The sequence below is a fragment of the Desulfofundulus thermosubterraneus DSM 16057 genome (assembly GCF_900142025.1).
GTDB lineage: Bacteria > Bacillota > Desulfotomaculia > Desulfotomaculales > Desulfovirgulaceae > Desulfofundulus > Desulfofundulus thermosubterraneus.
In genome coordinates, this window is the sequence record NZ_FQZM01000015.1 from 1 (window position 1) to 81,893 (window position 81,893).

The window sequence follows — 81,893 nt, forward strand, 5'->3', positions numbered from 1 at the left end:
CAGGTTATCCACGCGTTACTCACCCGTCCGCCGCTATTGAGAGGTGAGATGTGAGAAGCGAGATGTGAGATTTATTGTTGGCTTTGGCTTTGCCAAAGCCTTCTTAATCTCACTTCTAACCTCTCACCTCTCACCTCTCAATCGCTCGACTTGCATGTGTTAGGCACGCCGCCAGCGTTCGTCCTGAGCCAGGATCAAACTCTCCATTAAATCTTCAAGTCCGTCCATGCTCTTTCGGAATTACTGCTCGCCTTCCGACGAGGTCCAGGCCGCTTCCGCACCTCTTTATGGCGCTTCCAACAGCCCCCCCCGCTTGCCTTCTTCCTCCCTGTTTAGTTTTCAAGGACCGGCACTTTTGTATTTTACTCGCCCATCCGACCTCTGTCAACACTTTTTTCATGCCGGCAGGCAAGTTTGTTAAAAATATGTTAACATTCCTATTGCAACTTCGTCAAGAGGCTTTTCCCCTTCGACGTTCCTTTCTTGACGCCTTTTACTGGCGACATCTTTTACTTTATCATAATGCATTTTGGAGATCAACCTGTAATTTCTGCCAGACTTAAGCTGTTATTCAAGACGCACCTTGCAATATAACACGGGCCAGCCATGGCGTCAATATTTTTTCTTCGGTCCGGTCCGTATTTTTCTCTACGAAAATAGTTTTTTATGCATGCTAAGGATTGTTGCCGACGATCTGTCCACTTAAAAGACCCCCCGAAATGTTGACAAAGGTGCCCGGTACCTGGCCCACAATAATGCTTTCCACCAGGGGTACGCGGGTAGCCACCTGCGCAGTGGCACTGCGGGGAGGAACTACAATGCGCACTTCGGCATTAAAGTCCAGATATATGCGGTGCCGCGTCTGGTTGATACCGGCCTGTTCAAAACGGTCGTCCACCCTCACCCGCACACTGCCCACCGGCACGATGCCCACCGGAATGCCGGGGCCATAGCCGGCCAGCAACTGGGTGCCGGTAATTTGACCCAGGGGAATGCGCAGTGATTCCCGGGACAGCTGCTGCAGGGCAGATTGAACCATTAAAGTAACGTCTGCGGCAAACTGGTTAATTTTCAAGGTGTTGGCCTGCATCAATACTATATGCCCCTGGTTATCTTTGTGCACCTGAACGAAGTCCTGGTATTGCAGGTTGCTGTCGAAAACCTTCCGCTGCACCGCCCGGTTAATGGCTTCGGTGGCCATCTGGATGGCCCGAGTCTCGGCTATTTTAAAGATGGTGGGCTGCAGGACCCGGTCAACCCACAGGAACATGCCTAGGAGCAGGAAAAAAAACATGGTCAAGGCAACAAAGGCCCGGTAATTCCTGCGTCTTCTAAACAAGCGGGTCACCTCTTTCGTTTTAGAGGGTCCGGATTTTTTTTCGAGGGGAGTAAATTTCTTCCGTCTTCCAGAAGAAGCTCGCATGATTGTCCCTTGAAACATTATATGTAACCCGGCCTGGACACCCGGCTTAAAAAAACAAAGGCCGGCGCAAAGCCGGTAGACGCATATTTTTTATTATCTTTTTTCTTCAGGAACGGCAGACCAATCTTAAAAACTTCCGCTTCCCGGCCCGGATGATCATGCCGTCCGCCGGGACCAGTTTTAAATTGGGGTCTTCGACTTTTTCCCCGTTGATCCTGACTCCTCCCTGCTGGATCAACCGCCTGCCCTCGCTTGTACTGGGCACCATGCCGGCCTGCTGGAGCAACCTGGGCAGCCAAATGCCGCCGTCTTCCAGCATGTCCGGCGAGACATGAAATTCAGGCACTTCATCGGGCAGATCGTGTTGCTGGAAAACGCGCTTGAATTCTTCCTCGGCCTTTAGCGCCGCCTCTTTCCCGTGATAAAAAGTTACTATCTCCCGGGCCAGTCGCATTTTGACATCCCGGGGATGCAGGTTGCCACCGACCAGCCCGGCGGCAATGCTGCGAACCTCTTCCAGGTGTACAGGGGTGACTAGTTCAAAGTAACGTACCATAAGCTCATCGGGCAGAGACATGGTTTTCCCGTACATTTCCCGGGGCGGCTCATCGATGCCAATGTAGTTCCCCAGGCTTTTGCTCATCTTCTGCACGCCGTCCAAACCTTCCAGAATGGGCATCATGATGGCTACCTGGGGCTCCTGACCGTATTCCCTTTGCAGCGTCCTGCCCATGAGGAGGTTAAACTTCTGGTCTGTTCCCCCCAGCTCGATATCCGCTTCCAGGGCTACCGAATCATAACCCTGCATGAGAGGGTAGAAAAATTCGTGAATGCTGATGGGCAGGCCTTCCCGGAAGCGGCGGGCAAAATCTTCCCGCTCCAGCATGCGGGCAACAGTATACTTTGCCGCCAGTTCAATAACCTGGGCAAAAGTAAGGGGTGCCAGCCACTGGCTGTTGAAAACCAGTTTGGTTCGCTCAGGATCTAAAATCTTGAAAATTTGTCTTTCATAGGTGCGGGCATTGGCCAGCACCTCTTCTTCGCTGAGCTGTTTGCGAGTTTCGGTTTTCCCCGTAGGATCACCGATGCGGGCGGTATAGTCCCCCAGAATAATAATCGTTTCGTGGCCCAGTTCCTGGAACTGCCGCATTTTTTGAAGCACCACGGTATGGCCAAGATGAATATCGGGAGCCGTAGGATCCAGGCCCAGCTTCACCCGCAATGGGCGGCCCGTAGAAAGGGACCGCTTGAGCTTCTGCCTTAGCTCTTCCTCGGAAATGATCTCCGCGGCACCTCGCTTGATGATTTCTAGCTGTTTATCTATACTGAGCATCTTTCTTCTCCTTTCCGCTTCCCCTTTCCTTTCCAGGTCCCTACATTATATCAAAACGCAGAGCTCCCTGACAAGGCAGTCTCCTGCCGGGCGGAGATGAGGGTCAAACTTTGTGCCAGTTATGTTATAATGCTGGTATGAAAGTCAGTAGGAGGCATGAACATTGGCCAGAAAAAAGAAAAGAAGGTTGAATGTCTTTCGCCTGCTCATGTTTTTATTCCTGTTATTCATAATTGCCGGTGGGGGAGTGGTGTTTGGGCTGATTGCCGTTAGCATCAAGGACCTGCCCGCCTGGAGTGAAGAAAAATTGCTCTCCAGTGCATCCACTTCCCTATACGATCAAAATAAGAAGCTGATCACCAGGGTAGGCGAGGAAAACCGCGTACCGGTAGATCTCAAGGAGATACCCAAACATGTCCGGGAGGCCTTCCTGGCCATTGAGGACGTACGCTTTTACGAGCATCATGGCGTGGACCTGCGGGGGATCGTGCGGGCGGCCTGGACGGATATTACCGGCGGCCGCATACAGGAAGGCGGGAGCACTATTACCCAGCAACTGGTCAAGCTGTCTTTCTTGAGCCACGAACGGACTTTTAAAAGAAAGGTTCAGCAGGTTATCCTGGCCGTCATGGTGGAAAGGCGTTATACCAAAGACGAAATCCTGGAGATGTACTTAAACAAGGTGTATTTTGGCGAGGGAGCCTATGGCATTCAATCTGCCGCCGAAACATACTTCAATAAACCAGCCAGGGAGCTTACCTTATCAGAAGGCGCTCTTTTAGCCGGTCTGGTCCAGGCACCTAGCGCCTACAGCCCTTTCCGCAACCCCGAAGGGGCCACCAGGCGGCGCAACCTGGTTCTGGACAACATGGCCCGCTACGGGTTTATTACTGCCGAACAGGCGGCCCAGGCCAGGGCGATTCAACTGGATGATATGCTCAAGCCGGGAAAAGGACGGCAGTACCCCTATCCCTATTTTGTGGACTTTGTAACCGAACAACTGGTGAACAAGTTTGGAACAGAACAGGTTTTCAAGGGAGGCCTGCGGGTATACACCACCCTGGACCCAGTAATACAGGAAGCTGCGGAGAAGGCCATGTCCGACCCGCGGAATTTTCCGGCCTCGATACGGGATAACCAGGGTATTCTCCAACCCGAAGGGGCTGCAGTGGTACTCGATCCCCATACGGGGTACATAAAAGCCATTGTAGGCGGCCGGGAGCACACCCACCGGCTGCAATGGAACCGGGCAACCATGACCCCGGGGAGGCAACCCGGCTCCACTTTCAAACCAATCATTGCTTATGGCCCGGCTATTGAATACAAGGGGATGGCCCCAGCCTCGGTAATTGACGACATACCGGTAAAATACGGCAACTATACGCCCCGGAATTACGACGGGCGTTACCGGGGCCTGGTTACCATGCGCACCGCTATAGCCAAGTCCATTAACGTGGTGGCCGTCAGGGTGCTCATGGATCACGTGGGAATTGCCAATGCCCTTAAGTTTGCCCGGGGGCTGGGCATCAACCTTAACCCCAGCGCCCACGGCCCCAGCATGGCCCTGGGAGGCCTGCACGAGGGCGTCACCCCTTTGCAGATGGCCGCTGCTTACAGTGCTTTTGCCAACCAGGGCATATACCTGGAGCCCACGGCCATCACCCGCGTGGAAGATGCCAGCGGCCACGTTATTTATGAATACCAGCCAAAACCTGTCCAGGCTATGAAGGCAACTACCGCATACCTTATTACAGACATGCTCAAAACCGTTATAGAAAGCGGCACCGGCACTAACGCTAGAATAGATCGTCCTGCGGCGGGCAAAACAGGTACCTCGGACGAGGGTAAGGATCTCTGGTTTGCCGGATACACCCCGGATCTGGTAGGGGTGGTGTGGATCGGCTACGACAAGCCCAGGGCCATGCCCCACGAATTCGGCGGGCGCTACCCGGCCCTTATCTGGCGTCAAATCATGACCCAGGCTCTTAAAAACACACCGGTACGGGACTTCCCCAGACCCGGGGGGATCGTCAGCGCCACGGTGGACAGCAAATCGGGGCTGTTACCGGGCCCCAATACGCCTCCTTCCGACCTGGTTACCGATCTTTTCGCCCAGGGAACCGTACCTACCCGGGTTGATGATACTCATGTGCTGGTAGAAGTATGTGCCACTACCGGTCAGCTCCCCAACCAGTATTGTCCGGACCGGATCACTAAAGTGATGATCAAACTGCCCTATAACGTACCCAGCTTTGTCGAGGACTATGACCAGCGGGTACCCACGACGGTCTGCACGCTGCACACAGCCGAAGAGCCGGCACCACCTCCGGAGAGCCCGGGTCAACCGGACCAGCCGGACCAGCCCGGACAACCCGGGGAGGTAATTCCGGCTCCGACGGGCCAGTCCGCCCCGGGGCTAAACGAGCTTCTGAAACCACAGGGACAAAAGGGGGACGGCCAGAAACCGGTAAGGGTGCTGCGGGAAGAAATTAAACCCGGCCTGGATTGGTTCCACAATAAAAAGTGGGCCGAATAAGAGAACAAAAAATCAAGGGGCCTTTGCTGCCAGATAGCAGCCGGCCCCTTACCCTTTATCAAACCAGCTCCACAACAGTAACCCCCGTGCCCCCTTCCCCATGTTCGCCCAACCGGAAGGATTTTACGCGCCGGTCCGTTTTCAGCTGCTGCTGGATGGCGGCCCGCAATGCTCCGGTACCCTTGCCGTGTACCAGAAAGACCCGGGATAATCCGGCTAAAGCGGCGTCGTCCAGGTACTTCTCTACCTCCTGCAGGGCTTCTTCGGCCCGCAGTCCCCGCAGGTCAAGCCTGGTGGAAATGGAACGGGTTTTATCCTGTACCAGTGAAGCCACCCGTACCTCACTCCGGGAAGTCTCATCTTCTGCTGGCAAGCGCAGTTCCGCAAGGGGTACATTGATTTTGATCATACCTACCTGTACCTGTACCTCCCCTGCCTCCGGCAAGGCCACAACAGTACCCCGCTGGTTAAACCGGGGCAAAAAGACTGTCTGACCCACGCTCACCGATTCGGGAATCACACCCGGGTCCGGTCTAGAAACAGTAGCCCGCGGTTGCAAGCGCTCCTGCATTCCCGCCAGCTTCTCCCTGGCCTCCCGAATGGCCTCCTCCCGTACTCTGGCCGCTTCATCGGCCAACCGCATCCGCAGTTCCCTTATGGCCTCTTCCGACTCCTGCCTGGCCCGTTTAACGAGCTGCCGCGCCTCTTCCCGGGCCCGAGACAGAATGCTTTCCCGCCGCGCAACCAGTTCATCCTTTAAGGCCAAGTAACGTTCTTTTAATTCTTCAGCCTCCTCTCGCATTCGCCGGGCCCCCTCCAGCTCCCGTTCCGCCTGCTGGCGAGCCCGCTCCAGCTGTTGCATAAGGTCGGCCACCTGCACTTGTTCCGCGGTCATAAAGCTCCTGGCCCGCTCGACCAGGTGCGGGGCCAGACCCAGCCTGCGGGCAATCTCAAAAGCGTTGCTCGAACCGGGCTTGCCAATCAACAGCCGGTAGGTGGGCTTCAACGTAACGGCATCAAATTCCACGCTGGCGTTCTCTACCCGCTCCCGGGCATAAGCAAAGTTCTTTAATTCGCTGTAGTGAGTGGTGGCCACGGTTTTGGCGCCCATTTCGTGCAGCCTTTCCAGGATGGCCTGGGCGAGGGCCGCCCCTTCGGCCGGATCGGTACCGGCTCCCAGCTCATCCAGAAGAACCAGGCTGCCCGGACCGGCCTGGTTTAAAATTTCTACAATGTTGGTGAGATGAGAAGAAAAGGTGCTCAGCGATTGTTCAATGCTCTGTTCGTCCCCGATATCGGCAAAGACTTCATCAAAAACGCCTAGTTCACTACCCGCACCAGCGGGGATGTGCAGACCCGACTGGGCCATCAGGGTTAGCAGGCCGACCGTTTTTAAAGTCACGGTCTTTCCGCCGGTGTTGGGGCCGGTAATGACCAGGGTATCAAACTGGTAACCCAAATGGATAGATATGGGGACCACGTTGCCGGAAAGCAACGGGTGCCGGGCCTGGCGTAAGTGCAGCCTGGGAGCCGGGAGCAACCGGGGTTCCACAGCATCCAAATGCTCACTGTAACGGGCCCGAGCCAGAATAAAGTCCAGCTGCCCCAGGGCCTCCAGGGACAGGGTCAGCTCCTCTCCTCTTGCTGCCACGGCGCGGGAAAGCTCGCCTAAAATCCTGGCGATTTCCTGTTTTTCCGCCACCTGCAGGCGGCGCATCTCATTGTTGCTTTCCACCACAGCCATCGGCTCGATAAAAAGGGTGGCGCCGCTGGCCGACTGGTCGTGGACTATTCCCGGCACTTGAGCCCGGTATTCCTGCTTCACGGGCACCACGTAGCGCCCTTCCCGGATGGTTACTATCGGGTCCTGCAGGTACTTCTGATAAGCAGCGGAACGGACGATACTTTCCAGCTGCTCCTTCACCTGCTGCTGAATGCGCTGAAGCCGGCGCCGGATGGTGGATAGGGTCGTGGAGGCATCGTCGGCGATCTCACCTCCGGGCAGAACGGCCCTGCTGATTTTCTTCTCCAGTTCGCTGAAATTACCTATATCAAGGGCAATTTGCTCCAAAAGGTGGTAGCGCCCCGGGCGTTCAGCAAAAAACCTCCTGATTCTCCGGCAGGCTCCCAGGGTTTGGCCTGTTTCAAAGAGCTCCTGGGGTTCCAGTACGGCACCCCGGACGACCCTCTGGAGGTACTGGCGAATGTCATGCCACCCTCCGAAATCGGCGCCGGGCTCCAGGCGCAGGAGATCCCTGGCCTGGGTGGTTTGGGCCTGCCAGGTATGAATGGTCTGCCTGTCCGTTACCGGGCGCAAAGAAAACACCCTCTCCCGGCCTAAGGGAGAAATAGTGTATTGGGCCAGGTGTTCCAACACTTTGTCGTATTCCAATCGTTTTAGTGTACGATCATCCATAGTTGATCCCCTATTATCATAGCATTTCCGCCAGTTAAATGCATCCGGGAAATTGTAAAGGATGCGGCGCTGTCCCCGCTCACTCCAGTGCTCCGCGCCGACAGCACCGCGGTTCGCTTCGGGCCGTCCAGCACTCACCAATAAGGAATTGTCTCTGTGGAAAACCTGTAGCACATACCTGCTGTCTGCACTAAAAAAGAATATTTAATTCGGTGAGTGCTGGGTCTTCTGCGGATTACCATCGACACTGTTACCTCCCGACCATACTAAACTGCTCGATATGCCACCAACAGGTGTTCTTCCATTTGCTTTCGTTTGGCGTCCTCGAGAGCCGAGCCGCCCAGCACTCACTGAATAAGCTATACGGCGGATGTCAAATTTTCTACTGCCTTTTGCATTTGCCTTGGAATGAGCATCTTTGCCGGTGAGTGCTGGGTTCACCGGGTGCTGTTACCGGCGCTTCGCAAGTCGTTCGCTCCGGACAGCGCCGCATCCTCCTCATAACGGTTTTACTAAAATTTACGGAAAATTAAAGGGGTGGTTCATTCCACCCCCCGATAGTAATGGCCCCTGGTGAGGCCGGCGGGACTGTATTGCTGCAGGCGTTCCCGCAGCCGGGAAAGCTCGCCGGCATTCCCGGCCGGGTTTAAATCCAGGGCCCGCCGGTAGGCCTGCACGGCAGCCCGGGCATACTCCGCTCCCCGCCCCCGGGCGTCGATACGCAAGGCGGCTACGCCCATCTCCGCAAACTTGTGCACATCGTCCACCAGGCAGAGATCCCGGGAATTAAACAGATGCATGCGGCAAAACTGGTCCACTTCCAACGGGAAAACCGCCCCCACCCGGTCCTGGAGAGCACGGTGCCGGCCCTGGCAGGGACCTGCGCAGTTCCGGCCGGCAGCCAGACCCCCCAGAAGGCTTCCCAGGGCGCAATACCGGGAAACCATTAACTCCACCGCCCCCTGGACCAGGACCTCGGCGGCAAAATGACCCCGGGCCACCAGGGCGGCCACCTGCTCCATGGTCAATTCCGGAGAAAGGGCCAGCTGCACGGCACCCTGGTCTAAAAGATAAGCGGCGGTACGGAGGTTGAAAACATTAAAGGCCAGGTCGGCATACAAGGGCAAGCCCGTGCGGGCCACCCGGTCAATTAGCCCGAGGTTCCCCGCCAGTACGCCCTGGGCCGGCAGGTTGGCAGCCAGATCCAGCAACCGCTCCACGGCAGCCATTTCCGGGTCATGGATTATCCGGGGCGTGGAAAGGATAAAGCGAACGCCATGTTTTTTGCAGATTTCCGTCCCCCGGCGGATTTCCTCTTCCCCCACGGGAGGACCGGAGCGAAAACTTTCTCCCCCAAAATAGACCTGATCCACTCCTGCAAAAACGGCGGCCTCCAGGGAAGCCAGGTCGGTAACCGCTATGGAAAGCAAAGGCCGTTTGCCAGGAGACCGGCCAGTAGGCAGAACCCGGCCCGCGGCCTTCACCCGGGCCTCCGCCAGCCTGCGCGCAAAGACATCCTCCGGTATGGGAGGTGCCGGCCGGGCCGATTTGATCCTGGCCGCCTCCAGTTCCTCTATGGCCCGGCGGCGGGCCTCGTTAATTTCCCCCACGGGCACAATGACATTATCGTCCAGATCGCAGCGCAAATCCTTCAAGGCAAAGGGGGAATTCCCCAAGCGATCGAGCTGTCCTTTTAAAAACTCCGGGGTCAGGGGTCTTTTGACCGCCGGCTGAGCGGGAGTAAGGCCAGTTCCCACCCCGCTGTGCCCGGCACTGTCTTCCACCCGCACCCGGACCGGCTCCCCCAGCCGGACCCGCACATGGAATACAACCGGGTTCTTGCGCACTTCCCGGAGTGAGGCAAAGGTAGCCCTGGCACGTTCCATTAAAGATGAATCGTGTGTTTTGAACAGGCGGTCCTGGGGCCTGACCTCCCGGGGCAGATAAATCTCCACTACCCTGCCGGCCGGAACCTGTTCCACCTGCCGCCCCTCTTCCCAAATGGCGTGCACTTCCACACCCACCCGACCGCCCCGGCTCACCCAAACCTCCACCCCGTCCCCCACCCGCAGGGGCTCTTCCAGGGCCACTTCCGCCCGGCCGGTGCGGGAATGGTAGCGAACTACCCGGCCCAGGAATAACCCCCGGTTGTTGGGCCGTTTATAACTCATCAGCTCATATCCGGGTCGTTCGTAGAAGTAGCCAGTGGTAAAGTCCCGGTTGAAAATCTGGGCCAGATCCCTGGCCTCTTCCGGCGTAATGTAAAAATCCTCGTCCGCCATGGCCCGGTCGATGAGGTTCCGGTAAATCCGCACCACTGTAGCCACGTACTCCGGCCGTTTCATGCGCCCCTCTATTTTAAAGGAGTTTATCCCGGCGCGGATGAGATCGGGGAGGTGCCCGGAGAGATTGAGATCCCGGGGGCTTAGCAGGTACTCCCCCACTTCCCGGGGATCCACCACCGGCCGTCCCTTTTCATCCACCAGGGTATAGCGCAGGCGGCAGGGTTGGGCACAGCGGCCCCGGTTGCCGCTGCGGCCGCCGATCATACTGGACAGAAGGCACTGGCCGGAATAACAAATGCAGAGGGCACCGTGGATGAAAACCTCCAGGTCGGCGCCGGTAGCTTCTTTTATATCCCTGATCTCTTTTAAACTCATTTCCCGGGCCAGCACCACCCGCCGGAATCCCAGGGCCAGGAGTTTTTCCACTCCCGCCCGGTTATGGACGGTCATCTGGGTGCTGGCATGCAGGGGCAACTCGGGAAGCACATGCCGGGCCAGGGTCGCCAGCCCAAGATCCTGCACGATTACGCCGTCGGCTCCGGCCCGCTGCAGAAAATGGAGAAAGCGAGCCGCATCTTCCAGCTCTTCATCCGACAGGAGGATATTGACGGTAACGTAGACCTTTACACCCCGGATGTGAGCGTAATCTACAGCCCGTTGCAGTTCCTCGTGATCAAAATTGGCCGCACCCTGCCGGGCGTTATACAATTTGCCGCCCAGGTAAACGGCATCGGCACCATTTTGTACCGCCGCAACCAGCCCCTCCCAATCTCCGGCCGGGGCCAGCAGTTCGGGTTTAGCGGACCGGGTCAAAGGCTGCTCCCTCCAAATGTTAAGACCTGCGGCTGAATCTTAAGAGCCCCGCGCAGGGGATAATTTCCACACCCCTGGCCTCAAGTTCGTCCAGGAACAGGTTCATACCCAGGGAATCGCTGGCCATGTGGCCGGCAATGATTACGTTGATGTGGTTTCTTTCCGCCTCTTTACGGTGCTTTTCACCCATATGCATGACCAGAAGCGTTCCTACCCCCGCCTGGGCCAGCCTGGCGTAGGCATCCTCCGAGCCGCTGGTGCCCCCGGTCATATCCACCATGATCTTGCCGGCACGGCGTTCCCTGGATCCCACCACAATGGTCGGACCGGCTTTATATTTAACGGCCTCCCTGTATTCGGGCTGTTCTTTCAGCATTTTTAAAATGTCGCCCAGGGTCTCCGGCTGCTTCTCATCCATCAGCTTCTGCAGAAAGCTAGTCACCAGGTTATCGGCAGCTGTATGCACGCTCATAAAAGCCAGCCCTAAAATCCGGGCGGCATCCAGAGCCCGGTTGTGGTTCAGGGGCAAGATGCCCCGCCTGACTTCGGCAATGCGGGAGGACATGATTCCCTCGGCCACATTAATGGGCACGCCAAAGCGGGCCAGCACATCTTCCTGCAGGTGCATCACCTGGTAGAGGGAAGCCATGGCCTTTCCTTCCGGGTGGTGGGAAATGATCAGGTCCACCGGCTGGCCCTTTTCCCCCAGCCTGTCGGCCAGCAGCACTTCCCCCACTTCCATGTCGATGCCCACCAGCACCCGGCGCACTTCCCTTTCCGGGTCACCCACCAGTATCCGGGTATCATCGTAGGGGTTAACCAGCCGCTCGAGGTCATATTCTTCTTTTTCCTCATCCTTCATTTTTTCGTATTTTTCCTTTTCCCGGGCCAGGAATTTTTGCACAGCTTCCAGGCCGCGGGGATCGCTTTCCATACCTTTGGCAATAGCCAGTTCGTAGATTTCCCGGATCTTCATCTGCATCCTCCTGTTCTTGAAAAATCAAGGTTTGATGCGGCGTGCGCATGGCACAGGCAGTGGCTTCGCGAGTAATTTTTTGGACGGCGTTTCCCATCACTGCACTCCTGAACGGTATCCCTATTTCTGACCGGAATACTCGCTGAACGGTTTTTGGGTTTTTCTTTTTGTTATGCTCCCTTTCTCGTGAAAGGTTATTCCTGCTGGAGCCGGGCAGGACCAGAATTAAACTTCGCCCTGCCCGGCGGGATTTCCTCCGTTAAAAAACTGTTTTTACCGGTCACGCAGGATGCACCCATCCCTACACCTGATATACATTCCGACGGAAGCAACGACCACGGGCACGTACTTCCTAAAAGAATTGAGGGGGATTATAGCTCCCCCCCGCACTTTCCTGTTTTTTTTATCAAGACTAGGCCTCTTTTTACTTTTGGTCCCACCACTTGCGAGGCTTGACAGGTGGAACCATGTAGGTAAGCCGGCTGTGTTTAACCCCCATAGCAATGTAATTTTCCACCATCTTCATGGCTGCAAAGGCAGGATCGATAACCGGCACGTCATATCCCGCCCCTTTCAGCCTGTCATGGAGATTTTTCGCCATCCCCATCATTCCCGTACACCCCAGGATGAGTACATGGGCTTTGTCTTTTATAATTGCCTCAAGGCTCTCCTGGTAAAGAGCGTTTTCCAGCTTTGTCCGGTCCCCTAAATCCAAAACCGGAATATTAACGTAACGAATAGAAACGAGTTTACTCATCAAGCCTAATTTTTTTGCCAGGTCTTCAATCATAGGGACCACGTTAGGTAAAACAGTAACTATCCCCAGGTGCTGTCCCAACCCCGCCGCCAACAGCATAGCCGGCTCGAATCCTCCACATACCGGTATATCCACCACTTCCCGGGCGGCCTTCACTCCCGGGTCACCAAAACAATCGATAATCACCCCGTCAAAACCTTCTTCAGCAGCCTTTTGCACTTTATTTAAAATGTCTGGTACCGCCAGGGCTTCATCGTATTCGCTTTCGATGGATGCCGGCCCGTAATCGAGGTGCTGAACATCAAATTCCACCCCCGGTCCGGCGTAACTCCGAAACTCACGGCGGATTTCTTCATCAAATACGTCGGAAGTAATGGGCATTATTACCTTAATTCTCATTTAATTCTTTCCTCCTTTTTTGATATTTTATACTGACTATACTTGCCTCAAATCGCCCGCCGCCTTAACCCTTATGCGCGTCGCGTTGCCGGGAAGGTATGCCAACGGCACATCTTCCACCTCCACAACCTGCACTGTGGAGGGTTCGGCCCCGGCCTTTACCGCTTCTTCACAAGCCATGGCCCTGGCTTGTCTTAGAGCCTCTTCGCGGCTTATTTCACTGAGGGCAAATATCCGTTCCACCTGACCGCTTACCTGGGCAATGGCAGCTCCCAGGGCATTGGCCACATCGTAGTGGGCTGGACGAATTATCTTTGATACTCCTTCTATCTCATCTGTAACAAGGATACTCCCACCCCCAACAAGTATAAGGGGTAAGGGTTCGGCTGAAAGTTTCATTTTATCAATTGCCTCATTAACAAGCTGCATCATTTTGTGCAGGCAACGCCGGGCAAAATTTTCCTCTATATGGCTTACCAGCGAAGGATCGCCAATCTCCGCCAGGCCCAATCTTACGGCAATGTCGGTAGCAGTCAGGACGTTACCACCAAAAACAAGGGCTTCCTCCGTTAACCGGTAACCCACGCTTTGGGGGCCGACCCGGATATCCCCATTTACTTCCTGTATAATCGTTCCTCCGCCCAGCCCAATGGAAATCAAATCAGGCATGCGGAAGTTGGTGCGCACCCCTCCTATTTCTACGGCCACTGAGGATTCCCTGGGGAAGCCGTTAACAATTACCCCAATATCACTGGTGGTGCCTCCTACGTCCAAAACAATGGCATTTTGCTGCCCGCTTAAAAAGGAGGCCCCACGGATGCTGTTGGTTGGCCCGCAGGCAATGGTAAAAATAGGATAACGGATGGCGTAATCAATGGACATAAGCGTACCGTCGTTTTGACACAGGTAAACCCGGGCGTTTTTAACCCCTTCCTGCTCCAGAGCGGTCTTAAAACCGAGGGCTGTGGTCCGGGCCACTTCTGCCAGCGCCGCATTTAGAATGGTGGCGTTTTCTCTTTCGAGAAGCCCAATGGAACCAATTTCATGGGATAAGGAAATGGGGATGTTGCCCAGTTCGTTCTCTATTATCCCGGCCGCCCGTTTTTCGTGGTCGGCAGATATGGGAGAAAAGACCGAGGTTATGGCTACTGCATCAACCTTGCTTTTGAAGGCCCGGGCTGCAGAGCTTACCTCCTCAGGGTCAAAGGCCGCAATCTCGCGGCCGTCAAACTCATGGCCCCCGCTTACCAGGTAATACTCTTCACCGATTGCCTTTACCAGGTCAGGCGGCCATGCAGCCATGGGAGCTATAGCACCGGTAGCCGGTTTCCCAATGCGCAGTATGCCCACGCGGCATAGTCGCTTGCGCTCGACTATCGCATTGGTACAATGGGTTGTTCCCAGCATGGCGTAAGCAATTTCATCTTTGTTGATGCCTGCCTCGCTTAAAACTCTGCTCAATGCCGTATAAATTCCCGTAGTTACATCTTTGGTAGTGGGGGTTTTAACCCTGGCTATGAGGTTAAGCTTCTCATCAATAATTACTGCATCCGTGTTGGTACCACCTACGTCTATGCCGAGCCGGTAACTCACTGCTTTTCTCCTCCTTGCGCCAGCACTTCCACCGGTACATAATCGAGATCATAACCGAAATAGCGGGGCCCTACTGTTTCCAGACCTTCAGGTGTACGCCATTTTTCGTCGCAAGGTATGCCCAGTACAAGAACACGGTTGCCATACCTCAGCCCTTCCGTAGTAATGGGTATGGCCGTTTCCAGATTGACAATGCATATCAGGTCGGGCACGGTGGCCACTACCCTTTCTCCCCTTATGGCAACGAGGTTTTCATTCTGAAACTTGACCTGTAACACTTCGCCTTTGTATTCCTCTATTCCCTCGATTTTAGCTTCACCCCGGGCAAAGCCACCTTCCGTCCGCCGCAAAACATCAACTACTTTACCTTTGAACAGCTCAAAGCCACCGGTTGCTTTGAGAAGGGCTTCAGCCGGGTTTTCCCCGCGCTGGCGGGCTTCACGAATCACCTTACCTATTTTCGCGGAATAAGATACAATATTTTTTATGCCGGCCTTTTTAAGTACCTTTCCCGTCATGGGGTAAATGCTCAACATAACCGAACCGCCCATGACCACGGTGGCGTTCCTGGCCAGGCTTTCGGTCCAGAAATTGCTAATAGTTTCCAGAATGATGGTATTTCCCTTCTCGTCGGCAATAACCATGGGAGTGGCCGATACCCCGTAGAGGTGGAAAGTAACCATCTGCAGTTCGGGGAAGGCACGTCCCATGCCATCGCAATCTACAAGAGGTATACCCAAACGTGCGGCAACGGCAATAGGGATCATGGAATTTACCCCGCCCGCTTCAATGGGCATGGTGGCAAAAATATCTTTGCTCAGGTAGTTTTTAAGCCCATTAAAGGCCCGAAAAACTTCCTCACCGTTTGGTACTTTTTCGATCAGGACGGTAGGAGCTCCCATCATGGCCGTTGGCACTACCACCGCCTCGTCCGGCACCTCGTCGGGGCTTATAAGGGTGACCGGGCCGCATTCCTTTACGGCCTGGAGAGCCATAAGTTTTCCCAGGTAGGGGTCGCCGCCCCCACCGGTACCCAGGAGGGCGGCACCTATGGCAATGTCTTCAATGGTCTGCGCATCAATCCTGGTCATTTTAATTCCTCCTTACGCTTTCGAGTCTATGAAACGAATGGTTTCCCGGCCGCTAAGGGCAGCACACAATTTCATTCCTACCCAGTAAACTATTCCAGCAGCGATCAGGGAATTCAGGGCTGGAATACCGCCCTTGATAAAATAACCTACCAGGAAGCCTGCCAGCCAGGCCAATAAGGCCAGAGGATTCAAACGTTCGGAGACTGCCGGTAAACTGTTTTGCAGGCGGCTTTCTTCCAGTTCCTTTCTGAAGCGTTTGAGTATAAAGTAGTCAACCACCATAATACCGCCAATAGGAGGTACAGCTACTCCCAGTAAGACCATGAAGCTAATAAATTTATCAAGAATGCCCAAAATTGAAAGTGTAGTTCCCAATACCCCAATAATAAGGGTAATTACGCCGCGATTGGCTTTATATCCAAAAGCCGCATCCAGAAAGTTTGTTACTCCTAACGAAGCAACATAAAGATTAAGGTCATTTATTTTAATTGTGGAAAATATTACCAGAAGAGCAGCCAGCCAACCTCCGAGTTTATACATGATCACAACTATATCACTGCTCTTCACCGCATGAGACATCATGGCCCCGAGGAAATTGATAATAATCTCTCCCAGCAATAAACTTAGCAATGTCATCCAGAAAACATCCCTGGCATTGCGGTTGAATCTGCTGAGGTCAGGTGTTACAACTGCGCCTACCATAAAGCCCCCGGCAACCATGGTGGCTCCCACCCCTATACTCAAAGGCGAACCAGAAGGAGCAGAAGTAAACAACTCTGATACGTTATAATGTCCTATCATTTGATAGGTGGCATAGAATAAGGCCAGCAAAAAGGCAGGAACAGCTATATTTGCCGTGTAACTCAACATGCGGTAACCATAAACTACGATAACGGTAATAGCCAGGCCGGTGATGAGAGCCATCAGCTGGAAATTGCCCCTGCCGCCAAAGGCAGCGATAAGTCCATTGGCAAAAATGGAATTTTGAATACCAAACCACCCGATACAGGAAATGCCTATTATAAGGCCGATGATACTTGAACCGAGTTGCCCAAAGCCCGTCCACCTGGTGAGAAAGCTGGTAGACATCCCTTCCCAGGCCCCAGCCACACCCACCAGGAAGCTTACAATTTCCAGTATCACTACCCCCAGAATTGTGGCCAGTATGGCATCTCTTACCGTCATCCCATGCCCCAGGACAGCTCCTGTCATGAGAAGGGGCAAGCATACCACTCCGCCAAAACGAATCATAAAGACCTCCCACATGGGGCGCCGCGCACCTAATGGTATGCGGCTTAAAGCGAAATCGTCAGTACTTTGTTTAAGCACTACCATCCTACCTCCCTGAAAATATTCTGGACGCCGTAGTGTTAGAGCAAGAATTGTACCAGCATTTTCAACACCGGAAAATGATGTGGATAACGGATTCCGGGCGGCAAGCCAGGGTTGAGACAGGAAATTTAGATATTAGAAATGCGAAATATAACGCTATTGGCAGGGTTGTTTTTTCATTTATTTCTCATTTTTCTCTTGTTTTTTCATGTTTTCATAGTTAGAATAAATGATAAATAATAATCAAATGTGAAAGCGGAAAGTATGGTGTTAAGCGTTGAAAGGTAAATTTAAAGTAGATTCTTTTCTTCATAACCTTGCCTCGTTATTCAATTGCCAGGTGGTCTGGTGGGATGCTGAACAAATTCGCGGAATTTTTGCACCTCTAAAAGTACCGGCTCCTTCATTAGACCACCTCAAGAGATTTCTCTCTTTTTCTCATCCTGTGGTTGTTACCAGGGGTCGACACTTCCTCTGCACTGATTGTCCTGATGAACGGTTTTGCTCCTGGCATTATGAATTTTTTGTTCCCCTTGGACTTTGGGGTGAGGCAATGGGTGTTGGGTGGCAGTTTGGGGAACCCGCGCCTTTTGCCGATAGCCCTTCCTGGCTCAAGCTTATGGTAGATATAAGCAGTCTCCTGGCTTCTATACTGCAACAGGAAAAAAGCCGGTCCCTGGGAGAACTTTCGCGGCAAGCGGTGGAACTATGCGGTCAACTGCTGGGGGAAGGGCTTATACTTTTTGATGACCGGGGGGAGGTGATTTATCAAAACGAAATTGCTAACGAACTAAATCTTTACAGGCAGCTCAGGGAAGGGATCGACATAAATAAGCTGCTGCAGAACAGGAAAGAAACGGAGTTGCTTTTAAATAATTCTTTACCTGTACGCTTTCGCCCGTTCTATTACGATCGCGATTACCTGGGGGGAGCGGTATTTACCCGGCGGGAAAGGCGAGAGGTTAAAAACGGTGCTTTCGAACCCCGAGAACAGGCAGGACTGCCGAAGGTGATTTGCAAAAACCCCAAACTCGTCAAGGCTATATCTATCGCCCGGCAAGTGGCACTTACTGATTCCACCATTCTGCTGCGGGGAGAAAGCGGTACGGGGAAGGAGATGTTCGCCCGGATCATCCACGAGAACAGTCCCAGAAAAAAGGGGCCGTTTATAGCTATTAACTGTGCAGCCATTCCCGAGAACCTGTTAGAAAGTGAGCTTTTCGGTTATGAAGAGGGTTCCTTCACCGGCGCGCGCCGGGGGGGTAAGCCGGGTAAGATAGAACTGGCCCACAGGGGTACACTCTTCCTGGACGAGATTGGCGACATGCCACCGGCCCTTCAGGCCAAGCTGTTAAGGGTGCTCCAGGAGAAAAAGATTGAAAGGGTAGGAGGAACGAGGCCTGTTCCCATTGATGTCCGGATTATTGCTGCCACCCATCGCAATTTAGAAGAAATGATTGCCACCGGACAGTTCCGGGAGGACCTGTTTTACCGGTTAAGCGTAATTCCCATATATATTCCCCCGCTGCGGGAAAGACCGGAAGACATTGAACTATTGCTCTACTATTATGTAAAGAAATACTGCATCCTTCTTAACAAGGAGTTTAAAACCTTTACCTACGATGCCCTGCAGCTTTTGAAGGCCTACCCCTGGCCGGGGAATATCCGGGAACTGGAAAATACCGTGGAATACATTGTAACGGTAGATGATAAAGAAGAAATTGGAGTGGAAAGTTTACCCTTGCCCATCAGGAGGTTCTACCCGCCTCGATCTTCGTCTGAAAGGAAAAATATGCATACTGGCAGGATCAGCCGCGAAGAGCTGGCCGAGCTTTTGGAACGTTTCGGGTATTCCACGGAAGGAAAGAGGGAGCTGGCCAGGTACCTGGGCATCAGCCTGGCGACCCTTTACCGGTGGCTTAAAAAATACAAGCTGTAAGGGGTGCATGGAATGCAAGCAATAGACGATAAATGGATAGAACCCCTTCTGTACGGAGGTATTTTTCTCGGCTCTGGCGGCGGAGGAAAAACCAAAGTCATGGCTCTCCTTTTACAGGAACTATTAGCTGATAAGGGCGCGGTCGGGCTAATTCAGCTCGAAGACCTCGAACCGGAAGGTGTGTACGCCGCTGTGGCCATAATGGGCTCCCCGGAACTGGCGGAAGAAAACCTTCCTGCCGGGCACGAAGGGGTTAGAGCCTTAGAACAGCTTAAAGGCTTAACGGGGAAGGAATTTCTGGCCCTGGTAACGGTGGAAGGTGCAGGTGTGAACATCCTGTATCCTCTCCTGGTCGCCAGGCGGACGGGGCTTCCCCTGGTGGATGCCGATGCCATGGGGCGTGCCTTTCCTGAATTGCAAATGACGACTTTTCATTTTGCCCAGCTTACGGGTACTCCCCTGGTCCTTATTGACAGCCGCGGCCGGGAACATATTTTTTCTGAAGAAGACAATTTTTTGCTGGAGCTGAACACCCGCCAGGTGGTGGGAGAAGGAGGCGGGGTTGGCTTTTTTGCCGGCTTTCCGACCACGGGCAGCGTACTAAGGAGAATACTTATTCCCAGGACCATCTCCTTTGCCGCCGAACTGGGCCAGGTCTTTATTAATCCCGGTTCTTATTCTCACCTGTTAGAACATCTAGTTGTGATTACCAAAAACTCGCTTTACGGCAGTGCAATTGAGCTTTTCATTGGGTTTGTCCAGGATATCGGTAAAATAGAAACCCTAAAGTGGCGTACCATCACCCTGAGGGGAAGCGGTCCCTATACGGACGAGGAGTTTAAAATCTTAATACAGAACGAAAACCTTATTGCTTACCGCAACAACCGGGTGGCAGCGATGGTGCCGGACTTGATTTCGTTCATAGACCTGGAAACTTTAAAACCCATAAATAATAACGACGTAAGCCCGGGGATGGAAGTAGCGGTGATTGGCATGCCCGCACCTGCCCAACTTAAAACCAAAAAAGCCCTCAATGTAGTGGGGCCCCAATGTTTTGGCTATAAATCCGGATACGAGCCGCTAGAAAAGCTATATTTCTCCTATTACTATTAATTATCCCGCATTAATTATCCCGATTAGGCGTGGTGTTAAACAGTGAAGGGAAATCTTGTCCTGATTTTTCAAGGAAAAAAATTAAACCTGCTTTTTGGCCGGGAAGGAATTGTGCTGGCAGAAGAAAAATGTCCCGGTGCGGTCCATCCCGAAAACCTCAATAATTTCCTGTATAATAACGGAATAATTCCTGCGTGTGTTGAAAGGGTGCTTGTTGTAGCCGACCTGACGGACCTGCTCTCCAGGACAGAAAGCCCTTTAGGGTATTTCCGCCTATCTTCCACTCCTATCGAACTGTCGCCGGTAAGTGAGTTGCTAAAGAGAAAAAATTTAAAACTCTACAGCTTTCACTTACCTTTACCGAGCCAACCCGGATATCGCTCTCAACTGGAAAGAGCCCTGACGGATCTGGCGGAGCTTCCGGTTAAGAGCATTGCCGTAAACTCCGCCTTTTCTCCCATCGATTCCAGCCCTGAGCAAAAACTAATAGAGGCGGCGGAAAACCTTTTCCCGGGCAGATTTTCCTTTTATCCTTCATACCATTACAATGTTTTAAACTTTCTCTTGAGGGAAAATGCGCTTTTGATCAATACCTTTCTTTTGGAAAGCGTGAAATCTTTCCGGTCCTGGTTGGAAAACTTGCTCACCTGTTCCGGCATATCAGCTCCTGTTTACTTTTTGAAAGGTGATGGTACCTTGACCAGCTGCCGCGTGGCAACTACTTTTCCCCTGTTGACCTGGCAGGCCGGTGTTTCTTCCTACCTGCTGGGGAGCAGCTGGTGGCTCGGCCAGGGTGAAACCTTTGTTGTTCTCCCCGATAAGAGGGGGGTAAGATTGAGTATTACAGAACGTTATTTGCCCAAATTAGCGACGGGCTTTACGCATTTTTATGGGGTAGAACTTGCCGGTAGCTATCCTTGCGTAATTTACTTTAAAGAAAAACCGGCCCCCCATAAATGGGAAGAAACGCTTGATGCCTTGAACCCTTTCCCAGGTCCCCTTCCCCTGGTGTGCTTTGCACCGCCTGCAGAGATTCCCCGGGTATTCCGGTACCCGGTTTTGCTGCCACCCGCAGGCCCCACCTTACAAGGGGCGGGGGTGCTTGTTGCACCCTACGGGATAGAAATAGAGAAGGTTTTTTTCTTTACCCATCACCGCCGAATTCAGGTGGAAAAGCAGGAACTTTGGGATATGGCCCTCTGGCAACTAAGGGAAGATGGAGTGGAGCTTAAGGAAATCAGCTATCAATTTGAAGAAATCCCCTTAAGGTACCTGCCGCAAAATGCCTGCAGGTTAAGGCTAAAAGTTTTGGGGAGGCTTTAAGCCGCCGCCCTCCAGGTTACCGGATAGTCCGGCCAACCGTACTGTTTTTCCAGGAGCAGAGAGAAGCGGGCGCTTCATTTTTTAGAAACATAAGCGCTATCCCGCAGATAAAAACGCAGGGGCAATGCAGCCCCTTCTTTGATCCCGATGCGGGTGGTGGTGACCACCGGGAGAGGTTTCCCATCCCCCCGGCAGAGGAAAAGCGGGCCTTTAGTTAAATCGCAACCGTTATGCTCCCGGGTGATGCCCATGGCCTGCACCAGGCGGGCCGGCCCGCTGCACAACTCGGCCAGTTTTTCCCGCCCCCGCCTGGCCCGCATGAGCTCAATCCCCGCCACCGGCTCCAGTGCCCTGATCAGCACCGCCTCCCCCACCCCTTCTTCCCGGGTGACCACATTAAAACAGTAGTGCATGCCGTAGATAAAATATACGTAGGCATGGCCGGGCGGGCCGAACATCACCCGGTTGCGGGGAGTCATACCCCGGGAGGCGTGACAGGCAGGATCCCCCTGCAAATAGGCCTCCGTTTCCACAATCAGGCCGGCCGTTAAGCCTTCGCCGCTGTCGTGGACCAAGTAGTGCCCGATTAACTCCCGGGCCACCAAAACGGTATCCCGCTCGTAAAAGGAGCGGGGCAGGACCAGTGAGAAATCGATTGTCTTTTCCCCCATACTACCCCCTACTGCTTCCCAGCAGCTTTAATAAATCCGGCAGGTCCAGGGTGTTCACCACGTCCTCCGGACCCAGCCAGGCCCGGCGGGCCACGGCCACCCCGTAGGGCATCTCATCCAGGCGCCTTAAATCGTGGGCATCGGTATTCACGGCCAGCTTTACGCCGTAGTCCCGGGCCAGGCGGGCATAGTGTTCGTTGAGGTCCAGGCGATCTGGAGAAGAATTGATTTCCAGGATCTTTCCGTATTTTGCCGCCGCTTCCAGGATTCTTTCCATGTCCAGGGCATAGGCTTCCCGTTCACCCAAAAGGCGGCCGGTGGGGTGCCCGATAATATCCACGTGCTCATTTTCGATGGCCTGCAGGACCCGGCTGGTGAGGGTCTCTTTATCCTGGCGAAAGCCGCTGTGTACCGAGGCCACCACCACGTCAATTTCGGCCAGCACTTCGTCGGGAAAGTCAAGACCACCCCTGGCCAGAATGTCCACTTCAATCCCCGTGAGGATGCGAAAGTCATTCTCCGCTTCGTTCAATTCCCTTATTAAGCTGTGCTGTTCCTGCAGACGCTCCAGGGACAGGCCCCGGGCAACGGTGAGGGAATGGGAGTGGTCAGTAATGGCCACGTAATGGTAACCCTTCTCCTTTGCCCGCTGCGCCATCTGGAGGATGGAATTGGCCCCGTCGCTCCAATCGGTGTGCACGTGCAGGTCGCCCTTTACGTCCTTAACCTCTAAAAGCCGGGGCGGATCCCCTCCGGCAGCCAGTTCCACCTCTCCCCGACCTTCCCGCAATTCAGGAGGCACGGGCCACAAGCCCAGCCGGCGGTAGATGTACTCTTCCTCCCACGGCAGGGGTGCCCCGGGAACCGGAGGAACGGGGGCGGGTGCGTCTTCAAGGGCGGACTCATCATTGCCCGAAGGAGAGTCTTTACCAACCAGTCCCCGCATATCCAGATGATAGCCCCTTTTTTCGGCCAGGGCCTGTAACTGGCACCAGTGTTCGGCGCTTCCCGTGGCCCATAACAGGACAGCCCCGTAGGCTGGCAGGCCAACCACCCGCAGTTCCACCGGCACTCCCCACCAGGTCTGAACCCGTATCCTGTCCTTTTCCCGCACCAGCACTTCCCTTACCCGGCGGTATCCCGCCAGGGCGTTAAACAATGGCTCCGGGTCTTCCGCCGCGGCCACCAGCTGTATCTCATCAACCGTTTCCTGCCAGCGCCGGATCTCGCCCGCCACCCCTACTTTATGCACACCAGGGACATCCTGAATGCAGGAAGCCAGTTCACCGGCTATTTCCCGGGCCAAAGGCAAAAGGATGCGCCCCTGCCGGCTGCGCACCAGCTCGATGCTGCGCAGGATCTCCTGCTCGGTTTTGACCCCCATTCCTCTAAGCGCCCGTACTTTTTTCTCCCGGGCCGCCTCTTCCAGTTCTGCCAGGGAGGTGATGCCCAGCTGTTCGTGTAAAAACCGCGCCCGCTTAGGTCCGATGCCCGGAAGGGCCATCACTTCCAGAATTCCCGGAGGCCATTTCCGGCGGAGCTCCTGCAGTTTTTTCATCTCACCGGTGGTGATCAATTCACCAATTTTGGCCAGGATGTTTTTGCCGATGCCGGGAACACTGGCCAGGGTACCCCGCCGGTACAGCTCCACAATCGGTTCTTCAAGGCCGGCAATCGCTTTGGCCGCCCGGCGGTAGGCCCGGATTTTGAAAAAATCCTCGCCCTCAAATTCCAGAAGATCTGCCAGCTCCCGGAAGGCCCAGGAGATCTCCATGTTTTGCATGGTCCTTTTACCCCTCAAGGAAAAATAACATTTTTGTAAGCTATCGTTAGACATATTTACCTTACCAGGAATTTTTCCTTTTGGCAAACTGTAAATGTTCAGTCAACCCGCTTAAGGCACGGCCCAGCACTCACCACAATATGACTCTGCTCCCGGTGTTTCAGGTTTAATTGACAAATCAGGTTTTGGGAAGAGCTAGTATTCCAGTGAGTGCTGGGTCCCCGCTCACTCATGTGCTCCGCGCCGACAGCACCACGGTTCGCTTCGGGCCGCCCAGCACTCACTGAATAAGCTATGCGGCGGAGGTCAAATTATCCGAAAAAAAATCCGCCTGGCTATCACGGATAGCAGGCGAAGAACCCAAAAGCCTGAGCTCTTATTTCGCTTTTCTGTCCATCTCCAAAAGTTCGGCCAGCTCGTCGTACTCCTTCTGCAGCTTCATCAGCTCATCGGCGATGTTCAGGGCAGTGAGCAGTGCAGCTTTGGACAACCCTAAACGAGGGTTGCGGGTTACTACCTGGCGTATTTTCTTGTTAACATACTGGGCTAGCATCCGCAGGTATTCCTCCGGTTCATCGCCCTTTAAAACATAGTATTCGCCAAAAATCTCCACCTCAACCCGGGTTTCCTGCTTGCCCATAGCCGTTCCCCCTGGTTTTCAAATTCTTATTGCTTTCGGCGTTGACCGGGGAAACTCCTGCCGGCACGACAACTTTTTCTTACTTTTACTTTCTCAGCTCAGCTCCCACCTCCCTGACCAAGGCGGCAGATATGGCCTCGGTTTGAGCGGTTACTTCCGCGTCGGTAAGGGTGCGGTCGTCGGCCTGGAAAAGCAGGGAAAAGGCCAGGCTGCGGCAACCCTCCCTTACCTGCTCTCCTTCATAAACATCAAAAAGTTCCACCGACCGCAGCAGATGGCCGCCGGCCCGGCGAATCACCCGCAGCACATCGGCCGCGGGAACTTCCCGGCTCACCACCAGGGCTATATCCCTCTTCACGCCGGGGAAACGGGGCAGGGGACGGTATTGGGACGGCTTACCGGCCAGGGCAAACAAAGCGGCCAGGTCCACCTCAAAAGCGCACACCCGCACCTCCAGCTCATATTCCTCCAGCACATCGGGGTGCAGCTCTCCCACTATCCCCAGCGTTTCCCCCTGCGCCTTGATCCGGGCGGCGCGACCGGGATGAAATGCGGAGTTTTCCTTTTCCCTCTCGAAGGTCAGGCCGGGCAGGCCCAGTTTTGCGGCCAGCACTTCCAGAACCCCTTTGAGGTAATAGAAATCCAGGGGCGTAGCCGACCGGTTCCACCCCGCAGCCCCCTGGCCCATGGCCGCCGCGGCCAGCATCGGGCGCTCCTCGGGAAGGGCTTCCCCGCCCTGGGGAAGGAATACCCGGCCCACCTCAAAGATAGCCCCGCTGGTTACCCGGCGGTTGAAATTGCGCTCCAGCACCTCTAAAAGACCGGGCAGGAGCATGGTGCGCATGACCGATTGCTCCACGGAAAGGGGGTTTTGCAGCTTCAACGTATGGCGCAAGGGGCTGTCCTGTGGCACTTTAAACCGGTCAAATACTGCGGGATTCACAAAACTGTACGTAACCACCTCGGTCAGGCCGCACTCCACAAGCACCTCTTTTAAACGCTTGAGCAGTGACTGTTCCCTTGTTCTCGCCCCCCGGGTGGTGACCCCAAAGGGCAGGGTGGCCGGTACCCGGTCATAACCGTACAGCCTGGCCACTTCTTCGATCAGGTCGATCTCCAGGTTAATGTCCACCCGGTAGCTGGGTACGTTTACCAGCAGGTCCTGACCCGCGTCCTGTACCGTAAAGCCGAGACGGGCCAGGAGGTTAACCGTCTCTTCCCGGGGAATATCCGCCCCCAGGATGTATCCCACCCGCTCGGGACGCAAGATGATGGGCTTTCTGGCCACCGGAGAGGGATAATTATCCACCGCTCCGGCCACTACTTCCCCGGCACCAATTTCCACCAGCAGGGAGGCAGCCCGGTTGGCGGCAGCCAGACATCCTTCCAGATCGATCCCTTTTTCAAAACGGGTTGAAGACTCGGAACGCAGGCCCAGGGCCCGGGATGTACGGCGGATGCTGGTGGGATGGAAGTAAGCCGATTCCAGCAGGACAGTGGTGGTGTTCTCCGTGACCTCGGTATCCAGCCCTCCCATAATCCCGGCCACGGCCACCGCTCCACCGGGATCGGCAATGACCAGCATTTCAGGTTCCAGGTGCCGTTCCACCCCGTCCAGGGAAACGATTACTTCCCCCGGGTGTGCCCGGCGGACAATGATGTGGCCATCTTTCAACCTATCGTAGTCAAAGGCATGCAGGGGCTGGCCCAGCTCCAGCATGACATAGTTGGTAATATCAACCACATTGCTGATGGGGCGAATGCCGGCGGCCCGCAGGCGTTCCTGCATCCACAGGGGTGAGGGGCCCACCCTCACATTGGTGAAAAGCCGGGCCACGTAGCGCCGGCATAGTTCCGGTTCCAAAATGTCCACCCGCACCCGCCCCTCAAGGGAGCTGCCCGGCATCTCCTGAACTTCCAGCCGGGGGAAACGCAGGGACTGCCCGAGCAAGGCGGCCACTTCCCGGGCCACCCCAATCATGGACAGGCAGTCACCCCGGTTGGGAGTGAGATCCAGCTCGAAAATGACATCATCCAGCCCGAGGACCGACCGGATATCCAGCCCCAGGGGAGTATCCGCAGGGAGGATCATGATTCCGTGGGCCTGGTCGGCGGGCATAGTTTTTGGGTCTAGACCCAGTTCCTGGCCGGAACAAAGCATACCCCGGGACTCCACCCCCCGCAGTTTGGCTCGCTTGATTACCAGCCCCCCGGCCAGCCGCGCCCCTTCCAGGGCTACGGGAACCACGTGCCCTTCCCGGACGTTGGTAGCACCGGTAACGATCTGCCGGAGCTCAGGCTCTCCGGTGGCGACCAGACAAATCACCAGCTTATCGGCATTGGGGTGGGGTTCTATTTTGACAATGCGTCCGGTAACCACGTTGCTGATCTCTTTTCCCGGCTCCTCCAGGCCTTCCACAGCCAGGCCAGCCATGGTCAGCCGGTCGGCCAGTTCCGCCGGGCTGATGGGTATATCCACATATTCTTGCAGCCATTTAAACGAAACCCGCAAAGCTTAATCATTCTCCTTTCTGCTAAAACTGGGCCAGGAAACGCAGATCGTTGTCAAAGAAGAGGCGCAGGTCATCTATGCCGTATTTGAGCATGGCGATACGCTCGATACCCATGCCAAAGGCAAAGCCGGTAACCTCGGCAGAGTTATAGCCGGACATTTCCAGAACCCGGGGATGCACCATGCCGCAGCCCAGGATTTCCAGCCAACCGGTGTGGGAGCATACCCGGCACCCCTTACCGCCGCACATGACACAGGAGATATCCACCTCGGCGCTGGGCTCGGTAAAGGGAAAGTAACTGGGGCGAAAACGCGTCCTGGTGCTCTCGCCAAACATTTCCCGGGCAAAGACATCCAGCACCCCTTTTAAATCTCCAAAGGTTATCCGCCGGTCCACCGCCAGCCCCTCCACCTGGTGGAACATGGGTGAGTGGGTGGCATCGTCATCCCGCCGGTAAACTTTCCCCGGGGCAATGACTTTCACCGGCACCGCCGGCGCAGTACGCTCCATGGTACGCACCTGCACCGGAGAGGTATGGGTGCGCAGGAGCACCTCGGGACCGATGAAAAAGGAATCCTGCATGTCCCGGGCCGGGTGGTCCTTGGGCAAATTCAGGGCCTCAAAGTTATAATAGTCCAGTTCCACCTCGGGCCCCTCGGCAATGGAAAACCCCAGTCCCAGAAAGATTTCCTCGATTTCCTCCTGCACGGTAGTAAGGGGGTGCTTTTTACCCGGCAAAAAGGGCGTCCCCGGGAGGGTTATATCAATGCTCTCAGCCGCCAGGCGCGCCTGCTTAAACCTGGCTTTAACTTCCGCCGTGCGCTCCGCCAGTTCTTTTTCCAGCACTTCCCGGATGCTGTTGGCCAGCTGGCCGATCCTCGGCCTCTCCCCGGCCGGTAGAGCATTCATTCCCCGCAGCACCCTGGTAAGTTCACCCTTTTTGCCCAGGTAACGGATGCGGATTTCCTCCAGGGCTTCCAGGCTATCCGCCCGGGCTAAAGCCTCCTTTGCCTCGGCCGCCATTTTATGTAACTGTTCTTCCAAGACTAGTCCTCCTTTTTACCCTCTTTTCTCTCTAAAAAACATAAAAACCGCCCCTTTTTCGGGACGGAAATTGTTCCTTGTCGCGGTACCACCCTTATTGTTTATGCCCGGACTAAAACTTCGCTCCGCACAATGGAGAATTAAACTGCCATGCGTCCCATAATGTAGCCTTAGTGTGAAAGGGGTGACCGTTCAATTATATTATTTTCAAACCAGGCCTTTAGTGTACGGCTAACCTCCGGTACAGGATGTAGGCGCGGATTGAACCAGTCGCTTCGAACAGCCTCCAAAAAAATTCGGCGGTTAAAAACATTTAACCACGACCTTTCCCTGTTTTTTGGGGACCCTTCGGTGTTGATTATATCACAAGCCCCCGCTTAAAACAAGGAAGTTTCCAGAAAAATTCGGGAACAGCCTGTTACCGTGAACGCAATTTAAAGCCCGTGTAAATGTTCAGTGAACTCTACTGGATGCGGTGCTGTCCTCGCTCACTCTACTGCTTCGCGTAAGATGCGCACCGTGGCTAGCTTCGGATCGTCTCTGGCTCTCTGTGGATTGCTTGGTCCTGACTGTAGCCCATCCGCTGGCGTACCGCTTCATAAAGCATGATGGAAGCGGCTACAGCCACATTCAGGGACTCGGCCCGCCCGGGCATGGGGACCGTGGCCAGCAAATCGGCGCAGGCCAGCAGTTCCGGAGAAAGACCCCGGGCCTCACTGCCTACCATTAGGGCCAATGGGCGGGTCAAATCCACGGTGGGGAGAGGTATGCCGCCTGCAGGAACACCGGCCACCAGCACAAGGCCGGCTGTCTTTAAACGGACCAGCACATCCTCCCCTTCCCGTACGGCCGCTACGGGAAGGTGAAAAAGGGAACCCATGGTAGCCCGGATGGTTTTCGGGTTGTATAAATCCACCGTCCCGGGAAACAAGATCACTCCACCCGCACCGGCGGCGTCGGCACTGCGGATAATGGTGCCCAGGTTGCCCGGGTCCTGAACGCCGTCAACCACCAGCAAAAGAGATGGCCCTGCCGCCAGGGTTTCCTCCAGGGTGTAGCCGGGTTTTTCCACCACGGCCAACACCCCCTGGGGAGTAGCCGTATCAGCCAACTCCGCCAGCAGCTTTTCCTCCACCGGCAAGAGTTGAATCCCCCGCTCCCGGGCTGCCTCAAGAAGAACAGCGGCCCGTTCGCTCCCGGACGGGCTATAAACGAGCATTTTTACCGGCCATCCGGACGAAAGTGCCTCCTCTACCAGGCGCACTCCTTCCAGAAGAAAGTGCCCCTCCTTATCCCGCTGGCTCCGGCGGGCCAACCGGCGAAGATACTTGACCTGCGGGTTGGCTTTGCTGCGGATCATGGAACTAGCCCCCGAGGGTTCTCAGCTTCTCGTTACGCCCCAGGGCCACCAGGATATCTCCTTCATTAATCACCTGCCTGGCACCGGGGGAAATGATAATCTCCTCACCGCGACGGATGGCCAGGACGGTAACACCGTATTCCCGGCGCATGGCCGATTCCTGCAGGGTTTTACCCACAAACTCGGGAGGAGCCATAAGCTCAACAATACTGTAATCAGGAGAAAGATTGATCTGATCCAGGATATTTTTGGAGACCAGGGCGTGGGCCACCCGCACCCCCATATCCCGCTCGGGGAAAACCACCATATCGGCCCCCACCCTTTGTAACACTTTGCCGTGAAGTTCGGTGACCGCCTTGGCCACCACCCGGGGAACACCCATTTCCTTGAGCATAACGGTGACCAGAATGCTGGACTGCACTTCCTGGCCGATGGCCACAATGACCACATCAAAATTTCTCAGGCCCAGGGATTTCAGTGCCTGCTCATCCATGGCATCCACACACACGGCGTAGGTAACCTCGTCGGTAATGGCATTTACCCGCTCTTCGTTGGTATCCACCGCCAGGACGTCATAGCCCATGCGGGCAAGGGTCCTGGCCACGCTGGAACCAAACCGTCCCAGCCCGATAACGGCAAATTGCTTCATGATCCACCCCTACCCCACCATAATTTTTTCTTCGGGATATCGCACAGCAGTTTTGCGCCGGCGCTGGGCAAAGGCATAGGCCAGGGTCAGGGGACCCAGGCGGCCGGCAAACATGGTGAAAATAATGGCCACCCGGCCCAGGGGAGTCAGTTCGGGAGTCAAGCCCATGCTTAAGCCGACGGTACCAAATGCGGAAACGGTTTCAAACAAAGAGGCCAGGAAATCACCGCCTTCGGTAACACTTAAAAGCAGGGTTACCGTGCTTACCAGCAGAATGGCCCACAGGGTAACCGAAAGGGCCTTATAAACCTGCCACGGGGGAATGCGCCGGCGGAAAACCTCCACATCCTCCTTTCCCTTGCTTAAAGACCAGAGGGTAATTCCCAGAAGGGCAAAGGTGGTGGTTTTGATCCCACCACCGGTGGAACCGGGAGAGGCCCCTATAAACATCAGTATAATTATGAGAAACTGGGTAGCTGGATTCAAATGTCCAATGTCCACAGTGTTGAAGCCGGCTGTACGGGGGGTAACGGCCTGAAAATAAGAGGCCAGGATCTTCCCGGATAAAGGCAAATCGCGCAGGATATGTCCCCACTCCAGCAGGCCAAAGAGGAGGGCACCACAGAAAATGAGCCATCCGGTTACCCGCAGGACCAGTTTGGTGTGCACGGACAGGCGGCGGGTGCGCGGGTAGTTGTAGAGTTCCATAACCGTGGAAAAACCCAGCCCGCCCAAAATAATGAGAGTGGTCACGGATAGGGTAACTACCGGATCGCTTACATACCCGGTAAGGCTTCTGAAATCCCCCAGCAGATCAAAACCGGCGTTGTTAAAGGCCGAAACGGCATGAAAAATACCCAACCACAGGCAGCGGGGGAAACCGTAATCAAAGTAAAACCGCAGGGATAAAACTACGGCGAAAAATCCTTCGGTGAACACGGTAAAAAGTAATACGGCCCGCACCAAACGGACCACTCCCGCCACCCGCAGCTGGTTTAAGGACTCCTGAATGATCAGGCGCTCTTTGAGACCGATGCGCCTGCCCATGAGGATAAAAAATAAGGTGGCCATGCTCATGAAACCCAGCCCGCCAACTTGAATCAGGGCCAGGATGACCGCCTGGCCGAAGACAGACCAGTAAGTACCGGTATCCACCACCACCAGGCCGGTAACACACACCGCGGAAGTGGCGGTAAACAGGGCGGTGAGAAAATCCGTGTACGTACCGGATCGGCTGGAAACAGGCAGCATGAGCAACAGGGTACCGGCCAGAATTACCCCGGCAAATCCTAGCACCAGCACCTGAGGAGGGCTCAATTGCAATGGAAAGCCCTTTTTTGTATCCATACGGACCGTTTTGCGCCTGAAGTCCAACTAAATCGACCTTCTTAACAGTTTATACTTATACACTTTATAGAAAACCGCCCTTGAAAACCCCCAGCCTTGTTATGGATCGAGCGGGGCATCGCCCGATAGGGCGATTAGTACTTCTCAAACATTTGCTCGTATGGTATAGTGTACTTGCATTCTTTGACAATCAGTATGTGGTTGCAGCGGGTCAACGGGCCGCTGTGTAAAACTGATTCCCGAAAGATTCTGGTGCTTTGAAGTAAGCACGTATCTACGTAGCCGCAAGGTGAAGTAGTAGATGCCCATGGACCGGGCCTCCCGGCTCAAAGCCGGGTGTAGCTCACGAGGAAGGCGTAAGACCTGCGATTTTGCGGGCGGCTTTCCGATGACATGAGAAACCTTCGGAACGAAGCTCCCGGGCTCGTTCCAGGGGAGGTTCACAGAAGTAAATCTACAAAAAACTAAGAGCATGGTTACCACCATGCTTAGTTTTTGCGTTGGGAATTTAAAATACTGCTGGATTATTAAGTTAAGAGCCCACCTTTGATTTGGCCACTTCCACCAGCTGCCCGAAGGCCCGGGCATCGTTAACGGCGAGGTCGGCCAGCATTTTGCGGTTAATTTCCACCCCGGCCTTGCGCAGGCCGTTCATCAAGCGACTGTAAGTGATGCCATTCATCCGGGCGGCAGCATTGATGCGGGCAATCCATAGCCTGCGGAAATCCCGCTTTCTGGCCCGCCGGTCGCGGTAGGCATAGGCCAGGGATTTCATAACCTGCTGCCGGGCTATCCTGTAAAGCTTGCTTTTTGCCCCCCGGTAACCCCGGGCCAGTTTAAGAATTTTTTTGTGTCGCTTGCGGGATACCACACTGCTTTTGGCGCGTGGCATGATCATCTCCTCCTCGAAAATTCTTGGACTTAGTAGGGAAGCAGCCTCTTAAGCCTCTTCATATCCGCGGCGCTGACCGGGGCAGCCTGAGCCAGCCGGCGCTTGCGCCGGGCACTCTTTTTACCCAGCAGGTGACTGTGAAAGGCATGCATGCGCTTTACTTTGCCAGTGCCGGTCTTTTTGAACCGTTTGGCTGCACCACGATGTGTCTTGATCTTGGGCAAGGAAGGCACTCCTTTCTATTCCTGATTAACTTCTTGCTGAATTTCCTGTTTAGTTTCCTGCTTGCTTTCCGGTTTTATATCCTGCCGCGGGGCCAGGATCATGACCATATTTTTTCCTTCGAGCTTGGGCTGTCTTTCAATAATGGATAAGTCCTTAACCTGTTCGGCCAGGCGCAGCAAAAGCTGGTGCCCGAGTTGGGTATGCATAATTTCCCGGCCGCGGAACATAATGGTAGCCTTTACTTTGTCGCCCTCTTTTAAAAACCGGGCTGCATTCCTGGCCTTGACCTGAAAGTCGTGTTCCTCGATGCTCGGCCGCAGTTTGACTTCCTTGATGTTAACGATGCGCTGCCTTTTCTTGGCCTCTTTTTCCCGCTTGCTCTGTTCATACTTATACTTGCCGTAATCCATAAGCCGGCAAACCGGAGGTTTGGCCTGGGGAGCGATTTCCACCAGATCCAGTTGCCGTTCCTCTGCCAGCCGCAGGGCTTCCCGCACGGGCATAATCCCCAGTTGGTTGCCCGATGGGTCGACCACCCTTACTTCCCTGGCCCGAATCTCCTCGTTTACCCGGAAGTTTTTGGTAATATCTATGCACCTCCTGGAATTAATAAAAACAAAAACGGGCATACTCCACCCGCTTAAAACAATAGAACCTATGGTCACAACAAACCCCGAGACAGCCTACCAACGGGCGTCATGGGGTGAGAAGCGGATGGCTTCTTCTTACAGGCAGTTTTATCCTTGCAATTATAGCATGGTTACAAGTTCCCCGTCAAGGGGCCTGGAAACAACCCACCCCTTCATACTTTCCTAACCAATAGCTTTAGTACGAATTTCCTCCAGAATGCGGGCGACAAATTCCTCCAGGGGCTGGGTCCCCTCGTCGCCCCGACTGCGCTGGCGAACCGCCACAGTGCCTTCCCGGGCCTCCCTGTCACCCACCACCAGCATATAGGGTATTTTTTGTGCCTGGGCCTCGCGGATTTTGTAATTCACCTTTTCATTGCGGGCGTCCAGCTCTACCCTGATGTTTTCCTTTTCCAGCCGCTCCACCACCTGACGGGCGTAGCTGGCATGGCGGTCGGCAATGGGCAGAACCCTGACCTGGACCGGGGCCAGCCAGGTGGGAAAAGCGCCGGCAAAATGCTCGGTCAGGATACCGATAAAACGTTCAATGCTGCCGAACACCACCCGGTGGATCATCACGGGGCGGTGCTTCTGGCCGTCCTCGCCCACATAGGTGAGGTCAAACTTCTCGGGCATGAGGAAATCCAGCTGAATGGTGCCGCACTGCCAGGTGCGCCCCAGGCAATCCTCCAGATGGAAGTCAATCTTCGGCCCGTAAAAGGCCCCGTCCCCTTCATTTACTTTATACTTCATCCCCCTGGCCTTCAAGGCCTCCTCTAAGGCGGTGGTAGCTATCTCCCAGATTTCGTCCGAGCCCATGGACTTTTCGGGACGGGTGGAAAGTTCCACCTTATAGTTGAAACCAAAGATGCCGTAGAAATAATCCACCAGGTCAATGACCCCGATGATCTCTTCCCGGATCTGGGAGGGCAGCATGAAGATGTGGGCGTCGTCCTGGGTAAAGCAGCGCACCCGCATGAGCCCGTGGAGCACCCCGGAAAGCTCGTGGCGGTGCACCAGGCCCAGTTCCGCCAGGCGTATGGGCAGTTCCCGGTAGCTGTGCAGGCGGCTCTTGTACACCAGGATGCCGCCCGGGCAGTTCATGGGCTTGATGGCGTATTCCACGTCATCGATGCGGGTGAAGTACATGTTTTCCCGGTAGTGCTCCCAGTGCCCCGACCTTTCCCACAGGGACCGGTTTAAGATAATCGGCGTGCGGATTTCCTGGTAGCCCCGCTTGTAGTGCTCTTCCCGCCAGAATTGTTCCAGCTGGTTGCGCAGGACCATGCCCTTGGGATGGAAAAAGGGAAAGCCCGGTCCTTCCTCCTGGATGCTGAACAGGTCCAGTTCCACGCCCAGCTTCCGGTGGTCCCGGCGTTTGGCCTCTTCAATCCGGAAAAGGTATTCTTCCAGCTGGGACTTCTTAGGAAAAGCGGTGCCGTAAATGCGCTGGAGCATCTTGTTTCTTTCGTCGCCCCGCCAGTAAGCCCCGGCCACGGAAGTGAGCTTGAAGGCTTTCAGCCGGCCGGTAGAAGGAATGTGGGGACCGGCGCACAGGTCCACGAATTCCCCCTGCTGGTAATAAGAAATCACCGCATCTTCCGGCAGCTCATTGATAAGCTCCACCTTGTATTTTTCCCCGGCGGCAGAAAACCGCTCCAGCGCCTCCTCCCGGGACACTTCAACCCTTTTAAAGGGAAGATCCTCCTTCACAATGGCCTGCATTTCCCTTTCAATTTTCTCCAGGTCCGCAGGCGTGAAGGGCTTTTCCGCATCAAAGTCATAGTAAAACCCCTCGGCAATGGCCGGGCCGATGGCCAGCTTGACATCCGGGTAGAGACGCTTTACGGCCTGGGCCATGACGTGGGCGGCGCTGTGGCGGAAAGCATCCCGCCCCGGCTCATCTTCAAAGGTGTAGAACTCAACGGCGGCATCCCTGTGTAGAGGGTAACTCAAGTCCACCAGCCGCCCGTCCACCGCCGCCACCAGGGCTTCCCTGCCCAGGCGGGGGCTGATGTCCTGTGCTATGCGATTCAAAGGAGTACCAGGTTCGTATTCCCGCACGGAATCATCTTTTAAGGTTACCTTGACCATAACAAGCAGTCCCCTTTCTGCCAAATTAACTTACGCTGTCCCTCCAGCGTTTTTAAGGGCAGCTTACCCCCAACCCAAAATAAAAAACGCCCCTTTTCAGGGACGAAAAATTCCGCGGTTCCACCCTGCTTGGCGGCCGGACAAAAGCAATATACCGGCCAGCCCGCCTCAAAGGTGATAACGGCACCTCACCGGCCCCGCTTAGTAACCGCTCCCGGCAGCGTTCGGCAGGGCAGCTCCAGGGTGGTTTTCAGCCCCTACCATCCAGGGATGCTTTCAGCCGCGGCACCCCCTCTCTGGGGATGGACGTTTCAGGGCCTACTCTTCCCCTTCATCACCGTTGCTTTATGCTTCGTTCGTTATTATATTGGGAATCTATGCTTATGTCAACCGCAAGGCACCCAGAAGGATTTTGGCACAGTGACTATCTATAAAACCAAAAAATGCCCACCTGCATAAGGCCAATCACAAAACCCAAAAATCCTCCCAGAATTTCAATATGTTTTAGCTCCCGGGAAGAAACGGAGATGATGATTTTTTCCAGTTGTTCCAGAGAAAAACTGTTAACCTGCTCCTCCACTACCTTCGACAAACAAAAATCTACCTTCAGCTTTTCCCCAAAACGGTCTATCAGTTCCTCAACCAGGGGTGGCAATTCCCTTCTGATCTGTTCAGCCAGAGCATCAGAAATAATTCGCCGCAGGGACAGGGGTAAGAAACCGGGCAACCTGTCCATCACCCTGACACGGACTGCCGTATTCACGGAAGAGATCAGGTCTTCGTTTAATTGTTCTGAGCGCAGGTAGTTGAGGAGTCGTTCCTTGGGAAGCAGTTGCTCCTCAATTACCTTGCCGATAACCCTGGCCAGCTCCCCACGCCTTTTGGGCACTACCCCCTGGATAGTGTAACCAAGCACACGAACTGGTTTGTGGGGACGAAAAATCAGCCGTACCGCCAGCCAGTTGGTGAGCCACCCGATCAGCGCCCCTACTACCGGCAACAGCACGGCCTGTGTCCAGTGCAAATCCTTCTCACCTCGTTCTGGTGCTCTCAAAAATTACATCAGAACAAATATACCAGAACAAAAAAAAACGGGCAACAAACTATTTTTTTTGACATAAGGGGCAACCGGTACATTCCCGTACCCGGCCCCAAAAGACAAGGTAGATCGTTTCCATGACGGTATTTTTTTGCCCGGAATCCGCATTGTGAATAACAATATGTTTGGGCGCCAGGGTAATCAAGGTGCTGATCAGCATGTCCTCATAATTAATTTCCCCGTCGGTTAAATCTATAAACAAATTTTCCAGGTAGTCTACCCTGAGAACCTGTTTTTGGTCGTCTAACAGTCTAAACGCCCCACCGGGCAGCCTGAGCACATGCACCAGTTCCACACGGGATTCCTGAATTTCCACAAAATATTTAAGCAGCTGGATAAATTCCTGATATTCCCTCTCCATCAGGAAGTCGTCCACTGCCCTTTCCACGGCCTGCTCCAATTCTTCCATGTAATCCTTCAGCCGGAAACGGATAAAGCCCTCTACGATGATCTGGTTGTTTTGCCGCAAAAAATCTAAAATCTTATCCATAATCTTTTTCTTAAACAGGCGCTGGTAACCCCCTTTTTGACCGCTCTTACCGTAACCCAGGTGACCAAGGGCATACTTGAAAATGTTTTGCCGCTCCTCCTCGTTAAAATAATAATAGTTCTCTCTGATCATATCTTTGAGCAGCAATTGTTGCCACTGGCCCAAAATTAGATCGGAGAGAGAGCGGGCAATATGGTGGCGAAAAATGGCCTGAATGTCTTCCCTTTGCCCTCCACCGGGCATTATCTGACAGGATACAAAGTTAAACCTGCCGGCCGAGCTTTCTTTCAAACTTACCTTTAGCCCCTCTTTTTCTAAATTTTTCATTTCCCGCCCCAATCGGAACCTAATGAGATCTATGTGCCGGGCCGTCCCGATGGAGATACCGGTCATCAATTTCACCATCCTTTCCGTTCTAGTATATGTGCGGCTAAAAACCAGTATACAACCAGCCTTTCCCGTAATAATGTGGTTCTTCTAGAGGCAAACAACTTGACGTGGTTGTTTTTTGCTCGACCTCATGAATCATGGAATCTACTTTCCTGTCCCTCATTTACGTGGAATTCAATCTTATGGGTCAATTACCTTCGGCGTTTAAATTCAGCCCATTTATCTAAAAATAAGGATATGACAAAGAAAAAGCTGCTTTCCGTTTTCACAATAGCCGCAACCTATATTGGAACAGTGGTGGGGGCAGGTTTTGCGTCCGGCCAGGAAGTACTGCAGTTTTTCGGTTACTTTGGCCTGCCCGGAATGCTGGGATTGGTTTTGACTACAATTCTTCTGGCCTTTTTTGGTTACCTGATTTTGGACCTGGGAAGGAGGCTTAACGCGGATTCTCACTTACCTCTTGTTCGTTACGCCGGCGGGAAATGGGTGGGTACGGCTATAGATTGGGTGATTACCCTTTTCCTGTTTGGCGGCCTGGTCACCATGGGAGCGGGGGCCGGGGCAATTTTTACGGAACAATTAGGGCTACCCTTCTTTTGGGGCAGCCTGGCAATGATTGTCATTTCCCTTGTCACGGTACTTACCGGCATTACCGGGGTGGTTACTTCCATCAGTTTCGTAGTACCACTGCTGCTGGCGGCAGTGTTTGGGGTGGCCATATATACCATCACCACAGATTTCGGCGCCCTAGCATCGACACTCAGCGTCTACGCCAACCCCGGAAAAGCACCGGTACCCTTCTGGCCCTTGACGGCCCTTTTGTATGCCTCTTATAACCTGGTGCTGTCGGTAGCCATACTTGCTCCCCTGGGCAGCATGTCCGATGCCCGGAGATTGAAAATAGGCGCCATTCTGGGAGGAATCGGCCTGGGAATAGGCGCAGCCGCCATTAACCTTTCTATTTTATCGCATATCGACCGGGCGGCAAACTTTGAAATACCCATGATCTACGTGGCAGGCACCATTTCACCTCTGGCCCGTATCGGGTATATCATTGTGCTTCTAGCTGAAATTTATACCACGGCTGTTAGCAGTCTTTACGGCTTCGTAGCCAGGATGGGCAAACAGGGTACGGCAAAGTACCTCTGGATTACCTTAGGGGCGGGAGCGGCTGCTTTCGGCCTGGCGCAATTTGGTTTTTCAAATCTGGTGGGCACGCTATTCCCGGCGGTGGGCTTCGCGGGGCTTTTACTCCTGGGTTCCCTGGTATACGGTTTTATTAAGGATAGAAAGGTAAAGCCAGCAATGGAGGCTAGAGAGGCCGTCCTGGCCCGCCAACCCACCCCGGCTATGGCTTTTGAGGTGGCTGAGGAGTTGGCCGGAGAGGGAAAAGATGGTAATTAATCTAAGAAGTTCTCTTGTTGAAAACGGCTGGAAAAAGGTTTACGATTCACCGCTCCAAAAAAATTGAGCCATTACCTGGGCGATTACTGGGTCGGTTCCCAGGTCTGGCAAAAGTACTGCTCCGGGTTATGGGAGTTGTTCAAAGCCTCCCGGGCTGCCTTAATGGCACATATATATACATTTTTTAAAGGGACATTCTTTTCCAGGGCGAGGCGGCGGCAATCTTCGTATTCCGGGCTCATTTGCCAGCCCGAATCATCGCGGCAGGTGGCAACTTTCACGCGCACCGTCCCAAATTCCGTTTCTACACTAATATGTTTCCGGGGCAAACAAAAACGTTTTTCTCGGCGCCTCCGTACGCCCAGGGTGCTGGTTTCAGCAAAGATAAGTTGCATCAATTCCTCTTCTTTCTCCGGCAGGCAAAGTACTGTCAATAAATTACCCGAGCGGCCCTTTTTCATAATGACAGGGGTCAGCCAGACATCCAGGGCCTCTGATGCCAGCAGCTTTTCCGTCACATAAGCAAGTATTTCCGGATTTAAGTCGTCAATGTTGGTTTGCAGGATGGAGATCTCCTGTTCCGATGCTGGCTGCCGTTCAATTCCCTCGCCGATAAAAACCCGCAAAAAATTAGGAATCCCATATTCTCTGGTTCCCAGTCCGTATCCTATTTGGGCAATTTTCATTGCCGGCAGGGGCCCAAAACCTCTGGCCAGAGCAGCTACAATGGCCGCTCCCGTTGGGGTAACGAGTTCTCCTTCCACCTCCACGGGGCGAATGGGGAAACCCTTGAGAAGTTCGGCGGTGGCCGGTGCCGGAATGGGAAGCACGCCGTGTTGAGTCTGGATAGTTCCGTATCCGGTGGGTAGAGGAGAACAATAAACTTTTTCCACGCCCGCTTCTCGTAAGGCGATTGACGTCCCCACGATGTCCACTATTGAGTCGATTGCCCCGACCTCGTGAAAGTGAACATGGCGGGGCTCAACCCCGTGAACCTTGCCTTCCGCCCGGGCCAACTTTTCAAAAATGTCCAGGGCACAACGTTTGACTTGCGGGTGCAGTCCGCTACCCTCAATGATGCGTCTGATATCTTCCCAGGTTCGGTGAGGGTGGTGATATTGTTCCATTTCCACCAGAAACCTGGTGCCCTGAAAACCGTGGGTTTTATCCTGATAAATTTTCAGGGAATAGCCTTCCAAGCCTAAAAGATCCAGCTGGCTTTGTACAGCCGCCGGGGGTACGCCGGCGTCTATTAACGCACCCAGCATCATGTCGCCACTGATCCCGCTGAAGCAGTCCAGGTAAAGTATTTTCACCTTCGCGTCTCCTTCGAACTTTAGTTTATGGAGCAAATAAATTTAAACGCATTTGCAGTTTCGCTAACCCGGTCTAAAGCGAGCTGCTGTGATGCCGCGCGGAGCTGGGAAAGAACGAGTTTATCCGCTACTTCCCCTTGTTCAACTGTAATAAAACCTTTCACCAGTCTGTGGTTTTGGGGTTCTTAAATATCTTACACCCGTCCAGATCAAAACGGCGGAGAATATGATACGCAGAGCTCCCTCGGGCAGGACATGGGCAAGGGAGCCACCCAGATATGTGCCTATCAGGATACCCGGGATTAATCCCGGCAGGATGCTTGCGCTGACATTCCCCAAACACCAGTGGGTATAAGCGCCGGCTATTCCTACAGGAACCATGGCGAGGAGGGAACAACCCTGCGCGGTATACTGGGTGAAGCCAATTAACAGCACCATGGAAGGCACCATTATCGTTCCCCCGCCAACCCCCATCATCCCGGAGAGGAAGCCGGTAAAAATACCTGTTAATAAGAGAATAAACATTTCTAACCAGCCTGTGGTATGCAGCGATACGTGGGGCAAGTAAGGTTTTAAAAGCAAGAGCAGGGAGACCAGGATTAAAAACCCGCCAAAGGACCTTTTGAGCTTCCATTCGGGAAGGGCATTGGCATAGCGCGCTCCTGCCCTGGCGGTAAATATGGCAGTGGAAGCCAAAAGGCTGGAGGCAAATATATCCACCGAACCATTTAAGGCATAGGTGACAGCCCCCGAAATTCCGGTGAAAACGAGTGCTACAAGGCTCGTACCGTGGGCCTTATGCTGCCCCATCTTCAGGATGCCCACCATCAGGGGAATCATGATCACCCCGCCGCCGAGACCCACAAGTCCCCCAAAGAAACCAGCTGCTAATCCTATCAATAAACTAATCATTTTTGTTATTCTAGTAAAACCTTTACCCTCCTAAATTTGCCTGTTAATCAAGTGAGGTCCAGGTCACACGTTATAAAACATTATAACACCGTTTTTTGTTCATGGTCCTCAAAGTAATCCTCAAGTTTGATCTTTTCAAAATCCGGGATTTTAATTTTTTCGAAACGTTCCGCCGGGGCACCAAGCGGCACAGTTGCATCAATGCCCATTTTATCACTCACACCGTCATCGCTGGAAGGATCGAGTTTGTTTCCATGTGCTCCAGAAATTATGATCACATCTCTACCGGCCTGGCAACGGGTAGCAATGGCCCACTCCACATCTTCGGAGTTAAAAATATCTACATCTTTATCTACAACTACTACATGCTTAATTTCCGCACTGCTGGCAAAGGCAGCAAACATGGCATTTTTAGCCTCTCCTTCGTTTCTCTTATCGATGGCGATAACAGCATGGTAGCGGCATGCGCCTCCAGGTGTTAAGCGCACTGCCTGAACCGTAGGGACTGCCTGCTTGACGATTTGGAAGAGACCCGCCTCCCGCGGAATAGCTCCCAACAGCAAATGCTCCTTTGTCGCTGCCACGATGGTCTGATAGATTGGCTGGCGCCTGCAGGTAACAGCATCAATAACAATTACGGGTTTTTTGCTGGCAGGCCCGTAATACTTCGGATACTCACCGAAGGGCCCTTCCATTTCACGCACCCCGGGCAGCAACCGCCCTTCTAAGACTATTTCTGCATGCGCCGGTACTTCTATATCCACTGTTTCACACTTGACTAACTGAAGGGGCTCTCCATGAAGGGCACCGGCAATTTCCAGTTCATCAACCCCAAAGGGTGTAATTGCCTGTGATGCCAGCAAGGTAAGGGGATCTACACCGATAACCAGCGCCACTTCCAGCGGCCGGTCGTTTTCTTCCGCTTTTTGGAATATATGCCACAGGTGGCGGGGTAAAATTAGGATGCCCAGTTTGTTTGGACCCAGCACCTGAAGCCTGTGGATGGAAACATTACGAACCCCAGTTGAAGGGTCTTTGGCAATAAGAAGAGCGGCAGTGATATACGGCCCGGCATCCTTCTCGTGATGGGTCGGAACAGGAAACATAGAAACAATGTCAATATGATCTCGTATAATAACTTCTTTGACAGGAGCCTGTTCCCTACTAATGAGACGGCACGGCACGGGATTGGCTTGAGCCGCGGCAAATTTAGTCACTACTTCAGCTATGCTTACACCCATAGCTTCGGCAATCATCTGCCTGGTGGATAATATGCCGGCTACTACGGGCATGGAATAGCCTTTCACTTTCTCAAACTTGACCGCCCACTGCCCGTCTGCCTTCTTGGCCACGGCAGCCAGTTCGAAAACCGGGTCAACTTCCCTTTTGATTTTCTTCAGATACCCCCTGGTTTCCAGCGCTTCCAACCAGCTGCGAAGGGTATGGTAACTCACTGTAATCATCCTCTTCCCTTCATAAAGCTTTCCGCAGTATGGCCATGATATCTTTTTCCGTGACCGCTCGCGGATTAAACTTGAGCATACCATGTCCCATGGCATCCTTAGCCATGCCTTCAATCATATCCCCGGTTACTCCCACGTCTCCCAACCTGCGCGGCAAGGAAATGTCTTTCACCAGCTCGCGTACGGCTTTAACTGAACGCAAAGCCGCTTCTCTTAGACTCAAGCCCTTGACGTTCTCACCCAGGGCAATTGCTATTTTGCTAAACTTTTCCATTCTGGCCATCGCGTTAAACTCCATAACATAGGGCAGGAGAAGACCTATCGCCATCCCGTGGCTCACGTGCGCGTGCCCGCTCAAAGCTGCTCCGATGGAATGGGTAAGGCCCAGCAAGGAATTATTGAACGCCATGCCGGCTAACAGACTGCCTAAAGACATTCTGGTACGTGCTTCTTTATCACTTCCGTCAGCCACCGCGGTTCTAAGGCTTTCTCCAATTAGTTCAATAGCCTTTAAAGCGAGCGCTTCAGCAGGCGGCTGTGCCTTGAGGGAGACATAGGTTTCTATGGCATGGGACAGGGCGTCAATCCCGCTCGCCGCGGTTACGGACGGTGGAGCCGTCATCGTAAGGAGCGGATCAACCACGGCAACTTCCGGTGCCAAAAAGGGACTGGAAATGGTTATTTTCATTCTATTTTCCCAATCCGAGAGAACGGCAAACGTCGTAACTTCGCTACCTGTACCGGAAGTGGTAGGAATTGCGATCAGGGGTGTAACCGGAGCTCTGGGAACCTTGTTTACACCGGCATAGTCCCTGATATGACCGCCGTTCTCTACTATTACCCTGGCCCCCTTTGCCGTGTCAATCGGGCTACCCCCGCCAACCGCTAAAATCAAATCACATTTGTTTTCCCTAAAACATGAAGCACAACGATGAATGGTCTCCAGGCCCGGATCCGGTTCAACATCATCGAAGACCACATTTTCTATTCCTGCGTCGCTTAAAATCTTCTCAACTTTTTCCAGAATTCCGGCTTTCCTAACCCCCTGATCCGTAACAACCAGGATACGCTTCGCATTGTAGTTGCGGCACCAGTCAACAATGCCGGACACAACATTGGCCCCAAAACAAACTGTGGTCTTCAGCTGAAACGTAAACGCTTCCATTTTGAACCAATCCTCCCTCTCTCAATAAGGTTTCTAAAAAATAAAATCACCCAGTCCTAATCTTTCCAATGTTTCTCGAGTGGGAATACCGTCCTCATCCCAGCCACGGGCGGCATAATACTCGTCAAGCATCCTGTCCAGGGGGGGTAAATTTTCAGCGGCTCCCCCGCAGCCCCGTCTCTGTTCAAGGATGCGAGGCGGTAGAATATCATCCTTACGGCTGATGCCGCATTTTACGTTGTAATAGCGCTTCAAGTTGAAGATCCTTTCTCCGATTTCCATGAGTTTTTCCGGGGTAAAGTCAAAGCCCGTACCTAACTTAACCCATTCAGCCAGATCCTTTATTCCGACACCACCAAACAACAAAAACTTACATAAGGCCAGCGAGTCAAAAACACTCATGAGATTTTGAGTGAGGGCCACAAGTTTCCCTTTTCCCTCAACAGAAAACCGGTCAAGCGGCTCGCTGAGCCCAAATTCAGGCATGGTCACATTACGCTCAAAGACATGGCTGAACCCTTCTAAATGACAGGCCCCCCTGTTTGCAGTAGCATATCCGAGAGCTATGCTATTGTACGCCCTTGGGTCGTGGGCCGGGAAACCCATACCCTTGACATGGATGGCAAATTCTTTTGCTTCTGGACCTAATCCGTTAAGTAAAGTCTTAAATCCCCCGGCCAGGACGGCACCAAAGCCCTTGTTCTGCCCAATCTGGTGAATGAGTTCAATTAAAATCCCCGGGTCGCCCCACCGCAAAACCAGGCCGCCTGTTTCTTCCTTCCCAATAACACCACGCTCAAATGCTTCTATACTGAAAGCAATCAGATTCGCTGTATCTATGGTGTCTATGCCGTAACGGTTGCAAAGTTCGTTGGCATAGCAGATGGCTTCCAGGTTATCTATGAGGCAGGACCCCCCCATTAGACCAAGAGTTTCATACTCGGGGCCACCGCCGTTAACTTCCTTATATGGTCCACTGGTAATGTTTACCCGGCGCCCGCAACCTATAGGGCAACCTGCGCAGTGGAAGCGACCGCTGAGTACAGTTTCAACCATCCGTGGACCGCTAATACTTTTTGCTCCTTCTTCCCACTTTCCATCCCGCCAGTTTCGCACGGGGAAATCGCCTATTTGCTCGCAGGGTATTACAAGGCCTGGCGTACCGAACTCTCTGAGAGCCTTAGTTTTTTCTTTAATCCTTTTTACAGCCTCTCTTACTTTGGCTTTCAGTTCTTCCTCGAAGGCCAGGGTCGGTTTTCTTGTTCCCCGCACTGCAAGAGCTTTTACGTTCTTGGAGCCTGCAACTGCCCCAAGGCCGCAACGTGCCGCCGCCCGCCCTTCTTTACCATCGGTAAAAAGCCCGGCGATTCTAACCAGACGTTCACCTGCAGGGCCAATAGCACACACCTGGGCACCAGGATGTAATTCTTGTAGTCTCTCCGCGGTTTGATAAGTATCCAGCCCCCAGAGTTCTGCGGCATCCCTTATTTCTACCCCGCCTTCGTTTATCCAGAGATATACCGGAGAATCGGCCTTCCCCAGCAATACTATACCATCGTAGCCGGCCCGTTTCAGCTCTCTGCCCCAGCTCCCCCCCACACTGGCCTCTCCCCAGATCCCCGTTAGTGGTGACTTGCCGACCACCGAATGCCGCCCCGAAGACGGCACAACCGTCCCTGTAAGGGGCCCCGTAAAAAATCCCAGGACATTATTCTCTCCAAGGGGATCTGTTTGGGCATCAGTATTCCTAGCTAAAGTAACGGCGCCAAAGCCGCTGCCTCCCAACCATTTGGAAGCAAAATCATCATCAGTTTCTTCTTCCCACCATTTCTTTTCCGTTAAATTTACCCACAAAATCGTACCTGTATAACCATGTTTCATATCCACCAGCTCACCTTAACCCCCCATAGGCTGTAGCATAATCCATGCCTCCATGTCTTTGTCAATCAGGTCATCGCAACCAACTATTTTGTTGCCGGCAAGAATCATTACCTGGTCCCGGCCATATTTATCTATGTTGCTTCGCTCAGCAATTAAACTGACTAAATCCCTCACGGTACTATTTCGAGGCATGTCTAACTCGGCCTCTGCAGTATCGTCACAGAACTTAAAAGGTGCAAGCAGCTTAACTTTTACTTTCATAACAAGATGACCCCTTACCATAACTATTTAGTGGTTAAACTGGGCACGCTCTTATCGCCCGGCAAGATTGTTACACGCCGCACCCGCAGGGCACACCCCTACTTTGGGATAAATTCCGGAAGGAAAGCATTGACTCATGTAATCCTGGCTAACTAGAAATAAAAATACTTAGGGGGCGAAGATACTCCCCGCACTTTCATTGACGGTGTTCGTAAACCATCGCCCCCAAAAGATGAGAACGGTGCCGGTATGTCACCTACCAGTCCCTGCTTACTTTTTTGCAGTAAAAACACAAAAAAACTCAAGGAAAGCCAACCAAAGATCATCGCCCGGAATGGTGCTCGTGAACCATCGCCCGGCGCCACTTTTCCCGCAACACCCGGGCCAGCGCGTCGGCAAGAACCTCTTTGCCCCAACCTGCTTCCAGCGCTTCCAGCAGGACGGGAGCCGCCAGCCGTACCTCGTCGTGAGGACCTGGTAAAGCCACCAGAGTGGTTAATTCTACCTGACCTACTGCAATGCGCACACCGTCTTTCAAATGGCGTCCCTTTCCGGCGTGGAAATAGAGGATCCAGGGGGTCGCCGCCGTTGGGTCGAGCCGGGAAATGCTCTCCACCATCCAGTCTTTATCCTCCGCACCAACCCCGCCGGTGGTGATAACAAGGCCGTAACCATCTGCCACTGCCGACCGGAGGCGGCCGGTAATCAGATCCAGGTCGTCCGGCAGAATGCCTCCAAAACGCATCCGGTAGCCATGCTGCTCAAACAGGCTGATCAAATAAGGCGAATTTGTATCCTCAATCAGACCTTCCTGGACTTCCCGGCCGGAAGCAAAAACCACCCCCCGCCGAGCCACACTGGCCCTTACCTGCTGCGCCAGGAGGGTGGAACGCTCCAGTAATTCCTCCCGCTGTTCCGGATCGGCGGCAATCAGGCCCAATATGCCCTGGGCGTGAATAGCCGTACCGGATGTAGCCCGTACCCCTGGTACGCGATTCAGGGCTGAAAGCAGTTCTTTTTCCCGCCCTACAATTTGTTCAGCCATCACTGTGCGCCGCATGATATCCAGCACAACCACCCGGTCCCGCACATCTACCACCATCACAGCTTCAGCAGGTAATCCTAATACACGGGCGGTAACAGCGGCTATTTCGTTAAGATTTGCCCCGTGAAGTTCAATACCGGTAATCCAGAGCTCGGTTTTTTGCAGCAGGTCGAGTTCCAAGAATAACCATCTCCTGATAAAGCTAAATTAAGATAAATGCCCCAACCGGAATAATAGTCGCTCAAGAAGCGCCAGCAGTGGTAGGAAATACACATCCAAAGTGTCATGAAATTTTCCCACAGTTCTTACCCCCCGCTGGCCGCCGGGAGGAAAACAACCTCATCTCCCTCAACCAGCACATACTCTTCTCCCACCATTTTTCCATTAACGGAAACAAAGCGTACCTCATTTAAAGGCAGCCCTAAACGTTCCCGTAACTCTCTGATTGTCTCGCCTTCTTTTAGTTGAACAGGATGAAATTTGCTGAAGGCAGGGTAAGAAAAAGAAAGAATACCCAATAATTTTACCGTCACCTGCATTTCTATCCAAACTCCTTTTTACGGGTAAGTGTTTAGTCAACCCGATTGAGGAACGGCGTTGTCCCGCTCACTCTTTTGCCGGTGAGTGCTGGGTTGCCGGGTGCTGTCACCGGCGCTCCGCAAAATCGTTCGCTCTGGACAACGCCGTTCCTTTGCAGTTAACGGCAGTTTTGCTGAACTTTTACTTTTACGGGAGCTCAGGGCGAATTTATACACAGCCGCTATATGTCATGGAGGAACAGCGGTAATGAAGCTACCCTTTCTATGTTAGTTTATCGCAAATTCCAGGCCCAGCTCCCTCAGTTTTTCGGGAGCAGGAAGGCCGGTCTGCCTGTCCCAACCCATGGTCTCATAATACGCATCCAGCATAGCATCCAGATTCTCCACCCTGGCCCCTGCGGAAGGACCATCCGGGATGGCCTGAGTAAACCGTCCGGGTAACTTATCGTCCTTGCGGGTGAAACCTTCACGGGCGTTAAAACACCGCTTAAGATTCCAGGAACGCTCTGCTGCCGTCATTAGTTCTGCTGCTGTTACGTCCCACCCGGTGAGAGCACTGACAATCTCGGCGTAAAGTTGCGGCGTGATGCAGCTGCCTTCAGTACCCCACGAGTAGAAGATACATGCCCCCAGGATTTCGCTGATTTCACCTTGCAACGCCACATATCGGTAAACAACGCCTTTCTGCGGCGATTCATCCTGCATCCCTGTGGGCGGCCAGGGCAACCCGAATTCCTTCATGCCGCAATCAAGTTGCCCAAAATCCCAGGTGCTTGCCCAGTTGGGGTGCATATGACAGCCCCCCCGTGGAGAAACGGCATACTGCACAGCAAGCACCTTAGATTCAGAACGGGGCTCGTGAGCCGGCAGTTCAAGTCCTTTCACATGGATAGCTGCTTCTTCGGCAGCAGGACCGAGCTGTTCAGCCATACGTTTTACACCCTGGGCCAGCAATGCACCAATTCCTTCCCGGTGGGCAATTTTTTCTACCAATTTTACCATTACTTCTCCATCGCCCCACCGCAAAGGCATTCCTTCCGTGTCCCTGTCAGTTAGCAACCCCTTTTCATAACACTCCATAGCAAAAGCAATGCTCATGCCCGTACTAATAGTATCCAAACCATAAACATTACACAGGTAATTGCCTCTAATAATAGCCTCCAGGTCGGCAACCCCACAAATGGGCCCCAGCATATCTACAGTTTCGTATTCCGGACCCTCCATGGGAGGCGTAGCAAACTTTCCATTACCCACTGAGGTATAACGCCCGCAGGCAAAGCTGCAACCATAACAAGCCCGCCGTTTAATTTGATATTTCCGGTTGAGAGTTTCACCTGAGACCTGATCGGCTTGTTCAAAATATGCCGTATGGAAGTTCTTTGTCGGCAGGATCCCCAGGCTGTTGTTTAACGATACCAGGCCAACCGTACCCAGAGAAGGAATACTGCCGAAGGGGTAATTCTTTAACCACTGCTCTGCCTTCTCAACGGCCTCCGCAAATTCCTTGGGATGGGCCACTTTAATACCGCCACGGCCATTCACCACAACCGCCTTCAAATTTTTACTGCCGAACACTGCTCCAATACCGCCGCGACCGGCAGCCCGTCCCCTATCATTGATCAAAGCAGCATACAGAACCCCATTTTCGCCCGCCTGTCCTATGGCAGCCACAGAGATTTCAGGATCATCAAGTTCGCGAATCAGGGCATCTGTAGTTTCTTCAACGTTAAGCCCCCACAAGTGTTTAGCGGGTTTGATCTCCACCTCACCATCGTGGATATACACGTAGACAGGCTCTTCTGCCTTACCTTCAATGACCACAAAGTCAAACCCCGCATACTTAAGCTTTGGACCAAAAGCCCCCCCTGACCGGGCCTGATTCCAGGTGCCGGTCAAAGGTGACTTGTAGCACACCTCATAGCTTCCACCGCTGGGACAAAGGGTACCGGTTACTGCACCAGTGGCCAGCACCACTTTAGCTTCCGGAGACAGAGGATCAATGCCACCGGGCATTTCCTGATAGAGAAGTCTGGCTGCATAGCCAACACAACCCATATACTTGCGCAATTCATTTTTATCCAGTTCCTCTACCTTGAATTCACCACTGGTCAGGTTAACCCGTAGCAGTTTACCGGCAAATCCGTACCACATTAACCAGCACCTCCTATCTGATCCTTACTGCGTGGGCCATAGCCCAAATCTCCCGGCGCCTGGCCGCAGCTTTACCTGCATCCTCGTATCGAAGAGCACCATGCGGGCAATGGCTGACACATGCCGGTGAACCGGAGCACAGGTCACACTTGGCCGCTACATCTGTTTCTTCATCAACTCTGAGCACTCCATAAGGGCAAACCTTCACACAGGTACCGCAGCCGGTGCAAAGATTTTCATCCACTACCACCGCATCAGTAGCTCCATCCCGCTTAAGTGCTCCGGTGGGGCAAACATCTATACATAAGCCACACTGCATACATACCACGGGCACATCCACCGCCGGCTCCCGTCGTATCACATAAACATTACTGCGGGAAGGATTTATTTCACCATATTTAGTTAGCGAGCACCACATTTCACAGCGATGGCACCCGGTGCATAAAGACGGGTCCACTACCAGCACCTTAGACACGCGTGGTCACCTCCAGAACATAATTATCAATGCAGGGAAAGGGAGCAGGGAGACAAAAAACTTTCTCACCTACTCCCAAAGCCCTGGGCTTTAATATAGTTTATCCCCAAGACGGCCTTCATAACTTCTGGTCAGCAGTTCTACTGCCGCCTCTCTGGTCATTGGCCGCTTGGACCAGCCGTAAAAAGCGGTAATCCATGGGCTCTCAACCATCATCTTGGCTAACATTGGAATATCTTCCTTCTTACCGAATGGTGCCCAGGTAGTGGGAAGACCAACATCTTCCAGCAACTGTTTGACCGCTTGTACAGCAACCTGGGCAGCCTGGCGGACGCTCATGCCAGCGGTATTCTGACCTAAAGCCACGGCAATGCGAGCCAGCTTCTCCATGCAGTGCCCCATGTTATACTCCATCGCGTAGGGCAGGGCTACTGCACAACCAACACCATGCGGTACATGGTATACGGAACCTAATGTATGTGCCAGAGCATGCCCCTCTACGATACCTGGATCATTAAAAGCCATGCCGGCCATCATTGAAGCATAAGCCATCTTGACCCGGGCTTCCAGGTTATCCCCTTCGTAAACGGCCACCGGCAGGGCCTCTGCGATGAACTCAACCGCCTTAAGAGCAATTGCATCAGTAAGCGGGTTTTCCTGCCTGGCCATCATCGTCTCAATGGCATGCGACAGGGCGTCAGCACCCGTAGAAGCAGTAACTTTAGGCGGCATACTTACAGTCAGGGTAGGATCCACCAAAGCCATATCCGGCAGGATGGTCGGCGTAGCGAAGAAGCCTTTAATACCATCTTTAGCAAAGGTTACTACAGAATACATCGTACATTCGGTACCGGTTCCAGACGTGGTGGGAACGGCAATAATAGGCGCACCCTTTTTGGGGAAGGTGGTATTAACCAGATAATCCTCAGTTTTACCCGGCAGCACCAGGAGCTGAGCAACCACCTTGGCGATGTCGATAGCACTACCGCCACCCAGACCAATTACGAAGCTGCCAGCTTCCTTACGGGCAAAGTCAGCAGCCTGGTCACAGACCACATTATCCGGCTCGGGTTTACCCTGGTCAAAAACCGCTGCTTCAAATCCATCCTTCTTGAGGGCCTGGACTACCCGAGCAGCGATCCCCGCCTGAGCTACCCCGGGATCAGTTACAATGATAGCCTTTCCGCTTATACCCATTTCTTTGATATACTGGCCAATGTTGTCTACGGCATTTACACCAAACACTACTTTTTGAGGGGTATAGTATTGAACCACTTTGAGCATTGGGAACATAATAATACAACCTCCTTAAACATTAGTATTTTCCCATGAGACTTAAACTACCACAAGCACTACCGTTGAATTTACTTTTACCTCCAGGTCTCGCTATCTTTTCTCAAAACTCACCTCCTCAGGTTTCTTTAAAGCTCGCCAGGTTTGTTTGACAATGCCAAACTCTATTCTGTTTATAGCAACTAAAGACCCCGCCGCTCTGAGAAACGCCGACCCTTCACGTGTTTGACATTAACAAACTCTATTCTGTTTTTCTTATAGTTATTATTGTTCGACATTATTTTTAAAACTCCTTCCATTCTACCTAAAAATTTTTAAATAATTTTTATAGTAATCGTGATAAAGATGCTCAGGCACAAGGGCCCGGTTTCTTTTCGGAACCGAACCCCCATTGCTGTATGGCATATCAAGCAGTTTATCAACCAGCCACGACCTGTTTATTCTGAGCCATCTCGTAAGCCACGTCAATAATGTAGTCTTCCTGACCGCCTACAATCTTGCGGCTCCCCAGTTCCATCAAAATGTCCCGCGGATCCAGGCCAAACTTCTCCGCCGCCCGGTAGGTGTGCAGAAGGAAACTGGAGTACACGCCGGCATAACCCAGCATGATGGACGCATTATCGATCACCTGCGGGCGGCGCATCATGGGCTCCAGAACAGTGGCAGCATCCATGATCTTATAGAGATCCACATCTACCTCGCAGCCAACCTTTTTGAGGGCTGCCGCCAGCACCTCGGTAGGCGCGTTACCTGCCCCGGCTCCCAGGCCGCGCAGGGTCCCATCCACTACCGTGGCCCCGGCTTCCACTGCTGCCAGTGTATTGCCGATGGCCAGTCCCAGGTTATTATGGGCATGGAAACCCACCGGAATCTTCAGGCAGGAGCGCACGTAACCAACCTTTTCCTTAACCTCCGGCGGGGTCATGGCCCCGGCCGAGTCCACCACGTAGACCACGTCCGCACCGTAACTTTCCATCAACCTGGCCTGCTCGGCAATCTTCTCCTTGTCTACGGTGTGGGACATCATCAGAAAGCCTACTACTTCCGCCCCCATCTCTTTGGCCAGGCCCATGTGCTCTTCCGATATATCCGCCTCGGTAACGTGGGTGGCTATGCGGAAGACCTTTACTCCGGCCTTCACTGCCATCTGCATGTCCTTACAAGTACCAATACCAGGCAGTACCAGGGCTGCCAGCTTTGCCCGCTTGAGCACTGGAGCAACTGCGCGCAGATACTCCTCGTCTGTAGCCGCGGCAAACCCGTACTGGAATGAATAACCGGCCAGGCCGTCGCCGTGAGAAACTTCGATCACTTCCACGCCGGCCTCATCCAGGGCGGCCGCCACCCTGGCCATCTGTTCCGGGGTGAACTGGTGGGCCATGGCGTGCATCCCGTCCCGCAAGGTGGTGTCCATAATTCTGATCTTAGGCACAGCTTTCCACATCCTTCCGACTGTAAATCCCCAGCAGGCGCATGGCCATCAACTCGCCCACCCGTGCAGCAGCCGAAGTCATAATGTCCAGGTTGCCCGCATAAGTGGGCAGGAAGTCCCCCGCCCCGGTCACTTCGATGATCGTAGTCACCTTGTTTCCTTCCACCAGCGGCTCTACCCGGAGCCGGTAACCGGGAACGTACTCCTGAATGCGCCGTACCATGTCGAGTACTGCAGCGCGAATTTTATCCTCATCCGGACGCTCCACCAGAGTGTAGATGGTGTTATGCATCATAATTGGGGGCTCGGCCGGATTAAGGATAATAATGGCCTTGCCCTTTTGAGCTCCACCCACCACTTCCAGAGCTTTGGCCGTGGTCTCAGTAAACTCATCGATATTCTGGCGCGTACCCGGCCCAGCGCTCTTGCTGGCAATGGAGGAAACGATTTCCGCATACTGGACACCTGCAACGCGGTTAATGGCTGCTACGATGGGCACGGTGGCCTGACCACCGCAGGTAACCATGTTCACGTTCATGGCATCCAGATGCTGATCTATGTTAACCACCGGGACCACGTAAGGACCCACCGCCGCCGGAGTGAGGTCGATGGCAATTTTGCCCGCCTCCCGCAACAGGGGAGCATGTTTGAGATGAGGCTTGGCTCCGGTAGCGTCAAAGACAATCTTGATCTCCGGTTCCCGCAATACTGCGTCGATCCCTTCGTGTGAGGCTTTAATGCCCAGTGATCTGGCCCGGGCCAGGCCCTCGGATTCCGGGTAAATTCCCACCATCATGGCTACTTCCACGTATTTGCTGCGCGACAGTTTGTACATCAGGTCGGTACCGATGTTACCCGGCCCGACGATAGCTGCCTTTATTTTTTCCAAGAGAACATCCTCCTCAAAGTTGAAAATTAAGCATCTACAAATCTTGCGGTTACCGTGCCCAGGCGGTCGAAAGAAGCGCGGATCACCGAACCGGGACTCACCGCCACTGCCTGGGTGAACGAACCGGAAAGCACCACCATACCCGGCTCCAGGCTCAACCCGTAGCGAGCCACCGCGTTGGCCAGCCAGGCCACCGCCGCCGCCGGGTGGCCAAGCACTGCGGCTCCCGCCCCGGTAGCAAAGACTTCCCCATCCTTTTCCAATACCAGCCCGAGCAGGCGCAAGTCCAACCCTTCCACCGGCATTAACGTCCCACCCAGAATAATGGCCGCCGAGGAAGCATTGTCGGCAATGGTATCCTGAATTTTTATTTTCCAGTCCCTGATTCTACTGTCAATAATCTCTAACGCGGGCATTATTCCCGCCGTGGCCCGTAATACATCGGCCACGGTAACCCCGGGGCCGGTTAGCCGCTCCCGCAGCACAAAAGCTATTTCTGCTTCTACCCTGGGCTGAATCAGCCTCGACAGGCGTACCGGCTCACCCTCGATCAGCACCATGGTGTCCAGAATATGACCATAATCTGGCTCATAAACCCCCAGCATCTGTTGCATGGCCCTGCTGGTCAGGCCAATCTTCATCCCCACCACCCTTTGGCCCCGGGCACACTTGCGTTCTATTACCTTCAATTGAATCTGATAGGCCGTGGGAATATCTATTTCCGGCCAGGCTGCTGTCAGCGGTTCGATGGGCATTCCAGTTTCTTCAGCCTGCAGTAACCGCCCGGCCCATTCTTCAATTCGCAGCATGGTCTCAACCCCATCTATTTGATATTGAAGAACAATGTTTTGGGATTATGCAAAATTAGAAGGACATCATGTCGGTACTGCACCCTACGCTGGCCCCAGAACCTCAAAGCGCAGATCAGCCAGTGGGGCATCCAGCACTGAACGCCCTATATCTATAATGTCTACATCCAGCTCTGCTATGGCCGGCAGATCCTCCCTGGTAATTCCCCCGGAAAAAGCAAGGCGCACTCTCTGCCGCCATCCACTCCCGCGCAGGTACCCGGCCACCCTGGTCACATCTTCCACGCGGCCGGTGTCTACCATTAAGACGGCAGCTCCATTGATTACCGCCTGGGCAGCCTCTTCGGTAATGTCGCCCCACTCACCGCGCAGCTGGATGACCTTTTCACCAGGCAGAGCCGCTACCGCCTGCAGGGTGCCGGAGATACCTCCAAACATACGGATATAGTTTTTATCCAGGTAGATGAAGGGAGCATCAAGGATCCGGGTGGCCACACCGCCCACTGCCGCAGCCCGGCGCAAATTCTGGCGCCAGGGCAAAGGTAGCTTTTTCCATCCCCCACACACCACCCGGATACGACCGGGAAGCATCTCACGGAATGAACGGGCGGCGGTGGCTACGCCGGAAGCCTTGCCGATCCAACCCAGCACTCGATCTTCGGCTACGGCCAGGGCCAGGGCCGGCCCGGTAAGTGTGAGTACCGCCTGACCGGCCAGCACACTCATTCCCTCCCGCACCTGGCTCCGTACCTCCAGTTCCAGAGAACTGGCTTCATTTTCACTTTCGATCAGGCCGGCCACCACCGCCGGCTGGTTAAAGACCACCCCGGCCTGGAAGATACGATTTTCCATCCCTTTGAAGATGGAACAGCGAATATCATCGGGAGGGAGAATGTGCTTTCCCATTTGAGCCAACCTCCTGCCACTCCTTAACAAATCTTAAATTGAGACGGATCGATACCCCTCTGCTTCAACCATTTGGGAAGCAGCTCCCCGTCTACTCGACGCGAAACGAGAGGAGCTTTCTGCAGCAGGTATTCGCCCAGGGAACGGCTGACATTTAAAGCTCCTGAAGCACCGTCAAAGGCAAGGATCTTATCCGTACCCGCAACCCGTTTGGCAAAACGCACTGCCGTGTCCAAATCCTCTGCCAGCAACGTGTGTTTGGTGTAGCTGAGGTTCTGCGGGTCCCGGTTAAGCAACTCTGCCTGTTCCCGGCCCACTACAATGGTCGGGATGTGCTCGGTAAAGAAGGCGCTGGGATACCCACCCCAGGCATAGTTATGGATAACTACCTTAATCGCCGGGTTTACTGGCGGCACCCCTTCGATCAGCGGCCGCCCGTCTTCACCGTAGAAGGCCTCCGTATACCAGGTGTACGGCGGCAGCGGATCGTCCAGGTCGAAAAGGTCACGGTTAGCTCCGGCAAAGTTGGCGAAAATGACTCCCGCCGCAAATACATATGGCACCGGGCTGGGGAAGTCCAAAATGGTGATGGCCTCGTCAATCTCACCCAGCAGGGTCATCATCTTGCCATAATCCCGGCAACCCAAATAAGTAACCCGGTCGTTGAGCGCATAGAGGTCGTTGTCCGCGTCCACCCCTACCACCCCGCTGGGTGACATCATCAGAAATACGGCGCAGGCAAATTTCTCCTGGACAAAAGGAGAATCAAAGATTGCCCTGGCCACAAAGTTGGCCGCCCGCGGACCCAGGTTCTGGTGATAAGTGGAGCGGGTTTCTATGCGCGCATAGGACATACCGAAGGGTTTTACCGCCCGGTCCACCTGACGGTGGAAATGCACTTCCCGCACGTCACTGTTGTGGGCGTGGATGATCCACCGGGCATTGTATATTTTTTTGATGCCGTAAAGAGTGCCGATTTCGGTCTCGATGGCAACCCCCTCATCCACCGGAGCCACGCCGGCGGCCTTGCCTTCATAGTATTCGTCCAGGCCAAATGCCTTAATATATTCTTCGCTCTCCCGGAAACGCAGCCCCACACCTACCCGCAGGCGTATATCCGTACAGCCCGTGCGTTCCCGAACCACGTCCCGGATGGTCCTGAGCATCTCGGCATATGGTGCTCCACCCAGCAAAGTGAACCCGTGGTGTGAACCCAGCACATTTACCGAGTCACCGGGTTTGATCATGCTCAGATCCACTTTTCCCATCTGCTTCCGGGTGGCTTCCCGAATCATCTCCAGGCCGTTTTCACCCGGGTAAATAACCGGCGCTGCATCAGGAAAAAGATCCCGTACCAGCACGGAAACCATGTCCGGCAACTCTGCGGCCCGCTTGCGGACCAGTTCGGGTGCTACCCCGTACTGGGAACGACGCGGCGGCAAGGGCATAACAGGTGCCCGTAGCATTATTCCCCCCCCTTTTCACTGGCTCCAACCAGTGAATCCAGCAGTTTGCGATCTTCATCGAAGTAAAACCCGCGTTGAGCATATTTTTTCTTAACCTCTTCCGGAATATCCCAAACCGTAGGCGTCAAGCCATACCATTGATAACCTCTGGCAGGCCGCTCCGGTGCAATTCCCGCTGCATGCAGCAACCGCAATACCGGCTGGATGCACTCCACCTTACACCCGGTACGTACACCTGTGCGCCGGGAGATCTCTTCCGGAGATTTCGCTCCCTTGAGTACCGCCGCCGCCACTTCCTCGGCCCTGGTAGCCGTGCAGTAGCAGATAATCTGTTTGGGATGCAGATGCGCCCTCCGGCAGAGATCAATGACAGCCGCCATATCTATCCCCGCCAGGCTCTCCTGTACTACCCGCGACTGTTCAAGGTGGGCCATGGTGATGGCCATTTCCGGACAGCGTTGTTCGCAGTTGGCACAACCCAGACAGTTTTCCGGGTCTACCACTGCTTTTTTGTTTTCCACCTTAATGGCCAGCACCGGACATACCCGTTCACAGCGCGTGCAGCCCTTACATTTATCCACATCTACTACCGCGTATAAGGTTACTGCGCGCACGGTCCACCCCCCTTTGTTTGATATTATCAAATACTATGCGTCTGTATAAAACATAATTCGCCTTCTTAATCTAAATCCCTGCTAATCATCAAAAAAAATTCCTTTTCAGAGTATAAGTCTAAATTTTGCTGTAACCATTCAGCTCGACATCTGCACCCATCTGCTGGGAAATCTCCCCGGCCACCTTTTTGAGAGACCCGGCAATACGGGACATTTTTTCCTCCGTCATTCGTGAAGCCGGTCCGGAAACGCTGATTGCCCCCACCGGGTATTGACCATAACCGATAAGGGGTGCCGCTACGCAGCGCAGCCCCTCTTCAATTTCTTCCCGGTCGTAGGACACCCCTTCTTCCCGGATCCGTGCCAGTTCCGCACTCAATTCTTCCCAGGTGGTGATAGTGTTGGCGGTAAATCTGGGCAGCCCCCGCTTTTTAACAATGGCCTGCACTTTTTCTTCGGGAAGATAGGCCAGAATAGCCTTGCCCACGCCGGTACAATGGGCAGGCAGCCGTCTTCCGATGCGGGAGACCATGCGGATAGATTGCGGGCTGTCAATTTTATCCACGTAAACCACCTGGCCGTCGTCCATAACCACCAGGTGCACTGTTTCGCCATGTTCATTCACCAGTTGTTGCAAGTAAGGAGAGGCAATTTCTCGCAGGTCACAATGCTCGAGAAAAGCCCCACCAAGGGCTAAAACTCGATAACCCAGCCGGTACCGGCCCGTTTTAATCTCCTGATGAACATAGTTGTGTTTAATCAGAGTTTGCAGTAATCCAAAGGCAGTACTTTTATGAAGCCCCAGTTCCCGACTGAGCTCAGAAAGGGAAGCCGGTCCACGACACAGATACTCCAGGATCTTGATTGCCCTTTCCACTGACTGAATGGTGTTTATTTCATGCGCGGTTCCACTTCTGTTCCTGGTTCTTGCCACAGATAACTGCCTCCTTTGCTACCTCTTGAACTTTTTCTTAATTTTATAATGTCGAATTATGTTTATACATTAACCCCAAAATTGCCGGCCGGTTCAATCCAGGCGGTCAAAATTCGGGGTAGTGTTTTTTACTCTGCAGGAACTTAATTGCGTGAATGATTATACCATAATCCTGTGAGCGTGAGCAACGACCAGCGTAAACCGGTCCGTGTCAATGCGGAAACACCCGGGGCAACAATCTATACTCCTGCCATGAGTGAAACAAAAATTTACAGGCTTTGCTCCGGTCTGCAACTGTCCCGGCAGATGACCTAAAGAAAAATTTAAACACCATTGCTTTATAAATACTTTAGAGATATAATATTTAACGTTCTTAAGTAATTCATAAATACCGACAGGAAGGTGAATTTGGGGTGCTCAGAGTTTTGAAGGACGATAAAAGGAAATTGCTACTGGTAGCCCTGCTGATTACCATGTTGACTTCCGCCGTAAACCAAACAGTGGTAGCAACCGCCATGCCCCGGATAGTTGCCGATCTGGGCGGACTGGACCTTTACAGCTGGCTGGCCACCGCCTACCTTCTCACCTCAAGCGTGGTGGTGCCCCTGGCCGGAAAGTTCTCCGACCTGTGGGGACGGCGGCCCTTTTTCCTGACCGGATTAGTTCTTTTTCTGCTGGGTTCTTGGGCATCCGGGTTGGCCCATAATATGCACTGGCTCATTGCCGGTCGGGCTGTGCAGGGTCTGGGCGGCGGCATGTTAATGGCCATGAATACCATTGCCATCGGGGATCTTTTCCCACCGGCCCAGAGGGGACGCTGGCAGGGAATAATGATGAGCGTATTTGCCCTGGCCACCCTCCTGGGTCCCACCCTCGGCGGATGGATTACGGACCACTGGAACTGGCGATGGGTCTTTTACGTAAGTACCCCTTTCGGTTTGCTTTCGCTGGTACTGCTTTTTTATGCTCTGCCACCTTACCGGGCAACACATAAACCACGGATCAACTACTGGAGTCCGGCGTTATTGACTGTTTCCCTGGTTGGTCTGTTACTGGCGCTAACCTTTGCCCAGCAGGATTTGAGCTGGACCACCCATCGTGTGTTACTTGGCTTTGCAGTGGCAGGAGTATCCGGTATCTTTTTTGCCCTGGCGGACAGCCGGGCTGAAGAACCATTACTCCCACCCTGGCTCTGGAGGAACAACATTTTCGTTGTTTCTACAATAACCCTCTTTTTGGTTACCCTGGGTATGTTTGCCATTACCCTTTATTTGCCCATGTACCTGCAAATCGTGACAGGTGTAAGTGCGACATACTCCGGTACATTGCTTACGCCCATGATGCTTTCGGTCATGATTGCAGCGGTGGTCAGCGGACAACTGATTTCCCGGTTACGGCACTACAAAATCTTCGCCGTATCCGGCCTGGCCGTTGCCACTGCCGGCATGTTTTACCTGGGGCGGCTGCCTGTTGATGCCACCCACGCCATGGTCGTCGCCGGCATGATTATTAGCGGTGCTGGAATGGGTATAGCCATGCCCACCTTTACCGTGGCCGTACAAAATACCGTGCGCCGCACGGAGTTGGGAACAGTTACGGCCGCTTCCCAGTTGTTCCGCAGTATTGGCGGCGTTTTTGGCAGCGCCCTTACCGGCAATATTGTTTTGACCGATTTAAACCACCGTCTGGCGGGTCTTTTGCCACCCGGTGCACCGGCAAAAATTGATCCCGGCCAGGCCTTGGGCCGTTTGATGCAGATGCCCGGCGATCCCCGCCTGTCTCTGCTGAAACATGCTTTTTCTCTCAGTATTACCCACGGGTTTTTCATCGGAGCCATCCTTTTGACGGGGGGTCTGATGGCTTCCCTGTTTCTCGAGGACCGGGAATTAAAGGCGCGGTGGGATGACCAGCCGGCAATGGAATGAAGGTTGCCGGCTGGATGAAGAGGGCGTGCGGCCGGTAAGCGTCATTGTGTGTCTTCCTGAAGGCAAAAGAAAAACCTTCCGTTCCGGAAGGTGTAGCGATCATACCTTGATTTTCCTGGTGGGCGGGGTAGGAATTGAACCTACGACCTTCTGCGCGTCAAGCAGACGTTCTCCCACTGAACTACCCGCCCGTATGCGGTTATAACACCTATATTATGACGTAAACCGGGGATGATGTCAAGGGGTGACTCCCGGAAAGTTGTCCTCGGTTAAGGGAACCTTCCTCAAGGTAGAAGATACATTATAGCTAAAGGGAGGGCAACCTGAAGAAGAGAGCACAGGTGGCATCCCCCGCACCAGCACCAGATGCGTTTACTCGAGCCATTGTTTTTCGCCAGAGGGAGAAAAGGCCTTTTTTCGGAATGTCCTGGCCGGTCACCAGGGCCGCCCGGCCCAGTTCCTCATCTTTTAAACGAAAGACTACTTCACCCACTTTTTGCCCGGCCTTAACGGGGGCAGCAAGTGACGGCACCATCCTGACTTCCCTTCGCACCTGGGAAAGCTGGTCCCGAGCCAGGTCAACCTCCACTGGAGCGGCCATAATAACGGGTACCCTACCGGTCAGACCGTTGGCCACGGGTAGCCGGGCCACCTCTTCCCCTTCGGCACCGATGGTCACCCGTGTCACTTCGCTAAAACCATAGTCCAGCAGGGTAACCGCGTCCCGGTAGCGGTTGGCACTGTGGAGCACCACCGCAATCAACCGGCGGCCGCCCCGGGTGGCCGAAGCAATCAGGCAATTGCCCGCCCGGGGGGTGGAGCCGGTTTTTACCCCGTCAATGCCGGGGTAACTGCCTTCACGCAAAAGGCGGTTGGTGTTGTAAATGGTTTCTTTCCGCTTGGAATCATAAAAGCTGATGGTTGTTTCCCGGGTGCGTACTATCTGGTTAAAAAGGGGGTTTTGCAGGGCATAACGGGTAATCACGGCCAGGTCGCGGGCGCAGGTATAATGCCGGGGATCATGATAACCGTTGGTATTGGCAAAGTGTGTGTGCAGGGCCCCCAGGACCAGTGCCTTGGCATTCATCATCTCGATAAAGGCCTCCTCGGAGCCGCCCACATGTTCGGCAATAGCCACGGTGCTGTCGTTGGCCGACATGATCAGGGCCGCCTTGAGCAGGTCTTCCACGGTAATTTTTTCACCGGCCCGCAGGTCCAGCACGGAACCCATGCCTATGGCGGCGGCATTGCGGCTTACGGTTACCACATCGTTCAAACGGCCGTACTCCAGCGCGATAATGGCCGTCATGATCTTGGTCAGGCTGGCCGGCTCACGCCTTTGCAGGCCATTTTTATCGTAAAAGATCTGCCCCGTGCGCGCATCCATGAGCACGGCAGCATCTGCAGTTACAGAAGGCGGAACGGCTCCTGCAGGCGCAGGGAAGCACAAAAGCAAAGCGCCAGACAGGAACAGTGTCAGGCTTAAAATATATGCAGAATACCGGATGACGGCTAAGGCTTTCAAAGGCAGCCTGTCGCCCGTTTTTTCACCTGTTTTCCGTTTCAAAGCAACCCCTTCCCTTCTCCCTCTTATTTTCCCTCGCCGCCGGGCGCTTTATGAAAGTAAAAAAAACCAGCCGCAAGAAAAGGCTGGTTTTAACCAATGAAGTTAAAAGAACTAGTTCAAACCCGTTGCCCGGGCAAAATCCGGCCTATCTTTTTCGTTTGCGCCACAGGTAAACCACCAACGCAACCAGTGCCAGGGCCACAACCAGGTCCAGGCGGTGGAACCAGTATTTCAAATCCTGCCAGTGCTGGCCCATTTTCACACCCAGGTAGGTGAGGAAAAAGCACCAGGGCAGAGAACCCAAAAAGGTGTAAATGACAAAACGGGGAAAGTTCATGCCGGAAATTCCCGCCGGCAGGGAAATAAAGGTACGCACTACCGGCATCAGCCGGGTGAAGAATACTGTTACCTCACCATAGCGATGAAACCATCTCTCCGCCAGTTCGAAGTGCTTGTGGGAAATCCCAATGTAGCGCCCGTAACGCAGTAAAAAAGGGCGCCCACCCCAAAAACCGATTAAATAAGAGATGATCGACCCCACGGTACCGCCAATGGTACCGGCCATTGCTGCCCAGAAAAAATCCAACCTGCCTGTGGATACCAGGTAACCGCCAAAGGGGAGAATGACCTCGCTGGGAAGGGGTATGTTGGCACTCTCAATGGCCATGCCAATAACAATCCCCCAGTACCCTAGCTTAGAAACAAAATCAACCACCCATTCAACAACAATTTCCAGCAAAGAAGAAAGATAATCCAACTAATAATCCCTCCGCCTGAAAAAGGGCGGGTGCTTAACCCGCCCTTTTCCTTGCAATATCATGCAATATCATTCAATATCATGTATCTCAACCAGGGTTATAGCTTCAGGTTCTCAAGTATCTGGGCCAGAAGCGGATCAGCTTCCTTCAGACCGGCGAGCGGCGACTTCCGTGTGGAATAGCGCTTGTCGAAGGCCACCAGATCCAGCGCCCGGCACATAGCCCGGAAATTGGCTGAAATGCTTGAGGGAGCCACCCCGTATTGCTTGGCCAGCTCATGCTGGCTCACCCGGTGATCGCATTCCATGCGGGCCATGGCATATACCACCGTAGCCACCCACAAGGCCGGCTTGCGAAAGGAGGGCCGAACCTTGGAGCAGTAATCGTGCCACAGGTGTAAAGCTCCCTGAACTTGACCCGGCCCATAACCTCTTCCCCTGAGGTCTTCCATCACACCCCGGGCCACATCGGCATGGGTTACCGTCGGCCACTGGTAATCCTCGGGCTTTTTAAAATTCCCCTGTTCCCGTACATCCTGATCTACGTTGCCACCGGTCGGCAAAAGCCCCAACTTGCGGCGCACCTTCTGAACGTCGTAGTGGGGTTCCCCCTTTAATTCCCGGCTGGTTTCCACCAATTCCAGCTCGCGAAACATCTCTTCCAACCTGGCCCTGCCTTCGGCTGTACGGCAAGCCTCCCGGGGAGTTTTCCCACCCAGGGCCGGAACGGGCTTATCGATCCAGCGGTCGTAATATTCATCTAAGATAGCCTCGGTAATTTGCTGGGCAATCCGGGCCGAAATCCTGTCAAACAAGTCATCGTTGACCGGCGGAACATACTCGTCTACCTCACTATCATCAACTAAATGGGGCAAGGTATAATTAAACCCCATTTCCACCACGATACCATTAATGATATGGGAACGTTCCCGCAGGTAGTCACTGAGCACCTGCTTGGTAGAAGCATTCCGTTTCCGGGCATAAAACCGCAGGTCCCGGCGCAACTTTTTCAACAGGACATCCTTGCAGAAACCCGGTAAAGCAAGACCACTGGTGGAAAACTCGTACTCGTCTCCCACCTTTAAAACCCGCATAAGCAGGATAGTCCCGGGTTGAAGTTCCATAGCTGCATTTATATCATGCACCTTTAATTCTTTTTTCTGAAGGAGATCCCGTAATACAACCCCTTTACGAGGAAGAACCTGAAGCACTTCATAAAGAGAAATTCTCGCCGCGGCCCAGTCTGCCACTAAGGTCTGCTCCCTTTCCGAGAGGTCAGGATTCTGCCGGAAGGTTTCAATGATGGTTGACCCGCTGGGGAGGACATAATCGAAGATAAACCATTCAAAGCATCTTTCCATGGTAAATTCGTCATCCCGGTCAACCAGTTCCGGGTCAAGACAACTGAGATACTTCTCCTGGGCCTTATGTGCTTCCTGAGCAAAACACTGGCTATCGGCAAATTCGCCCAGTTTGCGGCGTAACTCCTGGCCGGCACGCCGCCACCTGTACTGTTCCAAAAAAACTACCTTTTCCCTGACTCCACAGCATTTGTGATAAGACTTCCCGCTCCCGCAAGGGCAAAGATATTCACCCATTTTATAACACCCCCTTTGCCAGCAGAAAACCTGGCCCGCGGGTTATGCATTCATTCTTTTATTTTTAGTTTATTCTAAGTGATTCAACACGGGCAACATTATTCCTGCTTAACCGGTAATAATTCCAGTTTTAGTTGTTCCCCGTTCCGTTGGACTATGACTCCCAACCGGGAAAAAAGGGAAACGGGCAGGTATATACTTCCCCCCCGGGTCACAAGGGTTCCCAGCTTCACGTTTTGTCCCTCGATGATGGCCGTTTTCGTACCCAAGTCTAGAACAAGTTCCCGGCTACCGGCACGGGCTAAAACTTGATGTCCTTCGCGGTGCCAGTGGACGCTGAACCCCAGAGCCTCCAGGGTAAAACGCAGGGGAACATAAATTTCCCCGGCCCGAATCAGAGGTGATGTAAAATCGCCTATTTTTTCCCCGCTAACTATAACACCGGTGCCCGAAAAATTAAATATTATACTGCGCGGTGAGTGGGGCTCTAATTCCTGCCGGGCAGCCACTAATTGCAGGGATGGGGTGGAAACCCACCGGTCGGGCTCAATACCACAGCCGTCAATAGACCTGCCCCCCGGAGTAAAATAACGGGCAATGGTTAGTTTCAGTGCACCTCCCGTTTCCAGAGGAATAATGGCCTGGACAACCCCCTTGCCGTAGGTACGGTCGCCCACCAGCACCGCCCGCCGGTAGTCCTGCAATGCTCCGGCCAGGACTTCGGCAGAACTGGCGCTCATGTCGTCGACCAGAACCACCAGAGGCAGCTCAAGGGCGGGAGTTTTACCGGCAGTATAATATACTTCTTTGTGATTATTCCTGTCCAGCGTAGTGACTACCACCTGACCGGCCGGTAAGAAGTAACCGGCCAGATCAACGGCTGCTTGCAGGTAGCCTCCCGGATCGTTGCGCAAATCCAGGATCATTCCCTTGACTCCCCTGGCCCGGAATTCCTGCATCAGGGCACCAAATTCTTCAACCGTTTTGGAACCAAAAGCATACACTCTCACATAGCCGATATTTCCAGAAAGCATTTCCCCTTCAACCACGGGACTGCTTACCTTTTCCCGTACAAGTTCTACATCAAAATCAGGAACACCTCCGCGGCGGATGGTCAGTTGCACCCGGGAACCGGCTGGGCCGCGAATTTTTTCCACAACCTGGGAAAGAGTTAACCCGGCCGTGTCGTCCCCATTCACCCGGATAATCAGGTCTTTTTCCCTTATTCCGGCCCGGTATGCCGGTGAATCGCGCAGTACCCTGGCCACCTGGGGGTAAGGGGGCCATCCTTCCAGTTCCACGCCAATTCCGGCGAAATTTCCTTCCAATGAATTGGTAAAATTATCAAGATCTTCGGCTGTAAAATATTCCGTATAAGGGTCACCCACGCTATTTAGAAGGCCATTTATAGCCCCCTCCACAAGCTGGTCCACACCGGGACGGGCAATATGGTAATGGTAAACATAGTCCATCACTTCTGACACCGCAGCAGTTGCCCGTTCCAGGTCGTCGCCCGCACCAGCAGGAAAAACAGGCAGAAAAAATAATAAAGCCATGACCAGAAGGATTAACCTTGTTCGCAAAAGCCGCTCACCCCAAAGCTAATGATTCATAAGTTGTAATTCGCCCTGTCGGGTTTAATCTCCTGCCAGGAAGCTCCGGAAGAAAACAGGGGGATGTTTAAAATTTATCAACTCTTATGCAGGAGGTATTGGAGATTTATATGGTGAAATAATTTAAAAAAGGCAGGTGTATAGTTTTGCAGGAAAGCACGTTCTTAATCCTGGACGGCAACAGCCTAGCCCACCGGGCCTTTCATGCCATACCCCACCTAGCGACCAGTCAAGGGGTGACAACCAATGCCGTCTACGGTTTTACCAATATGCTCCTCAAGATTCTCAAAGAACTTAAACCCGGCCTGGTAGCCGTTTGCTTTGATAAGGGAAAGATTACCTTTCGGCACGATCATTATGAGGACTACAAGGCTCACCGTCCGGGTACCCCCGATGAGTTGCGCCTCCAGTTCCCCCTGATCAAAGAAGTTTTAGCGGCCATGAACATCCCCGTGCTGGAGTGTGAGGGATATGAGGCCGATGATCTCATCGGGACGCTGGTCAACCGGGCAGAGCAAGCGGGAATATCCAGCATTATCGTTACCGGTGACCAGGATACCCTGCAACTGGTTTCACCCCTGACCAGGGTGTTCCTCACCCGCAAGGGAATCAGTGAACTGGAGGAATACACTGAGGGGCGGGTATGGGAGCGCTTTGGCATTACCCCGGCCCAGTTTCCCGATTATAAAGGACTGGTTGGAGATCCTTCCGACAATATTCCCGGGGTACCGGGAATTGGTCCTAAAACGGCTAGAGCTTTGCTTAAAGAATATGGCTGCCTGGAAGAATTGGTGTCCCAGGTGGACACCCTGTCCGCCCGTTTCCGCGATAAAATACTCCCCTATCAGGAACAGGCCTTGTTGTCCAAACGACTGGCCACCATTGAGCGGGAGGTACCCCTGGAAATTGACCTGGACGCTTTTCGCTGGCCGGGGCCGGATTACAACCGGTTGCTGGCCCTCTTCAGCAGGCTGGAATTTAAAACTTTAATCCGGGCTATCAGGCAGGAGCTGGGGCAAAAAGAAGAAGATGAAGGCAGACAGCCTGCCCGGGAGGTGGAAACCTACCGGGTAACCTTCCGGCACCTGGCAAGTCAGGAAGAGTTGTCCCGTTTGGTGGAATTGTGCCGGCGCGCGGGCCGGGTGGCCATAGCTTTGAGTGGGAGCCGCCAGGAAGGCATAGTGGCGGCGGCCTTGGGATTAAAAGCCCCCGGGGGCAGTCCGGAAGCACCCTATTTATCAATCTTTTACCTAGAACCGGGGGACCCGGCCAGCAACCCGGCAGTCCTGGATGCCCTGGCCGGGATTTTCCGGGACCCCGATACAGAAAAGCTCCTCCATGACGGCAAGAGCGCCCTGTGGCTTTTACAAAAGCACGGCCTCGCCTTAAACAACCTGGCTTTTGATACCATGGTGGCTGCGTACCTGCTCAACCCCGCCTCGGCCAACCAGGAACTCGCAGACCTAGCCCTGGAGCATTTAAAAGTCGTCTTGCCCGCCCGGGGTGAGGAAGCCCTGGCGGCCCGGGCCGACGTCATCTGGCGCCTATCAGAACTGCTGGCCGCAAAGCTGCGCCTGGCGGAAATGGAAAGGTTGTATTACGAAGTAGAGCTGCCCCTGGTAGCCGTCCTGGCCGACATGGAAATGACCGGGGTGGCCGTGGATAAACAATACCTGGAAGAAATGTCCCGGGAACTGGAGATAAAGCTCGCCGCTATAGCTGAGCAGATTTACCGGCTAGCCGGGGAACAATTTAACATCAACTCTACCCGTCAGCTGGGCTACATTCTTTTTGAAAAGCTGGAATTACCCGTAATCAAAAAAACCAAAACAAGTTATTCCACCGATGCTTCCGTGCTGGAGGAACTGGCCGGCGCCCATCCCATTATTCCTTTAGTGCTGGAATACCGCCAGCTGATGAAATTAAAATCCACCTACGTTGACGGCCTGGCCGCCCTGATCAATCCCGAAACGGGCCGGCTGCATACCACCTTCCACCAGACGGTAACGGCTACCGGACGGCTATCCAGCTCCGATCCCAACTTGCAGAACATCCCCATCCGCATGGAGGAAGGACGCAAAATCAGGAGGGTTTTCATCCCCCGCCGGGAGGGAAATCTGATCCTTTCCGCCGATTATTCCCAGATCGAATTGCGGATTCTGGCCCATATGGCCGGGGATCCCAACCTGCTGGAAGCCTTCCGCCAAGGCCAGGACATCCACACCCGCACGGCCGCCGAGGTTTTTGGCGTGGCCATTACCGAAGTAACGGCCGACATGCGGAGCCGGGCGAAGGCGGTTAACTTCGGTATTGTCTACGGCATCAGTGATTTTGGCCTGGCCCGGGACATTAATGTCTCCCGCCAGGAAGCCCGGCAATACATTGAAAACTACTTTGCCCGTTACGCGGGAGTAAAGGCTTTCATCGAGCGTACCATCCAGCAGGCCAGGGAGAAGGGCTACGTAACCACCCTTTTAAATCGGCGCCGCTACCTGCCGGATCTCTTTAGCTCCAACCGCAACGTGCGCATGTTTGGCGAGCGCACGGCCATTAATACACCCATCCAGGGTAGCGCCGCCGACATCATCAAGCTGGCCATGGTGCGCATCCACCGGGAATTAAAAGAGCGAGGACTGGCCACCAGGATGATCCTGCAGGTGCACGACGAATTGATTTTCGACATGCCCGCTGGGGAACTGCCGGAGGTTTCCGAACTGGTCCGGCGGCACATGGAAAACGCGCTGGTGCTGGACGTCCCGCTGGTGGTAGACATGAAGCTGGGGCCAAACTGGTACGAAGTGAAGAAAATTTAGGAGCGGAACAGATGCCCGAATTACCGGAAGTAGAAACGATCAAGCGCACACTCCAAGAAAAATTGCCCGGCCGCACCATCTGCGGCGTTAACATCTATCTTCCCAAAATCATCCAAACGCCTTCACCGGAGGAATTCTGCCGTCAGGTGGTGGACAAAAGGATCCTGGACGTAGGCCGCCGGGGCAAGTACCTTTTAATCTCCCTTTCTCGGGGGCTGATGCTGGTCGTCCACCTGCGCATGACGGGGCAGCTTGTTTACACCGCCACGGATGAACCCCGGTCCAAACACACCCACCTGGTTTTTCACCTGAACAACGGCCACCAGCTCCGCTTTACGGATATGCGCCAGTTCGGACGCTTCTGGCTGGTGCCGGAAAAGGATCTGCAGGCCGTCAGCGGCCTGAAAGACCTGGGAGTGGAGCCCTTAAGCGGGGAATTCACCATAGAATTTCTGGATAAAGAATTAAAGGCGCGGCGCACCCGTTTGAAAACCCTTTTGCTGGACCAGACATTTATTTCCGGCCTGGGCAACATCTACGCAGATGAGGCCCTCTACGGGGCGGGGCTGCACCCCTCAAGACCGGCAAACACCCTCACCACCGGGGAAGCACAGGCTCTTTTCCGGGCCATCCGGGTGGTGCTGGAAGAGGGAATTGCCAGCCGGGGTACCAGCGTGAGGAACTATGTGGACGGCACGGGACAGGCCGGCACCTTTCAAGAAAAACTAAGGGTTTACGGCAAAAGCGGCCGGCCCTGCATGCGGTGCGGCAAAACCATCGAACGCCTGCGCTTGGGCGGCCGCAGCACTTACTTCTGCCCCGGGTGCCAGAAGTAACCTGGGTTTTTAAAATCACCATTCGACCGTTCCTCCCATACAAATGGTTAGGAGACTTTAAAAACCACCCGGGAGGGACTGGTCAGTGGAGTTATTCACCATCCTCATCTTTGCACTCGCCCTGAATATGGACGCCTTCGGAACCGGGGTAGCTTACGGAGTAAGGGGGATCAGGCTGCCCTTCTCCTCTGTCTTGATCATCAGCCTCATGTCAGTAATAGCCATCACCCTTTCCATGGCCGCAGGCAACCTGGTCACCCGGGCGATTCCGATAAACTTCGCCCGGCATCTGGGCGGGATCATCTTAATACTAATCGGGCTCCGAACAATCTTTCAAGCTTTCAGGAAAGAAGAAAAAAAAGGATCTGAACCTGCTGCATGCCATGAGGAACCCCAAACGTTATTTCAGATACGGATTCGTTCCCTGGCGGTAATGGTCCAGGTATTGCAGGAGCCCCACCGGGCCGACCTGGACCGCTCGGGGATAATCTCTGCCGGGGAGGCCATTCTACTGGGCCTGGGTCTGGCCCTGGACGCCTTCGGCGCCGGCTTTGCCCTTTCCATGCTGGGTTTGGACCTGATACTTACCGCCCTTTTAGTGGGTACCGGACTTATTGTTACCATGTATGCAGGACTGCTGGCCGGCCGGGGATTTGGTGCCACCACTCTTGGCCGCCAGTTCTCCGCCCTGCCCGGCTGCATATTAATCTTGCTGGGGCTATTCAAATTGCAGTAAGGAAAAAATAAGGGCGAGTTGTCCGGCTAAACCGGCAAAGGCTCGCCCTGATCATTTTTTCCCAATAAGTTAAACGCCATCCTCCAGGAAAGCAATGAAAGGGCAGTGCCCCGTGCAGGAACCCGGCCCTGCGGGAGCGAATTGCTTGTACATAATAAGGGAAATCAGGGGACTGTTTTTAATTTTTTATTTGCTGGAGTGATGACTGCTTGTCTTTACACCTGAAGAGGAGTAAAGGCTTCAAGGTGCGGTTGTTTTTCTTCATTTTAACGTTGCTGGCCATCCTGAACATCGATCACCTGGGCCGGCTCATCTACCCCTTCCCTTACCGGGAAACGGTAATGAAGTATGCCGCCAGCCGTGGGCTGGATCCCTACCTGGTAGCGGCGGTAATTAAAACCGAGAGCAACTTTAATCCCCGGGCTACATCCCGCCGGGGCGCCCGGGGATTGATGCAGGTAATGCCGGAAACGGGAACCTGGGCGGCCCAAAAAATGGGCTTGTCCTACTACCACCCGGATCTGCTGTTCGATCCGGAGTTCAATATCCGCATTGGTACCTGGTATTTAGCCGACCTGTACCGGGCTTTTGACCGGGACACCATCCTGGTTCTGGCCGCCTACAACGGCGGACAGGGAAACGTTCAAAAATGGCTGGAACAACAGCGCTGGACGGGCGAAAAAAGCAAACTCGACCAGATTCCTTTTGCCGAAACCAGGGAGTTTGTCCGTAAAGTGCTCTGGAATTACCAGGTTTACCGCTATCTTTACGGGAGGTGACCGCGGTGAAAAACATCATTAAGGGAGCCTTTTACGGTGCCGCAGTGGGGGATGCCCTGGGCGGACCGGCAGAATTTATGAGTGCCGGGGAAATCCAGGAAAAGTACGACGTCCTGAAGGATATGGTCGGCGGCGGTTGGCTGAATTTAGAACCCGGGGAATATACCGATGATACCCAGATGGCCCTGGCGGTAGCCCGGGGCATCCTGGCCAATCCCGTCTCCCCCATTGAAGAAATCGGCCGCCGCTTCATCCGCTGGTACCAGTCCAAGCCCAAGGACATCGGCAACACCACCTTAATGTCCTTGCGCAACTTCCTGCGCACGGGCAACTGGCAAGAAGCCTCCCGCCTTACCGCCCAGGCCCTGAACAAACTCGATTCCAACGGCGGGCTGATGCGCACCCTGCCGGTGAGCTTCGGCTACTGGCACAACCTTCCGGCCATGGCCAAATGGTCGGTAAAAATAGCTTACATGACCCATTACAGCCAGGAGGGCGCCACCTGCTGCCTTTTTTACAACCTGCTGATCTACCTGCTGGGGTCCCAACGACATTTAAACCGGCGGGAAGCGGTAACCCGGGCCTTGCACCTGACGGATCAATACTGCAAGGAGGTAGGCATCCAGCCCAGCAAATTTTTCTGGTATATTATCCGCCACATCCAAAAGGGTGCGCCGGAGGTTGTCCCCCGGGGCAGTGCCCTGGACACCCTGGCCGCAGCGCTGCAATGCTTTTTGAATACGGAAAGTTTTGAAGATGCCCTTATTGCGGTAGTCAACCGGGGGGATGATACAGATACCGCGGGTACGGTAACCGGCGGCCTGGCCGGAACCTATTACGGCTTCGAGGCCATCCCCCAGAGGTGGCTCAAGGCGCTTAAAAATACCGAACCGTTGGACGAAGTAATCGAAGGGTTTTATCAGCTGATCAAAAGCCGTGAGCACAACCCGGAACCCGGGACCCCGGCAGATCATTCCCGTGCCTAGCCCACCTGCTGGAGCTGATTAGGCCATCTCTTTGCTGAAACAAAGATCGCTTTTACGGGTTTAAAGTCTCATTCATGCTCCCGCTCCGGAAACCCTGTATATCCAGCGTTACATAGGTATACCCCAGTTGCTTTAATTTTTCACTAATTTCATTGGACCGCTGGATAATGAAAGCGAGATAATCCTTTGGCACCTCTATCCGGGCCAGGTTGCCATGGTCCCTAACTCTCAGCTCCGGAATGCCCAGCTGCCGTAAAAACCTTTCTCCTTCTGCCACCCGTACCAGTCCTTCCCGGGTAATGGGAGTGCCGTAGGGAAACCTGGTGGCCAGGCAGGGAGAAGCCGGTTTGCCGGCAGTGGGCAGCCCCAGCCGGCGGGACAGCGCGCGGATATCCCGTTTAGTCAAACCCGCTTCCTGCAAAGGGCTGCGGATCCCCAATTCCTTTGCGGCTTTAATGCCCGGCCGGTAATCGCCCGTGTCATCGGCATTCAGACCGTCGAGCACGCAATTTAAGCCGTGGATGCGGGCCTCTTCCCATAATCTGGCATACACTTCTTTCTTGCAGTGGTAACACCGCTCCGGAGGGTTGGTGGCAAACACCGGGTTGTCCAAACCCTTTGTTGCTATAGCAAGATGTTTTGCACCAATCAAACGGGCCAGATCTTTCGCCTCTTCCACCTCTTCCGCGGGGTAAATATCGGAGGTAGCCGTAACCGCCAGAACTTTTTCCTCCCCCAGAACCATATGGGCCACTTTAAGAAGTAAGGTGCTATCTACCCCCCCGGAAAAGGCCACCAGACAACCATCCAGATTCTCCAGAATTTTCTTCAGATGATCAAATTTATTTAAGAGGCTCATGGTTGTCACCTGCCTTTGTAATCTTTCGCCGTAAAATGTGAACTTCCTCCGGAACAGGCCCGGAGGGACAGGATCTATATCTTCTAATGCAGGAATTTTTTGTTTTGATGTAGAAAAAAGGCCCTGTTCACTAATCTGGATTTACAGGAGTGAGATGGGGTGGGGTTTTTGAGCCGCAGCAAAGGATCGATACTTCTGGTGGAAGACTCTACATTAACCAGGTTTTATTCCAGAAGGCTTTTAGAAAACAACGGTTATGAAGTAGCAGAAGCAGCCAGCGGGGAAGAAGCTCTGGTCAAAATAAGGGAAAGGCTTGATCCATTTGATCTTGTTATTATAGACATTAACCTTCCCGGTATCGATGGCCTGACCACTATAGAAAAAATAAAGGCCACCCCGCATTATCGTCACGTTCCGGTGATGATTTTGACTGTTGAGGCAAAGATATCCACAGTTAAGCAGGCCATCCAGGTAGGCGCCATCGAATACCTTTGCAAGCCTTTCAGCTCCGAACAATTACTGCAGCGGGTAGAAAGGCTTATTGGACGCAGCGAAAACCCCCGTGATATTTTAGAAAGGATGCTTAGATTAGAAATTAACCGCGCCAAGAGAGGAAATTCAAAATTTTCCCTGGTGCTGGCGCAAAGAACAGCAGCCGGCAGGTTTAATACAGCAAGTGTAAAGAGGATTCTACAGAAAAAGCTGCGTGAAATTGACGAGGTACTGATGCTTGATGATAACCTCCTGGCGCTGGTACTTCCTTTAACAGATAAGGAAGGAGCAGCCACAGTAATAAAAAAGCTGCAGGAATGGGTGGCTGAAAAAGGGTGGCGCTTTGGCCTAGCGGTTTACCCGGAAAACGGCGGGAATGGCAAAGAATTGTTCGGGTACGCCCAAACCGCGATTTCAGAAAGCTGAAATCCGGTGAAGGCAATTGCCCCAACCGGACTGCTTTCCTGGAGCAGAGCAAAAATCACGCACCGGGGTTTGTGGCCGGGCACGCCCCGGGCATTCCTACAGCTATTGCCCGGCTGCCGCTTGCTCCCGGTTCCTCTGTTTTTCCCTCGACTTTTCATAATCAGCAAAGGAAGCAACACCTGTCGGCAGAAACAACAGAGTAGCTACCCCCCCCCCCCCATTGGTAATAACTACCATTTCATCTTCCGGGATCTGGAGGAAAGCCTCCACCACGCGCGGGTCAAACTGCCGGCCCGCCCACCGCTGCAGTTCCTCCCGCGCCTGCCGGGGAGTAAAGGCCTGCCGGTAGGGCCTGGCGGACGTCATGGCATCGTAAGTATCGGCCACACGGATAATGCGCGCCAGGAGAGGAATCTCTTCTCCCACCAGACCGGCGGGATAACCACCGCCGTCATAGTCCTCGTGGTGGTGCCGTACGGCCGCAATGACCGCCGCCGGAAATCTGGCCGGTTCCAGGATCCTGGCCCCCACCTCGGGGTGGCTCTGCATTTCCTTTCTTTCTTCCGTAGTAAGGGGCCCCGGCTTGAGCAGGATGTCTTCCCGCACGCCGATCTTGCCCAGATCATGTAAAAGCCCGGCCAGGTAGACCCGTTCCTGTTCTCCGGCATCAAGTCCCAGCACGCGGGCACATGCCCGCGCCCAATTCGCCACCCGCACGGAATGACCCTTTGTATAAACGTCCCTGGCCTCCAGTGCCGCCGCCAGCGCCTGCACGGCGCTCGAATAATGCTCCCGCAGCGACGAGTAGAGACGGGCGTTCTCCAGCGCCAGCCCGGTCTGGCCCGCAATGGTCGCCAGGTAACTGACTTCATCTTCACTCCAGCGCCGCGGTACGGGGGAGTAAACCTTCAACGTGCCCAGGATCCTTCCACCCACCTTCACCGGCACCACGGCCACGGCCCGCATCTCGGCCACGCAGTAGGGCAGGTGCGTACCGGGTCCGCTGGCGGCCAAGTCTTCCACTACGGCGGGTCTTCCCGTCTGGAGCACCCTGCCCAGCAGGGTACCGTCCGGCCGAATACGGCCTGCCCTGGCCTGCAGCTCCGCGCTCATGCCCAGGCCGGCCTTCAGCACCAGTTCGCCCGTCTCCTCGTCAAGCAACCGCAGCGCACACCATTGTGCCCCCAGCACGTCCCTTACATTCTCCAGAGCCGACTGGAGTACCAGATCCACATCGAGGCTGCTCGATACCACCTGACCCACTTCGATTAACCGTTCCAGCATGGTCGCCCTTGCCTGCAGCTGGCGGAACAGGCGGGCGTTTTCCAGCGCCAGCCCCAGGCCGGTGCCCAGGGTAGTTAAAAAAACGGTCTCATCTTCGGTGAAATGCGCGCCTTCCGGCCTGCCCGCTATGGTGAGTACGCCCGTTACCTTACCCCCAACCGTAAGAGGTATGGCTACCGCCGGCCGCTTCTCTTCAGGCGTGCTGCCTTCGGGACGGCTGTCAAAGTGTGCGGCGCGGGCCTCCCGTTCAACGGCGGCGACTATTTCGCCTGCAGGCACGACCCGGAACTCGTTGCAGGACTCCAGGGTAGCCGCCGTTTCGCTTTCCGTGACCCCCGGCATCACCTCATTCAACATTACCACCGACCCGCTGGTGGCTCCGGTCAACCCCAGCACGGCTTCCAGGGCCTGCTGCGCCACTTCGGCCACCTGGATACTACTGGTAACCGTCCGAGTGAATTCAAAGAGAGTGGTAAGCTCGTCCACCTTCCTCTGAAGTTCCTGCCTGGCGTGCAGCAGCCGGGCCACGGTGCCCGTTACTGCCTGTGCCAGCCCCATGGCTGCCCGGAGCCGTTCTTCCGGCCAGATGGGCATTGCCCCGGCTGCCGCCTGGAGTTTTCCCGGATCAAGGCCAGTTTCCCGGGCAAGCCGCACCACTGCCTCCTCGGCCGGCGGCCGCAGGGCCACGTTGCCGCCCAGCATTACAGCCACGATTTCTCCGGCCACCCGCAGGGGAACCGCCAGATGCACCAGCCCGGCGTGACAGGTGTGGATGACTTCCCTCCCCGCAGCCACAGCAATCCTGGCGGAGCTCGCACGCGAATCCGCACATCTGGCCCGTCCTTCCGGGCTGGTGTTGAGCAGGGTGCAGAAAGCGCACTGGGTGGACGGTTCGGTCAGCGGACGCCCGTCCGGATATGTGGCCATTACCGCCAGCCCCAGAGCCAGTCTCATACTTTCCAGAAGCTCCTGCAAACCAATTTGCTTCAGCTCTTCGTAGTACGGCACCAGTTTTTCTTTATCCATGATAGTGGATCCACACCCCCTCCTTTTAACCAGCACTCGCCGGTCGATACCCGGTTAATCACCATCTCCATCAACCCGCCAGCACAGCTATAGCTAGCAGATCCGCGGCAGCGGGGCGCCGGCCAGCATGTCCAGGAACTTCGTCCCGCCGAGGGCGGTCTTCAAATACACGTTCCCCCTGCCGGCGCGCACTTCACCAATGATGCAGGCGTCCCGCCCCAGCGGGTGCGCGCGCATCAGGGCCACCGCATCTTCCGCTTCTTCCGGGGTGATGACGGTCATAAACTTCCCTTCGTTGGCCAGGTAGAGCGGATCCAGGCCCAGCATCTCCGCCGCACCCCGGGTGGCCGCCCCCACCGGGATCGCCTGTTCTTCAAGCCATATATCCACACCGGCGGCGGCAGCAATTTCCTTAGCAGCCGTGGCCATACCGCCGCGCGTCAGATCCCGCATGATTTTGATGCCACGCAATGCGCGCAAGAGCTCGCCGATGATGCCGTTCAGGGCAGCGCAGTCGCTCACGATCTGGTCCTCGAAACCGAATCCCTCGCGCCGGGCCAGCACCGCCATGCCGTGATCGCCAAGGTTCCCATTCACCAGTACCAGGTCACCCGGTGTGATCCGGTGGTAACCGAGATCCCGGTCCGGCGGCAAACAACCCAAACCCGTAGTGTTGATGAAGATGCGGTCAAGCTGGCCGCGGCCCACCACCTTGGTATCCCCGGCTATGATCTCCACCCCCGCCTCCCGGCAGGTACGGGCCATGGAAGCCACCACCCGCTCCAGGTCGGCCAGGGGGAATCCCTCCTCAATCAGGAAGGAAGCGGTGAAATACCGCGGCTCCGCCCCGCTCACGGCCAGGTCGTTGACGGTCCCGCAAACCGCCAGTTTCCCTATATCCCCGCCTGGGAAAAACGGCGGGTTAATAACGAAGGCATCGGTGGTGATGGCTATGCGCCCGCCGTCAAGTTGCAAAGCCGCAGCATCGGTCAGCCTAGCCAGGATGTCGTTGCCGAAGTGCTTGAGAAAGAGACCGGTTACCAGCTCATGTGTGAGCCGGCCCCCGTCGCCGTGCGCCAGCAAAATGAGTTTGTTCTCCAAGTTCTCTCCCTGCCTTTGCTACTGTCGCCGCTCGTACTGGTAGTAGGCCGCACAGGCCCCCTCGGAGGAAACCATGCAGGGGCCCACCGGGTGGGCCGGCGTGCAGACCTTCCCGAAAAGGCGGCAGTCCCCGGGTGTGAGTTTTCCCTTAAGGAGGTCGCCGCAGGCGCACCCCCTGGGGAGCCGGGGAGGTTCAATCGTCACCTGGAACCTGGCCGCCGCGTCAAAGTCACGGTAGGCGGGCCGGATATTGAGACCGCTCTGCGGGATAATCCCGAAGCCGCGCCAGGAGGCGTCGCCTACCTCGAAGAATTCGGCCATCTGCGCCCGGGCGCGTGGGTTGCCTTCCTCGCGCACCACGCGGGAGTAACCGTTTTCCACCCGCGCTTCGCCGTCAAGTATCTGCCCCAGGAGGCAGTAGATGGCATCGATGATGTCCAGAGTCTCGAATCCAGCCACCACCGCCGGAAGGCCGTACTCGGTGGCAATGAAATCGAAGGACCGTCGCCCGATAATGGTGCTCACGTGGCCGGGCAGGATAAACCCGTCGATCCTGATCTCGGGATCGGCAATAATCGCCCGCATGGCCGGCGGCACAACCTTGTGCGTGGAGTAGACGGAAAAGTTCTTCACGCCCTTACCCCTGGCCTCGGCGATGGCCGCTGCGACGCCGGGGGCCGTGGTTTCAAAGCCAACCCCCAGGAAGACGAGCTGGCGCTCCGGGTGTTCCGCGGCGTAGGCCACGGCGTCCCGGGGGGAATAGAAGACGCGTACGTCCGCCCCGGCCGCCCGCTGCCGCTCAAGTGAAGTTCTGCTCCCGGGCACCCGCATCATGTCGCCGAAGGTGCCGACCGTCACCCCCAGCAGGGAAGCAAAAGCCACCATCCGATCGATATCCGCATAGTCGGTGACGCAAACCGGGCAACCGGGACCGCTCCGCAACTCCATGTACTCGCCGAGGATGCTGCGCAGACCCGCGCGCGAGATGGCCACCGTGTGCGTGCCGCATACCTCCATAAAGACCGCCGGTCGGCCGAGTTTTTCCCTTACCTTCTGCGCCCGATTGATGACCCTGGCCAGAAGACCTCTACTGAGGACCGGGTCCCGAAACTTCTCCAGGAACAGCATTGCCTAAAACTTCCTCCAACAGTTTGATCCGTATTTCCGCCTCTTCCACATTGATCTTCTCGATGGCGTACCCCGTGTGCACCATGAGGTAATCGCCCACCCGTACGTCGGGCACAAAGAAGGTAGAGACGCGGTTTTTAACGCCAAAGGTTTCGATTACTGCCGTTTGCTCCTCCGGGTGAACCTCTATTACCCGGCCTGGAATGCCCAAGCACACATCCATTACCCCCTATCTTTTAACGCCCGCATCCGGGCTATAACCGCCTGGCCCAGGCAGAGCCCCCCGTCATTGGCCGGTACCTGCCGGTGCCAAACCACCCGGAAACCATTACGGGCCAGTTCCTCCTTTGCCCGCGCAAAAAGGTAAGGGTTCTGCCAGGTGCCGCCACTCAAGGCCACCAGGTTAAGGCCGGTACGCTGCGCGACGCGGCGCACAGCTTCCAGCACCATGGCCAGCACCGTGTTGTGGAAGCGCGTGGCGATGAACTCCCTGTCCCGCCCACGCTCAGTGTCAGCCAGAATACCGGCAATGGTCCCTGCCGGCAGGATAACTTCCCCCTCGATGCGGAAGGGGTACGGTTCAAGATCCTTACCTGCCTCCGGCGCCAGCGTCAACCCGCCAAGCTCTATCGCCGCCTGCCCCTCGTAGGTATTCTTTTCGCACACCCCCAGGAGCGCGGTCACCGCGTCGAAGAAGCGGCCGCACCCGGAGCTCAGGGGGGAGTTAAAACCGGAAGCGATCAGCCGTTCCACGACCTCCAGCTCGCGCCCCCTGTCACCAAAAAGCACGCGTGCCACCCGCCTGCCACGCTCGCCCAGGTACGTGATCAGGTAGGATACCGCCGTCCGCCAGGGGTGACGCACCGCCTGCTCGCCACCCGGCAGCGGGATGTACGCCAGGTGCATTTCGCGCGTAAAGTCCAGGTAATCCCCGGTGATCACCTCGAAACCCCACAGGTTGCCGTCGAGGCCGTACCCGGTGCCGTCCAGGATCACCCCGATGGCAGGTTCGGCCAGCCCGTTGTCGGCCAGGCAGGACACCAGGTGCGCGTGATGGTGCTGCACCCCGTACCGGACCCTGGCCGGAATCTTCGCCGCCAGACGCGAGGAACGGTAGTCAGGGTGCAGGTCGTACCCCACCACCTCCGGCTTCACCCCGAGCAGCCGCTCGAAATTGACCAGGCTCGTAAAAAGGTTTTCCTCTCCCTCAATGCTGTCCAGTTCGCCAATGTGCTGGCTGGCGAAAGCCAGGTTTTTCTTAAGCAGGCAGAAAGTGTTTTTCATCTCCCCACCAATACCCAGAACCACCGGCCCGTCCTTCACCGGCACCGCCACCGGCCGCGGTACATACCCGCGCGACCGGCGCATGAGGATTATCTCGCCCGCCACCACCATCGCCAGCGAATCGTCGCACCGGTTGACGATGTCGCGGTTGTGCCACAGGAAGTAATCTGCGATCCCACCCAATTCCTCCAGAGCCGCGGCGTTGTCCTTGGCCAACGGCAGTTCCGAATAATTGCCGCTGGTCATCACCAGGATGTCGAACGGCCCCTCGAACAGGAGCAGATGCAGCGGCGTGTAGGGCAGCATCACGCCCAGGGTTTTCAACCCCAGAACCAGCTCTTCCGGCAGCCCGGCATCCGGGCGCCGCTGCAGCACCACGATCGGCGCCTGGGGGGATAACAAAAGTTCTTTCTCCTGCTCGCTTACCACACAATACCGCTCTACTGCCTCGAGATCCCGGCACATGACCGCAAACGGTTTCGCGCTACGCCCCTTGCGGCGCCGCAGCGCCACCAACGCGTCCCGGTTCCTGGCGTCGCAGACCAGATGAAACCCGCCCAGGCTCTTGACAGCCAGGATCCGACCCTGCGCCAGCAACTCCCAGGCGTTTTCCCTCCAGTCACCCGGTACCGGATGGCCCGCGCCGTCCACCAGCTCCACCCGGGGGCCGCAGGCGGGGCAGGCCACCGGTTGAGCGTGGAAACGCCGGTCCCGCGGGTCGTGGTACTCCCGAGCGCACTCCGGGCACATGGGGAATGCCGCCATGGAGGTCCTGGGCCGGTCGTACGGCAAATCCCGGACGATGGTGAACCGCGGCCCGCAGTTGGTGCAGTTGGTAAACGGGTAGTGATAGTGCCGGTCGGCCGGGTCAAAGGTCTCGCGGGCGCAGTCCGCACACAGCGCCACGTCCGGCGGTACCAGGGCCTCCTTCTCCTCCCCCGCCTCGCTGGCCGCAATGATAAAGGAGGCATAACCACAGGGCGGCAACACCTCATAAGTCAGGGAATTTATCCGCGCCAGCCGGGGGGGGCGCCGCTGCACTTCCCCGGTGAAAGCGCGTACCGCCTCCTCCGGCCCCTCCACCTCGATCAGCACCCCGTGTCCCTCGTTAAGCACCGTTCCCTTAAGGCCGTATACTTCTGCCAGGTTGTAGACGAAGGGGCGAAACCCCACCCCCTGCACGATGCCCTTAACGGTTATCCGGTGGCGGATGATCCTTTCTTCTCCTTCACCGCATCTCTCAGCCACGCATACCAGGCCTCCAGCCCCTCGCCGGTCTTCGCGGAAACCACAAACACCTTTGTCTTTGAGTTAATGGCCAGGATCTCTTGCCTGACCATTTCAAGGTCAAAATCGCTGTACGGCAGGAGATCAGACTTATTGATCAGGACAACCTGTGCCTCCTGGAAAACAAGCGGATACTTGGTCGGCTTGTCCCCGCCTTCGGCTACGCTCAAAACGGCCACTTTATAGTCCTCGCCCAGGTCGAACTCCGCCGGGCAAACCAGGTTGCCCACGTTTTCGATGAACATGATGTCGAGGGCTTCCGTATTGATCTCATCCAGCGCCTGCGCAATCATACTGGCGTCCAGGTGGCAGACGCCGGTGGTGTTAATCTGCACCACCTCCACCCCGTGCACCGCGATACGCTCTGCATCTCGCGTGGTGTAAATGTCTCCCTCGATTACGCCCGTGCGGAATTCGTCTTTCAGCACCGCAATGGTCCGTTCCAGGATGGCAGTCTTTCCCGCACCGGGCGAACTGATCAGGTTTACGGTAAGTACCCGTCCCAGCCGGGTCCGGTTTTTATCCGCCACCTGCTGGTTGGCGCTCAGCAGCTTCCGAGCCATCACTACCTTCATTGCTCAACCCCCTCTTCTTCGTCACCTTCAAAGTAGTCTATATACAGATCCTTGCCCGCCAAAATCTCCGCTCGCGTGCCGCAGGCCGGGCACCAGTATGTGATCTCATCCACCACCGTTTCGTGGCCGCAGGCCGGACAGCGAAGCCTGATGTCCACTTCCTCGATCTCCAATACGGCTCCCTCGAAGATGGTTTCGGGGGCCATTACCTTGAACGCAAACTGTAGCGCATCCGGCAGCGCCCCGTTCAACTTGCCCACCACGAGCTTCACCTTGACAATGCGGCGGATGTTATTGGCCCGCGCGACCCGCGCAATCTCTTCCATGGCTGCCTGAATAAGGCCCAACTCGTGCATTTTCAACCACCCGTCAGGCAATTACCCTTACAGTATTTGTACCCGCAGGCGCCAATCCTGGTTTTCCATCCCTGTCTTTCCTTCCCTATTTTGGTTATTCGTGCATGGTAATTGCCCTGACAACCAGATAGGGGAGGATTACTGTGCATAATCATCCTACAGCATTACGCTGCAGAAAGCAAGCCATGGAACTGGATTGTTCCTAAAAAATTACAGTAAATCGCCTGCTCCACCATTACATCGAGTAGGAGGGGGCGGCTAGCCCCCGTCCTCTCACACCACCGGACATGCGGGTCCGCATCCGGCGGTTCACCAAGCTTGACGAAGACTTTGATAGCGTTCGGTTAAGCTCATC

The 81,893-nt window shown here is 54.6% G+C and carries 66 protein-coding genes, 1 tRNA gene, 1 rRNA gene and 1 other annotated feature; of the genes, 12 read left to right on the plus strand and 56 right to left on the minus strand.

Annotated features, from left to right (window positions below; translation table 11 throughout):
* The 3 genes from BUA65_RS06710 to tyrS form a co-directional block, all read right to left on the minus strand.
* Positions 1-210: ribosomal RNA gene (locus BUA65_RS06710) — 16S ribosomal RNA — on the minus strand; the annotation flags it as partial.
* Between the two features lie 463 nt (positions 211-673).
* A complete protein-coding gene (gene yunB, locus BUA65_RS06715; protein ID WP_072868284.1) occupies positions 674-1,339 on the minus strand; it encodes a sporulation protein YunB in 666 nt (221 codons plus the stop codon).
* A gap of 190 nt (positions 1,340-1,529) precedes the next feature.
* Positions 1,530-2,756 carry a tyrosine--tRNA ligase gene (tyrS, locus tag BUA65_RS06720; protein ID WP_072868286.1) on the minus strand — a complete coding sequence of 409 codons (1,227 nt, stop codon included), beginning with the start codon at positions 2,754-2,756 and terminating at the stop codon, positions 1,530-1,532.
* A gap of 163 nt (positions 2,757-2,919) precedes the next feature.
* On the opposite strand from tyrS, the gene BUA65_RS06725 reads away from it, so the two are divergent.
* Complete coding sequence (locus BUA65_RS06725; RefSeq protein ID WP_072868288.1) at positions 2,920-5,292, plus strand: transglycosylase domain-containing protein; 2,373 nt, start codon at positions 2,920-2,922, stop codon at positions 5,290-5,292.
* 58 nt (positions 5,293-5,350) lie between these two features.
* Here the strand turns inward: BUA65_RS06725 and BUA65_RS06730 are convergent, their stop codons facing one another.
* The 7 genes from BUA65_RS06730 to BUA65_RS06760 form a co-directional block, all read right to left on the minus strand.
* Positions 5,351-7,708 carry an endonuclease MutS2 gene (locus BUA65_RS06730; protein WP_072868290.1) on the minus strand — a complete coding sequence of 786 codons (2,358 nt, stop codon included), beginning with the start codon at positions 7,706-7,708 and terminating at the stop codon, positions 5,351-5,353.
* A gap of 542 nt (positions 7,709-8,250) precedes the next feature.
* Positions 8,251-10,806 carry a U32 family peptidase gene (locus BUA65_RS06735; RefSeq protein ID WP_072868291.1) on the minus strand — a complete coding sequence of 852 codons (2,556 nt, stop codon included), beginning with the start codon at positions 10,804-10,806 and terminating at the stop codon, positions 8,251-8,253.
* A 19-nt stretch (positions 10,807-10,825) separates the two neighbouring features.
* Positions 10,826-11,782, minus strand: a complete 957-nt coding sequence (locus BUA65_RS06740) for a Nif3-like dinuclear metal center hexameric protein (protein WP_072868292.1) — start codon at positions 11,780-11,782, stop codon at positions 10,826-10,828.
* Positions 11,783-12,206: 424 nt separating this feature from the next.
* On the minus strand, positions 12,207-12,938 hold the full coding sequence (locus BUA65_RS06745) for an aspartate/glutamate racemase family protein (RefSeq protein WP_072868293.1): 732 nt from the start codon (positions 12,936-12,938) through the stop codon (positions 12,207-12,209).
* A gap of 36 nt (positions 12,939-12,974) precedes the next feature.
* A complete protein-coding gene (locus BUA65_RS06750) occupies positions 12,975-14,531 on the minus strand; it encodes a hydantoinase/oxoprolinase N-terminal domain-containing protein (RefSeq protein ID WP_072868294.1) in 1,557 nt (518 codons plus the stop codon).
* Positions 14,528-15,622, minus strand: coding sequence for an S-methyl thiohydantoin desulfurase family protein (locus BUA65_RS06755; protein ID WP_072868295.1), 1,095 nt, complete (start codon positions 15,620-15,622; stop codon positions 14,528-14,530). The genes BUA65_RS06750 and BUA65_RS06755 overlap by 4 nt, the downstream gene beginning before the upstream one ends.
* Before the next feature lie 12 nt (positions 15,623-15,634).
* Positions 15,635-16,957, minus strand: a complete 1,323-nt coding sequence (locus tag BUA65_RS06760) for a purine-cytosine permease family protein (RefSeq protein ID WP_072868296.1) — start codon at positions 16,955-16,957, stop codon at positions 15,635-15,637.
* Between the two features lie 550 nt (positions 16,958-17,507).
* On the opposite strand from BUA65_RS06760, the gene BUA65_RS06765 reads away from it, so the two are divergent.
* From BUA65_RS06765 to BUA65_RS06775, 3 genes are read left to right on the plus strand one after another with little or no spacing between them, the layout of a single operon-like run.
* On the plus strand, positions 17,508-18,893 hold the full coding sequence (locus BUA65_RS06765; RefSeq protein WP_207543868.1) for a sigma-54 interaction domain-containing protein: 1,386 nt from the start codon (positions 17,508-17,510) through the stop codon (positions 18,891-18,893).
* A gap of 12 nt (positions 18,894-18,905) precedes the next feature.
* Positions 18,906-20,006, plus strand: coding sequence for a DUF917 domain-containing protein (locus tag BUA65_RS06770; RefSeq protein WP_072868298.1), 1,101 nt, complete (start codon positions 18,906-18,908; stop codon positions 20,004-20,006).
* 42 nt (positions 20,007-20,048) lie between these two features.
* Complete coding sequence (locus tag BUA65_RS06775; RefSeq protein WP_072868300.1) at positions 20,049-21,329, plus strand: hydantoinase/oxoprolinase family protein; 1,281 nt, start codon at positions 20,049-20,051, stop codon at positions 21,327-21,329.
* 74 nt (positions 21,330-21,403) lie between these two features.
* On the opposite strand, the gene BUA65_RS06780 is transcribed toward BUA65_RS06775, so the two are convergent.
* The 15 genes from BUA65_RS06780 to ytxC form a co-directional block, all read right to left on the minus strand.
* On the minus strand, positions 21,404-22,000 hold the full coding sequence (locus BUA65_RS06780; RefSeq protein ID WP_072868301.1) for a DNA-3-methyladenine glycosylase: 597 nt from the start codon (positions 21,998-22,000) through the stop codon (positions 21,404-21,406).
* A gap of 1 nt (position 22,001) precedes the next feature.
* The gene (locus tag BUA65_RS06785; protein WP_072868303.1) at positions 22,002-23,783 is read right to left on the minus strand and encodes a PHP domain-containing protein; all 1,782 of its coding nucleotides are present in this window, start codon (positions 23,781-23,783) and stop codon (positions 22,002-22,004) included.
* 376 nt (positions 23,784-24,159) lie between these two features.
* Positions 24,160-24,423: a cell division protein ZapA gene (locus BUA65_RS06790; protein WP_072868305.1), complete on the minus strand. Its 264-nt coding sequence runs from the start codon at positions 24,421-24,423 to the stop codon at positions 24,160-24,162.
* Between the two features lie 85 nt (positions 24,424-24,508).
* Positions 24,509-26,935 (minus strand): phenylalanine--tRNA ligase subunit beta, encoded by a 2,427-nt coding sequence (gene pheT, locus BUA65_RS06795; RefSeq protein ID WP_072868306.1) that lies wholly within the window; start codon positions 26,933-26,935, stop codon positions 24,509-24,511.
* A 22-nt stretch (positions 26,936-26,957) separates the two neighbouring features.
* Positions 26,958-27,959, minus strand: a complete 1,002-nt coding sequence (pheS, locus tag BUA65_RS06800) for a phenylalanine--tRNA ligase subunit alpha (RefSeq protein ID WP_439328935.1) — start codon at positions 27,957-27,959, stop codon at positions 26,958-26,960.
* Positions 27,960-28,200: 241 nt separating this feature from the next.
* On the minus strand, positions 28,201-28,293 hold the full coding sequence (locus BUA65_RS17880; RefSeq protein ID WP_072868310.1) for a YqzL family protein: 93 nt from the start codon (positions 28,291-28,293) through the stop codon (positions 28,201-28,203).
* Between the two features lie 210 nt (positions 28,294-28,503).
* Positions 28,504-29,340, minus strand: coding sequence for a TrmH family RNA methyltransferase (locus BUA65_RS06810; RefSeq protein ID WP_072868312.1), 837 nt, complete (start codon positions 29,338-29,340; stop codon positions 28,504-28,506).
* Positions 29,341-29,344: 4 nt separating this feature from the next.
* Positions 29,345-29,989 carry a potassium channel family protein gene (locus tag BUA65_RS06815; protein ID WP_072868314.1) on the minus strand — a complete coding sequence of 215 codons (645 nt, stop codon included), beginning with the start codon at positions 29,987-29,989 and terminating at the stop codon, positions 29,345-29,347.
* 9 nt (positions 29,990-29,998) lie between these two features.
* Positions 29,999-31,336, minus strand: a complete 1,338-nt coding sequence (locus tag BUA65_RS06820) for a TrkH family potassium uptake protein (protein WP_072868388.1) — start codon at positions 31,334-31,336, stop codon at positions 29,999-30,001.
* A gap of 532 nt (positions 31,337-31,868) precedes the next feature.
* Complete coding sequence (gene rplT / locus BUA65_RS06825) at positions 31,869-32,228, minus strand: 50S ribosomal protein L20 (RefSeq protein ID WP_072868315.1); 360 nt, start codon at positions 32,226-32,228, stop codon at positions 31,869-31,871.
* A 29-nt stretch (positions 32,229-32,257) separates the two neighbouring features.
* Complete coding sequence (gene rpmI / locus BUA65_RS06830) at positions 32,258-32,452, minus strand: 50S ribosomal protein L35 (protein WP_072868317.1); 195 nt, start codon at positions 32,450-32,452, stop codon at positions 32,258-32,260.
* Positions 32,453-32,467: 15 nt separating this feature from the next.
* The gene (infC, locus tag BUA65_RS06835) at positions 32,468-33,082 is read right to left on the minus strand and encodes a translation initiation factor IF-3 (protein WP_072868319.1); all 615 of its coding nucleotides are present in this window, start codon (positions 33,080-33,082) and stop codon (positions 32,468-32,470) included.
* A gap of 183 nt (positions 33,083-33,265) precedes the next feature.
* Positions 33,266-35,176: a threonine--tRNA ligase gene (gene thrS / locus BUA65_RS06840; RefSeq protein WP_072868321.1), complete on the minus strand. Its 1,911-nt coding sequence runs from the start codon at positions 35,174-35,176 to the stop codon at positions 33,266-33,268.
* A gap of 95 nt (positions 35,177-35,271) precedes the next feature.
* Positions 35,272-35,520: a binding site (T-box leader), on the minus strand.
* 80 nt (positions 35,521-35,600) lie between these two features.
* Positions 35,601-36,200, minus strand: a complete 600-nt coding sequence (locus tag BUA65_RS06845) for a DUF445 domain-containing protein (protein ID WP_072868323.1) — start codon at positions 36,198-36,200, stop codon at positions 35,601-35,603.
* 79 nt (positions 36,201-36,279) lie between these two features.
* Positions 36,280-37,158, minus strand: a complete 879-nt coding sequence (ytxC, locus tag BUA65_RS06850) for a putative sporulation protein YtxC (protein ID WP_072868325.1) — start codon at positions 37,156-37,158, stop codon at positions 36,280-36,282.
* Positions 37,159-37,392: 234 nt separating this feature from the next.
* Between ytxC and BUA65_RS06855 the strand changes: the two genes are divergently transcribed.
* Positions 37,393-38,559, plus strand: coding sequence for a YkvI family membrane protein (locus tag BUA65_RS06855; RefSeq protein ID WP_072868326.1), 1,167 nt, complete (start codon positions 37,393-37,395; stop codon positions 38,557-38,559).
* An 83-nt stretch (positions 38,560-38,642) separates the two neighbouring features.
* Here the strand turns inward: BUA65_RS06855 and larC are convergent, their stop codons facing one another.
* From larC to BUA65_RS06945, 18 genes are all read right to left on the minus strand, one after another.
* Positions 38,643-39,875 carry a nickel pincer cofactor biosynthesis protein LarC gene (larC, locus tag BUA65_RS06860; RefSeq protein ID WP_072868328.1) on the minus strand — a complete coding sequence of 411 codons (1,233 nt, stop codon included), beginning with the start codon at positions 39,873-39,875 and terminating at the stop codon, positions 38,643-38,645.
* Positions 39,876-40,016: 141 nt separating this feature from the next.
* Positions 40,017-40,787 carry a sulfite exporter TauE/SafE family protein gene (locus tag BUA65_RS06865; protein WP_207543869.1) on the minus strand — a complete coding sequence of 257 codons (771 nt, stop codon included), beginning with the start codon at positions 40,785-40,787 and terminating at the stop codon, positions 40,017-40,019.
* Between the two features lie 80 nt (positions 40,788-40,867).
* Positions 40,868-42,241: a UbiD family decarboxylase gene (locus BUA65_RS06870; protein ID WP_439328934.1), complete on the minus strand. Its 1,374-nt coding sequence runs from the start codon at positions 42,239-42,241 to the stop codon at positions 40,868-40,870.
* Positions 42,242-42,260: 19 nt separating this feature from the next.
* A complete protein-coding gene (locus BUA65_RS06875) occupies positions 42,261-43,415 on the minus strand; it encodes an iron-containing alcohol dehydrogenase (protein ID WP_072868332.1) in 1,155 nt (384 codons plus the stop codon).
* Positions 43,416-43,448: 33 nt separating this feature from the next.
* Positions 43,449-45,296 (minus strand): aldehyde ferredoxin oxidoreductase family protein, encoded by a 1,848-nt coding sequence (locus tag BUA65_RS06880; RefSeq protein ID WP_072868334.1) that lies wholly within the window; start codon positions 45,294-45,296, stop codon positions 43,449-43,451.
* A 15-nt stretch (positions 45,297-45,311) separates the two neighbouring features.
* Entirely contained in the window at positions 45,312-45,557 is a 246-nt protein-coding gene (locus BUA65_RS06885; RefSeq protein ID WP_072868335.1) for a hypothetical protein, read from the minus strand.
* A gap of 322 nt (positions 45,558-45,879) precedes the next feature.
* Entirely contained in the window at positions 45,880-46,782 is a 903-nt protein-coding gene (locus tag BUA65_RS06890; RefSeq protein ID WP_072868337.1) for a molybdopterin-binding protein, read from the minus strand.
* A 125-nt stretch (positions 46,783-46,907) separates the two neighbouring features.
* Complete coding sequence (locus BUA65_RS06895) at positions 46,908-47,141, minus strand: MoaD/ThiS family protein (RefSeq protein WP_072868339.1); 234 nt, start codon at positions 47,139-47,141, stop codon at positions 46,908-46,910.
* A gap of 267 nt (positions 47,142-47,408) precedes the next feature.
* The gene (locus BUA65_RS06900) at positions 47,409-49,292 is read right to left on the minus strand and encodes an aldehyde ferredoxin oxidoreductase family protein (RefSeq protein ID WP_072868341.1); all 1,884 of its coding nucleotides are present in this window, start codon (positions 49,290-49,292) and stop codon (positions 47,409-47,411) included.
* 13 nt (positions 49,293-49,305) lie between these two features.
* Positions 49,306-49,767, minus strand: a complete 462-nt coding sequence (locus BUA65_RS06905) for a 4Fe-4S dicluster domain-containing protein (RefSeq protein ID WP_072868343.1) — start codon at positions 49,765-49,767, stop codon at positions 49,306-49,308.
* Between the two features lie 90 nt (positions 49,768-49,857).
* Positions 49,858-51,060 carry an iron-containing alcohol dehydrogenase gene (locus BUA65_RS06910; RefSeq protein WP_072868344.1) on the minus strand — a complete coding sequence of 401 codons (1,203 nt, stop codon included), beginning with the start codon at positions 51,058-51,060 and terminating at the stop codon, positions 49,858-49,860.
* Positions 51,061-51,478: 418 nt separating this feature from the next.
* Complete coding sequence (gene dmpG, locus BUA65_RS06915) at positions 51,479-52,504, minus strand: 4-hydroxy-2-oxovalerate aldolase (RefSeq protein WP_072868346.1); 1,026 nt, start codon at positions 52,502-52,504, stop codon at positions 51,479-51,481.
* On the minus strand, positions 52,485-53,381 hold the full coding sequence (locus BUA65_RS06920; protein WP_072868348.1) for an acetaldehyde dehydrogenase (acetylating): 897 nt from the start codon (positions 53,379-53,381) through the stop codon (positions 52,485-52,487). Before BUA65_RS06920 ends, dmpG begins: the two co-directional genes overlap by 20 nt.
* 26 nt (positions 53,382-53,407) lie before the next feature.
* Positions 53,408-54,190 (minus strand): 2-keto-4-pentenoate hydratase, encoded by a 783-nt coding sequence (locus BUA65_RS06925; RefSeq protein WP_072868350.1) that lies wholly within the window; start codon positions 54,188-54,190, stop codon positions 53,408-53,410.
* 84 nt (positions 54,191-54,274) lie between these two features.
* Positions 54,275-55,096: a beta/alpha barrel domain-containing protein gene (locus BUA65_RS06930; protein ID WP_072868352.1), complete on the minus strand. Its 822-nt coding sequence runs from the start codon at positions 55,094-55,096 to the stop codon at positions 54,275-54,277.
* Positions 55,097-55,119: 23 nt separating this feature from the next.
* Positions 55,120-56,562, minus strand: a complete 1,443-nt coding sequence (locus BUA65_RS06935; RefSeq protein ID WP_072868354.1) for a hypothetical protein — start codon at positions 56,560-56,562, stop codon at positions 55,120-55,122.
* Complete coding sequence (locus BUA65_RS06940; protein WP_072868355.1) at positions 56,562-57,176, minus strand: 4Fe-4S binding protein; 615 nt, start codon at positions 57,174-57,176, stop codon at positions 56,562-56,564. Before BUA65_RS06940 ends, BUA65_RS06935 begins: the two co-directional genes overlap by 1 nt.
* A gap of 118 nt (positions 57,177-57,294) precedes the next feature.
* Entirely contained in the window at positions 57,295-58,110 is an 816-nt protein-coding gene (locus tag BUA65_RS06945) for an IclR family transcriptional regulator (protein ID WP_072868357.1), read from the minus strand.
* Between the two features lie 413 nt (positions 58,111-58,523).
* On the opposite strand from BUA65_RS06945, the gene BUA65_RS06950 reads away from it, so the two are divergent.
* Complete coding sequence (locus BUA65_RS06950; protein WP_072868359.1) at positions 58,524-60,035, plus strand: MDR family MFS transporter; 1,512 nt, start codon at positions 58,524-58,526, stop codon at positions 60,033-60,035.
* Between the two features lie 116 nt (positions 60,036-60,151).
* Here the strand turns inward: BUA65_RS06950 and BUA65_RS06955 are convergent.
* The 5 genes from BUA65_RS06955 to BUA65_RS06975 form a co-directional block, all read right to left on the minus strand.
* A tRNA-Val gene (locus BUA65_RS06955) sits at positions 60,152-60,226 on the minus strand.
* Between the two features lie 116 nt (positions 60,227-60,342).
* Positions 60,343-61,602 (minus strand): D-alanyl-D-alanine carboxypeptidase family protein, encoded by a 1,260-nt coding sequence (locus BUA65_RS06960; protein WP_072868361.1) that lies wholly within the window; start codon positions 61,600-61,602, stop codon positions 60,343-60,345.
* Between the two features lie 145 nt (positions 61,603-61,747).
* Positions 61,748-62,359, minus strand: coding sequence for a DedA family protein (locus BUA65_RS06965; RefSeq protein ID WP_072868362.1), 612 nt, complete (start codon positions 62,357-62,359; stop codon positions 61,748-61,750).
* Positions 62,360-62,457: 98 nt separating this feature from the next.
* Positions 62,458-63,957 (minus strand): DUF7986 domain-containing protein, encoded by a 1,500-nt coding sequence (locus tag BUA65_RS06970; RefSeq protein WP_072868367.1) that lies wholly within the window; start codon positions 63,955-63,957, stop codon positions 62,458-62,460.
* Positions 63,958-64,055: 98 nt separating this feature from the next.
* Positions 64,056-65,540, minus strand: coding sequence for a S41 family peptidase (locus tag BUA65_RS06975; RefSeq protein WP_084062126.1), 1,485 nt, complete (start codon positions 65,538-65,540; stop codon positions 64,056-64,058).
* A gap of 176 nt (positions 65,541-65,716) precedes the next feature.
* Between BUA65_RS06975 and polA the strand changes: the two genes are divergently transcribed.
* The 5 genes from polA (at position 65,717) to BUA65_RS07000 (ending at position 71,720) form a co-directional block, all read left to right on the plus strand.
* Positions 65,717-68,383 carry a DNA polymerase I gene (polA, locus tag BUA65_RS06980; RefSeq protein ID WP_072868369.1) on the plus strand — a complete coding sequence of 889 codons (2,667 nt, stop codon included), beginning with the start codon at positions 65,717-65,719 and terminating at the stop codon, positions 68,381-68,383.
* 11 nt (positions 68,384-68,394) lie between these two features.
* Positions 68,395-69,219 carry a DNA-formamidopyrimidine glycosylase gene (gene mutM, locus BUA65_RS06985; RefSeq protein WP_072868371.1) on the plus strand — a complete coding sequence of 275 codons (825 nt, stop codon included), beginning with the start codon at positions 68,395-68,397 and terminating at the stop codon, positions 69,217-69,219.
* Positions 69,220-69,304: 85 nt separating this feature from the next.
* The gene (gene ytaF / locus BUA65_RS06990) at positions 69,305-69,955 is read left to right on the plus strand and encodes a sporulation membrane protein YtaF (protein ID WP_072868372.1); all 651 of its coding nucleotides are present in this window, start codon (positions 69,305-69,307) and stop codon (positions 69,953-69,955) included.
* 209 nt (positions 69,956-70,164) lie between these two features.
* A complete protein-coding gene (locus BUA65_RS06995; RefSeq protein ID WP_072868374.1) occupies positions 70,165-70,734 on the plus strand; it encodes a lytic transglycosylase domain-containing protein in 570 nt (189 codons plus the stop codon).
* A 5-nt stretch (positions 70,735-70,739) separates the two neighbouring features.
* Positions 70,740-71,720 (plus strand): ADP-ribosylglycohydrolase family protein, encoded by a 981-nt coding sequence (locus tag BUA65_RS07000; protein ID WP_072868375.1) that lies wholly within the window; start codon positions 70,740-70,742, stop codon positions 71,718-71,720.
* A gap of 52 nt (positions 71,721-71,772) precedes the next feature.
* Here BUA65_RS07000 and larE read toward each other — a convergent pair whose 3' ends face one another.
* Positions 71,773-72,579, minus strand: a complete 807-nt coding sequence (gene larE / locus BUA65_RS07005; protein WP_072868377.1) for an ATP-dependent sacrificial sulfur transferase LarE — start codon at positions 72,577-72,579, stop codon at positions 71,773-71,775.
* 159 nt (positions 72,580-72,738) lie between these two features.
* Between larE and BUA65_RS07010 the strand changes: the two genes are divergently transcribed.
* The gene (locus tag BUA65_RS07010; protein WP_072868379.1) at positions 72,739-73,497 is read left to right on the plus strand and encodes a response regulator; all 759 of its coding nucleotides are present in this window, start codon (positions 72,739-72,741) and stop codon (positions 73,495-73,497) included.
* A 102-nt stretch (positions 73,498-73,599) separates the two neighbouring features.
* On the opposite strand, the gene BUA65_RS07015 is transcribed toward BUA65_RS07010, so the two are convergent.
* The 7 genes from BUA65_RS07015 to BUA65_RS07045 all read right to left on the minus strand — a co-directional run bounded on the left by BUA65_RS07015 (position 73,600) and on the right by BUA65_RS07045 (position 81,538).
* Positions 73,600-75,807 carry an HD domain-containing phosphohydrolase gene (locus BUA65_RS07015; RefSeq protein ID WP_084062129.1) on the minus strand — a complete coding sequence of 736 codons (2,208 nt, stop codon included), beginning with the start codon at positions 75,805-75,807 and terminating at the stop codon, positions 73,600-73,602.
* A 93-nt stretch (positions 75,808-75,900) separates the two neighbouring features.
* Positions 75,901-76,908, minus strand: coding sequence for a hydrogenase expression/formation protein HypE (hypE, locus tag BUA65_RS07020; protein WP_072868380.1), 1,008 nt, complete (start codon positions 76,906-76,908; stop codon positions 75,901-75,903).
* An 18-nt stretch (positions 76,909-76,926) separates the two neighbouring features.
* On the minus strand, positions 76,927-78,036 hold the full coding sequence (gene hypD, locus BUA65_RS07025; protein WP_072868382.1) for a hydrogenase formation protein HypD: 1,110 nt from the start codon (positions 78,034-78,036) through the stop codon (positions 76,927-76,929).
* A complete protein-coding gene (locus BUA65_RS07030) occupies positions 77,996-78,259 on the minus strand; it encodes a HypC/HybG/HupF family hydrogenase formation chaperone (RefSeq protein WP_242656256.1) in 264 nt (87 codons plus the stop codon). The genes hypD and BUA65_RS07030 overlap by 41 nt, the downstream gene beginning before the upstream one ends.
* On the minus strand, positions 78,259-80,568 hold the full coding sequence (gene hypF / locus BUA65_RS07035; protein ID WP_114281473.1) for a carbamoyltransferase HypF: 2,310 nt from the start codon (positions 80,566-80,568) through the stop codon (positions 78,259-78,261). Before hypF ends, BUA65_RS07030 begins: the two co-directional genes overlap by 1 nt.
* Positions 80,517-81,182, minus strand: coding sequence for a hydrogenase nickel incorporation protein HypB (gene hypB, locus BUA65_RS07040; RefSeq protein WP_072868385.1), 666 nt, complete (start codon positions 81,180-81,182; stop codon positions 80,517-80,519). The genes hypF and hypB overlap by 52 nt, the downstream gene beginning before the upstream one ends.
* Entirely contained in the window at positions 81,179-81,538 is a 360-nt protein-coding gene (locus tag BUA65_RS07045; protein ID WP_072868386.1) for a hydrogenase maturation nickel metallochaperone HypA/HybF, read from the minus strand. The genes hypB and BUA65_RS07045 overlap by 4 nt, the downstream gene beginning before the upstream one ends.
* Positions 81,539-81,893: the final 355 nt, after the last annotated feature.

What these genes read in the sequence shown, in the direction of transcription:
- tyrS (WP_072868286.1), bottom strand. Translation starts at nt 2,756, where the DNA reads ATGCTCAGTATAGATAAACAGCTAGAAATCATCAAGCGAGGTGCCGCG.
- BUA65_RS06730 (WP_072868290.1), bottom strand. Translation starts at nt 7,708, where the DNA reads ATGGATGATCGTACACTAAAACGATTGGAATACGACAAAGTGTTGGAA.
- BUA65_RS06740 (WP_072868292.1), bottom strand. Translation starts at nt 11,782, where the DNA reads ATGAAGATCCGGGAAATCTACGAACTGGCTATTGCCAAAGGTATGGAA.
- BUA65_RS06745 (WP_072868293.1), bottom strand. Translation starts at nt 12,938, where the DNA reads ATGAGAATTAAGGTAATAATGCCCATTACTTCCGACGTATTTGATGAA.
- BUA65_RS06755 (WP_072868295.1), bottom strand. Translation starts at nt 15,622, where the DNA reads ATGACCAGGATTGATGCGCAGACCATTGAAGACATTGCCATAGGTGCC.
- BUA65_RS06760 (WP_072868296.1), bottom strand. Translation starts at nt 16,957, where the DNA reads ATGGTAGTGCTTAAACAAAGTACTGACGATTTCGCTTTAAGCCGCATA.
- BUA65_RS06765 (WP_207543868.1), top strand. Translation starts at nt 17,508, where the DNA reads ATGGGTGTTGGGTGGCAGTTTGGGGAACCCGCGCCTTTTGCCGATAGC.
- BUA65_RS06770 (WP_072868298.1), top strand. Translation starts at nt 18,906, where the DNA reads ATGCAAGCAATAGACGATAAATGGATAGAACCCCTTCTGTACGGAGGT.
- BUA65_RS06780 (WP_072868301.1), bottom strand. Translation starts at nt 22,000, where the DNA reads ATGGGGGAAAAGACAATCGATTTCTCACTGGTCCTGCCCCGCTCCTTT.
- BUA65_RS06785 (WP_072868303.1), bottom strand. Translation starts at nt 23,783, where the DNA reads ATGCAAAACATGGAGATCTCCTGGGCCTTCCGGGAGCTGGCAGATCTT.
- BUA65_RS06790 (WP_072868305.1), bottom strand. Translation starts at nt 24,423, where the DNA reads ATGGGCAAGCAGGAAACCCGGGTTGAGGTGGAGATTTTTGGCGAATAC.
- pheS (WP_439328935.1), bottom strand. Translation starts at nt 27,959, where the DNA reads ATGGCGGCCGAGGCAAAGGAGGCTTTAGCCCGGGCGGATAGCCTGGAA.
- BUA65_RS17880 (WP_072868310.1), bottom strand. Translation starts at nt 28,293, where the DNA reads ATGTTTTTAACCGCCGAATTTTTTTGGAGGCTGTTCGAAGCGACTGGT.
- BUA65_RS06810 (WP_072868312.1), bottom strand. Translation starts at nt 29,340, where the DNA reads ATGATCCGCAGCAAAGCCAACCCGCAGGTCAAGTATCTTCGCCGGTTG.
- BUA65_RS06815 (WP_072868314.1), bottom strand. Translation starts at nt 29,989, where the DNA reads ATGAAGCAATTTGCCGTTATCGGGCTGGGACGGTTTGGTTCCAGCGTG.
- BUA65_RS06820 (WP_072868388.1), bottom strand. Translation starts at nt 31,336, where the DNA reads ATGGATACAAAAAAGGGCTTTCCATTGCAATTGAGCCCTCCTCAGGTG.
- rplT (WP_072868315.1), bottom strand. Translation starts at nt 32,228, where the DNA reads ATGCCACGCGCCAAAAGCAGTGTGGTATCCCGCAAGCGACACAAAAAA.
- infC (WP_072868319.1), bottom strand. Translation starts at nt 33,082, where the DNA reads ATGCCCGTTTTTGTTTTTATTAATTCCAGGAGGTGCATAGATATTACC.
- thrS (WP_072868321.1), bottom strand. Translation starts at nt 35,176, where the DNA reads ATGGTCAAGGTAACCTTAAAAGATGATTCCGTGCGGGAATACGAACCT.
- ytxC (WP_072868325.1), bottom strand. Translation starts at nt 37,158, where the DNA reads ATGACCGGTATCTCCATCGGGACGGCCCGGCACATAGATCTCATTAGG.
- BUA65_RS06855 (WP_072868326.1), top strand. Translation starts at nt 37,393, where the DNA reads ATGACAAAGAAAAAGCTGCTTTCCGTTTTCACAATAGCCGCAACCTAT.
- BUA65_RS06865 (WP_207543869.1), bottom strand. Translation starts at nt 40,787, where the DNA reads ATGATTAGTTTATTGATAGGATTAGCAGCTGGTTTCTTTGGGGGACTT.
- BUA65_RS06875 (WP_072868332.1), bottom strand. Translation starts at nt 43,415, where the DNA reads ATGGAAGCGTTTACGTTTCAGCTGAAGACCACAGTTTGTTTTGGGGCC.
- BUA65_RS06880 (WP_072868334.1), bottom strand. Translation starts at nt 45,296, where the DNA reads ATGAAACATGGTTATACAGGTACGATTTTGTGGGTAAATTTAACGGAA.
- BUA65_RS06885 (WP_072868335.1), bottom strand. Translation starts at nt 45,557, where the DNA reads ATGAAAGTAAAAGTTAAGCTGCTTGCACCTTTTAAGTTCTGTGACGAT.
- BUA65_RS06895 (WP_072868339.1), bottom strand. Translation starts at nt 47,141, where the DNA reads ATGCAGGTGACGGTAAAATTATTGGGTATTCTTTCTTTTTCTTACCCT.
- BUA65_RS06900 (WP_072868341.1), bottom strand. Translation starts at nt 49,292, where the DNA reads ATGTGGTACGGATTTGCCGGTAAACTGCTACGGGTTAACCTGACCAGT.
- BUA65_RS06910 (WP_072868344.1), bottom strand. Translation starts at nt 51,060, where the DNA reads ATGTTCCCAATGCTCAAAGTGGTTCAATACTATACCCCTCAAAAAGTA.
- dmpG (WP_072868346.1), bottom strand. Translation starts at nt 52,504, where the DNA reads ATGTGGAAAGCTGTGCCTAAGATCAGAATTATGGACACCACCTTGCGG.
- BUA65_RS06925 (WP_072868350.1), bottom strand. Translation starts at nt 54,190, where the DNA reads ATGCTGCGAATTGAAGAATGGGCCGGGCGGTTACTGCAGGCTGAAGAA.
- BUA65_RS06930 (WP_072868352.1), bottom strand. Translation starts at nt 55,096, where the DNA reads ATGGGAAAGCACATTCTCCCTCCCGATGATATTCGCTGTTCCATCTTC.
- BUA65_RS06935 (WP_072868354.1), bottom strand. Translation starts at nt 56,562, where the DNA reads ATGCTACGGGCACCTGTTATGCCCTTGCCGCCGCGTCGTTCCCAGTAC.
- BUA65_RS06970 (WP_072868367.1), bottom strand. Translation starts at nt 63,957, where the DNA reads ATGGGTGAATATCTTTGCCCTTGCGGGAGCGGGAAGTCTTATCACAAA.
- mutM (WP_072868371.1), top strand. Translation starts at nt 68,395, where the DNA reads ATGCCCGAATTACCGGAAGTAGAAACGATCAAGCGCACACTCCAAGAA.
- larE (WP_072868377.1), bottom strand. Translation starts at nt 72,579, where the DNA reads ATGAGCCTCTTAAATAAATTTGATCATCTGAAGAAAATTCTGGAGAAT.
- BUA65_RS07015 (WP_084062129.1), bottom strand. Translation starts at nt 75,807, where the DNA reads ATGGATAAAGAAAAACTGGTGCCGTACTACGAAGAGCTGAAGCAAATT.
- hypD (WP_072868382.1), bottom strand. Translation starts at nt 78,036, where the DNA reads ATGCTGTTCCTGGAGAAGTTTCGGGACCCGGTCCTCAGTAGAGGTCTT.
- BUA65_RS07030 (WP_242656256.1), bottom strand. Translation starts at nt 78,259, where the DNA reads ATGGATGTGTGCTTGGGCATTCCAGGCCGGGTAATAGAGGTTCACCCG.
- hypB (WP_072868385.1), bottom strand. Translation starts at nt 81,182, where the DNA reads ATGAAGGTAGTGATGGCTCGGAAGCTGCTGAGCGCCAACCAGCAGGTG.
- BUA65_RS07045 (WP_072868386.1), bottom strand. Translation starts at nt 81,538, where the DNA reads ATGCACGAGTTGGGCCTTATTCAGGCAGCCATGGAAGAGATTGCGCGG.